This is a genomic window from Rhodoferax koreense (genome assembly GCF_001955695.1).
In the GTDB taxonomy this organism is placed as follows: Bacteria; Pseudomonadota; Gammaproteobacteria; order Burkholderiales; family Burkholderiaceae_C; genus Rhodoferax_B; species Rhodoferax_B koreensis.
This window is the reverse complement of record NZ_CP019236.1, coordinates 2589381-2704723: the sequence shown is the minus strand read 5'-3', so window position 1 is coordinate 2704723 and position 115343 is coordinate 2589381. Positions and strand designations below refer to the sequence as shown.

General features: G+C 67.1%; 88 protein-coding genes, 1 tRNA gene and 2 riboswitches (1 of these 91 only partly in view). Of the genes, 54 read left to right on the top strand and 35 right to left on the bottom strand.

The genetic code is table 11. The features are described from left to right. Positions 1-198, top strand: the 3' portion of a protein-coding gene (locus RD110_RS28845; protein ID WP_076199823.1) for a methyl-accepting chemotaxis protein. The gene continues 1353 nt to the left of window position 1, outside the view; only the last 198 of its 1551 coding nucleotides appear in the window; its start codon lies beyond the left edge, outside the window; the stop codon is at positions 196-198. A 9-nt stretch (positions 199-207) separates the two neighbouring features. Here the strand turns inward: RD110_RS28845 and RD110_RS12705 are convergent, their stop codons facing one another. Continuing rightward, positions 208-1140 (bottom strand): class I SAM-dependent methyltransferase, encoded by a 933-nt coding sequence (locus RD110_RS12705; protein ID WP_076199822.1) that lies wholly within the window; start codon positions 1138-1140, stop codon positions 208-210. A gap of 82 nt (positions 1141-1222) precedes the next feature. On the opposite strand from RD110_RS12705, the gene RD110_RS12700 reads away from it, so the two are divergent. Both RD110_RS12700 and RD110_RS12695 read left to right on the top strand, forming a co-directional pair. After that, the gene (locus tag RD110_RS12700) at positions 1223-1978 is read left to right on the top strand and encodes a sulfurtransferase (RefSeq protein WP_076199821.1); all 756 of its coding nucleotides are present in this window, start codon (positions 1223-1225) and stop codon (positions 1976-1978) included. A 2-nt stretch (positions 1979-1980) separates the two neighbouring features. After that, entirely contained in the window at positions 1981-3258 is a 1278-nt protein-coding gene (locus tag RD110_RS12695) for an MFS transporter (protein ID WP_076199820.1), read from the top strand. 7 nt (positions 3259-3265) lie between these two features. Here the strand turns inward: RD110_RS12695 and RD110_RS12690 are convergent, their stop codons facing one another. The 5 genes from RD110_RS12690 to RD110_RS12670 all read right to left on the bottom strand — a co-directional run bounded on the left by RD110_RS12690 (position 3266) and on the right by RD110_RS12670 (position 6470). Continuing rightward, positions 3266-4162, bottom strand: a complete 897-nt coding sequence (locus tag RD110_RS12690) for a pirin family protein (protein WP_076199819.1) — start codon at positions 4160-4162, stop codon at positions 3266-3268. Between the two features lie 14 nt (positions 4163-4176). Beyond that, complete coding sequence (locus tag RD110_RS12685) at positions 4177-4584, bottom strand: OsmC family protein (RefSeq protein WP_076199818.1); 408 nt, start codon at positions 4582-4584, stop codon at positions 4177-4179. A gap of 66 nt (positions 4585-4650) precedes the next feature. Next, a complete protein-coding gene (locus RD110_RS12680) occupies positions 4651-5205 on the bottom strand; it encodes a flavodoxin family protein (protein WP_076199817.1) in 555 nt (184 codons plus the stop codon). Between the two features lie 48 nt (positions 5206-5253). Further along, positions 5254-5673: a DoxX family protein gene (locus RD110_RS12675; protein ID WP_076199816.1), complete on the bottom strand. Its 420-nt coding sequence runs from the start codon at positions 5671-5673 to the stop codon at positions 5254-5256. Positions 5674-5768: 95 nt separating this feature from the next. After that, a complete protein-coding gene (locus tag RD110_RS12670; RefSeq protein WP_076199815.1) occupies positions 5769-6470 on the bottom strand; it encodes a pirin family protein in 702 nt (233 codons plus the stop codon). 155 nt (positions 6471-6625) lie between these two features. On the opposite strand from RD110_RS12670, the gene RD110_RS12665 reads away from it, so the two are divergent. From RD110_RS12665 to RD110_RS12645, 5 genes are all read left to right on the top strand, one after another. After that, complete coding sequence (locus RD110_RS12665) at positions 6626-7573, top strand: LysR family transcriptional regulator (RefSeq protein ID WP_076199814.1); 948 nt, start codon at positions 6626-6628, stop codon at positions 7571-7573. Between the two features lie 140 nt (positions 7574-7713). Further along, entirely contained in the window at positions 7714-8799 is a 1086-nt protein-coding gene (locus tag RD110_RS12660; RefSeq protein ID WP_076199813.1) for an NAD(P)/FAD-dependent oxidoreductase, read from the top strand. A 12-nt stretch (positions 8800-8811) separates the two neighbouring features. Then, positions 8812-9732 carry a tRNA glutamyl-Q(34) synthetase GluQRS gene (gene gluQRS, locus RD110_RS12655; RefSeq protein ID WP_076204910.1) on the top strand — a complete coding sequence of 307 codons (921 nt, stop codon included), beginning with the start codon at positions 8812-8814 and terminating at the stop codon, positions 9730-9732. Beyond that, positions 9716-10501: a tRNA (guanosine(46)-N7)-methyltransferase TrmB gene (gene trmB, locus RD110_RS12650; protein ID WP_394329454.1), complete on the top strand. Its 786-nt coding sequence runs from the start codon at positions 9716-9718 to the stop codon at positions 10499-10501. The genes gluQRS and trmB overlap by 17 nt, the downstream gene beginning before the upstream one ends. Beyond that, positions 10498-11397 (top strand): pseudouridine synthase, encoded by a 900-nt coding sequence (locus RD110_RS12645; RefSeq protein WP_157900173.1) that lies wholly within the window; start codon positions 10498-10500, stop codon positions 11395-11397. The genes trmB and RD110_RS12645 overlap by 4 nt, the downstream gene beginning before the upstream one ends. 14 nt (positions 11398-11411) lie before the next feature. Here the strand turns inward: RD110_RS12645 and RD110_RS12640 are convergent, their stop codons facing one another. Beyond that, positions 11412-12236, bottom strand: coding sequence for a response regulator transcription factor (locus RD110_RS12640; protein ID WP_083686242.1), 825 nt, complete (start codon positions 12234-12236; stop codon positions 11412-11414). Further along, entirely contained in the window at positions 12236-12571 is a 336-nt protein-coding gene (locus RD110_RS12635; protein ID WP_076199810.1) for a hypothetical protein, read from the bottom strand. The genes RD110_RS12640 and RD110_RS12635 overlap by 1 nt, the downstream gene beginning before the upstream one ends. A gap of 259 nt (positions 12572-12830) precedes the next feature. Between RD110_RS12635 and RD110_RS12630 the strand changes: the two genes are divergently transcribed. Next, positions 12831-15344: an ATP-binding protein gene (locus RD110_RS12630; RefSeq protein WP_157900172.1), complete on the top strand. Its 2514-nt coding sequence runs from the start codon at positions 12831-12833 to the stop codon at positions 15342-15344. Positions 15345-15392: 48 nt separating this feature from the next. Here the strand turns inward: RD110_RS12630 and alaS are convergent, their stop codons facing one another. Next, positions 15393-18017 carry an alanine--tRNA ligase gene (alaS, locus tag RD110_RS12625; RefSeq protein ID WP_076204906.1) on the bottom strand — a complete coding sequence of 875 codons (2625 nt, stop codon included), beginning with the start codon at positions 18015-18017 and terminating at the stop codon, positions 15393-15395. Between the two features lie 96 nt (positions 18018-18113). Continuing rightward, entirely contained in the window at positions 18114-19532 is a 1419-nt protein-coding gene (locus RD110_RS12620; protein ID WP_076199808.1) for an MFS transporter, read from the bottom strand. Between the two features lie 458 nt (positions 19533-19990). Between RD110_RS12620 and RD110_RS12615 the strand changes: the two genes are divergently transcribed. From RD110_RS12615 to RD110_RS12560, 12 genes are all read left to right on the top strand, one after another. Next, positions 19991-20905, top strand: coding sequence for a dihydrodipicolinate synthase family protein (locus tag RD110_RS12615; protein ID WP_076199807.1), 915 nt, complete (start codon positions 19991-19993; stop codon positions 20903-20905). A 31-nt stretch (positions 20906-20936) separates the two neighbouring features. Then, positions 20937-22070: a branched-chain amino acid ABC transporter substrate-binding protein gene (locus RD110_RS12610; RefSeq protein WP_076199806.1), complete on the top strand. Its 1134-nt coding sequence runs from the start codon at positions 20937-20939 to the stop codon at positions 22068-22070. A gap of 39 nt (positions 22071-22109) precedes the next feature. Then, on the top strand, positions 22110-23216 hold the full coding sequence (locus RD110_RS12605) for an NAD(P)/FAD-dependent oxidoreductase (RefSeq protein ID WP_076204905.1): 1107 nt from the start codon (positions 22110-22112) through the stop codon (positions 23214-23216). Continuing rightward, positions 23213-23473: a (2Fe-2S)-binding protein gene (locus RD110_RS12600; RefSeq protein ID WP_076199805.1), complete on the top strand. Its 261-nt coding sequence runs from the start codon at positions 23213-23215 to the stop codon at positions 23471-23473. The genes RD110_RS12605 and RD110_RS12600 overlap by 4 nt, the downstream gene beginning before the upstream one ends. Beyond that, the gene (locus RD110_RS12595; protein ID WP_076199804.1) at positions 23470-24777 is read left to right on the top strand and encodes an NAD(P)/FAD-dependent oxidoreductase; all 1308 of its coding nucleotides are present in this window, start codon (positions 23470-23472) and stop codon (positions 24775-24777) included. Before RD110_RS12600 ends, RD110_RS12595 begins: the two co-directional genes overlap by 4 nt. Beyond that, positions 24767-25531, top strand: coding sequence for an ABC transporter ATP-binding protein (locus RD110_RS12590; protein WP_076199803.1), 765 nt, complete (start codon positions 24767-24769; stop codon positions 25529-25531). The genes RD110_RS12595 and RD110_RS12590 overlap by 11 nt, the downstream gene beginning before the upstream one ends. Then, entirely contained in the window at positions 25524-26240 is a 717-nt protein-coding gene (locus RD110_RS12585) for an ABC transporter ATP-binding protein (protein ID WP_076199802.1), read from the top strand. Before RD110_RS12590 ends, RD110_RS12585 begins: the two co-directional genes overlap by 8 nt. A 42-nt stretch (positions 26241-26282) precedes the next feature. Next, complete coding sequence (locus tag RD110_RS12580; RefSeq protein ID WP_076199801.1) at positions 26283-27476, top strand: ABC transporter substrate-binding protein; 1194 nt, start codon at positions 26283-26285, stop codon at positions 27474-27476. A gap of 135 nt (positions 27477-27611) precedes the next feature. Continuing rightward, positions 27612-28514: a branched-chain amino acid ABC transporter permease gene (locus tag RD110_RS12575; RefSeq protein ID WP_076199800.1), complete on the top strand. Its 903-nt coding sequence runs from the start codon at positions 27612-27614 to the stop codon at positions 28512-28514. 3 nt (positions 28515-28517) lie between these two features. Then, positions 28518-29528 carry a branched-chain amino acid ABC transporter permease gene (locus RD110_RS12570; protein ID WP_204250060.1) on the top strand — a complete coding sequence of 337 codons (1011 nt, stop codon included), beginning with the start codon at positions 28518-28520 and terminating at the stop codon, positions 29526-29528. 11 nt (positions 29529-29539) lie between these two features. Next, a complete protein-coding gene (locus RD110_RS12565) occupies positions 29540-30475 on the top strand; it encodes a 4-hydroxyproline epimerase (RefSeq protein ID WP_076204900.1) in 936 nt (311 codons plus the stop codon). 88 nt (positions 30476-30563) lie between these two features. After that, positions 30564-31217, top strand: a complete 654-nt coding sequence (locus RD110_RS12560; RefSeq protein WP_157900171.1) for an FCD domain-containing protein — start codon at positions 30564-30566, stop codon at positions 31215-31217. Positions 31218-31256: 39 nt separating this feature from the next. On the opposite strand, the gene RD110_RS12555 is transcribed toward RD110_RS12560, so the two are convergent. Further along, entirely contained in the window at positions 31257-31961 is a 705-nt protein-coding gene (locus tag RD110_RS12555; RefSeq protein ID WP_083686241.1) for a glycine zipper 2TM domain-containing protein, read from the bottom strand. A gap of 292 nt (positions 31962-32253) precedes the next feature. Between RD110_RS12555 and RD110_RS12550 the strand changes: the two genes are divergently transcribed. Continuing rightward, complete coding sequence (locus RD110_RS12550) at positions 32254-32952, top strand: response regulator (RefSeq protein ID WP_076199798.1); 699 nt, start codon at positions 32254-32256, stop codon at positions 32950-32952. Beyond that, the gene (locus RD110_RS12545) at positions 32933-34606 is read left to right on the top strand and encodes a sensor histidine kinase (protein ID WP_076199797.1); all 1674 of its coding nucleotides are present in this window, start codon (positions 32933-32935) and stop codon (positions 34604-34606) included. Before RD110_RS12550 ends, RD110_RS12545 begins: the two co-directional genes overlap by 20 nt. On the opposite strand, the gene RD110_RS12540 is transcribed toward RD110_RS12545, so the two are convergent. Together RD110_RS12540 and RD110_RS12535 are read right to left on the bottom strand one after the other, a co-directional pair. Beyond that, a complete protein-coding gene (locus tag RD110_RS12540) occupies positions 34598-35086 on the bottom strand; it encodes a DMT family transporter (protein WP_076204894.1) in 489 nt (162 codons plus the stop codon). The genes RD110_RS12545 and RD110_RS12540 overlap by 9 nt on opposite strands. Positions 35087-35099: 13 nt before the next feature. Then, positions 35100-35528 carry a DMT family transporter gene (locus tag RD110_RS12535; RefSeq protein ID WP_076199796.1) on the bottom strand — a complete coding sequence of 143 codons (429 nt, stop codon included), beginning with the start codon at positions 35526-35528 and terminating at the stop codon, positions 35100-35102. Between the two features lie 135 nt (positions 35529-35663). On the opposite strand from RD110_RS12535, the gene RD110_RS12530 reads away from it, so the two are divergent. The 4 genes from RD110_RS12530 to RD110_RS12515 all read left to right on the top strand — a co-directional run bounded on the left by RD110_RS12530 (position 35664) and on the right by RD110_RS12515 (position 38992). Further along, complete coding sequence (locus tag RD110_RS12530; RefSeq protein ID WP_076199795.1) at positions 35664-36590, top strand: LysR family transcriptional regulator; 927 nt, start codon at positions 35664-35666, stop codon at positions 36588-36590. A gap of 231 nt (positions 36591-36821) precedes the next feature. Further along, on the top strand, positions 36822-37250 hold the full coding sequence (locus tag RD110_RS12525) for a tripartite tricarboxylate transporter TctB family protein (RefSeq protein WP_239467228.1): 429 nt from the start codon (positions 36822-36824) through the stop codon (positions 37248-37250). Positions 37251-37252: 2 nt separating this feature from the next. Then, entirely contained in the window at positions 37253-38818 is a 1566-nt protein-coding gene (locus RD110_RS12520; RefSeq protein ID WP_076199794.1) for a tripartite tricarboxylate transporter permease, read from the top strand. Positions 38819-38918: 100 nt separating this feature from the next. Next, a tRNA-Gly gene (locus RD110_RS12515) sits at positions 38919-38992 on the top strand. 25 nt (positions 38993-39017) lie between these two features. Here the strand turns inward: RD110_RS12515 and RD110_RS12510 are convergent. The 5 genes from RD110_RS12510 to RD110_RS12490 all read right to left on the bottom strand — a co-directional run bounded on the left by RD110_RS12510 (position 39018) and on the right by RD110_RS12490 (position 47397). After that, positions 39018-40148: a hybrid sensor histidine kinase/response regulator gene (locus RD110_RS12510; protein ID WP_076204889.1), complete on the bottom strand. Its 1131-nt coding sequence runs from the start codon at positions 40146-40148 to the stop codon at positions 39018-39020. A 20-nt stretch (positions 40149-40168) separates the two neighbouring features. Beyond that, positions 40169-40789, bottom strand: coding sequence for a chemotaxis protein CheB (locus tag RD110_RS12505; RefSeq protein WP_076199793.1), 621 nt, complete (start codon positions 40787-40789; stop codon positions 40169-40171). Continuing rightward, a complete protein-coding gene (locus RD110_RS12500) occupies positions 40786-41586 on the bottom strand; it encodes a CheR family methyltransferase (protein ID WP_076204887.1) in 801 nt (266 codons plus the stop codon). The genes RD110_RS12505 and RD110_RS12500 overlap by 4 nt, the downstream gene beginning before the upstream one ends. 45 nt (positions 41587-41631) lie before the next feature. Next, complete coding sequence (locus RD110_RS12495; protein WP_076199792.1) at positions 41632-45138, bottom strand: response regulator; 3507 nt, start codon at positions 45136-45138, stop codon at positions 41632-41634. Positions 45139-45345: 207 nt separating this feature from the next. After that, positions 45346-47397, bottom strand: coding sequence for an EAL domain-containing protein (locus RD110_RS12490; protein WP_157900170.1), 2052 nt, complete (start codon positions 47395-47397; stop codon positions 45346-45348). Positions 47398-47682: 285 nt separating this feature from the next. Here RD110_RS12490 and RD110_RS12485 point away from each other — a divergent pair, with 285 nt between their 5' ends. After that, positions 47683-49236, top strand: a complete 1554-nt coding sequence (locus tag RD110_RS12485) for a methyl-accepting chemotaxis protein (protein ID WP_076199790.1) — start codon at positions 47683-47685, stop codon at positions 49234-49236. A gap of 6 nt (positions 49237-49242) precedes the next feature. On the opposite strand, the gene RD110_RS12480 is transcribed toward RD110_RS12485, so the two are convergent. Together RD110_RS12480 and RD110_RS12475 are read right to left on the bottom strand one after the other, a co-directional pair. Continuing rightward, on the bottom strand, positions 49243-49881 hold the full coding sequence (locus RD110_RS12480; RefSeq protein ID WP_076199789.1) for a CoA transferase subunit B: 639 nt from the start codon (positions 49879-49881) through the stop codon (positions 49243-49245). A 2-nt stretch (positions 49882-49883) separates the two neighbouring features. Then, positions 49884-50696 carry a CoA transferase subunit A gene (locus RD110_RS12475; RefSeq protein WP_076199788.1) on the bottom strand — a complete coding sequence of 271 codons (813 nt, stop codon included), beginning with the start codon at positions 50694-50696 and terminating at the stop codon, positions 49884-49886. Positions 50697-50773: 77 nt separating this feature from the next. Between RD110_RS12475 and RD110_RS12470 the strand changes: the two genes are divergently transcribed. After that, positions 50774-51373 carry a PAS and helix-turn-helix domain-containing protein gene (locus RD110_RS12470; protein ID WP_239467227.1) on the top strand — a complete coding sequence of 200 codons (600 nt, stop codon included), beginning with the start codon at positions 50774-50776 and terminating at the stop codon, positions 51371-51373. A 169-nt stretch (positions 51374-51542) separates the two neighbouring features. Here the strand turns inward: RD110_RS12470 and RD110_RS12465 are convergent, their stop codons facing one another. From RD110_RS12465 to RD110_RS12455, 3 genes are all read right to left on the bottom strand, one after another. After that, positions 51543-51965, bottom strand: coding sequence for an acyl-CoA thioesterase (locus tag RD110_RS12465; RefSeq protein WP_076199787.1), 423 nt, complete (start codon positions 51963-51965; stop codon positions 51543-51545). Positions 51966-51985: 20 nt separating this feature from the next. Then, positions 51986-52900 (bottom strand): DMT family transporter, encoded by a 915-nt coding sequence (locus RD110_RS12460; RefSeq protein WP_076199786.1) that lies wholly within the window; start codon positions 52898-52900, stop codon positions 51986-51988. A 157-nt stretch (positions 52901-53057) separates the two neighbouring features. Further along, entirely contained in the window at positions 53058-53843 is a 786-nt protein-coding gene (locus tag RD110_RS12455) for an SDR family oxidoreductase (protein ID WP_076199785.1), read from the bottom strand. A 164-nt stretch (positions 53844-54007) separates the two neighbouring features. Here RD110_RS12455 and RD110_RS12450 point away from each other — a divergent pair, with 164 nt between their 5' ends. The 11 genes from RD110_RS12450 to gcvP all read left to right on the top strand — a co-directional run bounded on the left by RD110_RS12450 (position 54008) and on the right by gcvP (position 68013). Next, complete coding sequence (locus RD110_RS12450) at positions 54008-55705, top strand: electron transfer flavoprotein-ubiquinone oxidoreductase (protein ID WP_076199784.1); 1698 nt, start codon at positions 54008-54010, stop codon at positions 55703-55705. 138 nt (positions 55706-55843) lie between these two features. Next, the gene (locus RD110_RS12445) at positions 55844-57397 is read left to right on the top strand and encodes a lysyl oxidase family protein (protein ID WP_076199783.1); all 1554 of its coding nucleotides are present in this window, start codon (positions 55844-55846) and stop codon (positions 57395-57397) included. A 30-nt stretch (positions 57398-57427) separates the two neighbouring features. Then, positions 57428-58240 (top strand): hypothetical protein, encoded by an 813-nt coding sequence (locus tag RD110_RS12440; RefSeq protein WP_076199782.1) that lies wholly within the window; start codon positions 57428-57430, stop codon positions 58238-58240. A gap of 58 nt (positions 58241-58298) precedes the next feature. Continuing rightward, positions 58299-59318, top strand: a complete 1020-nt coding sequence (denD, locus tag RD110_RS12435) for a D-erythronate dehydrogenase (protein WP_076199781.1) — start codon at positions 58299-58301, stop codon at positions 59316-59318. A gap of 70 nt (positions 59319-59388) precedes the next feature. Further along, complete coding sequence (locus RD110_RS12430) at positions 59389-60360, top strand: TRAP transporter substrate-binding protein (RefSeq protein ID WP_076199780.1); 972 nt, start codon at positions 59389-59391, stop codon at positions 60358-60360. Between the two features lie 83 nt (positions 60361-60443). Then, positions 60444-60938 (top strand): TRAP transporter small permease, encoded by a 495-nt coding sequence (locus RD110_RS12425; protein WP_076199779.1) that lies wholly within the window; start codon positions 60444-60446, stop codon positions 60936-60938. Next, positions 60935-62212, top strand: a complete 1278-nt coding sequence (locus RD110_RS12420) for a TRAP transporter large permease (protein WP_076199778.1) — start codon at positions 60935-60937, stop codon at positions 62210-62212. Before RD110_RS12425 ends, RD110_RS12420 begins: the two co-directional genes overlap by 4 nt. A 49-nt stretch (positions 62213-62261) precedes the next feature. Then, entirely contained in the window at positions 62262-63053 is a 792-nt protein-coding gene (locus RD110_RS12415) for a Cof-type HAD-IIB family hydrolase (protein ID WP_076199777.1), read from the top strand. A gap of 9 nt (positions 63054-63062) precedes the next feature. After that, positions 63063-63164, top strand: a riboswitch (glycine riboswitch). A 15-nt stretch (positions 63165-63179) separates the two neighbouring features. Next, positions 63180-63286, top strand: a riboswitch (glycine riboswitch). Between the two features lie 50 nt (positions 63287-63336). Continuing rightward, positions 63337-64458, top strand: a complete 1122-nt coding sequence (gene gcvT / locus RD110_RS12410) for a glycine cleavage system aminomethyltransferase GcvT (protein WP_076199776.1) — start codon at positions 63337-63339, stop codon at positions 64456-64458. Positions 64459-64528: 70 nt separating this feature from the next. Then, a complete protein-coding gene (gene gcvH, locus RD110_RS12405; protein ID WP_076199775.1) occupies positions 64529-64903 on the top strand; it encodes a glycine cleavage system protein GcvH in 375 nt (124 codons plus the stop codon). A gap of 218 nt (positions 64904-65121) precedes the next feature. Beyond that, positions 65122-68013 carry an aminomethyl-transferring glycine dehydrogenase gene (gcvP, locus tag RD110_RS12400; RefSeq protein WP_076199774.1) on the top strand — a complete coding sequence of 964 codons (2892 nt, stop codon included), beginning with the start codon at positions 65122-65124 and terminating at the stop codon, positions 68011-68013. Positions 68014-68025: 12 nt separating this feature from the next. Here gcvP and RD110_RS12395 read toward each other — a convergent pair whose 3' ends face one another. Next, on the bottom strand, positions 68026-70332 hold the full coding sequence (locus RD110_RS12395) for a putative bifunctional diguanylate cyclase/phosphodiesterase (protein ID WP_239467226.1): 2307 nt from the start codon (positions 70330-70332) through the stop codon (positions 68026-68028). Positions 70333-70588: 256 nt separating this feature from the next. Here RD110_RS12395 and RD110_RS12390 point away from each other — a divergent pair, with 256 nt between their 5' ends. From RD110_RS12390 to RD110_RS12375, 4 genes are read left to right on the top strand one after another with little or no spacing between them, the layout of a single operon-like run. Next, positions 70589-72802, top strand: coding sequence for a PAS domain-containing hybrid sensor histidine kinase/response regulator (locus RD110_RS12390; protein ID WP_083686666.1), 2214 nt, complete (start codon positions 70589-70591; stop codon positions 72800-72802). Then, positions 72789-73070, top strand: a complete 282-nt coding sequence (locus RD110_RS12385; RefSeq protein WP_076204873.1) for a VF530 family protein — start codon at positions 72789-72791, stop codon at positions 73068-73070. Before RD110_RS12390 ends, RD110_RS12385 begins: the two co-directional genes overlap by 14 nt. Then, positions 73067-73741 carry an RluA family pseudouridine synthase gene (locus RD110_RS12380; protein WP_083686240.1) on the top strand — a complete coding sequence of 225 codons (675 nt, stop codon included), beginning with the start codon at positions 73067-73069 and terminating at the stop codon, positions 73739-73741. The genes RD110_RS12385 and RD110_RS12380 overlap by 4 nt, the downstream gene beginning before the upstream one ends. A 59-nt stretch (positions 73742-73800) precedes the next feature. Beyond that, a complete protein-coding gene (locus tag RD110_RS12375) occupies positions 73801-74559 on the top strand; it encodes an SDR family NAD(P)-dependent oxidoreductase (RefSeq protein ID WP_076199773.1) in 759 nt (252 codons plus the stop codon). Positions 74560-74562: 3 nt separating this feature from the next. Here RD110_RS12375 and ppk2 read toward each other — a convergent pair whose 3' ends face one another. Together ppk2 and RD110_RS12365 are read right to left on the bottom strand one after the other, a co-directional pair. Continuing rightward, positions 74563-75477 carry a polyphosphate kinase 2 gene (gene ppk2 / locus RD110_RS12370; protein WP_076199772.1) on the bottom strand — a complete coding sequence of 305 codons (915 nt, stop codon included), beginning with the start codon at positions 75475-75477 and terminating at the stop codon, positions 74563-74565. Positions 75478-75601: 124 nt separating this feature from the next. Next, complete coding sequence (locus RD110_RS12365; RefSeq protein ID WP_076199771.1) at positions 75602-75841, bottom strand: HP1242/YdcH family protein; 240 nt, start codon at positions 75839-75841, stop codon at positions 75602-75604. Between the two features lie 97 nt (positions 75842-75938). Here RD110_RS12365 and bktB point away from each other — a divergent pair, with 97 nt between their 5' ends. Then, complete coding sequence (bktB, locus tag RD110_RS12360) at positions 75939-77120, top strand: beta-ketothiolase BktB (protein WP_076204870.1); 1182 nt, start codon at positions 75939-75941, stop codon at positions 77118-77120. Between the two features lie 58 nt (positions 77121-77178). On the opposite strand, the gene RD110_RS12355 is transcribed toward bktB, so the two are convergent. From RD110_RS12355 to egtB, 5 genes are all read right to left on the bottom strand, one after another. Next, positions 77179-77616: a universal stress protein gene (locus RD110_RS12355; RefSeq protein ID WP_076199770.1), complete on the bottom strand. Its 438-nt coding sequence runs from the start codon at positions 77614-77616 to the stop codon at positions 77179-77181. A 146-nt stretch (positions 77617-77762) separates the two neighbouring features. Continuing rightward, positions 77763-78518: a 2OG-Fe dioxygenase family protein gene (locus RD110_RS12350; RefSeq protein WP_076199769.1), complete on the bottom strand. Its 756-nt coding sequence runs from the start codon at positions 78516-78518 to the stop codon at positions 77763-77765. Between the two features lie 46 nt (positions 78519-78564). Further along, the gene (locus RD110_RS12345; RefSeq protein WP_076199768.1) at positions 78565-78846 is read right to left on the bottom strand and encodes a DUF427 domain-containing protein; all 282 of its coding nucleotides are present in this window, start codon (positions 78844-78846) and stop codon (positions 78565-78567) included. A gap of 9 nt (positions 78847-78855) precedes the next feature. Continuing rightward, entirely contained in the window at positions 78856-79854 is a 999-nt protein-coding gene (egtD, locus tag RD110_RS12340) for an L-histidine N(alpha)-methyltransferase (RefSeq protein ID WP_076199767.1), read from the bottom strand. Continuing rightward, entirely contained in the window at positions 79851-81152 is a 1302-nt protein-coding gene (egtB, locus tag RD110_RS12335) for an ergothioneine biosynthesis protein EgtB (protein ID WP_157900168.1), read from the bottom strand. The genes egtD and egtB overlap by 4 nt, the downstream gene beginning before the upstream one ends. 510 nt (positions 81153-81662) lie before the next feature. Here egtB and RD110_RS12330 point away from each other — a divergent pair. Further along, positions 81663-82019: a hypothetical protein gene (locus RD110_RS12330; RefSeq protein ID WP_157900167.1), complete on the top strand. Its 357-nt coding sequence runs from the start codon at positions 81663-81665 to the stop codon at positions 82017-82019. A 58-nt stretch (positions 82020-82077) separates the two neighbouring features. Here RD110_RS12330 and RD110_RS12325 read toward each other — a convergent pair whose 3' ends face one another. Then, on the bottom strand, positions 82078-85797 hold the full coding sequence (locus RD110_RS12325; RefSeq protein WP_239467225.1) for a hypothetical protein: 3720 nt from the start codon (positions 85795-85797) through the stop codon (positions 82078-82080). 12 nt (positions 85798-85809) lie between these two features. After that, positions 85810-99912: an isopeptide-forming domain-containing fimbrial protein gene (locus RD110_RS27980; RefSeq protein ID WP_162277356.1), complete on the bottom strand. Its 14103-nt coding sequence runs from the start codon at positions 99910-99912 to the stop codon at positions 85810-85812. 585 nt (positions 99913-100497) lie between these two features. On the opposite strand from RD110_RS27980, the gene RD110_RS12315 reads away from it, so the two are divergent. The 7 genes from RD110_RS12315 to RD110_RS12285 all read left to right on the top strand — a co-directional run bounded on the left by RD110_RS12315 (position 100498) and on the right by RD110_RS12285 (position 110968). Continuing rightward, entirely contained in the window at positions 100498-100776 is a 279-nt protein-coding gene (locus RD110_RS12315; protein ID WP_076204864.1) for a DnaJ domain-containing protein, read from the top strand. Beyond that, positions 100773-101330, top strand: coding sequence for a hypothetical protein (locus RD110_RS12310; protein WP_076199763.1), 558 nt, complete (start codon positions 100773-100775; stop codon positions 101328-101330). The genes RD110_RS12315 and RD110_RS12310 overlap by 4 nt, the downstream gene beginning before the upstream one ends. A 22-nt stretch (positions 101331-101352) precedes the next feature. Continuing rightward, positions 101353-102120 carry a hypothetical protein gene (locus RD110_RS12305; RefSeq protein ID WP_076199762.1) on the top strand — a complete coding sequence of 256 codons (768 nt, stop codon included), beginning with the start codon at positions 101353-101355 and terminating at the stop codon, positions 102118-102120. A 5-nt stretch (positions 102121-102125) separates the two neighbouring features. Next, complete coding sequence (locus tag RD110_RS12300; protein WP_076199761.1) at positions 102126-103403, top strand: hypothetical protein; 1278 nt, start codon at positions 102126-102128, stop codon at positions 103401-103403. Further along, positions 103400-104011 carry a restriction endonuclease gene (locus RD110_RS12295; RefSeq protein WP_204250059.1) on the top strand — a complete coding sequence of 204 codons (612 nt, stop codon included), beginning with the start codon at positions 103400-103402 and terminating at the stop codon, positions 104009-104011. The genes RD110_RS12300 and RD110_RS12295 overlap by 4 nt, the downstream gene beginning before the upstream one ends. A gap of 14 nt (positions 104012-104025) precedes the next feature. Beyond that, positions 104026-105315, top strand: a complete 1290-nt coding sequence (locus RD110_RS12290) for a YfiM family lipoprotein (RefSeq protein WP_076199760.1) — start codon at positions 104026-104028, stop codon at positions 105313-105315. A gap of 121 nt (positions 105316-105436) precedes the next feature. Next, a complete protein-coding gene (locus tag RD110_RS12285) occupies positions 105437-110968 on the top strand; it encodes a diguanylate cyclase (protein ID WP_076199759.1) in 5532 nt (1843 codons plus the stop codon). 21 nt (positions 110969-110989) lie between these two features. Here the strand turns inward: RD110_RS12285 and RD110_RS12280 are convergent, their stop codons facing one another. Continuing rightward, on the bottom strand, positions 110990-112027 hold the full coding sequence (locus RD110_RS12280; RefSeq protein ID WP_076199758.1) for an LLM class flavin-dependent oxidoreductase: 1038 nt from the start codon (positions 112025-112027) through the stop codon (positions 110990-110992). A gap of 58 nt (positions 112028-112085) precedes the next feature. Between RD110_RS12280 and RD110_RS12275 the strand changes: the two genes are divergently transcribed. Next, positions 112086-113438 (top strand): NAD(P)/FAD-dependent oxidoreductase, encoded by a 1353-nt coding sequence (locus RD110_RS12275; RefSeq protein ID WP_076199757.1) that lies wholly within the window; start codon positions 112086-112088, stop codon positions 113436-113438. Here the strand turns inward: RD110_RS12275 and RD110_RS12270 are convergent. Continuing rightward, complete coding sequence (locus RD110_RS12270) at positions 113435-115186, bottom strand: long-chain fatty acid--CoA ligase (RefSeq protein ID WP_076199756.1); 1752 nt, start codon at positions 115184-115186, stop codon at positions 113435-113437. The genes RD110_RS12275 and RD110_RS12270 overlap by 4 nt on opposite strands. Positions 115187-115343: the final 157 nt, after the last annotated feature.

The following is a 115343-nucleotide window of genomic DNA, read 5'->3' as shown; positions in this document are numbered from 1 at the left end:
GCCGCGGCGGAACAGAGTGCGGGCATCGCGCAGATCAATGGTGCGGTGAACCAGCTCGACGGCATGACACAGGAAAACGCCGCCCTTGTGGAAGAAAGCGCCGCCGCGGCGGAAAACCTGCAGCAGCAAGCCGTGCGGCTCGCCGACATCGTCAGCGCATTCAGGCTGGACACCGGCAGCCGGCTGGCGCTCACCTGAGCGCGGTTTTCAGTCAGGCGCGCGGTAGACCAGCACCTTGAGCGAGCGTTCTTCGGATACATCGGCGAACACGGCTGGATTGGCCACCCGCTCGACGAACACCAACTCCGGCGCCAGTGTTTGCACCTGCTGCTGCAGGAAGGCCGGGCCGAGTTCGGGCGCATTCAGGCACAACAGGGCATGGCCGCCCGGGCCCAACAACTCGGGCAGCCGCCGTATGAGCCGCGCATAGTCCTTAGTGGCGACGAAGCTGCCCTTCTGGTAACTCGGCGGATCGACGATCACCAGCCCATAGGGTCCGCCCCGCGTGATCTTGCCCCAGGTCTTGAAGATGTCGTGGGCCAGAAAACTCGCCCCCGAGGCGATGCCGTTGAGCTGGTGGTTCTGCTGTCCGATGGCGATCGCGCCCTGGCCCATGTCCACGTTGACCACCTGCTTCGCCCCGCCCAGCCGTGCCACCACCGAAAACGCGCAGGTGTAGGCGAACAGGTTCAGCACCTTCAGACCAAAACGGCTACCGGCCTGCGACTCGGCGAACGCGCGCACCCAGCGCCGGCCTTCGGCCATGTCGAGGAACAGGCCGTGGTTCTGCCCTCTGTCCAGATGCACGCGGTAACGCGCGCCCTGCTCCGTCACGGTGTGCGGCTCGGGCACGGCACCGGCCAGCAGGCGGGTCTCGCTGCGGCCCTCGTGCCGGCACTGGAACACCAGGTTCAGCGGCTGGCCGGGTGCGATCGCGGCCCAGCGCACCGCCAGCGCCGCCTGCAGCGCGGCAAGTTCTGCATCGGCCACGGGCTGGAAACTCGTCAACAGGCAGACCGGCGGGAAGACATCCAGCGCCCAGTGTTCGCAGCCCGGGTGCAGCCCGCCGCGGCCGTGGAAGATGCGGCAGGCGTCGGTGGAAAGTTCCATCGTGGCGATGGCGTCGAGCAGGGCTTGCATGGGAGAGGGCTCCGGTCGGCTGAAACGGGCAAGTGTAGACAGCGCCTTCCGACGCGCGCGAGGCTGCTTCTAGAATCCAGGGGTGAACTCGATCCTCAACATCTCCGCCTACAAATTCGTGCCCCTGGCCGACACCGAAGTGCTGCGCGAGCGCCTGGCCTCGCATGCGGCCGCATTGCAGCTCAAGGGCACCATCCTGCTGGCCACCGAAGGCATCAACCTGTTCCTGGCCGGGCCGGCCGAACAGGTGCACGCCTTCGTGGCAGCCCTGCGCGAAGACAGCCGCTTCAGCGACCTCTCCCCCAAGGAAAGCTGGTCGGCCACGCAACCCTTCAAGAAGATGCTGGTGAAGGTCAAGCGCGAGATCATCCGCATGGACCACCCGGCGATCCAGCCCGACTTCACCAGCGCCGAAGGCCGCGCTCCGGCGGTGCCTGCGGCCACCGTGCGGCGCTGGCTCGACCAGGGCGTGGACGACGAAGGCCGGCCGGTGGTCACGCTCGACACGCGCAATGCATTCGAGGTGGACCACGGCACGTTCGAAGGTGCGATCGACTGGCGCATCGAGAAATTCAGCGAATTCCCCGCAGCGCTGCGGGCGCACAAGAACGAGCTCGCCGGCAAGACGGTGGTGAGCTTCTGCACCGGCGGCATCCGCTGCGAGAAGGCGGCGATGCTGATGCGCGAAGAGGGGCTCGATCACGTCTACCAGCTCGAAGGCGGCATCCTCAAGTACTTCGAGGAAACCGACGGCGCGTTCTACAGCGGCGACTGCTTCGTGTTCGACGAGCGGCGCACGCTGGCGCCCGACCTGTCGGCGAGCACCCCACCAGGTTGACCATGCCGTCCTCGATTGAAAAACCAGGCGCGCCCGACGCAGCGGCCACTGCCTTCACCGGCTACCAGAAATTCGTTGCCGGCCTGCTCGCCTTCCTGCAGTTCGCGGTGATCCTGGACTTCATGATCATGTCGCCACTGGGCGCGATGATCATGCCCGCACTGCAGATCTCACCGCGCCAGTTCGGCTTGGTCGTCTCGGCCTATGCGTTCAGCGCCGGTGCCTCCGGCCTGCTGATGGCCGGATTTGCCGACCGCTTCGACCGCAAGCGACTGCTGCTGTTCTTCTATGCCGGCTTCGTGTTGTCCACCTTGTGGTGTGGCCTGGCACCGAGCTTCGAGCTGCTGCTGGCCGCGCGCGTGGTCACCGGCATCTTCGGTGGCGTCATCGGCTCGGTCGTGCTGGCCATCGCCACCGACCTGTTCGCACCGCAGCTGCGCGGCCGCGTGATGGGCGTGATCCAGACCGCCTTCGCCGCCAGCCAGGTGCTGGGGCTGCCGGTGGGCCTGTACCTGTCGAACCATTTCGGCTGGCACGCGCCCTTCGTGGCGATGGCCGCATTCGGCGCCGTCGGTGGGCTGGTGATCGCCTGGCGCATGAAGCCGGTGGCCGACCACCTGCGCGCACCGCAGGAAAGAAGTGCGTTCAAGCACCTGCTGCACACGGTGACCGAGCGACGTTACCTCATGGCCTTTGCCACGACCGCCCTGCTGACCACCGGTGGTTTCATGCTGATGCCGTTCAGCAGCGCCTTCACGGTGAACAATCTCGGCATCCCGCTCGTACACCTGCCAACGATCTACCTCGTCACCGGCGCCTGCACCATCTTCGTCGGGCCGCTGGTCGGCAAGGCCGCGGACGCCTGGGGCAAACTGCGGGTGTTCCTGGCGGGCAGTGCGCTGACCATCGTCATGGTGACGCTCTACACCCACCTGCACGACGTGACCCTGCCGGTGGTGATCCTGGTGAACGTGGTGATGTTCGTCGGCATCTTCTCGCGCATCATCCCGTTCCAGGCGATGGTCACCTCCGTACCCAAACCGACGCAGCGCGGCGCCTTCACCGCCCTCAGCGCGGCCACGCAGCAGTTGTCGGGCGGCGTGGCCTCGCTCGTGGCCGGGCACATCGTGGCCATCGGGCCCGATGGCCGGCTGCAGAACTTCAGCGTGGTCGGCTATGTGGTGGTCGGCTCCACGCTGGTTGCCGCCTTCCTGGCGACGCGCGTGCACCGCGGCATCCGTGAGCGCGCCGCCCTGGCGCCACGCGCGGCGACGGCATGACGATGTCCTAGAGAGGCTGCGGTTCCGCTGGCTTGCGCGTCGGCAGTGGGATGAAGTCGGTCTCGCCCGGCACCTGGCCCATGGCCTGGGCCTGCCAGTCGGCGCCGGCCTGGGCGATGCGCTCCTTGCGGCTCGAGACGAAATTCCACGAAATGAAGCGGTACCCGTCGAGCGGCTCGCCGCCGAGCACCATCAGCCGCACCGGCGCGGCGCCGGCCCGGATCACCGCGTCTTCGCCGGGCGACAAAAGGGCCAGCCCCTGCGCGGCCAGCGTTGCGCCGTCGATGTCGAGCGCTCCGTCCACCGCATAGACGCCGAGCTCGGCGGCCAGCGGCGGCAGCACAACGCTTCCCATCGCGGGCAACTGCACGTCGAGGTAGATCGTCTGCGAAAAGGTCTTGACGGGCGAGCGCAGGCCAAAAGCCGCGCCAATCAACACGCGCACCTGGGCATCACCGAGCGTCACCACCGGGATGTCGGCCGCGGCGGTGTGTTCGAAGCTCGGCTCCACTTCTTCGGCCGCCACCGGCAGCGCGGCCCAAAGCTGGATGCCGTGGTTCACGTAATCCACCCCACCCAGTTGCGGCGGCCGGCGCTCCGAATGCACGATGCCGCGCCCGGCCGTCATCCAATTGATCGCGCCGGGCTCGATCTGCTGCACCGAACCCAGACTGTCCCGGTGCAGGATCGCGCCTTCGAACAGGTAGCTGACGGTGGCCAGCCCGATGTGCGGATGCGGCCGCACGTCGTATTCGTCGGACGGATGCACCGTCACCGGGCCGAAGTGATCGAAGAAGATGAATGGCCCGATGGCCTGCTTTTTGGCCGACGGCAGCAGCCGTCGCACGATGAAACCGCCGCCGAGGTCCTTGTCGTGGCCGGTCAATGACAGAGCAATGCCCATGGTGCAGGTCTCCTTCAGGCGCGTTCGACGTGGGTGGTGACCTCGGTCGTGACCGCGGTCATGAGTTTGTGCACCGGGCATTTCTGCGCCACGGCCGACAACTCCTGGATCTGCGCATCGCTGAGTTCGCCGCCGATCTGCAGCCGGGTGGCGAGGCGGTAGACGCCCTTGCGTTCCTCGCTGTCGTCGCGGTCGACCACGGTGCGGATGTCGGTCACCGGCATGCCCTTCTTGCGCGCGTACCACATCACGGTGAGCGCCTTGCAGGCGCCGAGCGCCGCGTCGTACAGGTCGTGCGGGCTTGGCCCCGCGTCGGTGCCGCCCTCGGCCACGCCGACGTCGGCGGTCAGCGCGTGGCCGCGGATCTGCAGGGATTGCGCCAACGGACCGTGTCCGTCGGCGACCTGAAGCGATACGGTCATGATGAAACCCTGTGTGTTGTTCCGCCAGGACCGTCCCGGCGAACCGGTCGCAAGCTTAACCGTGGATCAAGCCTTGAGTCGCGCGGTCACGGCGGCCACGCGTTCGCCATACAGGCGCGCAGTTTCCAGGTCGCCGGCGGACATTTCGGCCGCGCTCGCGTCGGACGGCGACTGCACCAGCACCCCCACCGAGCCGCCGAGGTTGTTGACGTCGTTGCGCGTGGCGGCCTTGGTGTTGGCTGGCGCCAGGCCCAGGCTGACCCAGATGCCGCCCTGCTGCGAGGCCAGCGTCTGCAGGTAGATCAGCGTGACTTGCTTGTCGCCGTTGAAGCTGGCGCTGTTCGTGAAGCCGCCGAAGACCTTGTCCTGCCAGGCGCGCGTGAACCAGGCCTTGCTGGTGGCGTCGGCGAACTTCTTGAACTGCCAGCTCGGGCCGCCCATGTAGGTCGGCGTGCCGAAGATGATGGCGTCGGCGTCGTTCAGCATGGCCCAGCCGGATTCGGGCAAGTTGCCCTCGGCATCGATGGTCACGAGTTCGGCGTTCGCGCCCTGCGCCACGGCTTGCGCCACGCGCAGGGTGTGGCCGTAGCCGGAATGAAAGACAACAGCGATTTTGGACATTCGATTTCTTTGCAGGGAGAAGATTGAAGGAGAGAGAAGCGCGTTTTCTTATTGCTTGTCGACGCTGAAACGGCCGGCACCAAAGCTCGCGAATGCCAGCATGCCACCGGCGATTGCCAGGTTCTTGAAGAAGTTCATCTGGTTGGCCATGACCTTGTCGGCCGGCATCGCCCAGTAGTTATGGAAGAACACGGCCGTGGCGACGGTGAAGATGGCCATGATCAGGGCCACGATGCGCGTCTTGTAGCCGACCAGCAGCAGGATGCCCAGGCCCAGCTCGACGATCACGGCAATCGCGGCGGCAACCTGCGGCAGCGGCAGGCCGACCGAGGTGATGTAGCCGACGGTGCCGGCAAAACCCATGAGCTTGCTCCAGCCCGCGGGGATGAACAGGGCCGCGATGAGAATCCGGCCGATGAGGGCCATGCTGTCTTGCGCGGGATTGGTGATGGGGGTGGTGGAAGCCATTGGAAATACTCCTGATTAAAAAAAGAAAACAAAAAACGCGAGCCAGACAAGGCAAGACCGGCCGATCACCGATGGATGACCGGCCGGGTCGGACCTTATGCTGCGAGGTCGAACACGAGGACTTCGGCGTCCTTGCCATGGGCCAGCGCGACTTGCGACTCGCCGTCGAGCAGGGCCGCGTCGCCGGCGCTCAGCTTCTGACCGTTGACCTCGAGTTCGCCGCGCACCAGGTGCACGTAGCCCTTACGAGCCGGATTCAGCGCCAAAGTTGCAGCCTCGTCGCCATCGAACAGACCGGCGTACATGGCGGCGTCGGCATTGACCTTCACCGAACCATCACCGCCGTCGTTCGAGACCACCAGACGCAGCTTGCCGCGCTTCTCATTGGCTGCGAACGTCTTCTGCGTGTAGCTCGGTGTGATGCCGGTAATCTTCGGCAGGATCCAGATTTGCAGAAAGTGCGTGGTCGCGTCCGGTGCATGGTTGAACTCGCTGTGCTGCACGCCGCGCCCTGCGCTCATGGCCTGCACGTCGCCGGGCGGAATGCCCTTGACGTTGCCCATCGTGTCCTTGTGCGCCAGATTGCCCTCGAGCACGTAGCTGATGATCTCCATATCGCGGTGGCCGTGGGTGCCAAAACCCATGCCGGGGGCGATGCGGTCTTCATTGATGACGCGCAGGTTGCCCCAGCCCATGTGTTTCGGATCCATGTAGCCGGCGAACGAGAAGCTGTGCTGCGACTTGAGCCAGCCATGGTCTGCGTGGCCGCGGTCCTGAGATTTGCGAAGTGTCAACATGGAAAAACTCCTGTCTGCATGGACTCTGCATCGAGTCCTTGGTTGTGAACCCATCGGGTGGGTCCATGGCATGAACTTTAGGCGTTGAAGGCGGCTCGGCGGTACACGCGCTTTGATGGCATCATTCAAATTATTTGAACGAATCTGGGCCATCCATGCAAACACCGCGCGACGTGCTGACACCGGACAGCCTCTCCATGCTGCTCACCATCGCCAGCGAGGGCAGCTTCGCGGGCGCGGCGCGCAGCTTGGGGATGGTGCCCAGCGCCCTCACCTACCGCGTGCGCCAGGTGGAGGACGCGCTCGACGTGCTGCTGTTCGACCGCAGCTCGCGCCAGGCCAGGCTCACCGAGGCTGGCGCCGAATTGCTGCGTGAGGGCCGTCGGCTGCTCGACGACGTGGACGCCGTGGCCAACCGCGTCAAACGCGTGGCGACGGGCTGGGAGCCTCAATTGACCCTGGCGGTGGACAGCGTGATCTCGCACGCGACGGTGATGGAACTGTGTGAAGCTTTCTATGCGCAGACCCCGCCCACGCATCTCAAGATCCGCGAGGAAATCCTGTCCGGGACGCTGGAAGCACTGACCTCGGGCCAGGCCGACCTGTCGATCGGCGTGGCGCTGGAGATCACCAACAACGGCAGCATCCAGGGCAAGCCGCTCGGCGACATGTTGTTCATCTTCGCGGTGGCGCCGCACCACCCGCTGGCCCAGGCGCCCGAGCCCCTGAGCGACACCCTGATCCAGCAACACCGCGCCGTGGCCGTGGCCGACTCGGTGCAGCGCGGCAGCGGCCTGACCTACGGCCTGCTCGGCGGCCAGGATGTGTTCACCGTGCCCAGCATGCGCGCCAAACTAGAGGCCCAGCTGCGCGGCTTGGGTGCGGGTTTCCTGCCCGAGAGCCTGGCGCGGCCCTACATCGAGGCCGGCCACCTCGTCACGCGCCAGGTGGAGCGCCCTGCCCGCGTGATTCGCGTGAGCTACGCCTGGCGCAGCCCGACACGCGGCACGCACGGGCGGGCGCTGCAGTGGTGGCTGCAGCAATTGGAAAGCCCGGCAACGCGTACGGCGCTGCTGGAGCGGCAGTACAACCATTGGGATTGAGGCGTGGCCATGGCGATCTGCGATGGCATGGGGAAAGCCCTCCTTGCGCTGCGGCCAAGCGGGCTGCGGGTGCGTGTAGAGTCCATGCATGACGGCCGGGCCGTTTTCCTTTCCCGAATCTCTCAACCAAGAACAGCAACATGACACCTTCAAACACGCGTGCCACCTCTTCCCCAGACGCGCCTCGCCGCATCGCCGTGATCGGCGCGGGCATGGCCGGCATCGCCTGTGCGCGTACCCTGGCGCAGGCCGGGCACGAGGTCACGGTGTTCGAGAAGAGCCGCGGCGCGGGCGGGCGCATGGCCACCAAAAGCACGAATTTCGGCGGCTTCGACCACGGCGCGCAGTACTTCACCGTGCGTGATCCGCGCTTCGCGCTCGCGCTCGAAACCGCCAAGGGCATCGCCAAGCCCTGGAGCGCCAACCTGGTGCGCGTGCTCGACCCGTTCGGCCGCGTGGCCGCCGCCGGGTTGCCGGCGCGCGAGCCGCATTACGTGCCGACGCCGGGCATGAACGCACTGGTGCAGCATTGGGCCAGGCCGCTGGTCGATGCCGGACAGCTTCATCTGGAAACCCTGGTGACCCGCATCGAGCGCGACACCTTCACGCCGAAGAAGTGGCAGTTGCGCACCAACGGCATGCCGGGCACGCCGGATGCGGAACAGGTGTTCTCCGGTTTCGACGTGGTGCTGCTGGCGCTGCCCAATCCGCAGGCCCAGGCCTTGCTTGAGAACTCGGCCCAGGCGCCGAAACTGGTCCGCGAAATCGGCAAGGTGCGTGTCGCGCCGTGCTGGACGCTGATGCTGGCCTTCCCGCAGGCGATCCAGCCGACCATGTCGCACATCGGCCCGCAGTGGAACGCCGCGCGCAGCACGCACCACCGCATCGCCTGGCTGGCGCGCGAATCGTCCAAGCCCGGCCGTGCGGGTGTGGAGCGCTGGACGGTGCAGGCCAGCGCCGCGTGGTCGCACGAGCATCTGGAAGACAGCGACGACCGCATCCAGGGTAAGCTGCTGCGCGCGTTTTCCGAAGTCACCGGCATCCGCGCCGAACCCAGCTTTGCCGCGGTGCACCGCTGGCGTTACGCCCAGACCATCCAGCCGCTGGGCCAGAGCCACCTTTGGGACAAGGCCGCGCGCATCGGGGCCTGCGGCGACTGGTGCATCGGCCACCGGATCGAGGACGCGTTCGTTTCCGGGCTCGAACTGGCGCTGGCCGTGGCTTGAACGGAGTGGGTGGTGGGTGAGCGTTACATCGGTCGGTTCGCGCCATCCCCTACCGGGCCGTTGCACCAGGGCTCTCTGGTCGCCGCCCTCGCCAGCTGGCTCGACGCCCGCGCCCATGGCGGCCGGTGGCTGGTGCGTATCGAAGACGTGGACCTGCCGCGTTGTGTGCCGGGCATGGATGTCGTCATCCTCGGCCAGCTGGAGGCCTGCGGCCTCGTGCCGGACACACCGCCCGTTGTGCAGTCGCAGCGCTCGGCCATCTACCAGGCCGCCCTGGACCAACTGGTGGCCGCCGGCCTGGCCTATCCTTGTGCCTGCTCCCGCAAGGACATCGAGATTGCCGCGGCCCGGACCGGCCGGCCACGTGAACGCAACGGCGAACTGGTCTACCCCGGCACCTGCCGCCATGGGCTGAACGGCCTCCCAGCGCGAGCCTGGCGGCTCGACGTCGCCAGCGCCTGTGCCGATGGTGCCGTCGTGCACTGGGTCGATCGCCGCCTTGGCGCGCAAACGCAGGACGTGGCCACGGAGGTCGGCGACTTCGTGCTGCGCCGCGCCGACGGCCTCTGGGCGTACCAGCTCGCCGTGGTGGTGGACGATGCGGCCCAAGGCATCACCCACGTGGTGCGCGGCGCCGACCTGGCCGACAACACGCCGCGCCAGGTCGTGCTGCAGCGCGCGCTCGGCTTGGTCACGCCCATCTACCTGCATACGCCGCTGGTGCTGGGCGACAACGGCGAAAAGCTCTCCAAGCAGAACGGCGCACGGGCCTTCGACAGCGCCGCGCCGCTGGATGCGCTGACGGCGGCGGCGGCGCAACTCGGCCTGCCGGGTCCGCCGCCGGCCTTGCATGCCAGCGATGACCCCATCCGGGCTGCGCTTTCTCATTGGGTCACGGCCTGGCGGGCTCTCTACAATCCCACCCGTGAATGACACAACCACCTTTACCCCTGGCGCAGCTTCGACCGCCGATCCGCAAGCCGGACTGAACCCGACCGTGGCGGGCCAGCCCCCGGCCAATGTCGCCCATCCCAAGTCGATCAAGAGCTACGTGCTGCGCGCCGGCCGCACCACCTCCGGCCAGGCCAAGGCCACCGAGGAACTCGGCCCGCGCTTCGCCCTGCCCTATGCGGCGCGCCCGCTCGACCTGTCCGCCGCCTTCGGCCGCAGCGCGCCGACCGTGCTGGAGATCGGCTTCGGCATGGGCGAAGCCACGGCCCACATCGCCACCGTATTGCCCGAGGTCAACTTCCTGTGCTGCGAGGTGCACCAGCCGGGCGTGGGCGCATTGCTCAAGCGCATCGGCGAACAGGGCATTACCAACATCCGCATCGTGGCGCACGACGCGGTGGAGGTCATCGACCACATGCTCACGCCCGGGGCGCTCGACGGCGTGCACATCTTCTTTCCCGACCCCTGGCACAAGAAGCGGCACAACAAGCGCCGCCTGGTGCAGCCGCCGCTCGTGGCCAAGCTGGCTTCGCGCCTCAAGCCCGGCGGCTACCTGCACTGCGCCACCGACTGGGAGCCGTATGCCGTGCAGATGCTGGAGGTGCTGGGGGCCGAGCCACTGCTGCAGAACACCGCCACGGCCGAGAACGGTTACGCCGAGAAGCCGGCCTACCGCCCGCTCACCAAGTTCGAGAACCGCGGCATCAAATTGGGCCACGGCGTATGGGACGTGGTGTTCCGGCGGGTTTGAGCGAAGCGAATCAAAGGCTGCCCACGCGAAACGGCGTGGGCCCGAGCTGCGTCGGCCTGCCCGCGGGCCCGTGGGCGACCGTGCTGGATTTTTTTGCCGATCGGTTCCCCGACGTCAGCCGCGCCACCTGGCTGCAGCGCATGGCCGAGGGGCTGCTGATCGACGAGGCCGGCGCGCCGGTGCACAGCCACGCGGCCTACCGCCCGCACACCCGGCTCTACTATTACCGCGAGGTGCCTTCAGAGGCGCCCATCCCGTTCGAAGCCGAGATCCTGTTCCAGGACGATCACCTGCTGGCCGTCGACAAGCCGCATTTCCTGCCGATGGTGCCCGGCGGACGTTACCTGCAGCACACGCTGCTGGTGCGGCTCAAGCAGCAGTTGGGCATCGACACGCTGGTGCCGCTGCACCGCATCGACCGCGAGACGGCGGGCATGGCGCTGTTCGGCATCCGCCCCGAGGAACGCGACGCTTACCACGCGCTGTTTCGCGAGCGTGCCGTGCACAAGCACTACGAAGCCATCGCCGCCTGGCGCGAGGGGCTCGAATTACCGCTGGTGCGCCGCAGCCGCATGGTCGAAGGCACGCCGTTTTTCAGGCTGCAGGAGGTGGAGGGCACGCCGAATTCGCAGACGCTGGTCGAACTCGTCGAGCAACGTGGCGACTGGGCGCGCTACCGCCTGTCTCCGCTCACCGGCCGGCGGCATCAGCTGCGCGTGCACATGGCCGGACTCGGCCTTCCGATCCGGTACGACCGCTTCTATCCCGAGCTCGACAACAGCCCGGAGGACCACGCCCGTCCGCTGCAACTGCTCGCGCGGGCCATCGGCTTCACCGACCCGGTGACAGGCCAGGCGCGCCATTTCGAGAGCCGGCGCCGCCTCGCCCTGCCCTGACGGCGGTACATGGGCTAGCACGGCCGGCCCCGGCTCGCGGCGAGTTGCCGGTAGATGCCTTTCACGTGCGACAGCACCTTGCGCGGCGAAAGCGCCAGCACCTCGCTGATCTCGGGCAAGCCCGTGCCACAGGCCGCCAGGCGCAGGATGGCGATCTCTTCCTCGGACAGGACCGCGGCGTCCTGCTCCGCCGCACCGCCCGCCGGGCCCCCCGACGCGCCGAATCCCGACGTGACGACCGACCGCAGGCGGAACCGCGCCAGCACCCGTCGCGCCACGCCGGGGCTGATCAGCGCCCCGCCGTCGCGCAGGGCATGGATCGAGGCGACCACCCATTCGGGCGCGGCGTCCCGGTAGACATAGCCGGCAGCGCCAGCCTCGATCGCGGCCAGCACCCGCTCGTCGTCGCCGACCTGCGTGCGCACCAGGATGTCGGTCTGCGGCAGCCGCGCGGCGCAGTGGCGGATCAGCGCCAGGCCGAAGTTCTGCGCCATGCCGGGCTCGACGATCAGCACCTCGGGCCGGTAACGCGAGAGGTTGGCCATGGCGGTCTCGGTGTCGCCGGCCGTTGCCAGCAGTTGCAGCTGCGTGTCGGCGCCCACGGCGGAGGCGAAGCGGCGCAGGCAGTCGGCATCGCTGTCGACCACCAGCACACGGACCCGGTCACGGCCGAGCGCGGTCGACGTGGTGGGCGCGGAGGCCGCGATCGGCACGGCCGTGCCGAAGCTGGCGCCTGCGCCACCGAGATCGAACACCGAGCGCGGCGATGCCGCCGGCCGGCTGAAGGAGGGCGAGGACATGGCCGGGACGGCCGCGGCGGAAGTGAACAGGCTTTGCATCAGAACATCCCCAGTTGCAGTTTCCCCACCGGCTTGGCGGGGCGGGTTTCCTCGCCGGCCAGCTTCAGCGTCTGCGGCAGCGGCAGCGCCTTCATGGCCGCGGTCGCCGCCGAAGCCGCGCCGGCCGGGTTGGCGGCCTGCGCCACGCCGGCCCAGGCGCCGGGCTCGGACAACAGGGGGATCCAATGCCCGGCGGCCACGGCGATGGCCACGCAGGCCGCGATCCAGGCCAGGCCCGCGCGGTCGAAGAACGGGTCTGGTTCGGTGGCGGCGGAGGACAACGGCTCGGCCGGCTGGCCGAAGCGCTCGAACGGGTCTAGCGGCTGGAAGTTCATGCGACAGTTCCTGAGAATGATGGCAAGGGATGGCCCGGAGGCGATGGGGTCAACTTTCCTCCTGTGCCGTGCAAAAGTCCCCGGAAGTCCATGAAGCGTTCTGAAAACTTCTGAATCGCCTGGCTTGGGCTACATTTACCGAGGCAAATCGGGTGATCCGCCGCGGCCTGCGGCGCCAGCCCTGTCTTTGATCGGGAATATTTCAGTGCTGACCAGTTACCGTTTTGGCCGTGTCGAAATCAGGCCATCACAACGCTTGGTGTTGGTGGAAGGCGTCGCCACCGCGCCGGGCGCCCGCGCCTTCGATGTGTTGATGGCCTTGCTCAACCACCGCGAACGCGTCGTCTCGAAGGACGAACTGCTCGACACCGTCTGGCCCGGCCTGGTGGTGGAGGAAAACAACCTGCAGGCCCAGGTGTCGGCCCTGCGCAAGCTGCTCGGCCCGCAGGCCATCGTGACCATTCCGGGCCGCGGCTACCGTTTCGTGCTCGAACAGGACGATGAATCCGCCACCGCGGAGACGTCGCCCGCCACCAGCCAGGCCGCGGCCGCGCCGTCGACGGCCGCCCTGCCGGTGCCCACCAACCTGCCCCATGTGCTCACGCCACTGATCGGCCGCGAGCTCGACATGGCCCGGCTCGGCGCGCTCATGGCCGAGCAGAGACTGCTCACCATCGTCGGCGCCGGCGGCATCGGCAAGTCGTTGCTGGCGCAGTGGCTGCTGCACGAGCGGCGCGGCGCGTTCCCGCACGGCGTGGCCTGGGTCGATCTCGCACCGCTGTCCTCGCCCGAATTCGTGGCCAGCAGCATCGTCGAGGCGCTGGGCCTGCAGTCGGGCCACGGCGATCCGCTGCGTTCGCTGATCGAGGCACTGCGACCGCTGTCGATGCTGGTGGCCATCGACAACGCCGAGCACCTCATTGACGAGGTCGCGCGGGTGATCAATGCGCTGCACGTGGCCGCGCCGGATCTGCAGGTGCTGGTGACCAGCCAGGCGCCGCTCAAGCTGCCCGGCGAATGGGTGTACCGGCTCGACGGCCTGTCGCTGCCCGACGGCGACGTCGCGCCCCAGGACGCCATGGCCTTCGGCGCCGTGGCCCTGTTCGCGCAACGGGCGCAGGCGGCCGACCGGCGCTTCGTCCTCGGCGAAAGCAACCTGCCCGCGGTGATCGACATCTGCCGCCAGCTCGACGGCCTGGCACTGGCCATCGAGCTCGCAGCCGCACGTGTGCCGCTGCTCGGCCTGGCTCAGCTCGGCGCGTCGCTCAACACCCGGCTGCGCCTGCTCAGCGGCGGCAGCCGCGGCGCGCCGGCCCGGCAGAAGACGCTGCGCGCCGCGCTCGAATGGAGCTACGGCCTGCTCGAGCCCGCTGAGCAGAAGGTATTCCGCATGCTCGGCGTCTTCGTCGGCGGCTTCTCGCTCAAGCTCGCGCAGCAGGTGCTGCTGGACGACACGCTCGACGCCTGGACCGTGATCGACGTGCTCGGCTCGCTGGTGGACCGTTCGCTGGTCATCGCCGACGGCGAGACACCCGAGGCCGACGAGATCCCGCGCTACCGGCTGCTCGAGACGCCGCGCAGCTACGCGCTCGAACTGCTGCAGGCCGCCGGCGAGGAAGCCGGCGTGCGCCGCCGCCACGCGCTGGCCATGCGCCGGCTGCTGGAACAGGCCGACATCGACTTCTTCAGCGGCCGGCAGCGCATCGACGACTGGTATGCCGCGCTCGCCCCGGACCTCGGCAACGGCCGCGAAGCGCTGGCCTGGGCGCTGGAGAACGACCCCGCTTCCGCCGTCGCCATGGCGCCAGGCCTGGCCGAGGCGCTGACCAGCGACCGCCGGCGCGAACGCCGCTACGTGTGGGAGATCACCGCGCCGCTGGTCACCGAAGCCCTGCCGCCCGGTCTGCAGGCGCGCTGGTGCAGCCGTGCCGCCTACTTCTGGGCCTACCGCCAGCCCGCGCTCGGGCGGCGCCTGGCGCGCCGCGCCGCCGAGCTGTACCGCGACCAGCCTGGCGAGCAGCGCAACCTCTACCACGCCCTGGCCGCACTGGTCTACGCACTGACCTACGGCGCCCAGCAGGCCGAGGAACAGGGCGCGGCGATGGCCGAGATGTGGGCCATCGAAGACCCGGCCTGGCCGCCGATCGTGCGCAGCTATGGCCTCTTCGCCAGCCTGACCTGCCGCTTCGTGGCCGGTGCGTACGACGACACCATCGAACTGCTGCTGCAGAAAGCCCGGCTCGACTCCCAGGCCGGCTATTCCGAAGCGCTGCTGCGCGGCGAGGACATCATCGGCTACATGGAGCTCGCCGCCGGCCGCGTCGATGCCGCCATCGCGCGCTACCTCGCGCTGCAGGCACGGCTGGCCGGCACGCGCCACCTGGCCACGCTGCTGCTGGTGCAGATGCACCTGGCTGCCGCCTGGCTGGCCAAGGACGACACGGCCCAGGCCCGCAGCCTGGCCGAGGCCAGCTGGCCGCAGGTGCTGCATTTCGACGCCCAGGTGTATGCGGCCGACAACCTGGCGCTGCTGGCCGCGCTCGAAGGCCGTCCGCGCGCGGCCGCACGCCTGCTCGGCTATGCGGGCAAGGTGCACGGCGCACACGGCAAGTCGCGCGAGGTCAACGAGGCGCGCGCGGCCAGGCGCGCCGAAACCCTGGCCCGCTCAGCGCTGGGCGACACCGACTTCGAAAGCCTGTCGGCCCTGGGCGCCGCGCTGCGGCACGAGGACGTGGCCGCCGTGGCTTTCGCGCCGACGACGACGGATCCATGAAAAATGCCGGACAGGGTCCGGCATCCGTTCAGGGTGTGCTTTTCGAAATCAGAGCCGCTCTGCCACCCAGCCTTGCACCGACGCCAGCGCCGCCGGCAGCTTGCTCGCATCGGTGCCGCCGGCCATGGCCATGTCCGGCTTGCCGCCGCCCTTGCCGCCGACCTGCTGCGCGATGAAGTTGACGAGTTCGCCGGCCTTGACCTTGTCGGTCGTGTCCTTGGTCACACCCACGGCGAGCTGGACCTTGTCACCCTCGGCCACGGCGAGCACGATCACCGCGGTCTTGAGCTTGTCCTTGAGCTTGTCCATGGTTTCGCGCAGCGCCTTCACGTCGGCGCCTTCGAGCTTGGCCGCGAGGAACTTCACGCCCTTCAGGTCGATGGCCTGCTGCACCAGTTCGTCGCCCTGGCTCGACGCCAGCCTGGCCTTGAGCACGGACAGTTCCTTCTCGAGGCCGCGTGCATAGTCGATGGACTGCGCCACGCGCGCCTGCAACTCGGCCGGCGGCACCTTCAGGCTGCTGGCGGTCTGCGCCACGGTGTCTTCCAGGCCCTGCAGGTAGTGCAGCGCGTTCAGGCCGGTGACGGCCTCGATGCGGCGCACGCCAGCGGCCACCCCGCCTTCGCCCACGACCTTGAACAGGCCGATGTCGCCGGTGCGCTGCACATGGGTGCCGCCGCACAGCTCCTTGCTGTTGCCGATGGTCAGCACCCGCACGGTCTCGCCGTACTTTTCGCCGAACAGCATCATGGCGCCGGTCTTTTGCGCGGATTCCATGTCCATCACGCTCGCGTCCGTGGCCTCGTTGGCCAGCACTTCGGCATTGACCAGGGCTTCGATCTCGCGGATCTGCGCGTCGGTGACCGGGCCGTTGTGCACGAAGTCGAAACGCGTGCGCTCGGCGTTGACCAGCGAACCCTTCTGCTGCACGTGTTCGCCCAGCACCTTGCGCAGGGCCAGGTGCATCAGGTGGGTGGCGCTGTGGTTGCGCACGGTGGCCGCGCGCAGGGCGGTGTTGACGCGGGCGGTGACGCTATCGCCAACCTTGATTTCGCCCTGGGCCAGCGTGCCCTGGTGGCCGAAGACGTCGGCCCTGATCTTCTGCGTGTCCCCGACTTCGAAGGTGCCAGCCGCGCCAACGAGGACGCCCTCGTCGCCGACCTGGCCGCCGGATTCCGCATAGAACGGCGTGGTGTCCAGCACCACCGTGCCGGTTTGACCTTCCTTTAGCGTGCTGACGTTGACGCCATCTGCGTAAAGTGCTATGACTTTCGCAGCAGCTTCCAATTGGTCGTAGCCGGTGAACAGATTGCTCTCACCGGTGTATTCGAGCGCCCGGTCCATCTTGAACTTGCCGGCGGCGCGGCCCTTGGCCTTCTGCGCCTCCATGGCGGCGTTGAAGCCCGCCGCGTCGACTTCCACGCCGCGCTCGCGGCAGACATCGGCCGACAGGTCCAGCGGGAAGCCGTAGGTGTCGTGCAGCTTGAAGGCGACCTCGCCGGGCAGCACCTTCACGCCATCGGCCAGCGCCGCGTCCAGGATTTCCATGCCGTTGGCCAGCGTCTCGAAGAAACGCTCTTCTTCCGCCTTGAGCACTTCGACGATGCGTTGCTGCTGCTTTGCCAGGTTCGGGTAGGCGTCGCCCATCAGCGCCACGAGGTCAGGCACGAGCTTGTGGAAGAACGGCTTGCCCTGGCCCAGCTTGTAGCCGTGGCGGATGGCGCGGCGGATGATGCGGCGCTGCACGTAGCCGCGGCCTTCGTTGCCGGGGATCACGCCGTCGCTCACCAGGAACGAGGTGGCGCGGATGTGGTCGGCGATGACGAACAGGCTCTTGTTGGTCAGGTCGGTACAGCCTGTTTCGCGAGCGGCAGCCTTGATCAGCGCGTCGAACAGGTCGATCTCGTAGTTGCTGTGCACGTGCTGCAGGATGGCGGCCAGCCGCTCCAGGCCCATGCCGGTGTCCACGCAGGGCGCGGGCAGCGGGGTGACGGAGCCGTCCTCGGCCATGTCGAACTGCATGAACACGTTGTTCCAGATCTCGATGAAGCGGTCGCCGTCTTCACCAGGGCTGCCGGGCGGGCCGCCGGGGATGTGCTCACCATGGTCGTAGAAGATTTCCGAGCACGGGCCGCAAGGGCCGGTGTCGGCCATCATCCAGAAGTTGTCGGACTTGTAGCGGCCGCCCTTGTTGTCGCCGATGCGGATCACGCGCTCGGGCGGCAGGCCGATTTCCTTGGTCCAGATGTCGTAGGCCTCGTCGTCCTCGGCGTAGACCGTGGCCAGCAGCCGTTCGGCCGGCAGCTTGTAGACCTGGGTCAGCAGTTCCCAGGCCCATTTCAGCGACTCGCGCTTGAAGTAGTCGCCGAAGCTCCAGTTGCCCAGCATCTCGAAGAAGGTGTGGTGGCGCGCGGTGTAACCCACGTTTTCCAGGTCGTTGTGCTTGCCACCGGCGCGCAGGCAGGCCTGCACCGACGCCGCGCGCACATAGGGGCGCTTGTCGGTGCCGAGGAACACGTCCTTGAACTGCACCATGCCGGAGTTGGTGAACATCAGCGTCGGGTCGTTGCCCGGCACCAGCGAACTGCTGGGCACCACCGTGTGGCCCTTCGAGGCGAAGAAATCGAGGAAGCTCTTGCGGATGTCGGCGACGGTGAAGGTTGGAGTGGTCATGTTGCGCAATGTGTGGGTGCCGTGGCGTTCATTCAAGCGGCAGGCCTGCCGAAGGCCCTGGACGTCGGTAACCGCTTGATTTATTTGAACCTTTGATTATAGGTTTGCGTGCACCGGCGCATGCCGCAGGCGCAGGCTGCTGAACAGGCCCGCGGTGGCGGCGAAGCCGGCGGCCAGCGCCAGCGCCAGCACCGGTCCGCGCCCGCCGTGGGCATCGACCACGGTGAAGATGATCGCCAGCAGCACCGCGCCCAGCGTCTGCCCGGTGAGCCGTGCGGTGCCGAGCATGCCGCTGGCGCCGCCGGAACGGTGTGCCGGCGCGCTGGTCAGGATGGTGTGGTTGTTCGGCGACTGGAACACGGCGAAGCCCGCGCCGCACAGCGCCATGCGCGAGGCGATGGCCAGGTCGCTCGGCTGGGCGGGCAGCGCCGCCAGCAGCGCCAGGCCGCAGGCCAGCAGACCCAGCCCGATTCCGCCGAGCAGCCCGTCCGGAATGCGGCCGATCAGCCGGCCGACGATCGGCGCCACGACCACGATGGCCACCGGCCAGGCGGTGATGAGGGCGCCGGTCTTCAGGTGAGACAGGCCGTAGGTGTCGAGCAGCAGGAACGGCAGCGCGATGTAGGCCAGCATCTGCGCCGCAAACGCCCCGACCGAGGTGCACATCGACAGGGCGAACACCGGGATGCGCAACAGGTCGAGCGGGAACACCGGCGTGGCCTGGCACTTCTCCAGCTGCAACTGCCGCCGCACGTAGAACACCCCGATCGCCAGACCGACCAGCAGCATGATCACCGGCCCGGCCGCCTCGGCGGCGCCACCGCCGGCCGCCACCCGGGTGCCCAGCGCGTCGGCGCCGAGGAACACCAGGCCGAACATCAGGGCGTTGAGCAGCACGTCCAGCGGCGCGATCCGGATCGGTTCGCCGTGCCGGGGCGCGTTCACTGGCAGCGAGCTGCGGCCGAGGATCAGCACCACCACACCCAGCGGCACGTTCAGGGCGAACAGCCACGGCCAGGGCGCGATCGACAGGATGGCCGCGGCCACCGTCGGCCCGGCCACCGAGGCGAAAGCCACCACCATGGAATTGATCGCCACGCCGCGGCCGAACAGCTTTCGGGGATAGATCAGCCGCACCAGCGCGCCGTTCACCGCCATGATGCCCGCCGCGCCCAGGCCCTGCAGCGCACGCGCGGCCACCAGTCCGGCCAGCGAGTTGGCCATCACGCAGCCCAGCGAGGCCAGGGTGAACAGCGACAGGCCCCAGAGGTAAACGCGCCGGTAGCCGATCTGGTCGCCCAGCGCCGCGCACGGCAGCAGCAGGCCGAGCGTGGCCACCTGGTAGGCGTTGACCACCCACACCGTCTGCGGTGCGGTGACATGCAGGTCCCGGGCGATGCCGGGCAGCGCGAGGTTGACGATCGTGCCATCGAGCACGGACAGGGCGATACCGAGAATGATGACGCCCATCGCGTGATAACGCGCGGGCGTCGGCAGACCATCTTGAACCAGCATGAAGACCTTGGCGGAAACGAAGAACGGAGACGGGGAACGGCAAGCGGCGAGATGCGCGACCGAAGCGAGCCGGAGCGCGCCGGGGGGCCTTCGATTGTGCCGCCGCCTGCGGTGGCCCGCTGGCCGCTCGGCCCAAGGCCCCAGGCCAGCGTCAGGCAGGCATCAGGCCATCGCCAGACGCCCCGTATCGCAGCCGCAGCCCCAAAACGCGGCACGCGCCTCAATGTAGTGCCCGTGATGCGCCAAACCGGCCCGCAGCCGCCGGCCGAAGCGCAGAAACCATCGATTTCCCGCTGCCACAAGCGCACAACGAGCTGGCACGCAACCTGCTAAATACCCTGACAAGATATTTTAAATATTCCACTAATATATTAACAATTGCTTCCAACGAAGCGTTTACTTCCTTCGCCCAACCGCGCCTCACCTCGCACAACCTCTTATTTCCAGGAGCAAACCCCATGCAGAATCCACGCTGGCAAGGCATCTTCCCCGCCATCACCACCAAGTTCCACGCCGACGAGAGCATCGATGCCGCCGGGACCGCCAAACACATCGACTTCCAGATCCGCAACGGCATCCACGGCCTGGTGACCTGCGGCTCGCTCGGCGAAGCCAGCACCTTGTCGCTCGAAGAAAAGCTGCAGGTCGCGAAGATCGCGCTCGAGGCCGCCGATGGCCGCATCCCGGTGCTGGCCAACGTGTCCGAAACCAGCACGCGTGAAGCCCTGCGCTACATCGACGGCGCGAACAAGCTCGGCGTGGCCGGCTTCATGGTCATGCCGTCCGTGATCTACGTGGCCGATGCGCGCGAAGCCATGCTGAACGTGCGCACCATGGCCAAGGCCGCGGCCAAGCCGATCATGGTCTACAACAACCCCGTGGCCTACCGCGTCGACCTGAAGCCGGAGCACATGGTCGAACTCGCCGACTGCGAAGAGATCGTCGCCATCAAGGAAAGCACGGACAACATCCGCCGCATCACCGACCTGCGCAACGTGCTGGGCGACCGCTACCAGCTGTTCCTCGGCGTGGACGACCTGGCCTACGAAGGCCTGGCCCTGGGCTGCGACGGCCTGCTGGCCGGCGTGGGCTGCGCCTTCCCGCGCGAAACCGTGGCGCTGTACGACCTGATGAAGGCCGGCCAGTGGGCCGAAGCGCTGAAGCTGTACCAATGGATGACGCCGATGCTGCACCTGGACGTGTCCACCAAGCTCGTGCAGAACCTCAAGCTCATCGACCTGCTGGTCGGCGTGGGCACGGAACACATGCGCCGCCCGCGCCTGCCGCTGGTCGGCGAGGAACGCGCCTTCATCGAGAACATCGTCAAGAAGGCGCTGGCCACGCGCCCCGCCAAGTACCAGTCGGTTGCCTGATTTCCTTCCCTCACACCACTAGGAGACACCCATGAACGTCCGCCCCCACCTTCTCTCCGCCCTCGGCCTCGCCGTGCTGGCCTGCGCCACCCAGGCCAGCGCGCAGGAACAGGTCGTCACCATCGGCCAGACCGGCCCGCTCTCGGGCCCCAACGCCTTCGCCGGCAAGGACAATGAAAATGGCGTGCGCCTCGCCGTCGAGGAACTCAATGCGAAGAAAATCGTGGTCGGCGGCAAAACGCTGAAGTTCGAACTGCAGTCCGAAGACGACCAGTGCGACGCCAAGTCCGGCGTCAACGTGGCGCAGAAGCTGGTCGACAGCGGCGTGAAATACGTGATGGGCCCGTACTGCTCCGGTGTGGCGATCCCCGCCTCGCGCGTCTACAGCAACGGCGGCGCGATGGTGTCCACCGTGGGCACCAACCCCAAGGTCACCGAAGGCGGCTACAAGAACCTGTTCCGCATCATCGCCAGCGATACGCAGATCGGCTCGAACATGGCCATCTACGCGGCCAAGGTGCTGAAGGTGACGAAGGTCGCCGTGATCGACGACCGCACGGCCTTCGGCCAGGGCGTGGCCGACGAGTTCACCAAGGAAGCCAAGAAGCAGGGCCTGACCGTCGTCGGCCAGGAATTCACCACCGACAAGGCGACGGATTTCCTGTCGATCCTGACCACGCTCAAAGCCAAGCAACCCGAAGCCATCTTCTTCGGTGGCTATGCCCCCCAGGCCGCACCGATGACGCGCCAGATGAAGCAGCTCGGCCTGAATGCCAAGCTGCTCGGCGGCGACACGCTGTGCAGCCCCGAGATGGGCAAGCTCGGCGGCGACGCGGTGAACGACACGGTGTTCTGCGCCCAGGGCGGCTCGATGCTGGAGAAAGCCGCCGGCGGTCCGGCGTTCAAGGCCAAGTACAAGGCGCGCTTCAAGCTCGACGCCGATGCCTACGGCCCCTCGTTCTATGACCAGATGATGCTGATCGGCGAATCCATGCAGAAGGCCAACTCCATCGACCCGAACAAGGTCGGCGCGGAAATCTACAAGGCCAACTACAAGGGCGTGGCCGGCACCTACACCTACGACGAGAAGGGCAACATGACGCAGGCCCCGATCACGGTGTTCACGTTCAAGAACGCCGTTCCGACCGCGCTCGCAAGCTACTGAGCCAACCGAGCCCCGAGCCGACTTCAGCCCATGCAGCCCATGCAAGCCGACGTGATCGTCATCGGTGCCGGCATCGTCGGTGCGGCCTGTGCCCATGCGCTGGCGCAGGCCGGCCAGCAGGTGCTGGTGCTCGATGCAGGCGTCGGCGGCGCCACCGGCGCGGGCATGGGCCACCTGGTGGTGATGGACGACAACCCGGCCGAACTCGCGTTGAGCCGCCATTCGCTCGCGCTGTGGCGCAGTCTCGTGCCGCGCATGGCGGACGACTGCGCGTTCAGCCCGTGCGGCACGCTGTGGGTGGCGGCCGATGATGCCGAGATGGTTGCGGCCGAAGAAAAACAGCAACGCCTGGGCCAGCATGGCATCGATTGCCGGCTGCTCAGCGCCAATCAACTGGCCACCGCCGAACCCGCGCTGCGCCCGGGCCTTGCCGGTGCGCTGGAAGTCACCGGCGACGGCATCGTCTACGCACCCAATGCCGCGCGCTGGTTGCTGGGCGATGGTGGCAGCAACATCCACATCGAAGCCGCCGAAGTCGTGGCCATCGAGGCCGGCCATGTGCGGCTCGCCGATGGCACGCAGCGCCGCGCGCCGCAGATTCTGCTGGCCAATGGCATCCACGCCACGGCACTGTGCCCCGAACTCCCGATCCGGCCCAAGAAAGGCCACCTGCTGATCACCGATCGCTACCCCGGCACCGTGCACCACCAACTGGTGGAGCTCGGCTACATCACCAGCGCGCACCATGCCGAAGGCCCTTCGGTGGCCTTCAACCTGCAGCCGCGGCCCACGGGGCAGCTGCTGATCGGCTCGTCGCGCCAGTTCGACACCACCGACATGGCGGTCGAAGCCCCCATGGTGGCGCAGATGCTGCAGCGCGCGCTGCGCTACATCCCGGCGCTGGGCGACCTCAACGCGATTCGCAGCTGGACCGGCCTGCGCGCCGCCACGCCCGACAGCCTGCCGCTGCTCGGCCGCCACCCCTGGCGCGAAGGCCTGTGGCTGGCCGTCGGCCACGAGGGCCTGGGCGTGACGACGGCCACCGGCACGGCGCAGTTGCTGGCCGAGCTGATGACGGGCGCGGCGCCCGCATTCGACCCCACGCCCTATGCCGCCGAGCGTTTCACGGCCACCGCAACCGCATGAAAAAGACAGAAACCGTGGCACTCCGCATCAACGGCCAGACGCTATCGGTCCGTGCCGGTACCTCGGTTGCGGCCGCCCTACGTATCGCAGGCAGCGCCGACATGGGCACGGCCCGCCGCTCGGTGCTGGGCCAGGCCCGCGCACCTTTTTGCGGCATGGGCATCTGCCACGAATGCCGCGTGGACATCGACGGCCGGCGCCGCCTGGCCTGCCAGACCCGGTGCGAAGACGGCATGGTCGTGGAGACCTCCGCATGAGCGGCTCTGCCATCGAACATTGCGACGTGCTGATCATCGGTGCCGGCCCCGCGGGCCTGGCCGCCGCCCTGGCTGCCGCGCCCAGCGGCGCCCACATCGTGATCGTCGACGACAACCCCGCACCCGGCGGCCAGATCTGGCGCGACGGGCCGGGTGTCGAATTGCCGATCGCAGCCATGCAAAGGCGCAACGCGATCGCACGCTGCGCCAACATCCGTCTCGTCAGCGGCACGCGCGTCATCGCCGCGACCGCGCCTTCTGAGCTCTTGCTCGAAGATGCCGAACGTGGCTGGCGCATCGGCTGGAAAAAACTGATCCTGTGCACCGGCGCCCGTGAACTGCTGCTGCCCTTCCCGGGCTGGACGCTGCCCGGCGTGACCGGTGCCGGCGCGCTGCAGGCGCTGGTCAAGTCCGGCCTGCCGGTGGCCGGGGAACGCATCGTGATCGCCGGCAGCGGCCCCTTGCTGCTGGCCGCCGCCGCCACCGCCCGCAAGGCCGGCGCGCACGTGGTGCGCATCGCCGAGCAGGCCGGATTCCAGGCCGTCGCCGGCTTCGCTGCGGCGCTGGCACGGTGGCCAGGCAAGGCGGTGCAATCGCTGGGCCTGTTCGACGCGTCGTACCGCACGGGCCGCCATGTTTTGTCGGCACAGGGCGACGGCCATGTGGAAGCGGTGCGGCTGCGGCGCGGCACGCAGGGCGAGGAAGTCATCGCCTGCGACCGGCTGGCCTGCGGCTTCGGCCTGGTGCCGAACACCGAACTCGGCCAACACCTGGGCTGCGCGGTGGAAATGCGCCATGGCGCGCCCGCCCTCACGGTCGACGCGATGCAGGCGACCAGCCGGGCCGACATCTACGCCGCCGGCGAGAACACCGGCGTGGGCGGCAGCGACCGCGCCCTGGTCCAGGGGGCGATGGCCGGGCATGCAGCCGTGGGCGCCATCGCGCTGGCCGAAGCCCGGCGTGGCGAACTGGCGCGCTGGGACGCCTTCGCCGCCACGCTGCACCAGCGCTTCGCACTCGCCGAGCCCCTGCGCCGGCTGGCCGCGCCCGACACCCTGGTCTGCCGCTGCGAAGACGTGCGCCACGCCGAACTGGCGCCGCGCAACGACTGGACCGACGCCAAGCTGCACACCCGCTGCGGCATGGGCGCCTGCCAGGGCCGGGTCTGCGGCGCGGCCACACGGTTCATGTTCGGCTGGGCGCCCACCGCGCCGAGGCCGCCGCTTTCGCCGGTACGCGTGGCCACGCTGGCCGCACTCCATTCCCAAGACCACTCCGCAGAGGAAACCACGCATGCAGCCTGACATCATCCTGGAGACCAAGGGACTTACCAAGGAGTTCCGCGGCTTCGTCGCCGTGCGCAGTGTCGACCTGAAAGTGCGCCGCGGCTCGATCCACGCGCTCATCGGGCCGAACGGCGCGGGCAAGACGACGGTGTTCAACCTGCTCACCAAGTTCCACATTCCGAGCGCGGGCAGCATTGCCTTCAACGGCATCGACATCACGCACGAGAAACCCGCGCAGACCGCGCGCCGCGGCATCGTGCGCTCGTTCCAGATCTCGGCGGTGTTCCCCCAGCTCAGCGTGCTGGAGAACGTGAAGATCGCGCTGCAGCGCAAGGCCGGGCTGGATTACCGCTTCTGGCAGCCCGTGGCGGCCTTGCACACGCTCGATCCGCAGGCCATGGCCCTGCTCGACCAGGTCGGCCTGTCCAACGCATCGCACCTGCTCGCGGGCGACCTGCCCTACGGCCGCAAACGCACGCTGGAGATCGCCACCACGCTCGCGCTCGACCCCGAACTGCTGCTGCTCGACGAGCCCACGCAGGGCATGGGCCACGAGGACGTGGACCGCATCAAGGACCTGATCAAGCAGGTCTCGGCCCAGCGCACCATCCTGATGGTGGAACACAACATGAAGGTGGTGGCCGACATCAGCGACACCATCACCGTGCTGCAGCGCGGCGAAATCCTGGCCGAAGGGCCGTACGCACAGGTCAGCATCGATCCCGCGGTGCGCGAAGCCTACATGGGCACGGAAGAGGAAGAACATGTCTGACACGAAGTCCTCCACGGTCCTGTCCATCAAGGACCTGAACGCCTGGTACGGCGAATCGCACGTGCTGCAGGGCATCAATCTGGAGGTGAAGGCCGGCGAATGCGTGACGCTGCTGGGCCGCAACGGCGCGGGCCGCACCTCCACGCTGCGGTCCATCCTGGGCCTGGTGGGCAAACGCACCGGCTCGATCATGGTGGACGGCAAGGAAACCATCGCCATGCCGCCGCACCGCATCGCGCGGCTCGGCCTGGGGTATTGCCCGGAGGAGCGCGGCATCTACGCCTCGCTCACGGCCGAGGAAAACCTGCTGCTGTTGCCCAAGGTCGGCGACGGCGGCATGTCGCTGGAGCAGATCTACGGCATGTTCCCCAATCTGAAGGAACGCGCGCACAGCCCCGGCACGCGGCTCTCGGGCGGCGAGCAGCAGATGCTGGCCATGGCCCGCATCCTGCGCACCGGCGCCAACCTGCTGCTGCTCGACGAGATCACCGAAGGCCTGGCCCCGGTGATCGTGCAGAAGCTCGGCCAGGTGATCCGCGAGCTCAAGGCGCGCGGTTTCACCCTGGTGCTGGTGGAGCAGAACTTCCGCTTCGCCAAGCACCTCGCAGACCGGCACTACGTGATCGAGCACGGACGTGTGGTGGAGACGATCGCCGCCTCAGAAGTGGCCGCCAAGCAAAGCCGCCTGGACGAACTGCTCGGCATCTGAAATTTTCCTTTGTCTTTCTCTCTTCAACCTCTGGAGTCCTTCATGCAATTCAAGAAACTCTCCGTCGCGCTCGCTGCCTGTGCCGCCATCGCCGCCCAAGCGCAGGTCAGCGACGACGTCGTCAAGATCGGCGTGCTGAACGACCTGTCCGGCATCTACTCCGACCTGTCGGGCCAGGGCTCGGTGACGGCGGCGCGCCTGGCCATCGAGGAGATGGGCGGCAAGGTGCTCGGCAAGCCTGTGGAGCTGGTCTTCGCCGACCACCAGAACAAGCCCGACGTGGCGGCCAACCTGGCGCGCGGCTGGTTCGACCAGGGCAAGGTCGACATGGTGACCGACTTCCCCACCGCATCCACCGCGCTCGCGGTGATGGAAATCGCCAAGCAAAAGAACCGCATCGTCATGCCGTCCTCGGGCCTGGCCACCGCCATCCTCGGCGAGAAGTGCAATGCGCTCACAGCGCAGTGGACCACCAACACCTATGCCCTGGCCGCCGGCACCGCGCGCGCCCTGGTGAAGGAAGGCAAGAAGAGCTGGTACTTCATCACCGCCGACTACACCTTCGGCCACTCGCTGGAGAAGGACGCCACCGAAGTCATCAATGCCGACGGCGGCAAGGTGGTCGGCAGCTCGCGCCATCCTTTCCCCGGCGGCGATTTCTCGTCCTTCCTGCTCAAGGCCCAGGCTTCGGGCGCCGACGTGATCGCGCTGGCCAACGCCGGCAACGACACGGTCAACGCCATCAAGCAGGCCAACGAATACGGCATCACGCGCAAGCAGGTGGTGGCGCCGCTGCTCACCTACATCTCCGACGTGCACAGCATCGGCCTGGAAAAAGCCCAGGGCATGTACCTGAGCGAAGCCTTCTACTGGGACTTCGACGAGCGTTCGCGCGCCTGGTCGAAGAAATTCTTCGAGAAGCAAAAGCGCATGCCCACCGCCGCCCAGGCCGGGGTGTATTCGGCCACGCTCAGCTACCTGAAGGCCGTGCAGGCGGCCGGCACGGACGAAGCCAAGGCGGTGATGGCGCAACTGCGCAAGATGACCATCGACGACGCGGTGATCCGCCACGGCAAGCTGCGCGAAGACGGCGCACTGGTGCACGACATGCTGCTGCTGCAGGTCAAGTCGCCTTCCGAATCCAAGGTGCCATGGGACTACTACAAGGTCAAGACCGTGCTCAAGGGTGCGGACGTGTACCCCGCCATCAGCCCGGCCTGCCAGGTCGCCAAGTAATCCCTGTCACCCGTTCGTCATATCCCCGTTCGGGCTGAGCCTGTCGTCCTTCGACAAGCTCAGGATGAGCGGACTTCAAAGCACAACGACCCGCTCAGTGCGAACGGGTTTGATCCACGCAGGACACGAAAACCTATGTTCGACATTCCGATGCAGTCGCTGATGGCGCAGTTGCTGGTGGGCCTGATCAACGGCTGCTTCTACGCCGTGCTCAGCATGGGCCTGGCCATCATCTTCGGCCTGCTCAACATCATCAACTTCGCGCACGGCGCGCAGTTCATGGTGGCCGCGTTCCTGGCGTGGATCGGCTTCACGCAACTGCCGATGCTGCTCGGCCCCGAGTTCAAGCTGAATTTCTGGGCGATGCTCGTCGTGGCGCCACTCATCGTCGGCGCGCTCGGCGTGCTGCTCGAGAAGACGCTGCTCAAGCGGCTCTACCACCTGGACCACCTCTACGGCCTGCTGCTGACCTTCGGCGTGGCGCTGATCCTGGAAGGCGTCTTCCGCCACTTCTACGGCATCTCGGGTTCGAGTTACGACCCGCCCGCGCTGCTGCAGGGCGGCGTCGATCTCGGCTTCATGTTCATGCCGATCTACCGCGGCTTCGTGGTCGTGGCCTCGCTCTTGATCTGCGCCGTGACCTGGTACCTGTTCGAGAAGACCAAGCTCGGCGCCCTGCTGCGCGCCGGCACCGAGAACCCGAAGCTGCTGCAAGCCTTCGGCGTGAACATTCCGCTGATGATCACCCTCACCTACGGCTTCGGCGTGGCGCTGGCCGGCATCGCCGGTGTGCTGGCCGCGCCCATCATGCAGATCACGCCGCTCATGGGTGCGAACCTGCTGAACATCGTGTTCGCCGTGGTGGTGATCGGGGGCCTGGGCTCGATCATGGGCGCGATCCTCACCGGCCTGGCGCTCGGCCTGCTCGAAGGCCTGACCAAGGTGTTCTACGCCGAAGGCTCCACGGTCGTGGTGTTCGTGATCATGGCCGTGGTGCTGCTGATGCGCCCCGCCGGCATGTTCGGTAAAGAGAAATAAGCCATGCTGAAAAACATCCCGACCCCGATCCGCGTCCTGCTGGCGCTGCTGATTCCCGCCGTGCTGGTGCCGGTGTTCCCGGAACTCGTCTATCCGGTGTTCATCATGAAGGTGCTGTGTTATGCGCTGTTCGCGCTGGCCTTCAACCTGTTGATCGGCTTCACCGGCCTGGTGTCGTTCGGCCATGCGGCCTTCTTCGGCTGGTCCGGCTACACCACCGGCATCCTGATGATCAAGCTGGCCGACCACGGCTTTCCGGTGGAGCTGGCCATACTGGCCGGCATGCTGGTGGCCACGGCCATCGGCTGGCTCATCGGCACGCTGGCCATCCGCCGCACCGGCATCTATTTCTCGATGATCACGCTGGCGCTGTCGCAGATCGCCTATTTCCTCGCGGTGCAAATGCCCTGGACCGGCGGCGAGGACGGCATGCAGGGCATTCCGCGCGGCAAGCTGCTCGGCCTGGTCGACCTGTCGGTGGACAACCACATGTACTACTTCACGCTGGCGGTGTTCGTGGCGGGGTTCCTGGCGATCCACCGCATCGTGCACTCGCCGTTCGGCCAGTCGCTCAAGGCCTTGCGCGACAATGCGCCGCGCGCCGTCTCGCTGGGCTACGACACCGACCGCTGCAAACTCTACGCCTTCATGCTGTCGGCCGCGTTCACCGGCCTGGCCGGCTCGATGAAAGCCCTGGTGTTGCAACTCTCCGCGCTCAACGACGTGATGCTGAGCACCTCCACCGAAACGCTGCTGATGACGCTGCTCGGCGGCCTGGGCACGAGCTGGGGCCCGGTGCTGGGCGCGGCGCTGGTGGTGAGCCTACAGAACTACCTTGCGGAACTCGGCGGCGTGGTGACCATCATCACCGGCCTGACCTTCGTGGTGTGCGTGTCCTTCTTCCGCCGCGGCATGGTCGGCGAATGGGAGGCCTGGCTGCAGCGCCGCCGGGGCCAGCGCGCGCAGGCCGCGAAGACGCACAATGCAACGCTGAAAAAACCTGTCACGCCTTGAATGCCAAAGACATGAAACGCATCCAGATCATCGACTCCCACACCGGCGGCGAACCCACGCGGCTGGTCATTGGCGGCTTTCCCGACCTCGGCCGCGGCAGCATGGCCGAGCGCCGCGCGCTGCTCGCATCCGAACATGACGCCTGGCGCGCCACCACGGCGCTCGAGCCGCGCGGCAGCGACGTGATCGTCGGCGCCCTGCTCTGCGAACCGGTGTCGCCCGACGCGGCGGCCGGCGTCATCTTCTTCAACAATGCCGGTTACCTGGGCATGTGCGGCCACGGCACCATCGGCCTGGTGGCCACGCTGGCCCACATGGGGCGCATCACCGCGGGCGAGCACCGCATCGAGACACCGGTGGGCACCGTCACAGCCACGCTGCACGCCGACGGTGCGGTGAGCGTGCGCAACCTACCGGCGTACCGGCACCTGCACCAGGTGGCGATCGACGTGCCGGGCTTCGGGACGGTGCGCGGCGACGTGGCCTATGGCGGCAATTGGTTCTTCCTGGTGAGCGAACACGGCCAGCGCGTGGCCAGCGACAACCTGCCGGCGCTGACCGCCTACACCTCGCTGCTGCGCGAAGCCCTGGCGGTGCAAGGCGTCACCGGCCAGGACGGCGCCGAGATCGACCACATCGAACTCTTCGCCGACGATACGGACGGCGCGGACAGCCGCAACTTCGTGTTGTGCCCCGGCCTGGCCTACGACCGCTCGCCCTGCGGCACCGGCACCAGCGCCAAGATCGCCTGCCTGGCCGCCGACGGGAAGCTCGCGCCCGGCGAGGTCTGGCGCCAGGCCAGCGTGATCGGCAGCGTGTTCGAAGCCAGCTACACGCTGGAAGGCGGCCAGGTCGTCCCCACGATCCGAGGCCGCGCGCACATCAGCGCCGAGGCCACCCTGCTGATCGAGGACGACGACCCCTTCGGCTGGGGCATCCGGCTCTGAGCCTGGGGATGGGAGAATACCCCGCCCCCACCGCTCTCTTTTCGCACCCCACATGACGCCAGCCCCCACCCCGGTCCAGAAGCCTCCGATGGCACCAGCCGCCGCGCCCAAGCGGCGTGCCGCCGACCTCGCCTTCGACGCGCTGGAGACCATGATCGCCACGCTGCAACTGGAGCCCGGCAGCCCGGTGGTCGAGGCCGACCTGGCCGAACGCACGGGCCTGGGCCGCACGCCGGTGCGCGAGGCCCTGCTGCGCATGGTGTCGAGCGGCCTGATCGTGCAGCAGCCGCGCCGCGGTCTGCTGGTGTCCAACATCGACCTGGCCGACCACCTCGACGTGGTGCAGACCCGGCGCGTGCTCGAATGCCTGATCGCGGCCTGTTCGGCGCGGCGCGCCACGGCCAAGCAGCGCAAGGACATCGTGCTCTGCGCCGCCAAGATGGTGAAGGCCGCCAGCCGCGCCAACCTCAACGAATACATGGCGGCCGACCACGAGCTCGACCAGGTCAACCACCAGGCCAGCCGCAACCTCTCGGCCGTGAAGTGCGTGGTGCCGCTGATCGTGCAGTCGCGCCGCTTCTGGTATGCCTACCAGCACGAAGGCGAGATCACCGAAGGCGCACGCGCCCACATGCTGCTGGCCGAAGGCATCGCCTCGGGCGACGAACCCGCCGCCGTGGCCGGCGCCAACCAGTTGATGGACTACCTCGAACAGTTCGCGCGCAGGGTGATCGACAAATGAAAACGGCGGCCGAAGCCGCCGTTTCCTCATCGTGGGTGCTTAGCCGTTGCCGTTGGCCAGGCGCAGGTTCTTGCCTTCCACGATGACGCGCGAGCCGACCGGCACCGAGGTCGAGATGTCCATGTGGCGGTAGGTGCCGTTGTCCATGCGCACGCGCACGTCGTAGACGGTGACCTTCTTCATGTTCTTCTCGACGGCATTGCCGGCATAGGCACCGCCGGCCACGCCGAGCACCGTGGCAGCCGTGCGACCCGTGCCGCCACCGACCTGGTTGCCGAGCAAGCCGCCCAGCAGGCCGCCGGCCACGGTGCCGATGCCCACCGTGGTGTTGCCAACGTTCACGCCGTTGACCTGACCCTGGCGCTGCACGGCCGTAACGCTTTCCACAGTGCCGCACGAGACGCAGACGTCATTGCGCGCGACCTGGACCGGCGCCTTGGGCTGCACCGTCTGGGTGGCGTAGTTGGGTGCCGGCTGCGGCGCCGTGACGGCCTTGACGGCGGGCGCGGCCTGGGGCGCAAGCGGAGCGACTGGCGCGCTGAGGGCCGCTGGCGCGGTGACAGCGGCAACCGGCGCCATGGCGGGGCCGGGTTGCGCGTCCGAGCTTTTCACGACCAGCGCCGCGCCGAGAGCGGCGACGGTGACGCCGAGCACGGCGATGATCGCAACCAGCATCTTGCTGTGCTGCATGCGGTCGGCCATGCTGGGCTGGCCGAGATTGTTCGAGGTGGTTGTGGTTTCCATGATGGACTCCTTTGAAGGTACCGCCAGTTTGTACCAAATCCAACGGCTCACCCGTGTAGGACGGCAGTCCGCAATGTAAGCAGCCGTCGCCGCAAATTCCGCTCGGCCAGAGGCGCTCCGGGCGCATCGACCGATTCGGCTTTACCGGGGTTCACCGCGGTTACATGGCTGGCTGAACGCGTTCGGACGAACCAAACTTCCGATCCTCGGCGAAAATCCGCTGCAGCCATGAATCAATCCCATCCCGTCGACATTGCCCATACAGCGCCCTGGCGCTGCGGGCTTGACTGAAATGCGCCTGCTTCTCGTCGAAGACGAAGCCGAAATGGCCTCCTGGCTGGTGCGTGCCTTCAAGCAGAGCAGCTTCGTGCCCGACCATGCGCCGGACGCGGCCACGGCCGAGGCGCTGCTCGCCGGCAACGACTACGACGCCATCGTGCTCGACCTGCGCCTGCCCGACAAACACGGCCTGGCCGTGCTCGCCGATCTGCGCCGGGCCGGGAACCGCACGCCGGTGCTGGTGCTGACGGCGCAGGGCTCGCTGCAGGACCGCGTCAAGGGCCTGAACCTCGGCGCCGACGATTTCCTGACCAAGCCCTTCGCCATCGAGGAGCTCGAGGCCCGACTCACCGCGCTGGTGCGGCGCAGCCGCGGCCGCTCGCACGCACCGATGCAATGCGGTTCGTTGTCCTGCCCGCACGACAGCCGCGCCTTCACGCTGGGCGGCGTGCTGTTGCAGCTCACGCCACGGGAGAGCGCGGCGCTGTCGGTGCTGCTGGCGCGCAGCGGCTCGCCGGTGGAGAAGTCGCTGCTGTCGGGCAAGGTGTTCCCGACCGACAGCAACGCCGGGCCTGACGCCATCGAACTCGTGCTGCACCGCCTGCGCCGCAAGCTCGCCGGCGGCGACGTGCGCATCACCACGGTACGCGGCCTGGGCTACATGCTGGAGAGCATTTCGGAGAGCGCCCCGCATGAAGATCTTCCGGACTGACCCGGACCGCTTCGGCATCCGCGCGCGGCTGCTGACGCTGCTGATCCCCGGCATCCTGGGCCTGCTGGCCATGGACAGCTGGAACGACTACCGCGCCATGCGCAACCTAGTGCAGGACGCCTACGACCGCTCCATGCTCGAGTCGGTGAATGGCCTGCGCGGCGGCATCGGTCTGGCGCCCGACGGCTCGCTGCGCCTGGACGCCCCGCCCTCCGTGCTGCAGACCCTGCACGATGCGCCGGCCTTGCTGCACCGGCACCTGCACGTAGGCCTCACGCCGCGCGATGGGGTCGACGGGAACGCCGCGACGGAAGGACTCACCCTGCTCGGCGAAGCGGACCTGCCCGCACCGCCGCCGCCGCCGCCGCCCTCGCCGCCACCCCGTCCACCCCTGCGCCCGCCGCTGCCGCCGCCGATCGCGCTGCCGGAATCGTCCGCTGTGTCGGCCCCGGCGGCGTCGGCCTCGGCACAGGCCGCATCCGCGGCCGCGCCGGTACCGGTGTGGTACGAAAGCATCTACGAGGGCCGGCCCGTGCGCCTGGTGGCCCTGCGCAGCCAGGTCACCGACGGCCACGGCCAGGCCTTCGACCTGCTGATCCAGGCCGCCGAAAGCACCGACCCACGCGACCATGCCCAGGCCATCACTTCGCAGCAGGCGGTGATCCGCGACACGCGCATGGTGCTGGTGGTGATCCTGCTGGTGTGGCTGGGCGTGACCTGGTCGCTCCAGCCGCTGGAGCGGCTGCGCAAGTCGGTGCTGGACAGCCAGGCCCATGAGCTCAAGCCGCTGGACACCAGCGGCGTGCCGCACGAGGTGGCGCCGCTGGTCGCGGCTGTGAACCAGCACGTGGCCAGCTACCGCGAACTGCTCGACCAGCAGTCGCAGTTCCTGGCCGACGCCTCGCACCAGCTGCGCACGCCGCTGGCCATCATGATGACGCAGGCCGGCGTGGCGCTGCGCGAGAAAGACCCTGAGCAGCACCGCGCCACCCTGCGCGCCATCATCACCCAGATCTCGCGCAGCCGGCGCCTGTGCGAACAGCTGCTGTCGCTGGCCCATGCGAGCGATACCTCGCCGCCGGACGAGCGGCCCGAGCGGCTGGACCTCAATGCCGTGGCCAAGGACGTGGTGCTGCAATACCTCACGCTGGCCCACGAGAAGAACCAGGATCTGGGCTGGGAACCCGCGCAGGACCAGGCTTCGTCGGCCGACGCGCTCGCCCCGACCGAAGTCCCGGTGCTGGCCCGAGGCGCCGAGCTGCACGAGGCGCTCTCCAACCTGGTGCACAACGCCATCGTCTACACCCCGCCGGGCGGGCAGATCACGGTGACCGTCGGCGCCATCGACGGCATGGCCCAGGCCGAGGTGCGCGACAGCGGTCCCGGCATCCCCAAGGCGCGCCACGCGGAGGTCTTCGAGCGCTTCCACCACGGCGGCACGGCGGCCGACCACAGCGCGACCGGCGCGGCGCACGGCGCCGGCCTGGGCATGGCCATCGCCCGCGCCTACGCCCGGCGCAACGGCGGCGACATCACCCTGGCCGACGCCCATGCAGCCCGAGCCGACCAGGGCGCGCCAACCCGCGACGTCGGCCAGGCGACCGGACTGCGCGCCATCCTGCGCCTGCCGCTTGCGCAGGCAGCCCTAGGCTGAACAGGCCGTGACGTCGGCATCGGCGTCACGGCGCTCACGCAGGGCGTTGCTCCTGTAGATCAGCACCAAGGCAGCGGCCAGGAGCACCAGGGCCGCGCCTCGCGAAGTCCCCAATGGAATGACCGCATTGCCGAGCCAGCCGAAGTGGTCGATCAACAGGCTCATCAGCAGTTGCCCGCTGATCACCGCAACGGTGGCGGCTGCCGTGCCGATGCGCGGCATGGCAAAGACGATCACCAGCATGTAGACCACCCCGAAGAAGGCGCCGGTGACTTGCCAGCGCGGCGCCGTGAACAGATTCAGGGCATGCGCAGGCTCGAGGAAAAAGGCCAGCAGAAAACTGAGCATCGTCCCGAGCGCGAAGGTGAGCCACGAGCTCTCCAGCACGCCGACTTCGGCGCCCAGCCGGCCGTTGATCGCCGACTGCGCGCACAGCACCACACCACCGAGGAAAACCAACAGCAACATCAACAAGTTCATGGTGTCGTCCACTTCAATAGATCAGCCACAGCGCGGCGAGGATGGCGACCAGCGCGCCCAGACGGTAGCCATCGACTTCGCGCCGTGCGCTACCGAGCAGGCCCCATTGGTCGATCGCCAGACTCGCCGCCACCTGTCCGAAGAGGATGCCCACCATCGTGAGGCCGACGCCGATGTGCGGCGTGGCGATCGTCAGGGCCACGACGTAGACCGGGCCGAGGATCCCGCCGGTCAACAGCCACCTCGGCTTGGCAAACATCAGGCCGAGCCGGGGCCGGCCGAATACCAGCCCGAACGTCAAAAGCAGCGTGCCGACCCCGAAGATGCCGAATGTCGCCCACAGCTGCCCCGCGCCTTCGCCAAGCGGCCCCAGCAGCCCCGCCTCTACCGAAAGCCCCATGCCGGCCAGCAGCACGAGGGGAAGTATCCAGATCTGCTTCATCGCCACGCCCCGTTTGAAAGAAGGCGCGATGGTAGGTGGTTGCAAAAAAGGCCACAATCCAGCACTTTCGCAAAATACTATTGCGGTCATCGCAATAGCGCTCAGTAAAGGCCGGCCCCCGGCCCCAGTGATCCCATGCATCTCAAAGCCCACAGGTTCTTTGCCATGGTCGCGCTGACCGGCAGTTTCTCGGCGACCGCGCGTCACTTTCAGGTTCCGGCGTCCTCGGTGTCGCGCTTCATCGCGGCGCTGGAACGCGAGCTGGGCCTGCAGCTGCTGTACCGCAACACCCGGGCGGTGAAGCTCACCGATGCGGGCGAGCGCTACTGCCTCCAGATCCGGGAGGTGCTGGACCTGCTGGATGCCGCCAACGAGGAAGTCTCCGGCAAAGGCCGGGAAATTCGCGGCCTGGTGCGGATCAATGCGCCTGTCGCACTCGGCCGCCTGCACATCGCGAAGCTCCTCGACGGTCTGTACCGGCAATGCCCGGCGTTGACGGTCGAGCTGACGCTCACCGATACCTTCATCGACCCGGTGCAGGAAGGCGCCGACATCACCTTGCGCGTGGGGCACCTCGAAGACTCCGGCCTGATCGGGCGAAAAATTTGCGACCAGCACTACGTGCTTTGCGCCAGCGCCGGCTACGTGAAACAGCACGGGCGGCCCCGCTCCCCCCAGGACCTGCGCGAACATGCCTGCCTGGTCTACCAGGGCACCGGCGGGGCGCAGCGCTGGTTCTTCCGGCGGCCTGGCAGCGACGCGCTGGAAGTCGTCGAGGTTGAGGGCCCGCTGCGCAGCAACAACGCAGAGGTGCTGGTGCAGGCGGCGCTGGACGGCAGGGGTCTCGTGCTGTTTCCCTCCTGGCTGTTCAGCCGGGAAAGTTTCAGCCGCACGGCGCTGGTACGTCTGTTGCCAGAGTGGGAAGCTTCGGTGGAGGCCACGCCCAGCCAGATCCATCTGCTGTCGCCCGGCAATCGGCTTCGCGCCCGGAAAGTCCGCGTAGTCTGGGATTTTCTGCTGGAGGCGATCGGCACACCGCCCTACTGGGACGATCTGGGCTGAGCAACCGCGGGGCCGCGCGGGCAAGCGCTCGCCATACTACGGGTTTCCCTGATGAGGGATAACACGTATTCGCAGCCGCAGCTTGCAAAACGAAAGCCGATTGGAAGCGTCGGTTTCTACCATCCGCTCCAGCCCGGGCCTCGCCGGCACGGGACAAACCAAGGAGACACGGATGACCCATCCCCTGTTGATGACATCGCCGCTCTCGGCGCAACCACGGAGTCGCTTCGCATGAATTTCAAAAACCGAAACTTCGTCAGAGGCCTGTTCCTCATGGCGATCGCCCTGCTGTTCGGCGGGGTGGCTACCAACTATTCGATAGGCGAGCTCAGCCGCTCCGGCCCCGGGCTGTTCCCGGTGATGATCAGTGGCTTCCTGTTCCTGATCGGCGTGCTCACCGTGGTGCGTTCGCATTTCGTCGAACAGGTGCCGCTGGACTACAACGTCAAGAACATCGCGCTGATCCTGCTGAGCCTGGTGGGCTTCGCGGTGCTCTCCGAATTCGTGAACATGATCGTCGGCATCATCTTCCTGGTGTTCTGCTCGACCTTCGCTGGCACGTCCTATTCGGTAGCGCGCAACGTCAAGATTTCGATCGGCCTGATCCTGATTGCGTTCGCCTTCAAGAACTTCCTCGGCCTGAGCCTGCCGCTGTACTGATCATGGAAATCATCAACAACCTCTCCCTCGGGTTCGAGCACGCCTTGACGTGGCAGAACCTCTTGTACTGCGCACTCGGCTGCACCGTCGGCACCCTGATCGGCCTGTTGCCGGGCCTCGGCCCGCTGTCGACCATCAGCCTGCTGCTGCCCCTGACCTATTCCATCCCCACGGGCGGCGCGCTGATCATGCTGGCCGGTATCTACTACGGGGCTCAGTACGGGGATAGCGTGAGCGCGATCACGATGAAGATACCGCACGCCAGCAGCATCGTCGCCTGTATCGATGGCTACCAGATGACGCTCAAGGGCAAGACTGGACTGGCGCTGTTCACCGCAGGCATCTCCAGCTTCATCGGCGGTACGGTGGCCATCGTGGTGCTGTCGACGATGGCGCCGGCGCTCGGCGAAGTCGGCTTCCTGTTCGGCCCGGCCGACTACTGCGCGCTGATGCTGCTCGGCTTCTTCTGCGTGAGCTTCGTCTCCGCCGGCAGCCTGCTCAACGGCCTGGCCATGGCCATGGTCGGGGTGCTGCTCGGCATGGTCGGCACCGACGTCAATTCCGGCGTGGCCCGCTACACCATGAACCTGCCGTTCCTGATGGATGGCATCGGCCTCATCAGCATCGCGCTGGGCTGCTTCGGCATCGCCGAAGTGGTGAAGAACCTGGACAGCAAGAGCGTGCTCACACCGTTCAACGGCACCATCAAGCTCATGCCGACCTGGCCCGAGTTCAAGCGCATCATCCCCAGCGCCCTGCGCGGCAGCGTGATCGGCTCGATCCTGGGCATTTTGCCCGGCGGCGGCCCGACCATCGCCCAGTTCGCCGCCTACGCAGCGGACAAGAAGTTCAGCAAGTACAAGCACGAGATCGGCACCGGCTGCATCGAAGGCGTGGCCGGCCAGGCCGCTGCCGACGAAGCTGCCGCGCGCACCAGCTTCATTCCGCTGATGGCCATCGGCATTCCCGAAAACGCCGTCATGGCGCTGATGATGGCCGCCTTCGTGGTCAAGGGCATCCAGCCCGGCCCGAACATGATCGCCACCCATCCCGACCTGTTCTGGGGCCTGGTGGCCAGCATGTGGGTCGGCAACGTGTTCCTGGTGGTGCTGAACGTGCCGCTGGTGCGCTACTGGCTGTCGGTGTTCAAGATCCCGTACACCGTGCTGTTCCCGGCCATCATGTTCTTCTGCTGCATCGGCACCTTCAGCATCAACAACAGCCTGGACGACATCTACACCACCGCGGTGTTCGGCCTGATCGGCTACCTGTTCCTGCGCCTGGACATGGAAGCCGCGCCGCTGATGCTGGGCTTCATTCTCGGCCCGATGCTGGAGGAGAACTTCCGACGCACCATGCTGCTGAGCCGCGGCAGCTTCAGCGCCTTCGTGACGCGGCCCATCAGCGCCACCTTGCTGAGCGTGATCGCGATCCTGGTCGTGTGGCAGATCGTGGCCTTCCTGATCAAGCTGAAGAAGGCCCATGGCAAGCCGATCCACATCGAGACGGCCGAGGAGCGCATCGATCACCAGACCAAAGCCAGCCCGGTGCTCGACACGCCCACCTGAGCCCTCGGGAATTCCCCGGTCCCGCCGCCAAGGCCGGGGCCAGGAATCCCCTACAATCCAGAGCCTTCACAACCCGCCCAACACAGGCGGGTTGCTGCATGCGGGTGTAGCTCAATGGCAGAGCTGTTGCTTCCCAAGCAACTGACGAGGGTTCGATTCCCTTCACCCGCTCCAGATCCGCCTCCCCCCCCCCCGAAATTCAGCCACGCGGCACCGTCACGGTGAACACCGTTTTGCCGTCCGGCGTCGCGACATCCACCGTGCCACCGTGCGAGCGCACGATCTGCTGCACGATGTACAACCCCAGGCCCAGCCCCTCGGCGCGCGACGAGGTCCTCCCGCCGCGGCGGAAGGGGTCGAAGATCGAGGGCAACACCTCGGGCGGGATCGCACCGCCATTGGCCACGCTCAGGAAGATGGCGTCGGCCGAACGGCCATCGGCGCGGACTTCGACCGGATCTTCCGGCTGGCCATGGTGCAGCGCATTGCCCACCAGGTTCGACACCACCTGTACCCAACGGTCTTCATCAAGATGCCCGCTCAGATCACCCAGCAGCGAGACCGTGATCGCGTGATCCGGGAAAAGCGTACGGTAGTCACCGGCGATGCGTTCCACCAGCTGGCCCAGGTCGAAGTGCTGCCGCTTCACCGGAATGCCGCCGGCCAACCGCGCGCGGCTGACATCGAGCACGTCCTCGATCATGCGCGCCATCCAGTGGCCGCTCTTGATCAGGCGCGCACCCACCTTCTGCACCGGTTCTTCCGGCCGGCGGGTCAGCACCTGGGCGGCCATCATCATCGCGGACAGCGGCCCACGCAGATCGTGCCCGAGCACGGCGGTGAACATCTCGTGCAGGCGCAGCGTTTCGGTGCGCTCGGCCAGGTTCTGCGCGAGCTGCCGCTTCTGACGGTACAACTGGAAGAACACCTCGGCCTTGCTCTTGAGAATGTGCGCCTCGATCGGCTTGAAAAGGAAATCCACCGCGCCGCTGTCATAACCCTTGAACAGCCGCTGCTGGTCGCGCGCACCGGCGGTGACGAAGATGATGGGCACATGGCGCGTGCGCTCGCTGCCGCGCATCAGTTCGGCCAGCTCGAAGCCGTCCATCTCGGGCATCTGCACGTCGAGCAAGGCCAGCGCCACATCGTGCTTGAGCAGCAGTTCCAGTGCCTCCATGCCCGAGCGCGCGAGCAGCAGCTCCACGTCGTCACGGCGCAGCAGTGCCGACAAGGCGAGCAGGTTTTCCTGCAGGTCATCGACCAGCAGGCATTTCACGCGCGGGCCCGGCACGGGCTGATCGCCGCCGCCATGGACGTTGCGATCACCCATCGGGCCTTCCGGTTCGTGGCTCACGTCATCTCCCCTTCGCTCATCGTTTTCAAAAGATCCGCCATGTCCGGCAGCGGCAGCACGAAGTCGACCGGGCCGTCTTTCACCGCCGCCAAGGCCGATGCCGGCATCAGGCTCACCTGCGCGGTCTCGGGGTCTTGCACCACGCTCACGCCGCCGGCGCGCTGCACCGCCATCAGGCCCGAGGCGCCGTCCTGGTTGCCGCCGGTGAGCACGATGCCCATCAGCCGCTCGCGGTAGACGTCGGCGGCCGACTCGAACAACACGTCGATCGAAGGCCGCGAATAGTTCACCGCCTCATCCACCGACAGCGCCAACTGGGGCCTCGCGTCGGGGCCGCGATCGACCAGCAGGTGATAGTCCGGCGGCGCGAAATAGATCGTGCCGCCGGCCACCGACTCCTTGTCCTGCGCCTCGCGCACCGCCAGTGCGCACCGGGGCTGGAAGATGTCCACCAGCAGGCTGCGCCGGTCGCGCGGCAGGTGCAGCACGACGATCACCGCGCCTTGGAACCCCGCGGCGAACGCCGGCAGCAACTGGATCAGCGCCTCCACGCCGCCGGCCGAGGCGCCGACGACCACGGCGTCCACCTGCCCCCGCAACGCCAGCGCGTCCTTCATGCGCTCGCCTTTTTCTGGAAGATGCGGTCTTCGCGCACCAGCTCGTCGAAGTCGTCGGCGCAGGCCGAGAAGCGCAGCGACTCCTTCGCGCCCAGGCCGAGGAAGCCCTTGCGGCACAGCGCGTCTCGGAACAGGGTGAGCGCGCGATCCTGCAGCGCCCGGTCGAAGTAGATCAGCACATTGCGGCAAGACACCAGGTGCACCTCGGCAAACACGCTGTCGGTGGCCAGGCTGTGGTCGGAGAACACGATGTGCTCGCGCAGCGACTTGTCGAACACGGCCCGGCCGTAAGCCGCGGTGTAGTAGTCCGACAAAGAGTTGCGCGCACCCGATTTCTGGTGGTTGGTGGTGAACAGCGCGATGCGGTCCAGGTCGTAGATGCCGGTCTCCGCACGCTGCAGCGCCTGCGGATTGATGTCGGTGGCGTAGATCAGCGTGCGCGCAAGCAGTCCCTCCTCGCGCAGCAGGATGGCCAGCGAGTACACCTCCTCCCCGGTGCTGCAGCCGGCCACCCAGATCTTCAGCGAGGGATAAGTGCGCAGCAGCGGCACCACCTCGCGGCGTAGGGAGCGGAAGTAGTCCGGATCGCGGAACATCTCGCTGACCTGCACGGTGAGGTAGTCGAGCAGCGCAGGAAACACCGCCGCGTCGTGCAGCACCTTGTCCTGCAGCTGCGAAAGCGTGTCGCAGCCGAAACGCCCCATGGCCGCGGTGAGGCGCCGCTTCAGCGAGGCGCTGGCGTAGCTCCTGAAGTCGAAGTGGTACTTGAGGTAGATGGCGTCGATCAGCAGACGCATCTCGATGTCGAAGAGGCGGTGGGGCACGGTGGTGGACCTCGTCGCTTATTTCGGCATCCACACCCGCACCAGCGAGAGCAGTTTCTCCACGTCCAGCGGTTTGGCGATGTAGTCGTTGGCGCCCGCGGCCAGGCATTTCTCCTGGTCGTCCTTCATGGCTTTGGCGGTCAGCGCGATGATCGGCAGCTTCTTCCACACGGGCTGCTTGCGGATCTCGCGCATGGCCGTGAAGCCGTCCATCTCGGGCATCATGATGTCCATCAGCACCAGGTCGATCGGCCCTGACGTGCCATCGGCATGGGCGGCCTGATCGCGGCTGCGCTCCAGCACCTCCAGCGCCTCGCGGCCGTTGCGCGCGAGCTGCACCTTGGCGCCCTTGGGTTCGAGCACGCTGGTGAGCGCAAAGATGTTGCGCACGTCGTCCTCCACCACCAGGATGCGCCGGCCCTCCAGCGTCTCGTCGCGGTCGCGCGCCAGGCGCAGCATGCGCTGCACCTCCGCCGGCAGCGTGGATTCCACCTGGTGCAGGAACAGCGTGACCTCGTCGAGAAGCCGCTCCGGCGAGCGCGCGTCCTTGATGATGATGGACTTGGAAAACCGTCGCAGCTTCTCCTCCTCGTCGCGGGTCAGCGAGCGGCCGGTGTAGACGATGACGGGCGGAAACGACGCGCTGTCCTGCGCCACCATCTGCTGCAGCAACTCGTAGCCCGACAGGTCGGGCAGGTTCAGGTCCATGATCATGCAGTCGAAGGTTTTCCGCCCCAGCGCGGCCAATGCCTGGCCGGCCGTCTCCACGCCGGTGATCTCCACCTCGCCGTTGCCCAGCAGATGGCTGATGCTCTCGCGCTGGCGCGCGTCGTCCTCCACCACCAGCACGCGCCGTACGCTCTGCGAGAACTTGGCCTCCAGGCGCTGCAGCGCCTCCACGAGCTGGCTGCGCTTCACCGGCTTCAGGTCGTAGCCGATGGCGCCGAGCTCGAGCGCCTCGTGGATGTAGTCGGCCACCGACAGCACATGCACCGGAATGTGCCGCGTGCGTGCATTGCGCTTGAGCTGGTCGAGCACACCCAGGCCGGAGTGATCAGGCAGGTTCATGTCGAGCAGGATGGCGCTGGGCCGGTAGGTCTCGGCCGCCATCAGCCCGTCGCCGGCCGAATGCGTCACCACGCACTGGAAATTCATCTCGCGCGCCAGATCGCGCAGGATGGCGGCGAAGCGGAGGTCGTCTTCGATCACCAGGATCAGCCGCGCGTTGGGCTGCAGCGCGTCGCGGTCGTCCGCAATGGTCGGCGGCCAGTGCACCGGGGGTGGCGCCGTGTGTCCCTCGTTGCCCGCAGGCCCGCCCACGCCGCCCTGCAGCGGCCTCGGCGGCATGGTCGAGCGCGCCGGTGCGGGCGCTGGCGCGGCAGCCGCCGGCACCGGACTGGGCGCAGACTGCACCTCGTAGACGCTGGGCAGGCACAGGCTGAACACGCTGCCCTCGCCCGGCACGCTTTGCACCGTGATGCTGCCGCCGAGCAGATGCGCCAAGTCGCGGGAAATCGACAAGCCCAGGCCGGTGCCGCCATACTTGCGGTGCGTGCTGCCATCGGCCTGGCGGAAAGCGTCGAAGATCAGCGACTGGTTCGCTGGATCGATGCCGATGCCGGTGTCGCGCACGGCGAAGCACACCTGGCCGTCTGGCTGCTGCGAAACGGTCAGCGCGACTTCGCCGCGATGCGTGAACTTGAGCGCGTTCGACAGCAGATTCTTCAGGATCTGGCCAAGCCGCTGGCCGTCGGTCTCGATCTGCACCGGCGTGCCCGGCACCACCTCGCCCGTCAGGCGCAGGCCCTTCTGCTGTGCGAGCGGCTGCATCCCTTTGATGGTGGCCTCCACCAGATTGGGCAGGGAGACCGTCTCCGGGCTCAGCTCGACCTGGCCGGCCTCGATCTTGGACAGGTCGAGGATGTCGTTGATCAGTGTCAGCAGGTCGTTCCCCGCCGAGGAGATGGTCTCGGCGAACTTCACCTGCTCCTCGCTCAGGTTGCCGGCCTTGTTGTCCGCCAGCAGCTTGGCCAGGATCAGTGTCGAATTCAGCGGCGTGCGCAGTTCGTGGCTCATGTTGGCCAGGAATTCGCTCTTGTACTGGCTGGCGCGCGCGAGTTCGTCCGCCTTGGCCACCAGGACGGCCTGGGCATCGGTGAGCTCGTCCTTCTGCGTCTCGAGCAACTGCGCCTGCTCCTCGAGCTGGGAATTCGTCTGTTCCAACTCGCTCTGCTGGGTTTCCAGCTGTGCCTGGGACTCCTTGAGCGCGCGGCCCTGCTCTTCCAGTTCTTCGTTGCTGACGCGCAATTCCTCCTGCTGGGCCTGCAGTTCCTCGGCCTGGCGCTGGGTTTCCTCCAGCAACTCCTCGAGCCGGGTGCGGTCCTTGGAAGCGCGCACCGCCACGGCAAGCACCTCGGAGACCCGCGCCAGCAGCTCTTCGTCCACCGCCTCGATCCGGCGGAAGAAGCCGAGTTCGATCACCGCGTGCACCGCACCGTCCACGCTGGCTGGCGCTATCAAGAGGCTGGTCGGCCGTTCCGCGCCCAGACCCGACGTCACCGGCAGGTAGCCGGCCGGCACGTCGCTCACGCGCATCGCGCGATTCAATTTGGCGGCCTGGCCGAGCAGGCCGTCGCCAGGGCGCACCACGTCGAGTTGCGAAGGCGTGGCGAAGGAGGCGACGCGGTGGAAGCTGCCGTCGGCCTGGGCCAGGTAGAGGGCCCCCACCTGCGCGCCCAGGTAGTCGGAGAGGAAGGCGAGAACGCTGTCGCCCAGCTTGTCCAGGCGTTGCTCGCCCTGCACCTTCAGGCTCAGGCCGGCCTGGCCGGCGCGCAGCCACATCTGCGCCTCGCGCGCGCGATAGTCGCGCGAGGACAGCACAATGGCCACCGCGATCAGCAGCAGCAGCAGGGCCGAACCACCGCCCTGCACCTGGGCCGACAGGCTGACGGCGTTCTGCCATTCGTCCTGCCGCTTGGCCAACTGCGTCTGCTCCTCTCCCACCATCTCTTCGACCAGCTCGCGGATGCGGTCCATCGTCAACCGGCCGCGGTCGCTGCGCACCAGGGCCAGCGCCGCCTCGGTCGCGCCCGAGCGACGCAGCGCGATGGTTTCCTCGAGTTCGGCGAACTTCATGCCGGCGAGTTGCTCCAGCGTCTTCAGCCGCTCCTGCTGCCGCACGCCAGGGTCGGCCACATCGTGCACGCTCTGCAGCAGGCCTGGAAACGCGGCCCTGGCTGCGACGTACGGATCGAGGTAGCGCTCGGCGCCGGTGAGCAGATAGCCCCGCTGACCGGTCTCGGCGTCCTTCACGCCGGACAGCAAATTGCGCAGGCGCTCGATGGCCGTGATGGTGGCGCTCACGCGGTCGGCCGTGCGGGCGCGAACTTCCAGGGAAGTGAAAGAAAAATACGCGATCAGCAGCACGGCGAGAATCGCCGCGGCAAAGCCGACCATCGCGCCGGGCGGCAGCGGAAGCCGGGACCGCGAGCCCTGGCTGGCGCTGTCGGTTGGAATCGAGGTCATGTAGCGATGTACGGAGCGCCGGAAGGGGCAAGTGAGAGCAAGTGAGGGCAGACAACAACCGTCTGCCAGTCCCGCGGCCACCACCAGCCCGACCGCAAAACCAGCACGCACCTTACGCGCCTGCCACCCGACTTTCAGCAAGCCATCGTCGCAGGTCCTCGTAGGACCAGACCGACAACCGCCGGCTCGAAGGGTCGCCGATCCGGCTCAAGCAGCCAGAGCGACGCGGCCTCCCGAACCGACCATGCCACGCTGAACCGCGTATTCCATCGCCTGCTGCAACGGCAGGGCCCGGGAATACAACCACCCCTGGATGACCTTCACGCCGCACGACTTGACGAAGGCCGCGTCGGCCTCCGTCTCCACCCCCTCGGCCACGAGCTCGTAGTCGAGCTGGCGAATGAGGGCACACAGCTCGCGATACAACACACGGCCCCGCTCCGAAGACACGTCGAGCAACAGGCTGCGGTCGATCTTGATGGCTTCGATGTCGAGCTTGTTGAGCAGCGCGAGGTTGGAGTAGCCACTGCCAAAATCGTCGATCGACAGCCGGATGCCGGCACGGCTCAGTTCATCCACATGCCGCTGTGTCTTCTGGAAGTCGTGGCTGAAAGAGCTCTCCAGCATCTCCAGCTTGACCTGCCCCGCAAAGCCGCCCACCCGCTCAATGATGTTGGCCACGCTGTCCTTGTTGGCCAGGAAATCGGCCGTCACGTTCAGGCTCACCTCCGGCGCGAAGCCAAGTTCCTTCCACGCCTGCAGGTTGCGCACGGCCTCCTGCACCACCCAGGCGTTGAGCGCGTCAGAGTAGCCGGCGGCCTCCAGTTTCTCGACGAAGGCCGGCCCCACCACCTTGCCACCACGCAATTCCACGCGCAACAGGGCCTCGAAGCCGCTGACCTGGGCGGTGCGCACGTCGATCTTCGGCTGGTACCAGAGGCACATCCGGCCCGCGCTGAGCAGATCGATGGCCTGCATGGCCTCCGAATAGATCGTCAGCCGCTTCTTGTAGATGATGGCGTAGCGCATTTCCGCCGCGTTGGCGATGTCCAGCTGTGGCCGCGCCTCCTCGGAAAACAGCTTCTCGAGCTTGTGCACCATGGAATCCTGCTGCTCCAGCTTCAGGAATGGCAGATAGATCAGCGCGCCGAGCAGCAGCATGGCGATCTGGAAGACGATGGCCGAAGCGCGCCCGCCACCCGCGACATAGCCGCTCAATCCCACCGGCATCATCCATTGCACGTTGTGCACGGCCGCCACCCATCCGCTGGACACCACCGCGTAGGACAACAGGAAACCGATGACCGGGAACAGCAGGAACGGCAGGATCAAATAAGGATTGAAGACCACCGGATGGCCGTACACCATGATCTCGTTGATGTTGAAGAGCTGGAACGGCGCGGAGATCTTGCCGATGGCGCTGACCCGGCCGCGCAGCACCATTGCCAGCAGCAGCGACAGCGTGCCGCCCGCTCCTCCGAAAAGAACGAAGCTGTTCAACAGGCTGGCCATGGTGAAGTCGCCCACCACCGTCTGCTGCAACATTTCCTTGCCGACCACCAGGTTGAAAAGGTTCTCACCGTGCAGCCCGAAACTCCACAGCAGGTTGGCCACGCACACCCGGATGACGCCCTGCAACACCAGCGGCAAGTGCAGGATCGGGTTGTGCTGCCCCTGCAGCGATGCGAAGACTTGCGCCACCTGCAGCAACAGCAGGTGCACCAGGGCCACCGTGACCACCGCCGGGCAGATGAGGTTGATGCTCCTGGTCAACAACGGGCTCAGGCCCACGTCGTGCAAGGTGCGGGGCGCGTATGCCTGGACGAGGAGCAAGGTATAAACCACCAGGAAGGGCATGAAGATGCCGAACAGCGCCCCCATCTTGAGCGCGAAGTCCTCGCCGTAACGCTGACGCAGCATGAACACGATGAGATGCAGGCAGAAAGCCGAGAGCGCCCCGCCCTGCAAGCCGTCCATGTTCTTGTACTTGGCCAGGGTCGCGCCCAGGACCAGCGACACCACCAGCGGAAAGAACTGCGTCAGGCAATCGTGCAGGTTGACGACGGCCAGGTTGACGACGCGCCACAGCGGCACCACCGTCGAGAGATCGGCGGCCGAAACCCAGAATTCCAGCAGCGAAGAAGCGATGTAGAAGGGCAGCAGCGCAATGAACGTCTCGCGGATCGCCATCAGCGGGCCCGCGCTGGACAGCGCACGCAGCGTCCTGAAATACCAAAGCCCGTAATTTCGCTTGTTCAAGATATTCCCCTTGGTCGCCTTCGCCCGTCTCGGGCTGGCTTGCGGCGACCTGCGCTTCAAGACGATCGGCACCTCCTCGTATTGCGCACACTTGTTTTTTTCTTGCGTACTGTTTCTATGAATTCGTGAATTAATTCTGGTATCCGATGAATTTTCGGGGTCATGGTTGAGCGGGATCAATCCACCCAAACGAGGGGGCTGGGGCCGTGCCGGACTTCGCCCCCGCTGGGCCTGGTTTAACGCCACAATGCAACTCGTTACAACCAGTTTCACCCAGGGTACCCCATGAAGCTCAGCCTCAAATTGCCCCTCGCCTTCGCCACAGCGCTGCTGGTTTTGTTCGCAGCGGCCCTGTTCGGCATCGACCGCCTGAACCAGGCCGTCACCACCTACCGCACCACGGTGGCCGATAACTTCCAGAACGAACGTGCCGTGGCCGGCATGCTCAACGACTTCCGCACCCAGACCCAGGAATGGAAAAACGTGCTGCTGCGCGGCAAGGACGCCAAACAGCTCGAGCGCTACTGGGCCGCGTTCGAGGCCAAGGACCGGGAGGTCGCCGCCCAGGCGCGGCAACTGCAGGCCAGCCTGCCCGCCGGGCCGAGCAAGGACGCGGTGGACAAATTCGCGCAGGCGCACCAGCGCATGGGCGTGGCCTACCGCAAAGGCCTCGACGCCTTCAACGCCGCCGATCACGATCCGCAGGCCGGCGACAAGGCCGTGCAAGGCATCGACCGCGAGCCGGCCCAGTTGCTGGACCAGGCCGGCGAGATGATCCAGAAGGCCAGCGCCGCCGTCTCTGCGGACGCCACCCAGGCCGCGCAACAGGCGACCCTGATCAGCCTGGCGGTGATGTCGGTGGTGTGTGCACTCGGCATCGCCGCCGCGGTGATGTTCAGCCGATCGGTGGTACGGCCCCTGCATCAGGCGGTCCAGGTCTCGCGCGCGGTGGCCGACGGCGACCTCACCGTGGCCAGCCAGAGCCCCGGCCGGGATGAAGTCGCGCAATTGCTCAACGCGCTCTACGACATGCAGTCCAGCCTGTCCAAGGTGGTGGCCGGGGTGCGCCTGAATGCCGACAGCGTGGCCCTGGCCAGCGCCGAGATCGCACAGGGCAACAACGACCTGTCGGCACGCACCGAGCAGCAGGCCAGCGCACTGGAGGAAACGGCCGCTTCGATGGAGGAGCTCAGCTCCACCGTGACGCAGAACGCGGCCAATGCGCGCCAGGCCAACCAGCTGGCGTTGAACGCGTCCACCGTGGCCGTGCAGGGCGGCGACGTGGTGGCGCAGGTGGTGAGCACGATGAAGGGCATCAACGACAGTTCCAGCCGCATCGCCGACATCATCGGCGTGATCGACGGCATCGCGTTCCAGACCAACATCCTGGCGCTGAACGCTGCCGTCGAAGCCGCGCGCGCCGGCGAACAGGGTCGCGGTTTCGCTGTCGTGGCCAGCGAGGTGCGCAGTTTGGCGCAGCGCAGCGCCGAAGCCGCGAAGGAGATCAAGACCTTGATCCACGCCAGCGTGGAGCGGGTGGGCCATGGCTCGGCCCTGGTCGACCGCGCGGGCCACACCATGCAGGAAGTGGTAACGGCCATCCGCCGCGTGACCGACATCATGGGCGAGATCAGCGCGGCCAGCGGCGAACAAAGCAGCGGCGTGCAGCAGATCGGCGAGGCCGTGATGCAGATGGACCAGGCCACGCAACAGAATGCGGCGCTGGTCGAGCAAAGCGCCGCCGCGGCCGACAGCCTCAAGTCACAGGCGCTGCAACTGGTGCAGGCCGTGGCGGTGTTCCGCCTGGAGAACCAGCCGTTGCGATTGACGGCTGGCTGATTCGCCTCAGATCAGCGTCACACCCGTCTTCGACTGGAGCTGTTCCTTCGTCACGCCGGGCGCGAGTTCCACCACCTTCAGGCCGTCGGAGGTGACGTCCATCACGGCCAAGTCGGTGATGATGCGGTCCACCACGCCCACCCCCGTCAGCGGCAGGGTGCACTTGGGCAGGATCTTCAGGTCTTCCGTGCCGTCCTTCTTCTTCGCGACGTGTTCCATCAGCACGATGACGCGCTTGACGCCGGCCACCAGGTCCATGGCGCCGCCCATGCCCTTGACCATCTTGCCGGGGATCATCCAGTTGGCCAGGTCGCCATGTTCGCTGACCTGCATCGCGCCCAGGATGCTGAGGTTGATCTTGCCGCCGCGGATCATGGCAAAGCTGTCGTGGCTGCCGAAGATGGCCGAGCCGGGGATGGTGGTCACCGTCTGCTTGCCGGCGTTGATCAGGTCGGCATCCACGGCGTCTTCGGTGGGGAACGGGCCGATGCCGAGCATGCCGTTTTCCGACTGGAGCCAGACTTCCTTGTCCGCCGGCACGAAATTCGCGACCAGCGTCGGAATGCCGATGCCGAGGTTCACGTAGAAACCGTCTTCGAGTTCCTGGGCCGCACGCGCGGCCATCTGATCTTGGGTCCAGGGCATGGTCAGACACCTTCCTTGTTGTTCACGGGCACTTGCGGCAGCGGCACGGCATCGACGGATGCGGCCTGGGCGATCACGGCTTGCGCCTCGATCTTGGCGGCAGCCGCATCCACGGGCGCGGCAGCGCTCACGGTGCGCTTCTCGATGCGTTTTTCCGGGCTCGCATTGAGCACGATGCGGTGCACGTAGATGCCGGGCAGGTGGATCTCGTCGGGCGCGAGTTCACCGGTCTCGACGATCTTCTCGACCTCGACGATACAGATCTTGCCCGCCATCGCCGCGGCCGGGTTGAAGTTGCGCGCGGTCAGGCGGAACTGCAGGTTGCCCGACTTGTCGGCCACATGCGCCTTGACCAGAGAAACGTCGGGCACGATCGAGCGTTCCATGACATAGGTCTCACCGTCGAAGTCGCGCTGCTCCTTGCCTTCGGCCACGAGCGTGCCCACGCCGGTCTTTGTGAAGAAGGCCGGAATGCCCGCGCCGCCGGCGCGCAGCTTCTCGGCCAGCGTGCCCTGCGGCGTGAACTCGAGTTCGAGTTCGCCGGCCAGGAACTGGCGTTCGAACTCCTTGTTCTCGCCGACGTAGCTGGAGATCATCTTCTTGATCTGCCGCGTCTCCAACAGCTTGCCCAGGCCGAAGCCGTCCACGCCCGCATTGTTCGAGACCACCGTCAGGTTCTTGACGGCGCTGTCGCGCAGCGCGTCGATCAGCGCTTCGGGGATGCCGCACAGGCCGAAGCCGCCTACCGCCATCAACTGGCCGTCCTGCACGACGCCTTTCAGGGCCGCGTCCGCAGAGGGGAAAATTTTATTCACACAGTGCTCCTATGAAAAACACGACCGACGATACTACCTATTCGCATACGTAGAAGCTCGTAAGTAGCAACCCAAAGATGGACGAAAAATCCGAGGCGCCCCAGCCCCTGGCCGCCATGGCCGCGGCGATCGACTACCGGCTCGCTTTCGAGCTGGCGCCGGTGGGCCTCGTGCTGTCGCGCCACCGCACGATTGTGGACTGCAATCAGCATCTGTGCGAGATGTTCGGCGCCTCCCGCGAACAGCTGGTGAACCAGTCCTTCCTGGTGCTGTACCCGAGCGCGCTCGAGTTTGAACGCACCGGCGCGCGCATCGCGCCCATCCTCAACACCCGCGGCCACTACGCCGACAACCGCATCATGAAACGCGTGGACGGCCGCTTCAAGGGCGAGACCTTCTGGTGCCACGTGACCGGCCGGGCCTTCGACCGCCGCGCGCCGCACGATGCCGGCATCTGGACTTTCGAAGACTTGTCGTCGAGCCGGCCGGTGAAGGCCGAGCTCACGGTACGCGAACGCGAGGTGGCCGCCGCCCTGCTCGACGGCCTCACCTCCAAGGCCATCGGCCGCCTGCTCGGCATCAGCCACCGCACGGTGGAGATCTACCGCGCACGGCTGATGCGCAAGTACGCGGCGAACAGCACGGCCGACCTGGTGCAGCGGCTGACGGCGGGATGAGCCCCCGCTTCGTAGAAGGACTCGGTGCGAATGCTTCGACGGGCTCAGCACGAAAGGGGTTGATCGATCCGTTCGTCCTGAGCTCGTCGAAGGACATCCGAGCTTCCTGAGCGCGTCGAAGGGCCTGGCTCCACAGGCTCGGCACGAACGGAGGATGGGTGGTGCAGCCTTACTCCGACACCAGCTTGCGCATCCAGTCGGGCAAAGCCACCGCCTTCTGGCTCGGGAAATTGACCCAGATCGTCGTCGCGCCGCCCGCGGCGTGGATGGTGCCCGGGTTGTCGGCTCGCTCCATCGTCGCCCAGCTCTCGAAGGTGGTGCGGGCTGCGTCGCTGACGTACATCTTCACCAGCACGTCGCCCGGGTATTCGAGCTGCCTGTAGAAATTGCAGAAGGCGTTGACGATCACCGGCCCGTCGCCCTGCGGGTCGGGCATGCAGCCGATGGAACGCATCCAGTCGATGCGCACGATCTCCAGGTAGCGGAAATAGCTGCCGTTGTTGACATGGTTCATCGCATCCATGTCGCCCCAGCGGATCGGGATGCGCATCTCGAAGACGAGCTTCTTCTTCTCGGGAATTTCGATTTTCATGGCGCAACTCTACCGCGCGCTCAGCGATGGGCGCGGATCGAGGCGATGATGCCCAGCGTGAATAGCACGCAGGCCGCCCACTGCAGCGGGCTGGGCCAGGCGCCGTCCCACACGAAGGAATAGAACAGCGCGAACAGGGTCTCGCTCACGATCAGCTGGCCGCACAGGCTGGTGCTCAGCCGCCGGCTGGCCACATTCCACAAAATGGAGCCGAGCCAGGCGGAGCCGACGCCGGTTGCTACAAATACAAGAGCAGCCAGCGCAGTCTGGTTCTGCGCGAGCAGCGATTTTGCCTCAGACCCGGCAACCATCCACATGGCCACGGCACTGGCGCCGGTGACGAGGCCCAGCCAGTTCGACCAGACCGTGCCCGTGACCTCGGGATGGCGCCTGAGCCAGGCCGCGTTGTACAGCGCGAACACCGTCCACGACACCATGCTCACCACGGCCAGCGCGATGCCGCGCCAGATGTGCGGATGGGCGGCTGCGTTGCTGACCATATCCGTGGCCACGTCCGACGATTGCTCGGCCGCGAACATCAGGCTCAGCCCTGCGGCCGTGAGCGCCAACCCCGGCAGCAGCGTGGCCCAGCGCAGGTGCCCGGGCTTGCCCAGCAGCATCAGCCAGATCGGGATCGTGCCGACGATCAGGCTCGGCAAAGCGGTGCCGGCGTCACGCACGGCCAGCACCACCAGCAGGTAATAGCCCGTGGCGCCGAGCACGCTCATGGTGAACGCGGCCCCGAGTTGCGGCCAGGTCGGCCAACGCCTTTCACGCGGCGTGCCGAACACCAGCAGGGCCGAGAGCAGGCCCCAGGCCACGTAACGCCCCGCGGCGATGTCGACTGGCGAAAACCCGTTCAGCAAGCGCGGCACGACAAACACCAGGCCCCAGAAGGCCCCGGCCGCCAGGCCCGCTAAAACACCAGTCAACATTGATCAGGCACACCCGTCATTACGTCTCTTTCTATTCCAGGAACACCGTGGAACCGGCCCTTCGACAAGCTCAGGTGAGCCTTTGCCGGGCCACTGGTGTTGCCCCCTGCAAGGGGGTGGGCGCGACACGCAGTGCGCAACCTGGGGGTTTGCCAAGTCAGGCTGCGCCGAAGCCGTCGTCCGCCGCAATGATCGCGCCGTTGACGAAATGGCTCTGCCCGCTGGCCAGCAGCACCAGCAGGCCGTCCAGGTCCTCGGGCTTGCCCATGCGCTTGCGCGGCAGCGTCTGTATCAGCTTCTCGCCGTGGTCGGTCTGCCAGTGGTGGTGGTTGATGTCGGTATCGATGTAGCCAGGGCAGATGGCGTTCACATTGATGCCGTGCCGGCCCCACTCCACCGCCATGGCGCGGGTCATCTGGATCACCGCAGCCTTGCTCATGCAGTACACGCCGATCTGCGGCAGCACCTTGAGCCCGGCCATGCTGGCGATGTTGATGATGCGCCCGCCGGTGTAGGTGCCGGGGGCCGAGCCGTTGGCGCGTGCGAGCATGCGCCTGGCCACTTCCTGCGCCACGAAGAACGCGCCCTTCACGTTCGTGTCGAACATGAAGTCGAATTCGTTCTCGTCCACCTCTTCGAGCCGCGCCGGTGCGCTCACGCCGGAATTGTTGACCAGGATGTCGATGGAGCCGACCTCGGTCTCGGCATGGGCCACGGCCGACTTGATCGAGGCGTGGTCGGTCACGTCGAGCTCGACCACATGGCAGTCGCCGCCCTCGCCTTCGATGCGGGCGCGCAGGTCCTTCAACCGGTCGACGTTGCGGCTGGCCAGCACCACGGCGGCACCGGCGCGCGAAAGGCTGCGGGCGAACTGCGCGCCCAGCCCGCCGGAAGCACCGGTGACCAGGGCGATGCGGCCTGAAAGGTCGATGCTGTAAGCCATTGCGATAAGTCTCCACTGCAAAAGTATCGAGCGATTGTGACAGGCTGCCTTGACGCTACGAATAAAATCGGCCGCGATCCAAATCCGTCGCTGCAACCACGCCGTGGCCGCGCAGTGCCCTCCTCCAAGACCTGAGCCCATACGGCCAACGCCAGAGAGACACGATGACAAACGAAGAAATCCTTGCCCAGTACGGACCCCGCGAAGCCATGGAATACGACGTGGTGATCGTCGGCGGCGGCCCTGGCGGCCTGGCGACCGCGATCCGCCTGAAGCAACTGGCCGCGGAGAAAGGCACGGACGTCTCCGTCGTGGTGCTGGAAAAAGGCTCGGAGCCCGGCGCACACATCCTCTCGGGCGCCATCATGGACCCGCGCGCCCTGAGCGAGCTCATCCCGGACTGGAAAGCCAAGGGCGCGCCGCTGAACCAGCCCGTGACCGACGACGCCATGGTTTTCCTCGGCCCCAAGGGCAGCGTGCGCACACCGAACTTCCTGCTGCCGCAATGCTTCCAGAACCACGGCAACTACATCGTGAGCCTGGGCAACGTCACGCGCTGGCTGGCCGAACAGGCCGAGGCGCTGGGCGTGGAAATCTTCCCCGGCTTCCCTGCCGCCGAGGTGCTGTACAACGCGGACGGTTCGGTCAAGGGTGTGGCCACCGGCAACATGGGCATCAGCAAGGAAGGTGAACCCACGGCCGACTTCCAGCTCGGCATGGAGTTGCATGGCAAATACACCATCTTCGCCGAAGGCGCGCGCGGCCACCTGGGCCGCCAACTCATCGCCCGCTTCCAGCTCGATGCCGGCAAGGACCCGCAGACCTACGGCCTGGGCGTGAAGGAAGTCTGGGAGATCGATCCCAAGCGCCACCAGCCCGGCTTCGTGCTGCACACCGCCGGCTGGCCGATGGACAGCAACACCTATGGCGGCGCCTTCCTGTACCACATGGAAGACAACAAGGTGACGATGGGCTTCATCACCGGCCTGGACTATGCCAACCCCTACCTCAGCCCCTTCGAGGAAATGCAGCGCTGGAAGACCCACCCGAACATCCGCTGGTACCTCGAAGGCGACGAGGCGGCGGGCGTGAAACCGGCCAAGCGCATCGGCTACGGCGCGCGCGCCATCACGGCCGGCGGCCTGCTGTCGCTGCCCAAGACCGTGTTCCCGGGCGGCGCCCTGATCGGCTGCGAGGCCGGCTACCTGAACGTGAGCCGCATCAAGGGCAGCCATGCCGCGATCAAGACCGGCATGCTGGCCGCCGAAGCCGCCTACGACGCCGTCACCAACGGACGCCAACACGACGAATTGAGCGCCTACCCCGCGGCCTTCGAGAAGAGCTGGCTCCATGCCGAGCTCAACAAGTCGCGCAACTTCAAGGCCTGGTTCAAGAAGGGACTGACCACGGCCACGCTGATGAACGGCATCGAGCAGTTCGTGCTGAAGGGCAACATCCCCTGGACCCTGCACCGCGACAAGCCCGACTACGCCTACCTCAAGCCCGCGGCCGACTGCCAACCCATCGTCTACCCCAAGCCCGATGGCAAGCTGACCTTCGACCGCCTCTCCAGCGTGTTCATCAGCAACACCAACCACGCCGAGAACCAGCCCGCGCACCTGACGCTGAAGGATGCCTCGGTGCCGGTGAACATCAACCTCGCCAAGTACGCCGGCCCCGAGGCGCGCTACTGCCCGGCCGGTGTCTACGAGTTCGTGAAGACGCCGGAGAACACCGACCGGCTGCAGATCAATGCGCAGAACTGCGTGCACTGCAAGACGTGTGACATCAAGGATCCGACGCAGAACATCGTGTGGGTGACGCCCGAAGGTGGCGGCGGACCGAACTATTCGGGGATGTGACGCCGTAACACCGGCACGTCTTGCTTACCTCTTGAAACTGCGTTTGGAGGCCAATCCGGACGCAGCGGGTGATAGCATTTATTTAGCCTCGTCCATCGAGGGGTTATTGATGCTTTTCACTCGAGGATTCTCCAAATCATGGCGTCGAAGCAGTTGTCATCGTCGGTTCGCGCCCTCGTCCTCGCCTGGGTGTTGGCGGCAACAAGTCTGTTCTGCGGTGCCACCTTCGGGCAGACCGCCAGCGCCCCGCTGCCATTGAGCAATGGCGTGGCGGTCGGCCCGAACTCCGCCGCCGCAGGCGACAAGATCTACTATGTCTTCACGGTGCCGGCCGGGGCCAGCCAAGCCATCTTCGCGATCACGGGAACCGCCGGCGACGCCGATCTCTACGTCAAGTTCGGCGCGGTGCCCACCGAGTCGAGCTGGGACTATCGTCCTTATTCGGCCACCCCGAACGAGACCGTCACCGTCAGCAACCCCGCCGCCGGCGCCTGGTACGTGATGGTTCGCGGCTACACCGCCTACAGCGGCGTCAGCTTGAGGGCCACCCACAACGCTGGCAGCGCCACAGCGGCAGCCATGCCGACCTTCTCGCCCGCCCCGGGAACCTACTCCGGCCAGGTCAGCGCGACACTCGCGACGACAACACCTGCGGCCGTCATCCGCTTCACGCTCAACGGCACAACGCCCACCACCGGCTCGGAGGTGTACACCGCCCCCATCCTCATCACCGCCACCACCACGGTGAAGGCAGCCACCTTCGCGAACGGCTACGCCACCAGCGCCATCGCCAGCGGCACCTTCACGGTCCGCGATGCGATCCAGACGCTGGCGAACAACACCCCCATCACGGACCTGTCGGGCGCCAAGGACAGCGTGGCGAACTTCAAATTCGCGGTGCCGGCCGGCGCCACCAGCGCAACCTTCAGCATCACCGGCAACACGGGCGACGCGGACATCTACGTGAAATTCGGCCAGCTTGCCACCACCAGCGCGTATGACCAGCGCCCCTATCTCCCGGGCAGCAACGAGACCGTCACCATCAATCCGGCACGCAGCGGCGACTACTTCGTGATGGTGCACGGCTACACCGCCTATTCGGGGCTAACGATCAAGGCCACCTACAGCGGTACTGTCGCCACCGGCAAACCCGATCTCGTCGTGAATGCCGCGGCGCTGAACCCCTACTTCACCACGGAGACTTTCACCAGCAATTCCTGCGAGATCGAGGAGGGCACCATCACCGCCGGCACCAAGAAGCTGATGCGCTTCACGACGCAGACCCGCAACATCGGCACGGCCGACCTGGTGCTCGGGAATCCGGCCGCCAGTCCGCTGTTCGAATGGGGGCAGTGCCATGGCCATTACCACTTCCGCAGCTTTGCCCAGTACCGCCTGCTCACCACGTCGGGCTCGCTGGTGCGCACGGGCAAGAAAGTGGGCTTCTGCCTGATGGACATCAGCCGAATCGACGGCTCCGCCAATCCGTCGGCGCGCTACAACTGCAGCAACCAGGGCATCCAGGCCGGTTGGGCCGACGTCTACAGCTCGAACCTTTCCGGGCAATGGATCGATGTCACGGGGGTGCCTGCGGGACCGTATATCCTTGAAATCACGCTGGATCCGTTGAACATCATCGACGAACTCGACGAAACCAACAACGTGACACGGATCAACGTGACGGTACCCTGATCGAAACTCCTGACACAGAGAGGCATCGATATGAAATGGAAGATCGCACTGGCGGCGGTGTTCGTGGGCATCGCCGGCACCTACTTCTACATGACCGACGCTCAGGCCCCCACCACCGCTTCGGCGGCGAGGACGGCCGCGCAGAAGACCGAAGGGTCGTCGGAAGCGCACGAGCACGGCAACGATCACCCGCATGACCATGATGCACCGGCGAAGCCGATGCCGCGCGTGGACATGCCGCTGAATGCCCAGGCCGGTGCTGTGCTGCAGCAGTTCGACCGGTTGCGCAGCATGGTGCCTGGAGACGCCGCGATCGCACTGGGCCGCCAGCTCGAGGCGGGCATGACACCGGAGAACGCCGCGGGTTATGTGCAGGCGCTTCTGAAAGCCGACAACCCGGCGGTCGAGCGTTCCGCGATGGCGGCACTCGCGCGTTCTGCAGGCAGCGAGCAGATCCTGGCACTGGCCGGTGAATACAGCGTGCTGCCACCTGACAGCCGCGGGCGCATCCTCCAGACCTTGGAAAACGTCTCGAATCCGGCCGCTGTCGACGGCCTGACGAGCATCGTCGCCGCGGACACTACCGAGAAACGTTCGGCGCTGGTCATGTCTGCGCTGTACGGCATTGCCAACATCGGCACCATGGACAGCGTCCAGTACCTGCTCGGCCAACTCTCGCCCGGCAAGGCCGACCTGGCCTTGATGGCACTGGAGAGAGTGCACACCCCGCAAGGGATCGAGATCATCCGCGCCGCGGGCGATGGCAGCAAGGACGCGGACGGCATCCCGCCCGCCTACCGCGCGGCATTAACGCGCATCGCGGCGTCGGCCGGCAAGTCTTGACGGGCGCGCGTGCGCTTGGCGACTGTGTAGACTCCGTCTCCATAAAAGGAGACAAGACATGCACATCGTCATCACCGGCGGCGCGGGATTCCTGGGCGTTCGCCTGGCACGCGCCCTCATCGAAAAGAAAAGCCTCGCCATCGCCGGCGCACCGGCCGAGGCCATCACCAGGCTTTCGTTGGTGGACCGCGCCGAGCCACCTGCCGACCTGCTGGCCGACAGCCGTGTGACCGCCGTCGTCGGCGACCTGAACGCCCTGCTCGCGCAAAGCCCGGAACGCGTAGTCCCCTCCGACGCGAAGATCGTCTTCCACCTGGCCGCGGCCGTGAGCGGGGAATGCGAGGCCGACTTCGATCTCGGCATGCACAGCAACCTCGACGCCACGCGTGCACTGCTGGAGGCCTGCCGCGCGCGCAAGACCGTGCCGACCGTGGTCTTCGCGAGTTCGCTGGCCGTGTTCGGCCATTCGGAAGAGCAGCCGCTGCCCGCGGTGATCGAAGACAACACGCTGCCCACACCGCTCACGAGCTACGGCATCCAGAAATTCATCGGTGAACAGCTCACGGCCGACTTCGGCCGCAAGGGCTTCATCCGCGGCCGCAACGTGCGGCTGATGACGGTGAGCGTGCGGCCGGGCAAACCCAATGGCGCGGCGTCGAGCTTCTTCAGCGGCATGATCCGCGAGCCGCTGGCCGGCGTGCCCGGCGCCTGCCCGGTGCCGCGCGACACACCGGTGGCCTTGTCCTCGCCGGGCCTGACCGTGCGCGGCATCATCCGCGCCGCCGAGGCGACCGACGCCGAATGGGGCCCGCGCACGGCCGTGAACCTGCCTGCACTTGCCACCACCACCGGCGAGATGGCCGCGGCACTGGAACGCGTGGCCGGCAAGGCCGTGGCCGCGCTGATCGACTGGACGCCGGACGCGCGCATCCAGAAGATCGTGGCCACCTGGCCCGGCAGGATCGATGCGCAGCGCGCGCGCGGCCTGGGCCTGCTGCCCGACGCGGACTTCGATACCGTGATCCGCGACTACATCCGCGAAAACCCCCATGCCATTGCCGAGGTCGCCCGCACATAATGCAAAGTTGTCGTACAACTTTGATCAACGGGCCCAGAGACCCGTCGGATTTCCACTCACAGGAGACCTCATGAAATTATCCAGACTGCTCGCCGGGATGACGCTCGCGCTGGGCTTTCTCGCCTCGGCCGCGGCCCAGACCACGATGAAGATCAGCATCTCCGTGGCACAGAACTCGCACCAGGGCGTGGCCATCGACACCTTCGCCAAGGAGGTTGCGGCCCGCACCGGCGGGCGCTACAAGATCGAGACCTTCTACAACGGCTCACTCGGCGGCGAGCGTGAATCCATCGAGGCGGTACAGCTCGGCACGCAGGAGCTGGCGTTCTCCTCCACAGGCCCGGTGCCGAATTTCGTACCCGAGACCAAGATCCTCGACGTGCCCTTCCTGTTCCGCGACAAGGCGCATGCGCGCGCCGTGCTCGACGGCCCGATCGGCCAGGATCTGCTCACCAAGTTCGACGCCAAGGGCTTCAAGGCCCTGGCCTGGGCCGAGAACGGCTTCCGCCACATGACCAACAGCAAGCGCGACGTCAACGGCCCCGAAGACCTCAAGGGCCTGAAGATGCGCACCATGGAAAACCCGGTGCACATCGCCGCCTACAAGGGCCTGGGCATCATCACGACGCCGATGGCTTTCCCCGAAGTGTTCACTGCCCTGCAGCAGGGCACGGTCGACGGCCAGGAAAACCCGCTGCCGGTGATCATGGCCGCCAAGTTCTCGCAGGTGCAGAAGCACCTGACACTGACCGGGCACGTGTATTCGCCCTGCGTGCTGGTGATGAACAAGGCCGCGTTCGACAAGCTCAGCGCCGCCGACAAGACCAACTTCCTCGAAGCCGCCAAGGTGGCCGTCAAGGCCAACCGCGACCGTGTGGACCAGGACGACGCCAACGGCGTGAAGGAACTCCGCGCCCAGGGCATGACGGTGATCGAGAACGTCGACAAGGCCAGGTTCGTGACGATGCTGGCACCGGTGAATGCCGAATTCGAGAAACAGTTCGGCAAGGCCAATCTCGACAGGATCCGCGACTACAAGTGATTCGCCATGCCACGCACCCGCGTGGTACTTCACGCCCGTTCAGCCCGCCTGACGGGCGTTTTTATTGATACTTTTGGCCTCTCATGAAACAAGCACTGCTTCAACTGGATCGCTGGTCGACCACCGCCGCCATGGCCGTGGCCTGCCTGATGCTGACGATCGCATCGGCGCTCGGCGTGTTCCAGATCGTCACCCGCTTCGTGCTCGAGCAACCCGCCGAGTGGTCCGAAATCCTGATCCGCATCAGCCTCATCTGGATGGTGTTCATGGGCATCCCCACCGCGTTTCGCCAGGGCGCCATGGTCAGCGTCGACGTGCTGTACCGCTGGAGCCCGCCCAAGGTGCGCCGCGTGCTCGACTGGTTCGTCTGCCTGGCCGCCCTGTCGCTGATCGGCGTGATCATCTGGTGGGGCTGGGACTATGCGCAACGCGGCAGCGTGCAGTCGATGGCCGGGCTTGAATCCGTGTCGATGTTCTGGGCCTACCTGGCGCTACCGGTCGGCGGACTTTTCAGCGTCGTAGGCATTCTGGCCAATCTGGTCGATCCGCAACGCAACGAACTGGACACTGCGCAATGACCCCCATCATGATCACCACGATGGTGCTGTGTTTCGCACTCACCGTCTCGGTTGCCGTCTCCATCGGACTGGCGTCCATCCTCGGCATCCAGGCCAGCAACGCCAACATGCTGATCTCCGTGAAGGAGATGTTCAACGCCATCAACAAATTCCCGCTGGCGGCGATCCCGTTCTTCATCCTCGCCGGCAACCTGATGGAAACCGGCGGCATTTCGCGCCGGCTGGTCGAGTTCGCCAAGAGCCTGGTCGGCGGCGTGCAGGGCGGCCTGCCGATGACCTGCGTGCTGACCTGCATGATCTTCGCCGCGGTGTCGGGATCTTCGGTGGCCACCACCTTCGCCATCGGTGCGATCCTGATCCCGGCGCTGATCAAGCACGGCTATCCCACGAGTTATGCCGCCGCGCTGCAGGCCACGAGTGCCGAGCTCGGCGTGATCATCCCGCCGTCGATCCCGATGATCCTGTACGGCGTGAGCGCCGAGGTCTCCATCGGCGAGCTGTTCATCGCCGGCTTCGGCCCGGGCATCCTGATCAGCCTGGCGCTGATGGCCTTCGTCTACGTCTACTGCAAGTGGAAGGGCTGGGGCAAGAACGACGGCGAGGGCCGGCTCAGCGTGGGCCGCGCCACCTGGCAGGCCGGCTGGGCACTGCTGATGCCGGTGATCATCCTGGGCGGCATCTACGGCGGCGTGTTCACGCCCACCGAGGCCTCGGCCGTGGCGGTGCTGTACGCGCTGCTGGTGGGCACGCTGATCTACCGCGAGATCAAGCCGCGCGAACTCTACGCGGTGCTGAAGAAGTCGGTGATCTCCTCGTCGGTGATCATGTTCATCATCGCCAACGCCGGCCTGTTCGCCTTCCTGATCACCCGCGCCGGCGTGCCGGAGGCCATCGGCCTGTGGTTGCAGGAGGTGCTGAAGACACCGGCCTACTTCCTGCTGGGCGTGAATGCGGCGCTGTTCGTGATCGGCATGTTCATCGAGACCAGCGCGGCCATCATCGTGCTGGCGCCGATCCTGGCACCCGTGGCGCAACACTTCGGCATCGACCCGGTGCACTTCGGGCTGGTGATGGTGGTGAACCTGGCGCTGGGCATGATCACCCCGCCGTTCGGCGTGAACCTGTTCGCGGCCTGCACGGTGGCGCGGATTTCGCTCGACCGCATCGTCAAGCACCTGGTGCCTTTTGTGCTGGTGATCCTGGCCTGCCTGATGGTGATCACCTATGTGCCGTGGATTTCGCTCGCGTTGCGCGACCTGGTCTACGCCAAATGATCCGTGGATGGCGCGCGGGTAAGCTTCAGCTTTCCGCGCCACACCCGCCATGCCCAAAATCTTCTTCTTCGACATCGACAACACCCTGCTCGACCACCGCAGCAGCCGCATACCGCCCTCCGCGCTGGAGGCCATCGCCTCGCTGAAGGCCGACGGCCACACCATTGCCATCGCCACCGGGCGCGGCTACGGCCATGCGCTGGAATACATCGAGCAGGTGCAGCCGGCCTACGCCATCACACAGAACGGCGCACGCATCCAGCGTGGCGACCAGGAAGTGCAGTGCCATCCGCTGGAACGCGACGGCCTGCAGGCGCTGTTCGGCCTGATGGCGTCGCGCGGCTTCGCCTACGGCGCCACCGATGGCCACAACATCCACGTCAGCGCGCGAACGCCCGATGTGCTCACGCCGATGGGCACGGTCGACCTGAAGGCTTTTCCCGCCGACATAGACGATGTGCCGCCGTTCGTCGTCTCGCAGGGCTGGCTGTTCTTCCATGAATCGCTGGACGACAGCCTGCTGCCCGAACTGCTGCGCACCTTCCCGCAGTTCGACTACGTGCGTTGGCATGCCACGGCGGTGGACGTGCTGCCCAAGGGCATCCACAAGATGTCGGGCTGCGCCTGGGTGCTGGCCGACGCCGGCATCGACGCCGCGCACGCCTACGCCTTCGGCGACGGCCTCAACGACCTGGAGATGCTGCAGGGCGTGGGCACCGGCATCGCCATGGGCAATTCGCATCCCGAGCTGCTTGCCGTGGCCGACCGCGTGACCGACGCCGTGCACCAGGACGGCGTGGCCAAAATGGTGGCGCAACTGCGGCGGGAATTGGCCATCTGAGCGCTAGAATCGACACGGTCAGGAGAGCGTCTGGCGCGTGAATCCACGCAGCAGACCACCGAAGGCGCACCGCAAGGGTAACGCTCAGGTACCAGGGACTGACAAGCGCCGGCGCATCGAAGGCCGGCGTTCCCCACTGGAGAGAAGCCTGCCCTGCCAAGGGCCGGCTCACCGAAGGAGCAAACCCACATCGCTGGGCGAATCTCTCAGGTAAAGCGGACAGCGGGGGCAGCACATGGCGCGGAATCCGTGCCATGGTGACCATGTGCCCCAGGAGAAAACCATGTCCGTCCCCGCCGATCTGCTCAAGACCCCGCTGCACGCGCTGCACCTCGAACTCGGTGCGCGCATGGTGCCTTTCGCCGGCTACAGCATGCCGGTGCAATACCCTTCCGGCCTGATGGCCGAACACCTGCACACGCGTACGGCCGCCGGTCTTTTCGACGTCTCGCACATGGGCCAGTTGCGGCTCGAGGGCGGCGATGCGGCGGCGGCGTTCGAGAGCCTGATGCCGGTGGATGTGATCGACCTGCCCGTGGGCAAGCAGCGCTACGGCCTGCTGCTCAACGATGATGGCGGCATCCTTGACGACCTGATGTTCTTCAACCGCGGCGCCGACCTCTTCGTCATCGTCAACGGCGCCTGCAAGGTCGCCGACATCGACCACATCGAAAAACGCATCGGCCACCGCTGCGAAGTCATTCCCATGCCCGAGATGGCGCTGCTCGCGCTGCAGGGACCGCAGGCGGTAACCGCCCTTGCGCGTTTCGCACCCGAGGTCGCGAAGCTGGTGTTCATGACCGGCGGCAGATTCCAGGTGGCCGATACCGACTGTTTCATCACGCGCAGCGGCTATACCGGCGAAGACGGCTTCGAGATTTCCGTACCGGCCGAACAGGCCGACTGGCTGGCGCGCCAGCTGCTGACGCAGCCCGAGGTCAAGCCCATCGGCCTGGGCGCGCGCAACTCGCTGCGGCTCGAGGCCGGTCTGTGCCTGTACGGCAACGACATCGACGAGAGCACCACGCCGGTCGAGGCCGGCCTGAACTGGGCGATGCAGAAGGTGCGCCGCACGGGCGGCGCACGCGCGGGCGGATTTCCCGGTGCCGACAAGGTGCTGGCCCAGCTTGCGGACGGTGTGCCGCGCAAGCGCGTCGGCCTGGTGGCGCTGGAGCGCATTCCCGTGCGCGACCACACCGAACTGCAGGACCCGTCCGGCCGGAAGATCGGTGAAGTCACGAGCGGCCTGCTCGGCCCGAGCATCGACAGACCCGTCGCCATGGGCTATGTGACGCCGGACCACGCGGCGCTGGGCACGCGGGTCAACGCCATCGTGCGCGGCAAGCCGGTGCCCATGGAAGTCGCTTCCATGCCTTTTGTACCCAATCGTTATTTCCGAGGTTGAGGCCTCGCAGGCCCATCGCCTTCCTGCAGAATTGCACGGCCCCCACCACTTTTGTTCCCTGGAGAAACCCATGCCCATCCAATACACCGAAGACCACGAATGGATCAACGTCGAGGGCGGCATCGCCACCGTCGGCATCACCCACCATGCGCAGGATGCGCTGGGCGACGTGGTCTTCGTCGACCTGCCCGAAGTCGGCGCGACGCTGGACCAGAAGGCCGTGGCCGGCGTGGTCGAGTCGGTCAAGGCTGCCGCCGACGTCTACATGCCGGTGTCGGGCGAGATCACCGAAGTCAACGAGGCCCTGCGTGCCGACCCGGCCCTGGCCAACAGCGACCCGCTGGGTGCGGGCTGGTTCTTCAAGGTGAAGCTGTCGGATGCCTCGCAGCTGGACGCCCTGCTCGACGAGACCGCCTACGCCAAGTTCGCCGAAGCCGCGGAATAAACATCTCTCCCGTTCGTCCTGAGCCGGTCGGAGGACCCGCACCATGCTTCGACAAGCTCAGCACGAACGGAGAATCAGCAACCCCGTTCGCACTGAACCGCCCCTGTTCGCACTCAGCCGCCCCCCGTTCGCACTGAGCTTGTCGAAGTCTCTCGCCAACCGTTCATCCTGAGCCTGTCGAAGGACAAGCCCTCGCCACGATCCCCGGAGCCCCCGCCATGTTGATGCCCGCCGCCAAGCCATTGGACGCCCTCGAAAACGCCGCCGAATTCATCCCGCGCCACATCGGCATCGGTGAAGCCGACGAGGCCCTGATGCTGGCGGCCGTGGGTTCCACGTCGCGTCGCGAACTCGTCGACGGCATCGTGCCGCGCTCCATCGCCCGGCAGACGGCCATGCAGCTGCCGGCGCCGGTGACCGAGGCCGCCGCGCTGGCCGAACTGCGGGCCATCGCGGCGAAGAACCAGGTCTTCAAGAGCTTCATCGGCCAGGGCTACTACGGCACCCACACGCCGGGCGTGATCCAGCGCAACATCCTGGAAAACCCCGCCTGGTACACCGCCTACACACCCTACCAGGCCGAGATTTCGCAAGGCCGGCTGGAGGCGCTGGTGAACTTCCAGACCATGGTCTGCGACCTGACCGGCATGCCGATCGCCAATGCCTCGATGCTCGACGAGGCCACGGCCGCCGCCGAAGCCATGACGCTGGCCAAGCGCAGCGTGAAGAGCAAGAGCAACGTCTTCATCGTCGCCGGCGACTGCCATCCTCAGACCATCGAAGTGATCCGCACCCGCGCCAAGCCGCTCGGCATCGAGGTCAAGGTCAGCAGCGTCTCGGCCACCCTGCCCTTGCTCATGGCCAGTGGCGACTTCTTCGGCGTGCTGGCGCAGTACCCGGCCACCACCGGCATGGTGCACGACCTGCGCCCGCTGGTCGGCCATGCGCACATCAACAACGCCGCGTTTTGCGTGGCGGCCGATCTGCTGGCGCTCACGCTGCTCGCGCCGCCCGGCGAATGGGACGCCGACATCGTGCTCGGCAGCACCCAGCGCTTCGGCGTGGCCATGGGCAACGGCGGCCCGCACGCCGCCTACCTGGCCTGCCGCGACGAGTTCAAGCGCTCGCTGCCGGGCCGGCTGGTCGGCGTGAGCGTGGACAGCCACGGCCACCCGACCTACCGCCTCGCGCTGCAGACGCGCGAACAACACATCCGCCGCGAGAAGGCCACCTCCAACATCTGCACCGCGCAGGTGTTGCCCGCCGTGCTGGCCAGCATGTACGCGGTCTACCACGGGCCGCAGGGCCTGGCGCGCATCGCCGAACGCGTGGCGAGCTTCACCGCCATCCTGGCGCGCGGCCTGCAGCAGATGGGCTACGCGATCACCAACACCCACGCCTTCGACTCGATCACCGTCAAAACCGGCGACGCTACGGATTTGATAGCTGGCCGCGCCCGCCAGTCCTGCGCCAACCTGCGCTGCCGCTTGAAGAACCACGTCGGCATCTCGCTGGACGAAACCACCACGCGCGAAGACATCGAGATGCTGTGGTCCTTCTTCGTCAAGCCCGGCGAGCCGATGCCGCGGCTGCGCGATTTCGAGAAGGGCATCGAACTGCTGATCCCCGAAGACTTGCGCCGCAGCACGCCCTTCCTCACGCATCCGGTGTTCAACACGCACCATTCCGAAACCGGCATGCTGCGCTACATCCGCAAGCTCAGCGACAAGGACCTGGCGCTCGACCGCAGCATGATCCCGCTGGGCAGCTGCACCATGAAGCTCAACGCCACCAGCGAGATGGCGCCGGTGACCTGGCCCGAATTCGCCAACATCCACCCGTTCGCCCCGGCCGACCAGCTCAAGGGTTATGCCGAGCTCGACACGCAACTGCGCGCCTGGCTGTGCCAGGCCACGGGCTACGCCGGCATCAGCCTGCAGCCGAACGCCGGCTCGCAAGGCGAGTACGCGGGCCTGCTGGCGATCAAGGGCTACCTCGAAGCCAACGGCCAGGGCCACCGCAACATCTGCCTGATCCCCTCGTCGGCGCACGGCACGAATCCGGCCAGCGCGCAGATGGTCGGTCTGCAGGTGGTGGTCACGGCCTGCGACGCGCAGGGCAACGTCGACATGGCCGACCTCCAGGCCAAGTGCGAGAAGCACAGCGCCAACCTGGCCGCCGTGATGATCACCTACCCCAGCACCCACGGCGTGTTCGAGCTGCAGGTAAAGGAACTCTGCGCCATGGTGCACAGCCATGGCGGCCGGGTCTATGTGGACGGCGCCAACATGAACGCGCTGGTGGGCGTGGCCGCGCCCGGCGAGTTCGGCGGCGACGTGAGCCACCTCAACCTGCACAAGACCTTCTGCATCCCGCACGGCGGCGGCGGCCCGGGCGTGGGCCCGGTGTGCGTGGTGGCCGACCTCGTGCCCTACCTGCCCGGCCATGCGACCTCGGGCCACAACAGCCCGGTGGGTGCCGTGTCCGCAGCGCCGCTGGGCAACGCCTCGGTGCTGCCGATCAGCTGGATGTACTGCCGCATGATGGGTGCCGAGGGCCTGCAGGCCGCGACCGAGGTCGCCATCCTCAGCGCCAACTACATCAGCGCGCGGCTGAAAGACCACTACCCCACGCTGTACGCCAGTGAAAACGGCCATGTGGCCCACGAGTGCATCCTGGACCTGCGCCCGCTGAAGGACACCAGCGGCGTGACCGCCGAAGACGTGGCCAAGCGCCTCATGGACTACGGCTTCCATGCCCCCACGCTGAGTTTCCCCGTGCCCGGCACCTTGATGGTGGAGCCGACCGAGAGCGAAACCCTGGACGAGCTCGACCGCTTCATCGACGCGATGATCGCCATCCGCCAGGAAATCCGCCAGGTCGAATCCGGCGTCTGGCCGCACGACGACAACCCGCTCAAGCACGCGCCGCACACGGCCGCCAGCCTGCTCGGCGCCGAATGGAGCCACCCGTATGCGCGCGAACTCGGGGCCTTCCCGCTGCCGAGCCTGAAGCAGACCAAGTACTGGCCGCCGGTGGGCCGCGTGGACAACGTCTACGGCGACCGCAACCTGTTCTGCAGTTGCGTGCCCGTCGCCGACTACGAATAGGGCCGATGCGGCTCAGGTGAGCCGCATCAGATCGCTGACGCTTTCCGACAACCAGTCGCCGGCCTCGCCCAGGGTCAGCGGCTGGGCGAACAGTTCACCCTGCAGCACCTGGCAGCCGGCCTGGCGGGCGGCATCGGCCTGGGCCTCGTTTTCCACGCCTTCGGCGATCACCTGCAGATCGAGCGCCGTGGCGAGCTGGCAGATGGCGCGCACCACCGCCAGGGCGTCGGGCGCCGGCAGCGGCTCGATCAGGCCACGGTCGATCTTCACCGTGTGCACCGGCAGGCTGCGCAGCATGTTGAGCGAAGAAAAGCCGGTGCCGAAATCGTCGAGGGCCACTTCCACACCGAGGCGGCGCAGCTGCAGGATCTGGTCGCGCGCGAGATCGAGGTTGGCCACCGCGGCGCTTTCCGTCAGCTCCAGCGTGATCGCCTGCGGCGGCAGGCCGTGTTCGTCGAGCATCCGCGTCACCAGCCGCGGGAATTCGCCGTCGAGCATCTGCAGCGGCGAGACGTTGACCGCCACCGGCACCACCCTGTCGAAGGCATCGCGCCACACCTTCACCTGTTCGAAGGCCAGGCGCAGCAGCATCTCACCAAGTTCGCCGATCAGGCCGGTGCGCTCGGCCGTGGCGATGAACTCGCCCGGCCCCACGGGGCCGAAGCCGGGCCGCTGCCAACGCGCCAGCGCCTCGAAGCCGATCAGCCGGCCGCTCCAGGCCTCCACCTTCGGCTGGTAGTGCAGGCTGAACTGCCGCTGTACGATGGCCGTGCGCAGGGCCTGCTCCTGCGCCAGCAGGTCGCTCGAGCCCAGCGCAAAGCGCGCTTCCGCCAGCGCCATCGAGGTGCCCGGCGTGCGCTTGGCCACATGCATGGCGGCATTCGCGGCGCGCAGCAGCGCCTCGGCGTCGCCGGCGTCGTCGGGACACAAAGCCATGCCCATCGACGCGTCCAGGAAAAAGCGGTGGTGCCGCAGCACCATGGGCTGGCGCAGCAGGTGGCGCAACCGCGCCACGAGCGCCGCGGCGTCGGGCAAGGCGCCGTCCGACGTCACCAGCCAGGCGAACTCGTCGGCGCCGATGCGCATGACCTGGGCGTCGCCACCGAGTTCGCGCTGCAGCGCCTGGCCCAGCGCCTTCAGCACCTCGTCGCCGAGCGAATGCCCGTGCGCTTCGTTGAACAGCTTGAACCGGTCCACACCCAGCAGGACCAGGCCGAACGCGCCGCCCTCGCCCTCTGCCACCTTGGCACAGCGTTCGCGCAGCTGCTGCAGCAGGGCCGCACGGTTGGGCAGACCCGTCAGATCGTCGTGCATGGCCTGGTGCAGCAGGGCATGCGTGGCGTCGTGCTGGGCTGTCTGGTTCGTCACCAGGATCTGGGTGGCCGGGCGTTCGTCCCACAGGGTGCGCCAGGCGGTGAAGCGCAGCCACATCGGCGTGCCATCGCGGCGCACGCGAACCCCTTCCCAGTCGATCTCGTCGACTTCCCCGTTTTGCAATTGCCGCATGTGGTGGCGCAGCCGCTCCCGCTCGACCGCCGGCAATGCGCGTTCGATCCCTGGCAGCGACATCTGCGCCTGGTTTTCGTAGCCGTAGGTTTCCAGCACGGCCGCATTGGCGTAGAGCAACTCGTCACCGGCACGCACCAGCACGCCCTGGTGCGAGTGCTCGATCAGCCGGCGATAACGGTCGCGCAGACGGCGGATTTCCTCGGTGGAACGCTCGAGCGCCGCATACACCAAGGACAGGCCAAGGGCCACGCGCAGCACGCTGCCCAGGCTGAGCTGCCAGGCCTGCGCGATGTCGGGTTCGGCCAGGGCGCCGAACTGGCTCAGGCCGAGGGCGAGCAGCAACGGCCCCACCAGGCGCTCGGCGTTATGGCCGCGCCAAAGCCGGCGCGTGGCCACCACGCCCACCAGCGTGTTGAAGATCGGCGCCAGGCTTGCCGTCAACAGCGCCAGCCCGGACACGAGGGCTGCCAATCCGGCCAGCGCCAACAGGGCCACCAGGACAAGCCATTCGCGCTGCGCGACCGACCATTGCGACAGCCCGCCGATGCCCACCACCATCAGGCCGGTGTAGGCCACCGTGCAGACCATGCCGCCGGCTTGGCCCAGCGCGGACCAGGCGCCGCTCGAGCGTACTGCCAGCAGGCACAGCGGTACCAGCACCTGCACCAGGTGGGCCAGGCCGAGGTCGAAGGTGAAACGCTGCCGCCGATGATGGCGCCAGACCAGCAGCAGTGCCACGCCGATGATCAGACTCACGGCCGAGTTGACCAGCAGCGAATACAGCAGCGCGGGGCCGACGGCGGGCATCATGGAAGTCGCATGGCGGTGTGGGTGCTTCCCGAAATCGGAAGAAAAAGGACGGTGGCCTGACGTTGGCAGCGGCGGGACGGCTCGGAGTATCGCACCGCGTGGCCCGGCGGGCAGCCCCCGGACGCACAAATCGGCGCGGCATCGAGCGCCGGGCGCGGCATGGCGGCCCGCCCGGCCTGGGCTTACACTCGGGCACTGTCGACCGCGCCGCGCCGGCGCGATGTCACCTCGCCCGCTGCACGCCGAAGCCCACACCATGCGCCCTGCCCCGCCCGCCTCGCTGGACCCTTCCAGCGTGGCCCACGCCGCCGCCACGGCCAACGCCGCGAACGCGACGAACGCCGCCACGCTGCCTTCGCTGCCGTCGGGCGATGGTCCGGTCGAGGGCTACCAGCTGGCCCAGCTCGTGCGCGACCTGCGCAGCTACCAGGCCGAGCTGGAGAGCCAGAACAAGGTGCTGCGCTACAGCCAGGCCGTGGCCGAAGGGGCTTCCGAACGTTTCGAGACCCTGTTCTCCAGCGTGCCGCTGGCGCTGATGGTGGTGGATGAACACGACATGGTGGTGCAGAGCAACTCCATGGCGCAGCGCCTGTTCCAACCCACGGAACGCGACCGCCCGCTGAACTTCCTGATGCCCTTCGTCAGCGCCGGCTGTACCGAGCAGGTGCGCCAGGCTTTTCGCGAGGCGCACAGCGACGGCCACTGCGAAGCCACCGAGGTGGTGTTCGCCATCGGCGAGGACGGCACCATCACCGGTGACCTGCACATCGCGCGGCTAGAGAATGCCCACGAATCGACCGTGCACTACATCTGCGCGGTGATCGACCAGGGCCCGCTGCTGGCCGAGCGCCGCGCGCTGCAGCAAAGCGGTGCCGCGCTGCGCCAGCGCAACGAGCAGCTGCGCGTGAGCGAGGCCCGGCTCGAGGCGGTGATCAACTCGTCGCTGGACGCCATCATCTGCGTCGACAAGGACCAGCGCATCACGGTGTTCAACCCCACGGCCGCCGCGCTGTTCCAGTGCCCGTCCTCGCAGGCGCTGGGCAGTTCGCTGGAGCGCTTCTTTCCGAACGCCACCCATGCGCTGGCGCACAACCAGATCTCGACCCAGGCCCTGCTGGGCGAGGTGAATGCGCTCACGGCCGGCGGCAAACGCCTGGCGGTGGAGGTGAGCCTGTCCTTCGAGCGCCACCCGGACGGCGACACCACCACCATCTTCGCGCGCGACCTCACCAGCCGCAAGCGCGCCGAGGCACACCGCAACATGCTCGAAGGCCAGCTGCGCGAGTCGCAGAAGATGCAGGCCGTGGGCACCATGGCCGGCGGCATCGCCCACGATTTCAACAACATCCTGAGCGCCATCCTCGGCAACCTCGAACTCGCCAAGGAAGACGCCGGCCCCGACTCCCCCGCGCTGGTGAGCCTGTACGAGATCGAAAAGGCCGGCCGCCGCGCGCGCGACCTGGTGCGTCAGATCCTGACCTTCAGCCGCAACGAGACCCCGCGCCGGCAACCGGTGTCGCTGGCCGAAGTGGTGGTGGAGACCGAACGCCTGCTGCGCGTGACCATGCCGCCCGCGGTCGAACTGCACCTGCACATCAACGACAACACGCCGGTGGTGCTGGCCGATGCCACCCAGGTCGAGCAGGCCGTGCTCAACCTGTGCACCAACGCCATCCACGCCATCGGCGACGAACGCGGCACGGTGGGCATCGAACTCGCCGGCGTGCTGCCGGACGCGCGGCTGTGCGAACGCCTGGGCCTGGTGCCCGGCCGCTACGCCATGCTGGCCGTGCGCGACAGCGGCAAGGGCATCGACGACGAAACCCTGCTGCGCATCTTCGAGCCGTTCTTCACCACCAAGGAGGTCGGCCAGGGCACGGGCCTCGGTCTGGCCGTGGTGCATGGCGTGATGCGCAGCCACGCCGGCGCGGTCGACGTGCAGAGCGCTCCCGGCCTGGGCAGCGTGTTCACGTTGTATTTCCCCGCCACCGCAGCGCTGAGTACGCCGGTGCAGGCCGAGCCGCCGCGGTCGGGCACGGTGCAGGGCCGCGGCAAACACGTGATGTACGTGGACGACGACCATGCGCTGGTGTTCCTGGTGGAGCGGCTGCTGCGCCGGCGCGGCTTCCAGGTCAGCGGCTTCAGCGACCCGCACCGCGCGGCGGCCGAACTGCGCGCCAATGCCCAGGCCTACGACCTGCTCGTCACCGACTACAACATGCCGGGCTATTGCGGGGTCGACCTGGTGCGCGAGGCGCGGATGATCCGACCCGACCTGCCGGTGGCGCTGGCCTCGGGCTACGTGACGGCCGAAATCGAACAGAGCGCGATCGCCGAAGGCGCACGTGCGCTGATCCACAAACCCAACGATGCGGAAGAGCTGTGCGCGACCGTGCAGCAGCTCATCATGGACAACGACCCCGCCTACCGAGCCAGACCCACCGATGACGTCCAGCATGCCGCCGAATGAAACCGCGCCAGCCGACGGCACCACCCCGGCCCGCCCCGCGCAGCCGCGCAACCCGTTGCACGGCCTGACACTCGAGGCCGTCGTCACCGCGCTGGTCGAAGGCTACGGCTGGGAGGGCCTGGCCGAACGTGTGCCGGTGCGTTGTTTCCAGAGCAACCCGAGCATCAAATCGAGTCTCACCTTCCTGCGCAAGACGCCTTGGGCGCGCGAGAAGGTGGAGAGCCTCTACCTGTTCATGCTGCGCGAGCAAAAACGCCAGGGGCGGTGAACCAGGAACAGGCCGTGCCGGCCGTCGCGCCAGGTACCGAGGTGTTGTTCGCCGACGACGCGTTGATCGTGCTGCGCAAACCCTCGGGCCTCCTGGCCGTGCCCGGCCGAGGCGCCGACAAGCAGGACTGCCTGAGCCTGCGCGTGCAGCAGATGTACCCAGACGCACTCGTGGTGCACCGGCTCGACATGGCCACCTCGGGCCTGATGCTGATGGCGCGCGGCGCAGCCGTGCAGCGCCTGCTCAACGCAGCCTTCGCCGGGCGCGAGGTCCACAAACGCTACACGGCCGTGGTGGCCGGCGACCTGCCCAAATGGGATGACTGGCGGGAGATCGACCTGCCCATCCGCGTCGACTGGCCAAGGCGGCCGCTGCGCATCATCGACGCCTTGCAGGGCAAGCCCAGCATCACGCGCTGGCGCGGCCTGCCCGAGGGCGCCGGCGATCGGCCGGGCACCACACGCGTCGAGCTCCAGCCCGTCACCGGCCGGTCTCACCAGCTGCGTGTTCACCTGCAGGCGCTGGGCCATCCGATCCTGGGCGACCGGCTGTATGCGTCTCCCGAAATCCAGGCCTTGTCGGACCGACTGCTGCTGCACGCCTGCGCGCTCAGGTTGCCGCATCCCGTCACCGGCGAGCCCCTGGCCTTCGAAGACCTGGCGCCGTTCTGAACGCTGGTTGCGCGGCCCGCTTTTGGCTATGCTTGTGCCAAAACAAACCGGGAGTACCCATGACCCAACACCTCTACATCATCACCGGTGCCTCCCGCGGCATGGGCCTGGCCATGGCCGAACAACTGCTCAAGCCGGAACACAGCCTGATCTGCATCTCGCGCAAGAGCAATGAAAAACTGCAGCAGCACGCGCAGAGCGCCGGCGCTGCGCTGGAGCAGTGGACGCATGACCTGACGCAGAGCATCCCGGTGGCCGCCAAACTCGCGCATTGGCTGCAGCACCAGGGCCGCACCGACTGGGCCACCGCCACGCTGATCAACAACGCCGCCACGGTGGCCAACCTGGTGCCGCTGAGCCAGGCCGACCCGGCCGACCTGGCACACGCGCTGCGCGTCGGCCTGGAGGCGCCGATGCAGCTCACCGCCGCCTTCCTGCATGCCACCGATGCCTGGACCGGGCTGCGCCGCGTGCTCAACATCTCCTCCGGACTGGGCCGCCGCGCCATGGCCTCGCAGGCTGGTTACTGCGCGGCCAAGGCGGGTGTCGATCATTTCACGCGCTGCCTGGCACTCGACGAGGCCCTGAAGAAGAACGGCGCGAAGGTCTGCTCCCTCGCCCCCGGCGTGATCGACACCGACATGCAGGCGTTGCTGCGCAACGCCGACGCGCGCGCCTTTCCCGACCAGGGCAACTTCGCCAGCCTGAAGAAGAACGACCAGCTCACGTCACCTTCGGACGCGGCGGCGCGCCTGCTGGCCTACCTGGCGCGCGAGGACTTCGGCGCCAACCCCGTGGCCGACGTACGGGATCAATAAACGTCAGTAAATCTCGGGGACGATCATGTCCTGCGGCACGGGATGCCGGATGTAGTCCTCATGGCGCACCCGTGGCGGCAACACGATGCTCGGATGCGGCACTTCCTTGTAGGGCATCTGCTGCAGCAGGTGGTGGATGCAGTTGAGCCGGGCCTTCTTCTTGTCCACGGCCTGCACCACGCGCCAGGGTGCCTCTTCGATGTGCGTGCGCTCCAGCATGATTTCCTTGGCCTTGGTGTAAGCCTCCCAGCGGCTGCGTGACTCCAGGTCCATGGGACTCAGCTTCCACTGCTTCAGCGGATCGTGGATGCGGCCGAGGAAGCGCGAATGCTGCTCGTCATCCGAGATCGAGAACCAGTACTTCATGAGCTGGATGCCCGAGCGCACCAGCATGCGCTCGAACTCCGGCACCGAGCGGAAGAACTCCTCGTACTGCTCGTCGGTGCAAAAACCCATCACGCGTTCCACGCCCGCGCGGTTGTACCAGCTGCGGTCGAACAGCACGATCTCGCCGGCCGCCGGCAGGTGCGACACATAGCGCTGGAAATACCACTGCGTGCGTTCCCGGTCGTTCGGCGCGGGCAGCGCGGCCACACGGCAGACGCGCGGGTTCAGCCGCTGCGTGATGCGCTTGATCACGCCGCCCTTGCCCGCGGCGTCCCGGCCTTCGAACAGGATCACCACCTTGTGACCGGTGGCGACCACCCAGTCCTGCAGCTTCACCAGTTCGGCCTGCAGCCTGAACAGTTCGCGGAAATAGACCCGGCGGGCTTCCTTGTCCTTCGGCGTGTCGATCACCTCCGCCTCGCCGCCATCCGGCGTGGCCCACACGCGGTCCTCGATCTCCATTTCCAGCTCTTCGTCGTAGCTGTCCATCAGATCGCGCGTGACGCGCTGCATCAATTCCTCGTTGTTCATGTTTTCTCCCGCGGGCAGACTGGTCAAGATGCCTTGAAAGGTAGCGAAAACCTGTGTCGGTTCGATGACAAAAAGGCCCGACCCGTGACAACGGCGTGAAAAACCGGCACGCCGCCTGAGCCGGCTACTTCGCGATGAGCATCTGGTAGATGTCGTCCTTGACCTTGAGGCGCTTCTTCTTCATGTCTTCCAGCGCCTCGTCGGCGATCGCGCTGCCGTCCTGCTCGATCTTGGTGATGCCGTTGTTCAGTTCATCGTATTCGTTGAACAGGTGCAGGAAACGCGAACTCGACAGCTTCAGGCTGCGCATCTTGCCGACGAGGTGCGGAAACTCGTGGGCCAGATCGTGGTTGAGCAATTCCATGGGTATGTCTCCTTCGTTGAAATGGTTGGCGACAGCCAACGCGTGCCATTGACATTACAGTATGCGCCAGATCATCAAACCCAGACAGGAGACCGGAATGCGCAGAGAAGTCGTGGTTGTCAGCGGTGTGCGCACCGCCATCGGAACTTTCGGCGGCAGCCTGAAGGACGTGCCCCCCACCCAACTGGCCGCGCAGGTGGTGCGCGAGGCGCTGGCGCGCGCCGACGTGGCCGGTGCCGACGTCGGCCACGTGGTGTTCGGCCATGTGGTCAACACCGAGCCCAAGGACATGTACCTGTCGCGCGTCGCCGCGATCGACGGTGGCTGCAGCCAGGAAACCCCGGCCTACAACGTGAACCGGCTCTGCGGCTCCGGCCTGCAGGCCATTGTCTCGGCGGCGCAGTCGATCCTGCTGGGCGACGCCGACATCGCCGTCGGCGGCGGTGCCGAGAATATGAGCCGCGCGCCCTATGCCTCGCTGAATGCGCGCTGGGGTGCCCGCATGGGCGACACCAAGATGATCGACATGATGATGGGTGCCCTGCACGATCCGTTCCACAACATCCACATGGGGGTGACGGCCGAGAACATCGCCGCCAAATGGGGCATCACGCGCGAAGACCAGGACCGCCTGGCGGTGGAAAGCCACAACCGCGCCGAACGCGCCACACAGGCCGGCTACTTCACCAGCCAGATCACGCCGGTCATACTCAAGAGCAAGAAAGGCGACGTCGCCTACGCCACCGACGAGCACTTCCGCCCTGGCGCGACGCTGGCCGACATGGCCAAGCTCAAGCCGGTGTTCGCCAAGGAAAACGGCACGGTGACGGCCGGCAACGCTTCCGGCATCAACGATGCGGCGGCCGCCGTGCTGCTGATGGAGAAAGGCGTGGCCGAGGCCCGCGGCCTGAAGCCCATGGCGCGGCTCGTGGCCTATGCGCATGCCGGCGTCGACCCGAAGTACATGGGCATCGGCCCGGTGCCGGCAAGCCGGAAGGCGCTGCAATTGGCGGGGCTGACCGTCAACGACCTCGACGTGATCGAGGCCAACGAGGCCTTCGCGGCCCAGGCCTGCGCCGTGACGCGCGACCTGGAACTCGACCCGGCGAAGGTCAACCCGAACGGCTCGGGCATCTCGCTCGGCCACCCGATCGGCGCGACCGGAGCGCTCATCACCGTGAAGGCGCTGTACGAACTGGAGCGCATCGGCGGACGTTATGCGCTGGTGACCATGTGCATCGGCGGTGGGCAAGGGATTGCCGCCATTTTTGAAAGATAGGACGCGAATCGTCCTGCTGCGCGGACCGATCTCCTCTCCGGTCCACGCTCTATCCAACTTAACCTCGGACCACGAGCACGGGCAGCGTGGTGTGGGACAGCACGCGCTGCGTGACGCTGCCCAGCAGGAGCTTTTCGATACCGTGGCGGCCATGGGAGCCCATCACGATCAGGTCGGCACCGGCGGTCTTGGCCGCCTGCAGGATGCCGTCTTCCATCACGTGGCCTTCGATCACCTGGCGTGTGCAGCGCAGGCCGGCGGCGTTGATGCGGTCCTCCCCGGCCTGCAAGGCATTGTTGGCGTTGGAGGTGGCGGCCGTGATGTATTCGGTCTGGCCGAACGCATAGTCGGTGCCGATGCCGACGAAGGGGTATTGGTCGATCACATGCACCAGCGTGATCCAGCTGTCGAAAACCTTGGCCAGTTCGATCGCCTTGCCGACGGCGGCCAGGCCGGTGTCGGAGCCGTCCACGGGAACCAGAATGTGCTTGAACATGGTTTTCTCCTTCTTTGGGAGCGGCTCGGCCCGCGCTCTGCCGCCTGAAACAACTCTACAGCGCGGCTGCCCGCGCGGCTGTAGGACCGCAAGCCATCATCGACGCACACCCCGGCATCGGCCTTGCTTCAGGTCAAGCCTTGGGCTCAACTGCTCTGGAAACCCGATGCACGGAAGGTCAGCACCAGCGTGTCGCGGTGGCCGCCGTCGGCCGTGGGCTGGATCGGCGTGGACTCATGGATCACACGCGTGTCGTCGAGCAGTAGCATCGACCAGGGTTCGGTCAGCGTGAAACGTTGGCCATTCGGCCCTTCGGCCTCGAAAACCCGCGTCTCGCCGCCCTTGATGCCCACCCGGTCGACCAACAGCACGGCCACGAAATCCACCCCGTCACGGTGGGCGCCCTCCGGTGTGGGCCGTCCGATGCCGTCGGTGGTGTCGATTCGGAACTGATGGGCCTCCACGAACCATGGCGGAGCCGCCGGGGCGCCCGCGTCGGCCTTGAGCGCGGTGCAGATGCGCCCAAGGGCCACCAGCAACTGCCGCCAGCCCGGCGCGTGAACGTCGCTGTCGCGCATCGGCTCGAACCATCGCTCCATGCCGCCGTGCAAGGCGTTGTAAGCCAGCGGTTGCCAGTGCGCGCGATGCGGCACCTGCGTAAGCGCGTCGCCCTGCACGACGAAACAGGAATGGCGGCGGCGTCGGTAGTGACCGCCATCCTTGAGGTAAGCGTCGGGCGGCAGGTCGTTCCATGAGGGATTGAGCGCCATGAGCGCCGCCAGCTCGCAGCCCGCCAGTTGCGTGACGCTGGCCGCGCTCAGCACGGCATAGCCCTGTTGGCGCAGGATGGGCACGACCTGGGCCGGTGGTGCGAACGAAGGGGAAAGTGTGACGGTACTCATGTCACGCTATCGTACTGAACTTTGGGCCGCACCGGCCCCGGCCGCGTCAGGGCTCGATCTTCACGCCTTTCCAGAACGCCACCCGGTCGGCCACTTCCTCGGCTCCGGACTTGGGCTCGGCGTAGTACCAGGCCGCATCGGTGTTCATCTCGCCGTTCACCAGCAGCGAGAGGTAGCTTGCCTGGCCTTTCCAGGCGCAGGTGGTCTTGTGGTTGCTGAAGCTCACCACGTCGCGGTTGAGCGAACTCATGGGGAAATAGTGGTTGCCTTCGACCACGGCGATGTCGTCGCTTTCGGCGATCGTAGCGCCGTTCCAGGTTGCTTTCATGCGGGTTCCTCAGGAAGGTGCCTGCAACCAATGCAGGCTGAAAAGTTGGTTCGGATCGGTCCACACGCGGCCGGGCGTGAAGCCGGCTTCGGTGGCCAGGGCGCGCAGGCTGTCCACGGTGAACTTGTGCGAATTCTCGGTGTGCAGGCTCTCGCCTTCGGAGAAGCTGAAGCGCCTTCCGCAGACGGTGACTTGTTGCTCGCGCAGGCTCACCAGGTGCATTTCGATGCGGCGCAGCGGTGCATTGTAGAAGGCGCTGTGGGCGAACTGCGACAGCACGAAATCGGCCCCGAGTTCACGGTTGGCGCGGGCCAGCAGGTTCAGGTTGAAGGCCGCCGTCACACCTTGCGCATCGTTGTAGGCGGCGTGCAGGAGCGCTGGGTCCTTGAACAGGTCGGCACCCAGCAGCAAGGCGCCGCCACGCAGAACGCGCGCGGCCATGCGCAGGAAATGCAGGGCCTGCGGCGGCGTGAAATTGCCAATGGTCGAACCCGGAAAAAAGCCCACGCGCCGTCCCGCATGGGGCGCCGCACGCGGCAGGATCAGGTCCTGGGTGTAGTCGGCCACCACGGGCAGGACCTCGAGCCCGGCGTAGTCCTGCTGCAATCTGGCCGCAGCCTGCGCCAGGTGTTCGCCCGAGATGTCGATCGGCAGGTAGCGCGACGGCCGGTCCATGGCGTCGAGCAGCAGGCGAATCTTCAAAAGCGAACCGGCACCGAACTCGACGATCTCGGCGTTCGGTCCGATGGCTTCGGCGATGTGGACGGCCTGTGCTTGAAGGATCCCGACCTCGGTGCGCGTCGGGTAGTACTCGGGCAGTTCGCAGATGCGATCGAACAGCGCCGAGCCGGGGGCATCGTAGAAGTACTTGGGCGCGATACTGCGCGGCGAGGCCGCCAGCGCGGCCAGCATGTCCTGCCCGAAGGCCGACAATCCGGCTGTCTCCAAAGGCTCGGCCGGTACGGCTTCGAAACGCCGCCGCGGCGCGGCAAAAGTTGCTGGTTTCATAGGTCCCTCGCCAGACGGATGCCGGAAAACTGCCAGCGCGCGGCTGGCGGAAAGAAGTTGCGGTAGCTGCGCCGCGCGTGGCCCGGCGGTGTTGCCAGGCTGCTGCCGCGCAAAATGAGTTGTCCGACCATGAACTTGCCGTTGTATTCACCGGCCATGCCGGCCAGCGGCCGGAAGCCGGGATAGGGGTCGTAGGCAGAGCGGGTCCACTGCCAGGCTGTGCCGTCCATCTGGCGCATGCCCGGTGTGTCAAAGGCGGCCTCCCACTCGAATTCCGTTGGCAGGCGCGCGCCGGACCACTCGGCGTAGGCCGAAGCTTCGAAAAAACTCAGTTGGGTCACCGCCGCGGAAGGATCGAGCGGCTGCAGGCCATTCAGCCCGAAGACGTACCAGTCGGCAGTGCCCGATTTCGCGAGCTGATGCGCCTGGACCCGGGCGTCGGCCGCAGGAAACCAATAGATCGGCGATTGCCAGCCTTGGCCCTGCACCGCGGCCCAGCCGTCGGACAACCACAGCTCGGGGCGGCGGTAGCCGCCATCGGCGATGAACTGTGCATACTCGCCGCAGGTGACCAGCCGGTCGGCGATCTCGAACGCCGGCAGCAGGCGGCGGTGCCGCGGGGTTTCGTTGTCGAACGCAAAGCTGTCGTCACCGTGGCCGATCTCGACGATGCGTTCCGCATGCGGCAGCCACGAGGCCGATGCGGGTGAGGTGGCCAACCGCAACAACGGCACGTCACTGCTCTGATAGGCAGGCAGCATCGGATTGCACGACAGTGCATGCAGGACGTCCGTCAACAGCAGTTCCTGGTGCTGCTGCTCGTGGTGCAGCCCGAGGGTGATCAGGGGCAGTACCGCCGCCTGGCGATCTTCTCCGCATCCGCGCATGAAGCCGAGCATGGCCGCATCGACATGCGCACGGTAAGCCAGCACCTCGTCCACCGACGGCCGGGTCAGCAGACCGCGCATGGCTCGCGGATGCCGGGGCCCGAGCGCCTCGTAGTAGGAGTTGAAGAGATAGAAAAAACGGGCATCGAAGGGTCGGTAGTCCCGCGCGTGCGGAACCAGCACCATGGCCTCGAAAAACCATGTCGTGTGCGCCAGATGCCACTTGGTGGGGCTTGCGTCGGGCATGGACTGCACGCATTGGTCTTCGGCGGACAGTGGCGCGGCCAGCGCCAGGCTGCGCGCCCGGACCTCGGCGTAGCGCCGCAGACTCGATGAAAGGGCTGCCGACGAATCGACGGCCGGTGCACTCACAGGCACTGCCGGATGCGTCGGTTGTAAAACAAGGGACATGCAAAAGTCTCCTGACGACCTTGTTGCGTTGAATGTTCGAATCGGCGCGAATGCGGCTCACGACGGGCCGCAGTGGCGGCATGGCTCGGAGCCACGCGAAAAGCCGCCATCATGAACCACATCGGCCGATCTCGCCCGAGGTCGGGACAAACCCTGGGACGTGAAGTCGCTGCCGCCCCCTGACATGGACAGACGTCTTCGCCAAAAATGATCCGCGTCCCAAGTTGCCATTCGCTCGTTTTTCGGGCAGAGGACCGAGGTTAGTGCTGGACCAGTCCGGCGAGCATCGCCAAGGCGCAGTTCGGCGTGCGGGCCAAACGACCGAGCCTCTGTAGGACAAAACCTACAAAAACAGTTCCATGCCCGCTATGATTTTGCTCGACCGATTGCCCGGGCTCGATACCCTGTTCGGGCATGGGCCGACGAGGACACCTATCGTTGCAATTTTAGGATTATCGATACATACTGGCCGCTGGAGCAATGCCGCCCTCAGCCGGATCAGGAGCACGCATGAACTCAGAAGAAATTGCAGACATCTCCCAGCGAATACGCCACGCGATGTCAGACCCGACCCTGTGTGCGACTTTCCAGCTCGCGCAGGAGACAGGCAAATGGATTCAATATGGAGACGACCGCATCAACGCCGCCTACCCTTCACACCTGGACCCGAGCGCGCTTGTTGCCACGCTCGGTGGCCAGCTCGAGTGCTGGGAGGCCCATAAATACGTCACGGTGGTCATCGCCGGAACCGAGGCGACGGCGGTCGCCCGGTGGATCGACGCGTATTTCCGCTGGGTGCTGTCCCGCCGCGATGCGGCCATGACATTCCGGGTGTCGCGTTTTCAGCGCTGCATCGATCCGGTCTGAATCGATCTCCCCGGGGCGGCGCTCAGCGCGCGAACCGCCCTTCCCCGCGTCGCTCGGCTCAGTAGTAGCCGACGATGTTCAGGAAGAACCCCTTGTAGGTGTAGCCGAGCTTGGTGAGATCGTCACTGAAGCTGGTGAAGTTGTAGCCGATGCCCACGCGCAGATTCTTCGTGATGTCTCGGTCGATGCCGGCCAGCCAACCATGGCGCGCGCCTCCCTGCTTCACGGCCAAGGTGCGGAACTCGACCAGGCCGTGCCACTTGTCCGGTAATTCGTAGCGGGTCTGGAAGCCGGCATAGGTGGTGGCCGAATCGAACCACTGCCCGGTGCCACGGCCGAAACGGGCCGAACCCTCGCGCCGGGCCAGCTTGGCGGCAAACTCCCACTGGCGGTCGTACTTGTAGATGCCCTCGATCGAGACGATGTCGGACTTCTGGTCGTATTCGGAACCCACCTGATTCACCTGACCCAGGCTGGCCAGGTCATAGAGATGGGTGTAGCGCCCCAACAGGGCATAACGCGTCGCGTCCAACGGCCGCCAGGCGAAGCCGGCCACGGCTTCGGTGTACCTGGCCCCCGCTGCGGCGTTCAGCTTGTCGTCGGTGTCGGAATGGTTGAGCTTGCCCGACACCCGCCAACTTTCGTTGACCTTGTGGTCGATCCGGTTGGCCAGCACCCATTGGGTGCGTTGCTCAGCCCCAGTGTCGCGCCGCCACTCGGCTTTGCTCGACCAGGTCGTCTGCGGCGTGGTGTGCCCACCGGTCACGCTGACGGCGCGGCGGTGCACGTCGCCCTGACTGCTGGTGAGTTCGCCCTGCTGCAACGTGAAGCCGAAGTTCCAGCCCACGGCGGGATAGAAATCCATGCCGAAGGTGTTGGCGAGCCCCTTGCCGGTGTTCGGATCCTTCAGGTATTGGCTTTCGTTGAAGAGGTTGGTCTTGTCGGTGAGCCGCCAGCGTTGACCCAAGGTCCAGCCCCCCTGCTGCCGCGGGTTGAACACCGAGTCGTATTCGGTGCCGTCGCTGCTGGCGGTGAAGGTGCCGTAAACGGTGTGGTCCGCCGAGAGCCTGTATTCGGCGTTGACCTGCGTCGAATTGCCGCGGTCGCCATGCGTGGTTTCGGCACCGACGCTGGACAGGTTGGCGAAGCGGTACTTCGCGCCGACGGTATAGGCATCGTTGTCGGGATAGCGCCCATCGTCGTTGTCCAGCGTTTTCTGCGCGATGCCGTAGACGTCGAGGTTGGGTGACACGCGGCGCGTGTATTTGGCAGCACCCAGCGTGCCGTTCACATCGCCCGTGGCGAGGTTTTGCGTGATCCGGCGGATTTCGGCGCTCACCGTGTCGTCATCGGTCGGACGCCATTGCGCGGTGAACTGGGCCTGATCGAGCGACTCCGCGCCGCGTTCGACCCGGCTGGCCAGGGCATAGATCGACAGCGTGTCGGACACCTCGCCGCGCACGGTCAGGCCGGTTTCGCGCAGGTCCTGGCCGGTGTCGTTGCGGGCCACGGAATAGCCGGCATCGACCCGCCGGCGCCAGCCGCTGAGCGTCCAGTTGCGATCGGTCCAGCCCATTTCCTTCAGATTGGCCTGCGCGTCGAGCGCGTCGGCGCTACCGGCGCGGTGCCCGGTAGTGGCATTGGTCTGCGTGAAGCTCAGGCCGCCGTTGCTCGAGAAGAAGACTGGCGCGCCCGTGGACTCGGTTTCGGTGTGTTCGAGCTTCAGGAAAGTGCCGCGTCCGGCCTGCAGCGTGAGGTCGACGCCTCTGAGGGTGTAGTTGTCGCCGGACTGTTTCTCGTTGACGACGGTGCCCCCGATCGCCACGTGGTCGGTGACCCATTGCTTGCCGCGCGCGCCTGCCGTGAGGTTGCCCGCATCGAAGCCGCTCGGTATCCATTCGTAATCGACCAGCAGGCGTTGTTCGTTGCCGGCCAGCGGCGTGTCGCGCGTGATGGCGTTGCTGTCGCCCGCCACCTGCGCCAACGCCTTGGTCAGCAGGATACGGCCCTGCGTCTCGTTGATGGTGTAGTCGGTGCCGCGCACCAGCGTGCTCCGGCTTTCGACGTTGCCCGTCGTCGGGTTGCGGACCTCGAGCGTGACGATGTCCGAGCCCGGCAGGACATCGGTGTGGCGCAGGTAGTAGAGGCTGCCGCCGGTGCCGATGAACTCGCTATGGCCGGGCGCGGTTCGCGCCTCCGATGCGAAGGCCCGCACGAAAGCCTTGGTCTCGCCCCAGGGATTGGTCTCGCGGGCACGCCAATTGACCGCGGCACCATACAGCGAGCGCACGTATTGCGCGTACTGCGTGCCGGTGAAGCCGGTGGCGAAGTTGCCCCATAGTGCCTGGTTCTTGTCCCAATCCACACGCAGGTAGAAACGGCCCTGGGTATCGACATCGCGGTAGGTCGTCGAATCGTCGCCATAGACCGGGTAGTACTGGTTGGGATCGAGGCGGCGGAACACGTCGGTGGGATCGGCATGGGTGAAGCCGCTGAACAGGTCGCGGATGTCGCGTTCCTGGGTATCGGCCTGGGCCGTCACCAGGTATTTGCCGTCGATCTTGGTCTTGCCGTAGAAGGCGAGCCGGCCGTCGACGAGCAGGCTGTCGGTACGGCCATTGAGCGCCAGTCCCATGCCCGGCCCGGTGGCCTTGTTCTGGAACACCGTCAGGTCGGCCATGGCCACGCCGAAGAAGTAGTTGCCGCTGACCTCGACACGCATGGTGTGCGTGAGCACGGTCTGGCTGTTGCCGTCCTTCAGTACCAGGTCGTAGCTGTGCGACCCGACCGGCTCGAGGAATTCGGCGACGAACTTGCGGTCCAGATCCACCGGGTAGTCCTGCCCGTTGATCTGCAGGTTGTGGTCCAGCGGCAGATTGCGTCCCTGGATGCGGATGCGCGAACCGTAGATCGGGATGTTCTGCCGGCGCAGTCCGTTGCCGCTGAAGACGTTGCTCAGCAGGCTCTGGGTCTCGGCCTGTTGGGTCGTCATTGCGGTGCCGAGTGTCTTCTCGACCTGGTCGCGCGTCAGGCTGGCGCCGCGTTCGGCCTCCTCGCGGCGCACCAGCGACAGCGTGCGCGGCATGGTCTCGTCGAAGGCCCCATCGGCGCCGTAGGCACGCACGATATAGATCAGGTCATCCCCCGCGCGTAGCGGAAAACGCGGGGCCATCACACCGTTCCAGTCGGCACGGCTCACGCCCGCCACCGGCATCGGCATGCTGGCCAGCGGCTCGGTGAGATCCGTGTCAGTGGCGCGGTAGATGCCGAGTTCGATGCGCTGGATAAACCCAGGATAGTTGCTGCGCAGGAAGAACTGCACTGGCGCGATGATGCGCCCGTTCTCGAAAGCCACCTGCGAGGGGCCGGACACGCTGAGTTCTGCCACGCCCAGGGTCGGATCCTCGGTGGCCCAGACGATGCCGCCATTGGGCAACTGGAGCGAGAACTTGCCCGTGGCCGTCGCGACGCCCGGTTGCTGGGCGGGAGGGGCCGCGCCGGCCTCGATGCTCACCCGTCGGTCGGGCTCGAGGGCCTTCGAACCCGAACGTTCGCTCGTGCCATGCGTCGCCGGGTCCCGCTCGCCGTGGGTCTGCAGCTGGAACAACAGGTCTTCGCCGCTGCGGCAGTCGGTGGCGCTGCATTCGGGTGCCCCGGCTGCGGCATCGGCCACGGGCACGGCGGGCACTGCGGGGGTAGTGGTCTGCTGAGCCCAGGCCAGTGGTGAGGCGCTCGAGAACAGGGTGAGCAGCGCGTAGTCGAGGATTTTCATTTTCATGCTGGACTCCCGCTACCGGCACACCAGACGGCCTGAAGCCGGCGGCGGCGCATCACGTGGCGGTTCGACACGCACCTTGGCGCGCAGGGAGGGTGGTAGGTGCGGGAGAATCGCGTCGAGCACCGCCTTGGCACGGCACATGCCGAGATCGAGGTTGTAGGCATCGGTCCCTCGAACGTCCGCATGGCCGACCAGGGTCACGACCCCTCCTTCGCGTTTCGCGAGGGTCTGCGCAACCTCCTGCAGCATGGGCTCGAATTCCGGCCGGATCGCCCATTTGGCGGTGTCGAACAACACCGAGCCGAGCATTAAGCGCTGCTGTTGCACGCCCACTACCAATGACTGCGGATCCGTGAGTTCGGTGCGGGCAGTGATCCGCAGCGCCTTCGCCGCCTTCGGCGACACCAGGCTCTGCAGCGCGTCCTGCACCGCTTGGGCGCGACCCAATGCCAGCACCTGGCTCTCGCCGTTGGCACGGATCAGCACTTCGCCGCCCTCGTACTCATTGATCCTGGCGGCCATCTTTTCGATGGCCGGCAGATAAGCCTTGCGCACTTCGCTACTGCCAGGCGCGAAGATGACCTCGCCGAGTTCGATCGCGACCTGTTTGACGCCTTTGAGCTGTTCCTGCGGCAACCTCACGCCGTAGTCGAACCGCACCGGCAGCCCGGGCGTGATACGACGCACCAAGGGATTCGCCGTGGTGAACTCGGCCCCGGCGGGTAGCGTGTTCGGATCGACCTTCAGGATGAAGTTGCGGCCACGGTTCCAATCGCCGCCGGACACGCCCGTGAGGTTGTAACGCCCATACTGGTCCGTCTCGATCAGCACGCCCTCGACGGATGCGATTCGCACGCCGGGAATGCCGCGTTCCTCGATGCCGGTGTTGGTGATCACGTACTCGACGACATAACCGCTTTCGGTCAGCGACACCCGACGTTCGACCGTGGGCGCGGCGCCGTTCAGTCCCTCGGCCGCATCGCCGGTCTTCTCCACCGTGGTACGGCCGGCGGCGTCCATGCGCACCGTCACGCCCTCCTTGCTGGTGAGCACGAAGTCGCCGGTGAACGCGAGCGCCGTGAGTTGCTGGCGGATGACCACGCGGTGGTTCTCGGCCGGATCGGCTTCGGACTGCCGCGCGGAGATCGAACCCAGGTCGATGCCGTGCAGCATCGGAGCGCTGGCATCGGGCTCTGGCTGGGCACCATGGCCGCGGTCGATGCGGGTCGAGCCTGGCACGTAGACACCCGGCTCGAAGCCGCCCTGCACCCGCACGCCGCTCAGGCTGGCCGTATCTTGCCAGCCGTCGCCGTCCAGGTCATTGAAGACGGTGCCCAAGATCAGGGACTCATCGACCATCGGATCCGCCACGACCTGCACTTCGGCACTTGCCACGTTGGAGATCGCCCGACCGATCGTGTTGACGGCGTTGGCGTGGTTGGCGTAGCTTCCCTGGCGCACACCCGCGCCCACCCTCAACAGGTAGGTGATGACAGCCTGTTTGCCGGCGGCGATGTCGATGCCGCCGAACTGCAGTGGCGACGCGCCCGCGCCCAGCGTGAACGCACCGTCGCCGTCCGCCACGGCCGCGGAGCCGGCCACGTAGCTGAAGCCCGCGGGCGGCGTGTCGATCACGCGGCCGTTGACCATGTCCACCGTGCCGGTGTTGGTGATCGTCAGCGTGTAGCGCACCAGATCCCCGATCCTGGCTTCGCGCACCGCAGCGGTCTTGACGATGCTGACCTGGGGCTGCTCTTCCACGCGCACCGAGACGGTACAGGCGCTCACGCAGGTCGGATCGATGTCGCCGCCATTGATCAGGTTGGGTAACACGGTCATGCCGCTGGGCAGGCTGTCCGCGACGACGAACATGACGGTCACCGTCGCGGCGCCACCGCCGGGCACCTGCGGCACTGTCAGGTTGACCGCGCCCGGACCGGTGATCGGGCCACTTAAGCCGGAGGCGCCGGTCACACCCGTCATGGTGGCGCCGGCCGGCACGTTCTCAGTGAACCGGTAGTTGTTCCAGGGTGCGCCGCCAGCATTGGCCAGGGTGATGGTGTACGTCAGGCGCTCCCCGGGTTCGGCCACGCCGGGCCGGCTTCCACTCTCGGCCGTGAGTTGCTTGCTCGGCTTGACATCGGCCGCCGTCGGATTGACCACGCAGGCGGCGCTCGGGCAAGCCGGATCTTCCGCGCCGGTGGGCTTGGCGACGTTGTGGATGCTGGCCACGGCAAGCGTCGTATCGACCTTGGCCACCACCGATACCTGCAGCGTGCCGTTCGCGGGAATCGTGAGCGCAGGCCAATTCGTCGTCTGGCCGGCATTGGCGCCGCCGGGTGTGGAACTCACATAGGTCAAGCCCGGGCTCAACACGTCGGTCAGGGCGTAGCCTGTGACCGCGACGGTGCTCGGATTGGCCAGCGTGATCGTGTAGCTCAGTTGCTCACCGGGCTGCGCGATGCCGTCGGCGACCAGGCTTTCCGCGGTCAGCGCCTTGGTCAGCGTGACCGCGCCCACCGGATGGTCGGTCGCGCAGGCCCCCGGCGCGGCGCAGGCCGCACCCGTCACGACGTTGTTCACCGTGCCGGTGGTCGCCGCGGCATTGACGGTCGCGGTGTAGGTCAAGGAATAGGTGCCGGCGACCGTGCCGGCCGGCAGCGTGAAGCTGCGCGCGTTGCCCGTGCCCGCGGCGCTGTAGACGCCAGCGGACGTCACCGCTCCGAAGGTCTGCCCGCTGCCCATGGTGTCGGTCAGCACCGTCGCCGCCGGGGTCGGCGAGCCGACGACGGTGGCTGTCAGCGTGTAGGTGATGGTCTGGCCGGCCATCACCGTCGCGCCACTGGCCGGGTTGGACAGCTTGGTCAATGTCACCGTGCTGCTGGTGGGCACCGTGACACAGCCTGCACTCGGACAGGCTGGGTCGGCGCTGCCCGTCGACTTGGCGATGTTGCGCACGCTTTCCGTGGTGATCGGGGCGTTCACCCTGGCCAACAGGTTCACCTGCAGGCTGCCGCTGGCTGGGATCGTCAGGCCGGCCCAGTTGGTGGTCTGGCCGGCATTGACGCCGCCCAGCGTGGAACTCACATAGCTCAGGCCGGCACCCAACGCATCGGTCAGCGCGTAGGCGGTGACCGGGGCCGGCGTCGGGTTGGTCAACGTGATGGTGTAGGTCAGGGTTTCGCCGGGCTCGGCGATGCCGGCCTGGCTGCCGCTTTCCGCCGTCAGCGCCTTGGCCAGGCTGATCGCGCCCACGGGATGGTCGGTGGCACACACGCCGCCGGAAGTGCAGGTCGCACCGGTCACCACGTTGCTCACCGTTCCCGCGACGGCGCCGGCGTTGACCGTCGCCGTGTAGCTCACGGTGTAGCTGCCAGCCACCGTATTCGTCGGCAAGGTGAAGGTGCGCACGTTGCCCGCCCCGGCCGCTGCGAATGGGCTGCCAGGAATCACCGACCCGAAGGACTGGCCGCTGCCGAGCGTGTCGGTCAGCACGACGGGCGAGCCGGTGGCCGACCCACTCACCGTGGCGGTCAGCGTGTAGGTGATGGTCTGGCCCGCAATCACCGGCGTGCCGTTGGGCGGATTGGCCACCTTGGCCACGCTCACGGTGCTGGCCGTCGGGATCACCACGCAGCCGCTGCTCGGGCAGGCGGGGTCGACGCCGCCGGTCGGTTTGGCCAGGTTGCTCACGGCGGCGGTGGCGATCGGGACGTTCACCCTGGCCACGACGATGACCTGGAGCGTGCCGTTTGCGGGAACTGTCAGCGATGCCCAGGTGGTCGTCTGGCCGGCATTCACCCCGCCGAGCGTGGAGCTCACATAGGTCAGCCCGGTGCCGAGCCGGTCGGTCAAAGCGTACCCGGTGACCGTCGCCGTGGATGGATTGACCAGCGTGATGGTGTAGGTCAGCAGCTCGCCCGCCTCGGCGACCCCGTTCGAGTTGATGCTTTCGCCCGTCAGCACCTTGTTCACGCTCACTGCGCCAACCGGGTGGTCGGTCTGGCAGGCGCCGACTGCGGAGCAAGGCACGCCGCTGACCGCGTTGTTCACCAGACCCGTGGTCGCGCCCGCGTTCACGGTGGCCGTGTAGGTCACGGAATACGTTCCCGCCGCCCTGCCCGCCAGCAGCGTGAAGGTCCGCACATTGCCCGAGCCGCCCGAGCTGAAATTGGCCGTGGGCGTCATGCTGCCGAAGGTCTGGCCGCTGCCAAGCGTGTCGGTCAGCACGGTGGGCGTCGCCGTGTCTGCCCCGATCACCGTGGCCGTCAGTGTGTAGGTGATCGTCTGGCCGGGAATCACCACCGTGCCCGGTGCCGGGTTCGAACTCTTGGCGACGGTCACCGTCGTCATGGTCGGCGTCACCACGCAGGCAGCACTCGGGCAGCTCGGATCGGGAGCGCCGCTTGGCTTGGCCAGGTTGCTGACCGAGGCGGTGGCGATCGGGTTTACCAAGGCCACCACCGTCACCTGCAGCAGGCCATTGGCGGGAATGCTCAGGTTGGTCCAGTTGACGCTCTGTCCGCTGTTCACGCCGCCCAGGCTGGAACTCACATAGGTCAACCCGGCGCTCAGGGTGTCCGTCAGCGCATAGCCCGTGACCGCGATACCCGTCGGATTCGTCAAGGTGATGGTGTAGGTCAGCTGTTCACCCGGCTGGGCAATGTTGTTGAGCGCGATGCTTTCACCGGTCAGCGCCTTGTTGAGGCCGATGGCGCCGATGGGGTGATTGGTGGCGCAAGCACCGGCCGTTTCACATGTGGCATTGCTGGAAGTCACGGCGTTGTTCACCGTGCCGGTGACCGCACCCGCGTTCACCAAGGCTGTGTAGCTCACCGAATAGGTGCCAGCCGCTACACCCGCAGGCAGGGTGAAAGTCCGAGTGTTGCCGGCGCCGGACATGGCGAACTGACTGCCCGGCGTGAGGCTGCCGAAAGTCTGGCCGCTGCCCAGCGTGTCGGTCAGCACGGTGGCGGTCGTGGTGTCACCGCCGCTTACCCTGACCGAAAGGGTATAGGTGAGGGTCTGGCCGGCGATGACGGTCACGCCGTTCACCGGGTTGGATGTCTTGCTCATCGTGACCGTGCTGGCGGTGGGTGTCTGCGCACAGGCCACGCTTGGGCAGCCGGGGTCGGGGTCGCCGGTCTGCTTGGCCAGGTTGCTCACGCTGGCCAGCGTGATCGGGGTGTTCACCGTGGCCACCACCGTGATCGCCAGCGTGCCATTGGACGGGATCGTCAGGCCGCTCCAGCTGGTGGTCTGCCCGGCATTGACACCACCCGATGTCGAGCTGACGTAGCTCAGCCCCGCGCTCAGGATGTCGGTCAGCGCATAACCCGTCACCGGCGCGGCCGCCGGGTTGCTCAGCGTGATGGTGTAGGTCAGGGTTTCGCCCGGCTCGGCGATGCCCGCGCGGCTGCCGCTTTCCGCCGCCAGCGCCTTGGCCACGCCGATGGCGCCCACGGGATGGGTCGTCGTGCACACGCCCCCGGCGCTGCAGGGCACGCCGCTCACGCTGTTGCCCAGCGCGCCGGTCGCCCCGGCGTTGACCGTCACGGTGTAGCTCACCGCATAGGTGCCGGCCGGGGTGTTGGCCGGCAAGGTGAAGGTGTGCACCAGCGGGCTGACCGTGCCCACGGTGAAGCCGCCGGCGCTGCTCACGCCGACGTAGGTCTGGCCGGCGCTCATGGTGTCGGTCAGCACGGTCGGCCCAGTGGTGTTGGCGCCGGTGACGGTGGCCGTCAGCGTGTAGGTCAGGGTCTGGCCGGGAATCACGGTCGTGCCGCTGGCGGTGTTGGCGGTCTTGGCCACGGTCACCGTGCTGGTGGTCGGGGTGACCACGCAGGCCGCGCTCGGGCACGCCGGGTCCGGGCCGCCGGTGGGCTTGGCCAGGTTGCTCACGTTGATGCTGCCAATCGGGCCGACCAGCGCCACCACCGTCACCTGCAGCGTGCCGTTGGCGGGAATCGTCAGGTTGCTCCAGTTGACGTTCTGCCCGCTGTTCACGCCGCCCAGGCTGGCGCTCACGAAGCTCAGCCCGGCGCTCAGGGTGTCGGTCAAAGCGTAGCCGCTTACCGCCGTGGCCGTCGGGTTGCTCAACGTGAGGGTGTAGCTCAGCTGTTCGCCGGCCTCCGCCGTGCCAGCCTGGCTGCCGCTCTCGCCCGTCAGCGCCTTGGTGATGCCGATCGCGCCCACCGGGTGCGTGGTGGTGCAGTTGGCCGCAGGCGTACACGGTACACCGGTGACGGCGTTATTCACCGAGCCGCTGGCACCCGCGTTCACCGTGGCCGTGTAGGTCACGGAATAGGTACCGGCTGGCTGGCCCGCGGGCAAGGTGAAAGTGTGGACCAGTGGGCTCACCGTGCCCACCGTGAACGCACCGACACTGGTCACGCTCCCGAACGTCTGGCCGCCGCCCAGCGTATCGGTCAGCACGGTCGCCGCACCGGTATTGGCTCCGCTGACTGTCACCGTCAGCGTGTAGCTCACGGTTTGCCCTGCAACCAAGATCGCACCTGTGGCCGGATTCGAGGTCTTGGCCACGGTCACGACGCTGCTGGTCGGCGTCACCACGCAGCCCGCACCCGGACAGGCCGGGTCGATGCCGCCCGCCGGCTTGGCCAGGTTGCTGACATTGACGGTGGTGAGCGGTGTGTTCACCGTGGCCACCAAGGTGAGCTGGATGCTGCCGTTGGCCGGAATCGTCAGCCCCGTCCAGTCGGTTGTCTGGCCACTGTTCGCGCCGACCGGGGTGGAGCTCGAATAGGTCAACCCTGTGCTTAACCTGTCGGTCAGCGCATAACCGGTGACTGCGGCACCCGTGGGGTTTGTCAGTGTGATGGTGTAGGTCAGCAGTTCGCCGGGTTCGGCGATGCCATTCGTGGTGATGCTTTCCGCCGTGAGCGCCTTGGCCACGCCGATCGAGCCCACCGGATGGTCTGTGGTGCACTCACCCACCGTGGTGCAAGGCGCGCCGGTGACGCTGTTGTTGACGGTGCCGTTGACCGCCCCGGCGTTCACCGTGGCGGTGTAGCTCACCCAGTAGGTGCCGGCCATGCTGTTGCTGGGCAGGGTGAAGGTGCGCGTGTTGCCCGAGCCCCCCACCGTGAACACGCCGGCGGCCGTGACGCTGCCGAAGGTCTGCCCGCTGCCCAGGGTGTCGGTGAACACCGTCGGTGTGGTCGTCTTGCCGCCTGTCACCGTGGCGATGATGGTGTAGGTGATGGTCTGCCCCGCGATCGCGGGAGTGCCGGTGGCCGGGAAGGAACTCTTGGCCACCGTCACGGTGCTGGCGGTGGGTGTCTGCACACAGGCCACGCTTGGGCAGCCCGGGTCGGGGTCGCCGGTCTGCTTGGCCAGGTTGCTCACGCTGGCCAGCGTGATCGGGGTGTTCACCGTGGCCACCACCATGATCGCCAGCGTGCCATTGGACGGGATCGTCAGGCCGCTCCAGTTGGTGGTCTGCCCGGCATTGACACCACCCGATGTCGAGCTGACGTAGCTCAGCCCCGCGCTCAGGATGTCGGTCAGCGCATAACCCGTCACCGGCGCGGCCGCCGGGTTGCTCAGCGTGATGGTGTAGGTCAGGGTTTCGCCCGGCTCGGCGATGCCCGCGCGGCTGCCGCTTTCCGCCGCCAGCGCCTTGGCCACGCCGATGGCGCCCACGGGATGGGTCGTCGTGCACACGCCCCCGGCGCTGCAGGGCACGCCGCTCACGCTGTTGCCCAGCGCGCCGGTCGCCCCGGCGTTGACCGTCACGGTGTAGCTCACCGCATAGGTGCCGGCCGGGGTGTTGGCCGGCAAGGTGAAGGTGTGCACCAGCGGGCTGACCGTGCCCACGGTGAAGCCGCCGGCGCTGCTCACGCCGACGTAGGTCTGGCCGGCGCTCATGGTGTCGGTCAGCACGGTCGGCCCAGTGGTGTTGGCGCCGGTGACGGTGGCCGTCAGCGTGTAGGTCAGGGTCTGGCCGGGAATCACGGTCGTGCCGCTGGCGGTGTTGGCGGTCTTGGCCACGGTCACCGTGCTGGTGGTCGGGGTGACCACGCAGGCCGCGCTCGGGCACGCCGGGTCCGGGCCGCCCGTGGGCTTGGCCAGGTTGCTCACGTTGATGCTGCCAATCGGGCCGACCAGCGCCACCACTGTCACCTGCAGCGTGCCGTTGGCGGGAATCGTCAGGTTGCTCCAGTTGACGTTCTGCCCGCTGTTCACGCCGCCCAGGCTGGCGCTCACGAAGCTCAGCCCGGCGCTCAGGGTGTCGGTCAAAGCGTAGCCGCTCACCGCCGTGGCCGTCGGGTTGCTCAGCGTGAGGGTGTAGCTCAGCTGTTCGCCGGCCTCCGCCGTGCCAGCCTGGCTGCCGCTCTCGCCCGTCAGCGCCTTGGTCACCGTGATGGCGCCCACAGGATGGTCGGTGGCGCAACTTCCAATGGTGGCGCAGTTCGCGCCGGTCACTGCGTTGTCCACGGAGCCCGTCGTGGCCCCGGCATTCACCGTTGTCGTGTAGGTCACCGAATAGGTGCCCGCCGGTGTGCCCTGCGGCAGGGTGAAGGTATGGACCAGGGCGCTGATGGTGGCGAAGCCGAAGCCGGCATTCGCACCCACGCTGCCGAAGGTCTGTCCGCTGCCCATGGTGTCGGTCAATACGGTCGGCGAAGTTGTATCGCCACCGATGACGGTCACGGTCAAGGTATAGCTGAGGGACTGGCCGGGGATCACGGTCGAACCGTTGGGCGGACTGGAAGTCTTGGCCACCGTGACCGTACTCACGGTCGGGACGACGGGGCAGGCCGCGCCGGGGCATGCAGGGTCGGGGCCACCCGTGGGCTTGGCCAGGTTGCTTACGTTGGCGGTGGTGATCGGCGAGTTGACGGTGAAGACGATCGTCAGTTGCAGCGTACCGTTCGCCGGAATGGTCAGCCCGGTCCAACTCGTGGTCTGGCCGGCGTTGGCCCCTGTCGGGCTCGAGCTCACATAGGTGAGGCCCGGGCTTCGCACATCGGTCAACGCGTAGTTCGTCACCGGTGCGCCGGTGGTATTGGTCAGGGTGATGGTGTAGGTCAGTGTTTCGCCGGGCTCGGCAATGCCGGCCTGGCTGCCGCTCTCGCCGGTCAGTGCCTTGGCCACGCCGATCGAGCCCACCGGATGGTCCGTGGTGCATCCACCCACCGTGGTGCAAGGCGCGCCGGTGACGCTGTTGTTGACCGTGCCGTTGACCGCCCCGGCGTTCACCGTGGCGGTGTAGCTCACCGCATACGTGCCGGCCACGGTGTCGCTGGGCAATGTGAAGGTGCGCGTATTGCCCGAGCCCCCCACCGTGAACGCGCCGGCGGCCGTGACGCTGCCGAAGGTCTGCCCGCTGCCCAGGGTGTCGGTGAACACCGTCGGTGCGGTCGTCTTGCCGCCCGTCACCGTGGCCGTCAAGGTGTAGGTGATGGTCTGCCCCGCGATCACGGTCGCCCCCGTCGCCGGGTTGGAGGCCTTGGCCACCGTCACGGTGCTGGCGGTGGGTGTCTGCACGCAGGCCACGCTCGGGCAGCCGGGGTCGGGGTCGCCGGTCTGCTTGGCCAGGTTGCTCACGCTGGCCAGCGTGATCGGGGTGTTCACCGTGGCCACCACCGTGATCGCCAGCGTGCCATTGGACGGGATCGTCAGGCCGCTCCAGCTGGTGGTCTGCCCGGCATTGACACCACCCGATGTCGAGCTGACGTAGCTCAGCCCCGCGCTCAGGATGTCGGTCAGCGCATAACCCGTCACCGGCGCGGCCGCCGGGTTGCTCAGCGTGATGGTGTAGGTCAGGGTTTCGCCCGGCTCGGCGATGCCCGCGCGGCTGCCGCTTTCCGCCGCCAGCGCCTTGGCCACGCCGATGGCGCCCACGGGATGGGTCGTCGTGCACACGCCCCCGGCGCTGCAGGGCACGCCGCTCACGCTGTTGCCCAGCGCGCCGGTCGCCCCGGCGTTGACCGTCACGGTGTAGCTCACCGCATAGGTGCCGGCCGGGGTGTTGGCCGGCAAGGTGAAGGTGTGCACCAGCGGGCTGACCGTGCCCACGGTGAAGCCGCCGGCGCTGCTCACGCCGACGTAGGTCTGGCCGGCGCTCATGGTGTCGGTCAGCACGGTCGGCCCAGTGGTGTTGGCGCCGGTGACGGTGGCCGTCAGCGTGTAGGTCAGGGTCTGGCCGGGAATCACGGTCGTGCCGCTGGCGGTGTTGGCGGTCTTGGCCACGGTCACCGTGCTGGTGGTCGGGGTGACCACGCAGGCCGCGCTCGGGCACGCCGGGTCCGGGCCGCCCGTGGGCTTGGCCAGGTTGCTCACGTTGATGCTGCCAATCGGGCCGACCAGCGCCACCACCGTCACCTGCAGCGTGCCGTTGGCGGGAATCGTCAGGTTGCTCCAGTTGACGTTCTGCCCGCTGTTCACGCCGCCCAGGCTGGCGCTCACGAAGCTCAGCCCGGCGCTCAGGGTGTCGGTCAAAGCGTAGCCGCTTACCGCCGTGGCCGTCGGGTTGCTCAGCGTGAGGGTGTAGCTCAGCTGTTCGCCGGCCTCCGCCGTGCCAGCCTGGCTGCCGCTCTCGCCCGTCAGCGCCTTGGTGATGCCGATCGCGCCCACCGGGTGTGTGGTGGTGCAGTTGGCCGCAGGCGTACACGGTACACCGGTGACGGCGTTGTTCACCGAGCTGCTGGCACCCGCGTTCACCGTGGCCGTGTAGGTCACGGAATAGGTACCGGCCGGCTGGCCCGCGGGCAAGGTGAAAGTACGGGTGTTACCCGCTCCCCCAAAGGTGAAATCGGTGGTGGGGCTGATGGTCCCGAACGTCTGTCCCCCGCCCAGCGTGTCGGTGAATACCGTGGGCGCGGTGGTATTGCCGCCAGACACCGTGGCCGTGAGCGTATAGGTGATCGCCTGGCCGGCCAGCACCGGGGTCCCGCTGGTCGGGCTGGAAGTCTTGGCCACCGTGACCGAGCTGGCCGTCGGTGTGACGACACACGCCGCACCTGGGCAAGTCGGATCGGGGTCGCCCGTTGGTTTGGCCAGGTTACGGATGCTGGCGACCGTGATCGGCGTATTGACCGTGGCCAGCACCTTGACCTGCAGGCTACTGTTCGCGGGGATCGTCAGATTGGTCCAACTTGTAGTCTGCCCGCTGTTCACGCCGCCCGGCGTCGAACTCGCGTAGCTCAGCCCGGCACTGAGCACATCGGTCAATGCGTAGTTCGTCACCGGTGCGCCGGTGGGATTGGTCAGGGTGATGGTGTAGGTCAGTGTTTCGCTGGGCTCGGCGATGCCGGCCTGGCTGCCGCTCTCGCCGGTCAGTGCCTTGGCCACGCCGATCGAGCCCACCGGATGGTCTGTGGTGCACTCACCCACCGTGGTGCAAGGCGCGCCGGTGACGCTGTTGTTGACGGTGCCGTTGACCGCCCCGGCGTTCACCGTGGCGGTGTAGCTCACCCAGTAGGTGCCGGCCATGCTGTTGCTGGGCAGGGTGAAGGTGCGCGTGTTGCCCGAGCCCCCCACCGTGAACACGCCGGCGGCCGTGACGCTGCCGAAGGTCTGCCCGCTGCCCAGGGTGTCGGTGAACACCGTCGGTGTGGTCGTCTTGCCGCCTGTCACCGTGGCGATGATGGTGTAGGTGATGGTCTGCCCCGCGATCGCGGGAGTGCCGGTGGCCGGGAAGGAACTCTTGGCCACCGTCACGGTGCTGGCGGTGGGTGTCTGCACACAGGCCACGCTTGGGCAGCCCGGGTCGGGGTCGCCGGTCTGCTTGGCCAGGTTGCTCACGCTGGCCAGCGTGATCGGGGTGTTCACCGTGGCCACCACCATGATCGCCAGCGTGCCATTGGACGGGATCGTCAGGCCGCTCCAGTTGGTGGTCTGCCCGGCATTGACACCACCCGATGTCGAGCTGACGTAGCTCAGCCCCGCGCTCAGGATGTCGGTCAGCGCATAACCCGTCACCGGCGCGGCCGCCGGGTTGCTCAGCGTGATGGTGTAGGTCAGGGTTTCGCCCGGCTCGGCGATGCCCGCGCGGCTGCCGCTTTCCGCCGCCAGCGCCTTGGCCACGCCGATGGCGCCCACGGGATGGGTCGTCGTGCACACGCCCCCGGCGCTGCAGGGCACGCCGCTCACGCTGTTGCCCAGCGCGCCGGTCGCCCCGGCGTTGACCGTCACGGTGTAGCTCACCGCATAGGTGCCGGCCGGGGTGTTGGCCGGCAAGGTGAAGGTGTGCACCAGCGGGCTGACCGTGCCCACGGTGAAGCCGCCGGCGCTGCTCACGCCGACGTAGGTCTGGCCGGCGCTCATGGTGTCGGTCAGCACGGTCGGCCCAGTGGTGTTGGCGCCGGTGACGGTGGCCGTCAGCGTGTAGGTCAGGGTCTGGCCGGGAATCACGGTCGTGCCGCTGGCGGTGTTGGCGGTCTTGGCCACGGTCACCGTGCTGGTGGTCGGGGTGACCACGCAGGCCGCGCTCGGGCACGCCGGGTCCGGGCCGCCCGTGGGCTTGGCCAGGTTGCTCACGTTGATGCTGCCAATCGGGCCGACCAGCGCCACCACTGTCACCTGCAGCGTGCCGTTGGCGGGAATCGTCAGGTTGCTCCAGTTGACGTTCTGCCCGCTGTTCACGCCGCCCAGGCTGGCGCTCACGAAGCTCAGCCCGGCGCTCAGGGTGTCGGTCAAAGCGTAGCCGCTCACCGCCGTGGCCGTCGGGTTGCTCAGCGTGAGGGTGTAGCTCAGCTGTTCGCCGGCCTCCGCCGTGCCAGCCTGGCTGCCGCTCTCGCCCGTCAGCGCCTTGGTGATGCCGATCGCGCCCACCGGGTGATCGGTGGTGCAGCCTCCTGCCGTCGTGCATGGCACCCCGCTCACGGAATTGGTGACCGAACCCGCGGCGGCGCCCGCATTGACCGCTGCGGTGTAGCTCACTGAATACGTGCCTGCGGCCGTGCCGGCAGGCATGGTGAAAGTGCGCACATTGCCCGTCCCGCCGAGCGCGAAGATGCTCCCGGGAACGACGCTGCCAAAGGTCTGGCCGGCACCCAGTGTGTCGGTGATCACATTGGCGGAAGTCGTCGAGGCTCCCGTGACCGTGGCGGTCAAGGTGTAGGTGATGGTCTGGCCCGGTATCACCGTGGTGCCACTGGCCGGATTGGAGGTCTTCGCGACCGTCACCGAGGTCGCTGTGGGCGTCACCACGCAGGCCGCGCTGCCGCAGGCAGGGTCCGGATCGCCGGTGCGCTTGGCCAGGTTGCGGACGCTGGCCGTGGCGATTGGCGAATCGACCGTTGCCACCACGGTGACCTGCAAGGAGCCGTTCGCCGGGATGCTGAGATTCGTCCAGTTGACATTCTGCCCCGTGCGCACGCCGCCGAGCGTGGCGCTGGAAAACGTCAGCCCGGCGCCCAAGGTGTCTGTCAGCGCGTAGTTGCTGACGGCCGTGCCGCTGGAATTGGTGATGGTGATGGTGTAGGTCAGGGTTTCGCCCGGCTCGGCGATGCCGGTCTGGCTACCGCTTTCCGCCGTCAACTGCTTGCCGACCGTCAACGCGCCCAGGGGATGGCTCGTGGTGCAGGGCGCGGCGGCGGTGCAGTTGCCGGCGCCAACCACCGAATTGCCGACGCTGCCAGTCGCATTCGCCGCGACCTGCGCCGTGTACTGGATGGTGTGAATGCCGATCGCTGCGCCGGCAGGCAGGGTAAAGCTCAAAGGGTTGCTGGCGGTGTTGGCGGTGAAGCCGCCGGCGTTGGCGGTGATGGCGCCGAACGACAGGCCGGTACCCAGCGTGTCCGTGAGTACCACCGGGCTCGAGGTGACGGCACCGGTCACGTTGACCGACAGCGTGTAGGTGACGAGTGAACCGGGCAGGATCACGGTGCCGGAAGCGGGCGAAGCGGACTTCGTGAGCGTGGCGGACCAGACGGCGGCGGTAACGGTCGAGGTGTTGTTGCCAGTGCAGTTCGGCGGGACGGCCGTGTCGCACCCCCCAATGACATCCGTGACGCCCACCGGCGGCGCGATGGTGGCCGTGTTCGTCACCGAGGTTGCCGCCAGAGCCGCCTGAACAGTCAGGGCCAGCCATAGCCATAGCAGCCGAATCCCGGCGCTGTTCATCCCATGCAGGAGATTCTTCATCTTCATGACCATCCGGTGCTTTGCCAACTCGCCCATGACACGTGATCGATCCGGAAGCAGGTATCCGGACCAGATAGAAAACAATTTACGTTATATGTAAGTATTCGTAAACCTGTCGAACCGTAGTTTTGACGTTTGAAAGAAATCTTTTATGTAATCTATTGTTTCTAGATTTAATCAGATCAAACAGTTCATTTAAGTTCATGATGAGACTAACAATTCCGACAAACACCTATTTGTATCTTTATGTTTCTTTTGTCTTTTGTTTTATTTTTGCATACATTTATACCAAATAAAACTCCAAAAATAGATTGTCCAAAACCTGATACTTCTTAAATTTTTGATGGTATCGGTGATCGATCCGGGCGGTCGATGAATTCAGGAAGCCCGATCCAGGGTTGGATGGATCACGCGCGGTCCGCCGGTTGGCGGGCTGCCGGGGCGCGAAAACCCGCCTACAGCCGGGGGCGAGGCTGCAACGGGTAAAATGGAAGGGAACCAAGCCCGTGTTTGCGATGCCAAAAGACAGCCCTAGCGGCTGTCTTTTTTTGCGATGGGGCGCCGATGGAGCAACAAGAAGCAAGCATGCAAGACCACTACGCGGCCCTTGGCCTGAGCAGTTCGGCCTCCCTGGCTGACATCAAGAAGGCTTTCCGGCAAAAAGCCGCGCAGACCCATCCCGACCGCAATCCATCGCCCGACGCGGCGCAGCGGTTTCGCGCGGTGCAGGAGGCCTATGAGGTGTTGGCGGACGAGGACAAGCGCAAGACCTATGACGAGAACCGGCGCCGCGGCCTGCTCGACAGCCCCATCGATACCGCCCGCGAAATCTGGCAGAACTACATTAAGGAAGTACTGAAATGAAACTGTCCCGCTACTTCGCCGACCACAGTCCCGCCTACGACGCCGAGATCAACGACCTGCTGTCCGACTCGGAAGGCAAGAACGTGCTGGAAAAGCGCCTGCGCGAAAAGCGCGGGCAGATCGATTTCCTGGTGATGATGATGGACGACAGCCCCGAGATGCTGGCCGTGGTCTTCCACCAGGGCTTCCGTTTCACCTCGCCGCGCGCCATGGACGAACTCGCGGGGATGGAACCCGACCGCTTCCCTTCGTGGAAGAAACTGAGCGCGGCCGCGACCCTCGTGCCCTGGGCACAGACCTTGGCCGAGCGCGTGCTGCAGGAAGAAGGCGGCGAACGCTTCATGGCCATCGCCGCCGTGCTCGAATACCTGCACAGCCGCGTCGATGCCAGCGGCGCCGCCGAGGCGCAGGACGACGAAGACGAAGACCAGCGCGATGAGGACGCCGACGGCGAAGATGGCGACGAGGGCGACGAGGGCGAAAGCCTCCCGCGCAACCTCGAAGAAGCCGGCGCCGACTGGCTGGCCGAACAAGGCTTCGAACGCAAAGAGTGACCCCCCCAACAAGGACCGCCCCATGCACTACCCCGCTCTTGCCAAAGCCCAGAGCCTGATCCTCGCCGGCGACATCGTCGGTGCCGAAGCGGCCCTGGTTTCGCTTGCCGACGAAGAAGGCGACCACGCCCTGGTGGTGGCGCTCGACAGCTTTCCGCCGAAAGACCTGCTGTCGGTGATCCGCGAGTACGACGGCTCCAAGGCCTCGGTGCTGAACCTGCTGGTCACACCCCAGCAGTTCGCGCGCGCCGTGGTCATCGAGAAGCAGTACAAGGATCTCACGCATACCCATCTGCGCGGCATGATGAATTCGGTGATCTTCCGCGACGACCAGGAAACCTACACCCCGGTCGATTTCCTGCGCGCCGTGGGTGAAACGGATGGCGGCTGCGATGCCCTGGCCGACTACCTGCTGGAACACTGGGCGCGCGTGGAAAGCTTCATGCGTACCGGCAGTTTCGAAGCCTCCGAGGACGATGGCTCGGTGCTGTCCGAGGCCAACATGATCGCTGCGGCCTATACCAGGCCGCGTGTCGACCTCGACGAGATCACCGACCACGACTGGATGGAATTCACCTGGCTGCTGCGCACCGAATGCCCGGACATCCTGATCGAGGTCCTGACCATCCTGCGCGCCCGTTTCAGGGCCTACACCGCCGAACAGGAATCCGAGGACGAAGAGGACGACAGCCACCACGACGGCGGTCACGTGCCGTTCCGCGAAGGTCATGGCGCGGGTGAAGGCTCGCAGAAGAAGCCGGCCGACCCCGACGAAGAATCCGCAATCTGAACCGCATGTCCACACCTGCGTCTACTGTTTCCCTCTTCGACGGCCGGCCCTTCTTCGAGAAGGCCCTTCTGCACGGCCTGCAGACCGGCATCATCCCAGCCGCACGGCTCGACAGCCTGCACGAGGAAGCGGCAAAGGGCATGGTGCAGATCGCGCGTTACTTCGGTACCGAATTCCTGCGGCCCGATCTGGAGCAGGCGCGCGCGCGCATCGTCAACATGGTGAGCCTGTTCCTCGAAGACAGCTGCGAGGGCGACCTGACCGAGGCCGCCCAGTCGCTGCGCGACAACACGCTCCTGTCGCGCTCCAAGGGCGGCTCGGAAATGCTGAAGTCGCTGCTGACCATGCCCGACCACACCCATTTCGGCATGCTGGAGAGCGGCACCTTCACCGACGACCACATCCCGCTGCTGGCCAGATGGTCGCTGCGCAGCCTGGCCGACTACCGGGCCGAACTGGCCCAGCGCAGCGAGATCGAACGCCGCATGGAAGCCGCCTACTGGTTCGCACAAAAGCTGGGCACGGCCAGGCGCGAGTTGAAGGATGCGCAGACCGACGCCGAGGCGCTGATCCGCACCGGGCTGCTGACGCTTGCCGCCGGCCGCACGCAGCTGCCGAACTGGGGCCAGTTCGAAAGTGCGATCGAGCTGCTGCGCAAACGCAGTGCGGCCGGCAAGCCCGTCGCATTGGCCCTGCCGGAAACCCTGCCTGCGGCGTTCAAGCCGCTCGTCGCCGAGATGCGCGAGAGCATGCTGCGGGACGACCTGCCGAAAATCCTCGACCCGGCCGTCAAGCCGCGCAAGCTGTTCCTGCAGTCCATGGGATTCATGGGCCGTTACTACTGGATCGACGACGAGATCGAAGACATCAGCGACTTCGACCGCGCGGTCTCCGACCAGTGGATCAAGCTGACGCAGCGCCACACCGACGACAGTTCGCTGATCACGCTGTTCCTGTGCATCACGGCCGGCGTCGCGCGCAAGACCATCATCACGGAAACCACGGCCGCCAGCATCGTGCGCAAGCTGCGCAAAAGCGGCCTGCACCCCGAACTCGCCAGCGACTTCATCCGCGACTATGCGCCGCATGAAAACCACGCCGACTACCAGCGGCTGTGGACGCATTTCATCGAGGAAACGCGGCGCGACCTGCTCGACGAGCGCGACACCAAACTGCATGAGGCGATGACCGCGCTCAAGCTCCATTGCAACATCGTCGATGGCCCGGCAAAGACCGCCAGGCCCAAGGCCGTTGCCAAGAAACCAACCGGACCCCAAGCATGAAACTCAAGATGGCCCATGGCTCGCTGTTCGCCATCCTGCTGCGCTCGCCTTGGTGGATCAGCCTGGGCATCGCCGCGGCCATCGTCGCCGCGGCACGCACCAGCCTGCCCTCCCCCTATTTCGTTTTTGGCGCGATGGGCGCGCTGCCATTCGTGGTGATCTGTGGCATCGCCGCCTGGCGCCAGTTGACCGCGCCGAGCCCGACGCGCGTCGCCGCCACGATCGAGAAGGTGGCCGCGATGTCCTGGCGTGACTTTTCCAGCGCCGTCGAGTCGGCTTTCGCTGCGGACGGCTACGCGGTCACGCGCCTGGCCGGGCCTGCGGCCGACTTCGCGGTGCGCAAGGACGGCCGCACGACACTGGTGAGCTGCAAGCGCTGGAAGGCGGCCAGCGTGGGCACCGAGGCCCTGCGCGACCTGTCCGCGGCGCAGCAGCAGGAGGACGCCAGTGCCGGCCTGGTGATCAGCCTCGGTGCGCTTTCCGAGGCCGCCCAGCGTTTCGCCAAGGAGCGCGGCATCGTCGTCATGCAGGGCGCGGCGCTGGCGCAACTGCTGCGCAACCTGCCCGCGGCGGCGAAACCGGCGGCCGGCGGCCCCACGCGCCGCTGAGGCCGGCAGACAAGGTGAGACGCCTGCTGTGCTGGACCGCCGCGGCGCTGGGTACGGCGCTGGCGCTGGCCTGCCTCGGCCTGGTGGTCATCGGCATCTTCCTTGGCATGGCGATCGAACCCGAGGCGCGCATCCGGCGCCCGGCCACGGTCTCACCGAGCCAGGTCGACCACGCGGTGCGGCTGTTCGTGCGCCACGATCCGCGACGGCTGGTCCCAGGGGTGCGGGACAGCCTCAGCGTGCAACCGGACGACCTCGACGCCGCCCTCAACTACTTCGCCCGGCGTTTCGCTGCCACCAGCGCGCAATTGACCATCGGCGATGGCACGGCCTTGCTGGCCACCAGCACCCGTCTGCCGGCCAACCCGCTCGGCCAGGCCATCAACATGGAACTGCGGCTGGTCGACTCCCCTACCTTGCCGCGCATCACGCAGTGGCGCATCGGCCGCCTGGAAGTGCCGCCGCGCATCGCTGGATGGCTGGTCGATGCCGGGCTGACGCCATTGCGCCGTGTCTCGCCCGGCGCGGCGAAGGCCGTCGACAGCCTGGACCGGATCGGGTTGCGTCCAGGGGCGATCGATGTTGCCTACACCTGGCGCGGCAACGGCCTGGGCACGGGTGGCCTGCGCTGGTGGTCCGCCGCCGAACAGGCCCGCATCGACGTCTACCTCCATCGGCTGGGCGCGCTGGCCGCTGCACACGAGTTGTCGGGAAACGACCGGACGATGCCCCTGCTCGCGCTGGTGCAACCCCTGTTTCAGGCGGCGGCCGAGCGCAGTCCGGATGAAGCTGCCGCGGTGGAACAGAACCGCGCTGCGCTGGTGGCGCTGGCCCAGTTCGTCAACGCCCGGGAGGCCGGCGCGCTGCTGGCGGTCGCCACCACACCACACACGCCCGGCCCCACGATCACGCTCAACGGCCGCGATGACAGCGCCCAGCACTTCACCGTCTCGGCCGCGCTCACGGCCTTGGCCGGCAGTCCGCTGTCGGACGCCGTGGGCCTGTACAAGGAGCTCAGCGACGCCGAGGGCGGTAGCGGCTTCTCCTTCAACGACCTGGCCGCCGACCGGGCCGGCACCCGCTTCGCCGAATCGGCCACCGGCCCCGGTGGCGCGCGCCGATGGCAGCAGCACTTCGCGGCCGGCCAGCCCGCGCCGACCCTGCTGCCACCCGTCGCCGATCTGCCCGAAAACATGCAGCTGGCCGAATTCAACCGGCGCTTCGGCGGCGTGGACGGCGCGGCAGCGCGGCGCGTACGTGCCGAGATCGAAGGCCGTTTGGCCGGGCTGGCCCTCTACCGCTGAACCGCCTGCCGCCCTGGTTGTGGCGAGAAGCACGAAGGCCCGTACGCCAAATGGCCCATCACCGGCTTGACAGGTCTGTGCACTACATTAAGTTGCATCTGAACCACTATCATCCGAAGAGATGACCGCCTCCACCATGCCATCTCGCACGCCGGGCGAAACCACGACCGCCGGCCACCACGACAAGAACGGCGCGCTGCCGCTTTTTGCCGTGCCGGGCGCGGTGTTTGCCGGCTACGAGGTCTTGGAAACGGTCTACACCGGCAGGCGGTCCGTGGTGCTACGCTGCCGCAAGGCCGGCCAGGCGGTGGTGGTCAAGCTGCTGCGGCTGGCCAGGCTCGGGCCGGCCGACGTCGCGCGGTTCCGGCGCGAATTCGAGTTGTCGCGGCGCATGGTGCACCCGAACGTGGTGCGTGCCGAATCGCTGGAGAGCCACGCCGGCGTGCTGTTCCTGGTGATGCTGGACGACGGTGCGGTGTCGGTACGCGACATGCTGCGCCACGGCCCGCTGCCCCTGCCCGACGCGCTGCGCATCGCCATCGCGGCGGTGAATGCGCTCGAAGCCATCCATCTGCGCAGCATCATCCACAAGGACATCGCGCCAGGCAACATCATCGCCAATCCGGCGCAGGGCACGGTCAGGCTGATCGACTTCGGCATCTCGGCCGACGTGTCGGTCGAACGGCCGCAGGCCACCAGCCTGCCCGAGCTCGAGGGCACGCTGGCCTACATGGCGCCCGAGCAGACCGGCCGCATGAACCGGGACCTGGACTACCGCGGCGATTTCTACGCCCTCGGCGCAACCCTGTACGAACTGCTCACCGGCGCACCCCCCTTCGGCTTCACGCGCGACCCGGTGGAGGCCGTGCACGCCCACCTGGCGCTGGCGCCGCCGGCCCTGCAGGACCTGCGTCCCGAGGTGCCCGCGGCGCTGGACATGCTGCTCGCCCGGCTGCTGGCCAAGGAGCCGGAGGCGCGTTACCAGAACCACCATGTGCTGCGGCGCGACCTGCAGCACATCCTGCAGCACCTCGACAACCCGGCCGCGCTGCAGGCCCTGACCTTGGGCCAGGGTGACCTGTCCGAACATTTTCAGGTCTCTGGCCGGCTGTACGGCCGCGACGACGAGATCCGCCGCTTGGTGGCGGCCTTCGAATCTGCCGCCGCCGGCATCGCCCAGGTGGTGACCATCGCCGGCGTCTCCGGCATCGGCAAGACCGCCCTGGTCCAGGAAGTGCACCGCAGCCTGCTGGGCCACCGGGGGCACCTGGTGCATGGCAAGTTCGACCAGTTCGGCCAGCATACGCCCGGCGCAGCCTTCCTGCAGGCACTCGAGCAACGCGTGCGCCGGGTACTGGCGCTGCCGCCCGCCGAACAGGCCGGCTGGCGCGAAGCGCTGCGCCGCCAGCTCGGCCCGAACGCCGCGGTGGCCCAGGCTGCGCTGCCTGTGCTCGACATGTTGCTCGGCGAGGTGCAGGCGCCGGCCGCGGCGCTCGGGCCGCTCGAAGCCGAAAACCGCTTCCTGCGCAGCGTGCAACTGTGTTTCGCCGCCCTGGCCAGCGCGGCCGCGCCGATGGTGGTGTTCATCGACGACCTGCAATGGGCCGACCGCATCTCGCGCCGGCTGCTGCGCGAACTCGCGCTCGACGAGGGCCTGCGCCACATCCTGTTGATCGGCGCCTACCGCGCCGGTGAAGTGCCGCCCGAACATCCGCTGGCGCAGGATCTCGCCGCCCTGGCCGGCATCGAGGGCCGCAGCACCGCGTTGACCGTGGGGCCGCTGCGGGTGCGCGACGTGGCCGAACTGCTGGCCGACAGCCTGCAGCAGCCGCGCGAGGAAGTCGAGGAACTGGCGCTGCTGTGCCACCGCAAGACCAGCGGCAACCCGTTCTTCCTCGGCCGCTTCCTCCAGGACCTGCACCGGCGCCGCCTGATCTGGCTGGACCGCAGCCAGCCGCGCTGGCGCTGGTCGCAGGAGCACCTGCACGCCGAAAGGGTGGCCGACAACGTGGTCGAGCTGATGCTCGAACAACTGCGCCGCCTGCCGCCGGCCACCGGCGCGCTGCTGACCTCGGCGGCCTTCCTCGGTGGCCGCTTCATGCTCGCGCAACTGGCCATTGCCGGCCAGACCTCGGAGAGTGCCGTCGTGCAGGCCCTGGGCCCGGCGCTGGAGGTCGGCCTGCTGGTCCCGCAGGACGCCAGCTACAAATGGATCAGCGTGCTCGATGCCTCGGAAAGCCGCGGCCTGCAGGTCGAATTCGCGTTCGTGCACGACCGCGTGCAGGAGGCCGCCTACCTCCTGGCCCCGCTGCCGGAACGCCCGGCCCTGCACCTGCGCATCGGCCGGCTGCTGCGCGAGCAGTGGCGCAGCGCACCGGACAAGAGCCAGCACTTGGTGCCCGACTTTTCCGTCGTGAACCACCTGAACCAGGGCCAGGCACTGATCCACGACGCGGCGGAACGGCACCAGCTGGCCGGCTTCAACCTCGCCGCGAGCCAGCTGGCACGCGATGCCGCCTCCTTCGACCTTGCCGCCGGCTATGCGGCCCACGCCATCGCCCTGTATGGCCCGGACCTGTGGCGCACGGCGACGGAACAGGCGCTAGATCTGCACGTGCACGCCGCCCGAATGGCCGCGCTCAAGGGCGACGGCGCGGCGATGGACCTGTTCATCGAGGCGGCGCTGCCGCAGGTGGCCGGCCCGGCGGAAGCCGCCGCGCGCGCACGCCTGCTCGATGTGCGCATCGAGTCGTTCTACACCTCGGGCCGGCTCGACGAAACGCTGGAACTGGGCCTGTCCGTGCTGCGCCTGCTCGGCATCGAGCCGACCACGGCCGCCACGCCGGCCGAGACCGCGCAGCAGGTGGCGGCGCTGAAGGAGGAGATCGTGGCCATCGGTTTCGACGTGTTGTCCAAGCAGGCCGCGCTGACCGATCCGCTGTGCCTGCAGCAGCTCAACGTGATCGCCAAGATGACCGCGGCGGCCTACATCGCGCGCCCGGCGCTGCTGCCGCTGCTCACCGTGCTGCAGGTGCGGCTCATGGTGGCGCGCGGCCATGCACCGGCGGCGCTGTCGGCGTATTCCGTGATGGGCCTGATGGTGGCCGAATTCCTTGGCGACTACGTGTTCGGCTACCGCCTGGGCCGCATGTCGATGGCGTTGATCGAGCGCCACGGCTGGCGCCAGGTGCACGCGCATGCCGGCTTCTCGTTCAATGCCTTCCTGCGCCACTGGACCGAAGGCATCGCCAGCGGCCTGCCGGCGCTGATGCAGGTGCACAACGACGGCGTCGAGACCGGCAGCCTGCGCCACGCCGGGCTGTCGCTGTATGTGCACGACTACCATGCGTTTCTCACCGGCGCCCCCCTGGCCGAACTCGAGGCCGAGCTCGACGCGCATGCGGCCACCTTGCGCCGCATCCGCCAGCCCGTGGCCCACGATTACCTGAGCGCGCTGCGCGGCACCGTGCAGGATCTGCGGCTGCCGCGTTTCCCGGCCACCCCGCTCGAATCCCTTTCCTTCTCCGCCGTACGGCTCGAGGCCGTCTATGCCGCACGTGCCGACCAGACCGGCACCATGTTCCTGCACGCCTGGCGCTGCATGCTGCACAAGCTCGCCGGCCAGTACGACCAGGCCGTGGCCGCGGGCGACGCCGCGCAGCAGCTGTTCTCCGCGGGCCGAGGCATGGTCATGGTGCCGTTCTGCATCTTCTTCACCAGTGTGGCGGCGCTGTCCCGGACCGGGGGGCGCACCGAGGCGTCCGAGCGCTGCACGCTTGCACTCAGGCGCCTGACGCTCTGGGCGCAGACGTGTGCCGACGTCAGGCCATTGCTGCACATGCTGCGCGCGCGCATGCTCTTCGCGGGCCTGGCACTGGAAGACGGCCAAGCCATCGCGCTGGACGAACTCGATCAGGCGCAGCGCCACGCCGAGCAAACGCACAACCTGCTGCTGCAAGGCCTGGTGCATTGGTACCGCAGCCAGGCGCTGGCGCGGGACCATGCCGCGCCATCGGCTGCCGTCGCCGCGGAGCGAGACGAGGCGCGTGCCATCCTGCTGCGCTGGGGCGGTCGTGCCGTGGTCGAGGCGATGGATCGCCGCGCCACACCGATTGCGCTGCCGATCGAGATGATCCCGGACGACAGCGACACCATCGTCGCCGTGCCCGGCAGCGCGCTCGATCTCTCCACCCTCATGAAAAGCGTGCAGGCCGTGACAGCCGAGATCGCACTCGACGTGCTGCTGACGCGGCTGGTCTACGTGCTGCGTGAAAACGCCGGTGCGAGCCGCGCGGCCATCGTGCTCGGCGACGGCAGTCCCACCGGCAGCCACGGTAGTGGCAATGGCGGCGACTGGCTGCTGCAGGCCGACAGCGGCCGGGCCGGCGGCCCGCGGGTGCTCGAGGGCTTACCGCTGGAGGACGCCGGCGCCCGGCTGCCCGCCGAGGTGTTGCGCACCGTGCTGGCCACCGCCAGCCCGGTGCTGGTGGACGATGCGGGCAACGATCCCGCCTGGCGCCAGCTTCGGTACTTCGCCGAGGGCGACGCGTGTTCCGTGCTATGCACGCCGCTGGTGCGGCAAGGCCGGGTGGTGGGCGCGCTGTACCTGGAAAACGACGTGGTCGCCGGCGCGTTTTCGCCCGAACGCATCCTGTTCCTGGAGCTGCTGTCAGGCAACGTGGTCAATGCCATCGACAACGCACGCCTCTATGCCGAGATGCAGGCCTTGGCCAGCGGGCTCGAGCGACGCGTGGCCGAACGCACGCGCGAGTTGCGCGAGAGCGAGGCCCGCACCCTGGCCATCCTGCACAACGCCCCGCTGCCGATGACGGTGACGCGCGAAGCCGACAACGTCTTCGTCTACGTCAACGAACTGGCGGCCAAGCTCGCCGGCATGTCCGTGCCCGAGATGCTCGGCCAGCCGCCACGCAGCTTCTACCGCTCGCCGGAAGACCGCGACCGGATGCTGGCCATCTACCGGCGCGACGGCGTGCTGCGCGACCACCAGATGTGCATGCGCGGGCGCGACGGCCGCGACATCTGGCTGTTGATCTCGATGGTGCCCATCCTCTACGACGGCAAGCCCAGCGCGCTGTCCACGCTGATGGACATCACCCAGCGCAAAAGCATGGAGGACGCGCTGCGCCAGGCGGCCACCACCGACAGCCTGACCGGCATGGCCAGCCGCAGCCATTTCATGGAGCGCGCCGAAGTCGAACTCGCGCGCACGCGGCGCCACCGCCGCTCGCTGGCCATGGTGATGCTCGACGTAGACCACTTCAAGCAGATCAACGACCGCCACGGCCATGCCACCGGCGACGAGGTTTTGCGCGTCCTGACCCAGACCTGCCGCGCCATCGTGCGCCAGCAGGACATCGTGGGCCGGCTGGGCGGCGAGGAATTCGGCATCCTGATGCCGGAGACCGACCGCGAAAGCGCCATCGCGCTGGCAGAACGGCTGCGCGTGGCGCTGGTCGCGCTGCGGACCCTGGCGCCCGATGACAGCGTGGTCCGGGTCACCGCCAGTTTCGGGGTCAGCGCCTGGCAACCGGACGACACGCTCGACGGCCTGATGGCGCGTGCCGATGCGGGCCTGTACCTGTCCAAACATGCGGGCCGCAACCGGGTGAGCTGCGCCCCGCCGGCCGCCTGATCCACCGGCGCACGCCGGGCTTCAGCCCAGATCGAATTCCCGGGCCAGGAGTTCGTAGGAGCGCCGGCGCGCGGCGGGATCGTGCGCCCAGGTGATGACCACCAGTTCGTCCACCCCGTGCGCGGCGGCGAGCCGGCGCAGGCCGTCCGCCACCTGCGCGCCACTGCCCACCAGCGCGTTGGCGCGCAGCTGATCGAGTTGCGCCTGCTCGGCCGGGCTGTAGGGCCGCGCGGCTTCGTCAGGCGGCAGCAGGGGCCCGAGCCGGCCGGTGTTGCGGTCCATGCGGAAACGTTCCCGGCTCTTGAACAGATGCCGCGCCTCGGCCTCGGTATCGGCCGCCAGCGCCCAGACGCACAGCGTGGCCAGCGGCTCGGCCAGCGCCGGGCTGGCGCGAAAACCGCTGCGGTACAAGGCCAGCGCTTGCGCCGCGCCCTGCCCCTCGGTGATGAAGTAGGCGAATGCATAGGGCAATCCCAGGTGCGCTGCGAGTTCGGCGCCATAGTCGGAGCTGCCCAGCATCCAGATCGCCGGTGCCGTCGGGCCGTGCGGATAGGCATGGACGCCATGGCCGGGATGGCCCGGCGGCAGGCCGGGGCCACCGCTCTCGCCTTCCAGGGTCCAGGCCTGCAGGGCCATCACCTGCTGCGGGAAATGCGCCGAAGCGTTGGTGTCGGGATTGAGCAGCTGCGCGGTGCGGAAATCACTGCCCGGTGCGCGGCCCACGCCGAGGTCGATGCGGCCCGGCGCCAGCGCGTCCAGCACACGGAACTGCTCGGCCACCTTCAGCGGCGCATAGTGCGGCAGCATCACACCCGCGCTGCCGATGCGGATGCGGCTGGTGCGCGCCGCGATCGCGGCCATCAGGACCTCCGGCGCGCTGCCGACGATGGTCGGATGGCTGTGGTGTTCGCTGACCCAGAAACGGTGGTAGCCCAGCGCTTCGCACCACTGGGCCAGCGCCAGGGTTTCGCGGATCGATTCGTTCTGCGCGCGGCCGGCCAGCGCCACCGACTGATCGAGCACGGAAAGCCTGAGCCGGGAAATCAAGGGGGAATTCATGGACGCGAGCTTGACACACCCAGCCCCCGAACGCCTCGGCACTGCGCATAATCCCTTCATGAATCCAGCCAAACCAAAGGTCGTGATCATCGGCAGCGGCTTCGGCGGCCTGGAGGCGGCCAGGGCCCTGCGCCAGGCACCGGTCGACATCACGCTGGTCGACAAGAGCAACCACCACCTGTTCCAGCCCCTGCTCTACCAGGTGGCCACGGCCGGCATGGCCGCGCCGGCCATCGCCGCGCCGATCCGGCACCTGTTCCGCAAGCAGGCCAATCTCACCACGCTGCTCGGCGAAGTCGTGGACGTGGACGCGCAGCGCCGCCAAGTGCGGCTGGCCACCGGCACAGCGCTGCCCTACGACCACCTGATCGTGGCCGCGGGCGCTACCCACAGCTATTTCGGCCGCGACGAATGGGCCCCGTTCGCGCCGGGCCTGAAGACGCTGGCCGACGCCTTCGACATCCGCCGCCGCGTGCTGCTGAGCTACGAGGCCGCCGAGAATGAAGCCGACCCGCAGCGCCGCCGCGCCCTGCTCACCTTCTGCGTGATCGGCGCCGGGCCGACCGGCGTGGAGATGGCCGGCACGCTCGTCGAGATCGCGCGCCACACCCTGAAGAACGAGTTCCGCCGCATCGACCCGGCCAGCGCCGAGGTGCTGCTGATCGAGGGCGGCGCCCGCGTGCTGCAGGCCATGCCGGAGAGCCTCAGCCAGAAGGCGAGGGAGCAACTCGAGAAACTCGGCGTGCAGGTGCGGCTCAACGCGCGCGTGACCGGCATCGACGCCACCGGCCTCACGATCGAATCACCGCCTGCCCCCGGTGCAACCGCGCCAAGCAGCGCCCGCATCGACAGCGGCTGCATCGTCTGGGCCGCGGGCGTGGCCGCATCGCCCCTGGGCCGCCTGCTGGCCGCCGCCGTGGCCGCCGATGGCAGTCCCGCCCCCGAGGTCGACCGCGCCGGCCGCATCCGGGTGCTGCCCGACCTGAGCCTGCCCGGCCATCCCGAGATCAACGTGATCGGCGACCTGGCCGCCGCCCAGAGCCATGCGCCGGGCCAGCCGCCCAAACCCGTCCCCGGCGTGTCGCCCGCGGCGAAGCAGATGGGCCGCTCGGCCGCCGCCAACCTGCTGCGCCGGCTCCGGGGCGACACGACCGCGCCTTTCCGCTACCGCGACTTCGGCAACCTCGCCACCATCGGCCGCAACTCCGCCGTGGTCGACCTCGCCACGCCTGTCGGCCCACTGCGCTTCTCGGGCTACTTCGCCTGGCTGTTCTGGCTGTTCGCCCACATCTACTTCCTGATCGGTTTTCGCAACCGCATCGTGGTACTGCTCGACTGGGCCTCGGCGTACTGGAGCTTCCAGCGCAGCGCACGGGTGGTGGCCGATGTGAAGGGCAACGAAGACGCTTAGCGCTTTGCCGCTTCCGCCTCCTGCAACGTGCGCCACATCACCTTGCCGCTGCCGCTCTTGGGCAGGGCCTCGACGAACTGCACCTGGCGCGGCACCTTGTAGACGGACATGTTCTCGCGGCACCAGGCGATGAGGTCGGCCTCCGTCACCTGGCCTCGGTACGCCGCCCGCAGCACCACCACGGCCTTCACGCTTTCGCCGCGGTAGCTGTCCTGTGTGGCGATGATGCAGGCCTCCTGGATGCCCGGATGGCGGAACATCAAGGCTTCGACCTCGGCCGGCCAGACCTTGAAGCCGCTGGCGTTGATCATGCGCTTGAGCCGGTCGGTCATGAAGAAATAGCCGTCGGCATCCACGTAGCCGATGTCGCCGCTGCGGAAGAAGCGCTTGCCCTCGAGGGTGATGAAGGCCGCCGCGGTCGCGTCGGGCCGCTTCCAGTAGCCCAGGAAGACGCCCGGCCCGCAGGTGACGATTTCGCCGGGCTGCCCGGCCGGCATCTCGGCCAGCGTCTCGGGGTCGATCACGCGCGCGTCCGTGCCCATGAATGGAATCCCCAGGCATTGCTGCTTGGGTGCGTCGTACGGGTTGCTGTGCGACGGCGCGGCGGTTTCGGTCAGGCCATAACCTTCGCAGTAGCGCAGGCCGAACTGTTCCAGCAGCCGCTGCGCCACGGCCTGCGGCATCGCCGCGCCGCCGCCGCCGATGTAGACCAGGCTGGACAGGTCGTAAGCCGCGTAGTTCGGGCTGGCCATGAGGTCGATGACCATGGTGGGGATGTTGGTCCAGTGCGTGACGCGCCATTTCGAGATCAGCCGGCCGGCCAGGTCGCGGTCCCAGCGCGGCATCACCAGGAGCGTGGCGCCGCAGTAGATGTTGCTGTGCAGCATGCTGACCATGCCGGTGACGTGGAACATCGGCACCACGGCCAGCGTCACGTTTTCCGAGGTGCTGTTGCCCCACAGCGCGCTGGCGACGGCGTTGTGCATCAGGCTGGCATGGGGATGCATGCAGCCCTTGGGCAGGCCGGTGGTGCCGCTGGTATAGGGCAGCAGGGCCATGTCGTTGGCGCCGACGACGTGCGCGGGAGCGGACGGGCCATCGGCCTGCACCAGATCGACCCAGGCATGCACCTGCCCGCCCAACAGCGAAGGCGCGGGGTGGCGGGTCGTCAGCCAGTCGCGCCAGGCCAGCGGCGGCGCCTCGTCGCCGGTCACCCCGGCATCGAAGGCGTCGGTGAAATGCGTGACGACCAAATGCGCCAGCCGATCTTCCGCCCCCAGCGCGTCGCTGGCCGCAGCCAGTTCGGCCGCGAGGTCGGCGCTGGTGATCGCCACCTTGGCATCGGGGTCGGTGATGTAGTGCTTGAGCTCCTCGGCGCGGTTCATCGGGTTGATCGGCACCACCACCGCGTTGGCGCGCAGGATGGCGAAATGCGCGATCACCAGCTGCGGGCAGTTCTGCAGATTGAGCAACACCCGGTCGCCGCGACCCACACCCATCGCGTGCAGGTGCCCGGCCAGGCGTTCGGCCTGCCGCACCAGTTCGCGGTAGGTGACGATGCGGCCGAAGAACACCAGGGCCGGCTTGTCCGGATAACGGCGCGCGCTGTTGGCCAGGTTCTCCCACAGCGACACGGCCGGCACCGTGATCGCATACGGCAGGCGCTTCGGCCAGAAGCGGTGGTGGGCGCGTGCGCCGGGGCGCAGGGGTGGGGAAGGAATGGCGGGCGTGGATTCTGCAGCGTCCATGGCGGTGTCTCTTTGTAGGGGCGAGCTGGAATCAGCATAAGTGAGTGCCCTCGGCGCACCATCGCCGCCTGTCGCGTGCGAGACCTTTGCCAAGCAGTTACTCTTCCGAATAAAAAGTGCCTGCCATGCTGATTCATGCTGCGGGAGTCGCTACCTT

What these genes read in the sequence shown, in the direction of transcription:
- RD110_RS12640 (WP_083686242.1), bottom strand. Translation starts at nt 12,236, where the DNA reads ATGCAAAGCCTGTTCACTTCCGCCGCGGCCGTCCCGGCCATGTCCTCG.
- RD110_RS12555 (WP_083686241.1), bottom strand. Translation starts at nt 31,961, where the DNA reads ATGGAAACCACAACCACCTCGAACAATCTCGGCCAGCCCAGCATGGCC.
- RD110_RS12375 (WP_076199773.1), top strand. Translation starts at nt 73,801, where the DNA reads ATGACCCAACACCTCTACATCATCACCGGTGCCTCCCGCGGCATGGGC.
- RD110_RS12355 (WP_076199770.1), bottom strand. Translation starts at nt 77,616, where the DNA reads ATGTTCAAGCACATTCTGGTTCCCGTGGACGGCTCCGACACCGGCCTG.
- RD110_RS12550 (WP_076199798.1), top strand. Translation starts at nt 32,254, where the DNA reads ATGCGCCTGCTTCTCGTCGAAGACGAAGCCGAAATGGCCTCCTGGCTG.
- alaS (WP_076204906.1), bottom strand. Translation starts at nt 18,017, where the DNA reads ATGACCACTCCAACCTTCACCGTCGCCGACATCCGCAAGAGCTTCCTC.
- RD110_RS12415 (WP_076199777.1), top strand. Translation starts at nt 62,262, where the DNA reads ATGCCCAAAATCTTCTTCTTCGACATCGACAACACCCTGCTCGACCAC.
- RD110_RS12540 (WP_076204894.1), bottom strand. Translation starts at nt 35,086, where the DNA reads ATGAACTTGTTGATGTTGCTGTTGGTTTTCCTCGGTGGTGTGGTGCTG.
- RD110_RS12610 (WP_076199806.1), top strand. Translation starts at nt 20,937, where the DNA reads ATGAACGTCCGCCCCCACCTTCTCTCCGCCCTCGGCCTCGCCGTGCTG.
- RD110_RS12565 (WP_076204900.1), top strand. Translation starts at nt 29,540, where the DNA reads ATGAAACGCATCCAGATCATCGACTCCCACACCGGCGGCGAACCCACG.
- RD110_RS12455 (WP_076199785.1), bottom strand. Translation starts at nt 53,843, where the DNA reads ATGGCTTACAGCATCGACCTTTCAGGCCGCATCGCCCTGGTCACCGGT.
- RD110_RS12585 (WP_076199802.1), top strand. Translation starts at nt 25,524, where the DNA reads ATGTCTGACACGAAGTCCTCCACGGTCCTGTCCATCAAGGACCTGAAC.
- RD110_RS12690 (WP_076199819.1), bottom strand. Translation starts at nt 4,162, where the DNA reads ATGGGCATTGCTCTGTCATTGACCGGCCACGACAAGGACCTCGGCGGC.
- RD110_RS12470 (WP_239467227.1), top strand. Translation starts at nt 50,774, where the DNA reads ATGGACGAAAAATCCGAGGCGCCCCAGCCCCTGGCCGCCATGGCCGCG.
- RD110_RS12665 (WP_076199814.1), top strand. Translation starts at nt 6,626, where the DNA reads ATGCAAACACCGCGCGACGTGCTGACACCGGACAGCCTCTCCATGCTG.
- bktB (WP_076204870.1), top strand. Translation starts at nt 75,939, where the DNA reads ATGCGCAGAGAAGTCGTGGTTGTCAGCGGTGTGCGCACCGCCATCGGA.
- RD110_RS12580 (WP_076199801.1), top strand. Translation starts at nt 26,283, where the DNA reads ATGCAATTCAAGAAACTCTCCGTCGCGCTCGCTGCCTGTGCCGCCATC.
- RD110_RS12295 (WP_204250059.1), top strand. Translation starts at nt 103,400, where the DNA reads ATGAAACTCAAGATGGCCCATGGCTCGCTGTTCGCCATCCTGCTGCGC.
- RD110_RS12560 (WP_157900171.1), top strand. Translation starts at nt 30,564, where the DNA reads ATGGCACCAGCCGCCGCGCCCAAGCGGCGTGCCGCCGACCTCGCCTTC.
- RD110_RS12350 (WP_076199769.1), bottom strand. Translation starts at nt 78,518, where the DNA reads ATGAGTACCGTCACACTTTCCCCTTCGTTCGCACCACCGGCCCAGGTC.
- RD110_RS12425 (WP_076199779.1), top strand. Translation starts at nt 60,444, where the DNA reads ATGAAACAAGCACTGCTTCAACTGGATCGCTGGTCGACCACCGCCGCC.
- denD (WP_076199781.1), top strand. Translation starts at nt 58,299, where the DNA reads ATGCACATCGTCATCACCGGCGGCGCGGGATTCCTGGGCGTTCGCCTG.
- RD110_RS12660 (WP_076199813.1), top strand. Translation starts at nt 7,714, where the DNA reads ATGACACCTTCAAACACGCGTGCCACCTCTTCCCCAGACGCGCCTCGC.
- RD110_RS12575 (WP_076199800.1), top strand. Translation starts at nt 27,612, where the DNA reads ATGTTCGACATTCCGATGCAGTCGCTGATGGCGCAGTTGCTGGTGGGC.
- RD110_RS12480 (WP_076199789.1), bottom strand. Translation starts at nt 49,881, where the DNA reads ATGCCCTGGACCCAAGATCAGATGGCCGCGCGTGCGGCCCAGGAACTC.
- RD110_RS12485 (WP_076199790.1), top strand. Translation starts at nt 47,683, where the DNA reads ATGAAGCTCAGCCTCAAATTGCCCCTCGCCTTCGCCACAGCGCTGCTG.
- RD110_RS12465 (WP_076199787.1), bottom strand. Translation starts at nt 51,965, where the DNA reads ATGAAAATCGAAATTCCCGAGAAGAAGAAGCTCGTCTTCGAGATGCGC.
- gcvT (WP_076199776.1), top strand. Translation starts at nt 63,337, where the DNA reads ATGTCCGTCCCCGCCGATCTGCTCAAGACCCCGCTGCACGCGCTGCAC.
- RD110_RS12530 (WP_076199795.1), top strand. Translation starts at nt 35,664, where the DNA reads ATGCATCTCAAAGCCCACAGGTTCTTTGCCATGGTCGCGCTGACCGGC.
- RD110_RS12635 (WP_076199810.1), bottom strand. Translation starts at nt 12,571, where the DNA reads ATGAACTTCCAGCCGCTAGACCCGTTCGAGCGCTTCGGCCAGCCGGCC.
- RD110_RS12685 (WP_076199818.1), bottom strand. Translation starts at nt 4,584, where the DNA reads ATGACCGTATCGCTTCAGGTCGCCGACGGACACGGTCCGTTGGCGCAA.
- RD110_RS12445 (WP_076199783.1), top strand. Translation starts at nt 55,844, where the DNA reads ATGGCGTCGAAGCAGTTGTCATCGTCGGTTCGCGCCCTCGTCCTCGCC.
- RD110_RS12615 (WP_076199807.1), top strand. Translation starts at nt 19,991, where the DNA reads ATGCAGAATCCACGCTGGCAAGGCATCTTCCCCGCCATCACCACCAAG.
- RD110_RS12285 (WP_076199759.1), top strand. Translation starts at nt 105,437, where the DNA reads ATGACCGCCTCCACCATGCCATCTCGCACGCCGGGCGAAACCACGACC.
- RD110_RS12315 (WP_076204864.1), top strand. Translation starts at nt 100,498, where the DNA reads ATGCAAGACCACTACGCGGCCCTTGGCCTGAGCAGTTCGGCCTCCCTG.
- RD110_RS12590 (WP_076199803.1), top strand. Translation starts at nt 24,767, where the DNA reads ATGCAGCCTGACATCATCCTGGAGACCAAGGGACTTACCAAGGAGTTC.
- RD110_RS12270 (WP_076199756.1), bottom strand. Translation starts at nt 115,186, where the DNA reads ATGGACGCTGCAGAATCCACGCCCGCCATTCCTTCCCCACCCCTGCGC.
- RD110_RS12680 (WP_076199817.1), bottom strand. Translation starts at nt 5,205, where the DNA reads ATGTCCAAAATCGCTGTTGTCTTTCATTCCGGCTACGGCCACACCCTG.
- RD110_RS12510 (WP_076204889.1), bottom strand. Translation starts at nt 40,148, where the DNA reads ATGGGTGATCGCAACGTCCATGGCGGCGGCGATCAGCCCGTGCCGGGC.
- RD110_RS12440 (WP_076199782.1), top strand. Translation starts at nt 57,428, where the DNA reads ATGAAATGGAAGATCGCACTGGCGGCGGTGTTCGTGGGCATCGCCGGC.
- RD110_RS12330 (WP_157900167.1), top strand. Translation starts at nt 81,663, where the DNA reads ATGAACTCAGAAGAAATTGCAGACATCTCCCAGCGAATACGCCACGCG.
- RD110_RS12365 (WP_076199771.1), bottom strand. Translation starts at nt 75,841, where the DNA reads ATGGAATTGCTCAACCACGATCTGGCCCACGAGTTTCCGCACCTCGTC.
- RD110_RS12620 (WP_076199808.1), bottom strand. Translation starts at nt 19,532, where the DNA reads ATGCTGGTTCAAGATGGTCTGCCGACGCCCGCGCGTTATCACGCGATG.
- RD110_RS12605 (WP_076204905.1), top strand. Translation starts at nt 22,110, where the DNA reads ATGCAAGCCGACGTGATCGTCATCGGTGCCGGCATCGTCGGTGCGGCC.
- RD110_RS12420 (WP_076199778.1), top strand. Translation starts at nt 60,935, where the DNA reads ATGACCCCCATCATGATCACCACGATGGTGCTGTGTTTCGCACTCACC.
- RD110_RS12325 (WP_239467225.1), bottom strand. Translation starts at nt 85,797, where the DNA reads ATGAAAATGAAAATCCTCGACTACGCGCTGCTCACCCTGTTCTCGAGC.
- RD110_RS12675 (WP_076199816.1), bottom strand. Translation starts at nt 5,673, where the DNA reads ATGGCTTCCACCACCCCCATCACCAATCCCGCGCAAGACAGCATGGCC.
- RD110_RS12545 (WP_076199797.1), top strand. Translation starts at nt 32,933, where the DNA reads ATGAAGATCTTCCGGACTGACCCGGACCGCTTCGGCATCCGCGCGCGG.
- RD110_RS12600 (WP_076199805.1), top strand. Translation starts at nt 23,213, where the DNA reads ATGAAAAAGACAGAAACCGTGGCACTCCGCATCAACGGCCAGACGCTA.
- RD110_RS12460 (WP_076199786.1), bottom strand. Translation starts at nt 52,900, where the DNA reads ATGTTGACTGGTGTTTTAGCGGGCCTGGCGGCCGGGGCCTTCTGGGGC.
- RD110_RS12390 (WP_083686666.1), top strand. Translation starts at nt 70,589, where the DNA reads ATGCGCCCTGCCCCGCCCGCCTCGCTGGACCCTTCCAGCGTGGCCCAC.
- RD110_RS12430 (WP_076199780.1), top strand. Translation starts at nt 59,389, where the DNA reads ATGAAATTATCCAGACTGCTCGCCGGGATGACGCTCGCGCTGGGCTTT.
- RD110_RS12280 (WP_076199758.1), bottom strand. Translation starts at nt 112,027, where the DNA reads ATGAATTCCCCCTTGATTTCCCGGCTCAGGCTTTCCGTGCTCGATCAG.
- RD110_RS12385 (WP_076204873.1), top strand. Translation starts at nt 72,789, where the DNA reads ATGCCGCCGAATGAAACCGCGCCAGCCGACGGCACCACCCCGGCCCGC.
- egtD (WP_076199767.1), bottom strand. Translation starts at nt 79,854, where the DNA reads ATGAAACCAGCAACTTTTGCCGCGCCGCGGCGGCGTTTCGAAGCCGTA.
- RD110_RS12395 (WP_239467226.1), bottom strand. Translation starts at nt 70,332, where the DNA reads ATGATGCCCGCCGTCGGCCCCGCGCTGCTGTATTCGCTGCTGGTCAAC.
- RD110_RS12450 (WP_076199784.1), top strand. Translation starts at nt 54,008, where the DNA reads ATGACAAACGAAGAAATCCTTGCCCAGTACGGACCCCGCGAAGCCATG.
- RD110_RS12500 (WP_076204887.1), bottom strand. Translation starts at nt 41,586, where the DNA reads ATGCGTCTGCTGATCGACGCCATCTACCTCAAGTACCACTTCGACTTC.
- RD110_RS12520 (WP_076199794.1), top strand. Translation starts at nt 37,253, where the DNA reads ATGGAAATCATCAACAACCTCTCCCTCGGGTTCGAGCACGCCTTGACG.
- RD110_RS12595 (WP_076199804.1), top strand. Translation starts at nt 23,470, where the DNA reads ATGAGCGGCTCTGCCATCGAACATTGCGACGTGCTGATCATCGGTGCC.
- RD110_RS27980 (WP_162277356.1), bottom strand. Translation starts at nt 99,912, where the DNA reads ATGAAGAATCTCCTGCATGGGATGAACAGCGCCGGGATTCGGCTGCTA.
- RD110_RS12535 (WP_076199796.1), bottom strand. Translation starts at nt 35,528, where the DNA reads ATGAAGCAGATCTGGATACTTCCCCTCGTGCTGCTGGCCGGCATGGGG.
- RD110_RS12345 (WP_076199768.1), bottom strand. Translation starts at nt 78,846, where the DNA reads ATGAAAGCAACCTGGAACGGCGCTACGATCGCCGAAAGCGACGACATC.
- RD110_RS12705 (WP_076199822.1), bottom strand. Translation starts at nt 1,140, where the DNA reads ATGCAAGCCCTGCTCGACGCCATCGCCACGATGGAACTTTCCACCGAC.
- RD110_RS12305 (WP_076199762.1), top strand. Translation starts at nt 101,353, where the DNA reads ATGCACTACCCCGCTCTTGCCAAAGCCCAGAGCCTGATCCTCGCCGGC.
- RD110_RS12495 (WP_076199792.1), bottom strand. Translation starts at nt 45,138, where the DNA reads ATGACCTCGATTCCAACCGACAGCGCCAGCCAGGGCTCGCGGTCCCGG.
- egtB (WP_157900168.1), bottom strand. Translation starts at nt 81,152, where the DNA reads ATGTCCCTTGTTTTACAACCGACGCATCCGGCAGTGCCTGTGAGTGCA.
- RD110_RS12300 (WP_076199761.1), top strand. Translation starts at nt 102,126, where the DNA reads ATGTCCACACCTGCGTCTACTGTTTCCCTCTTCGACGGCCGGCCCTTC.
- RD110_RS12505 (WP_076199793.1), bottom strand. Translation starts at nt 40,789, where the DNA reads ATGAAGGACGCGCTGGCGTTGCGGGGGCAGGTGGACGCCGTGGTCGTC.
- RD110_RS12525 (WP_239467228.1), top strand. Translation starts at nt 36,822, where the DNA reads ATGAATTTCAAAAACCGAAACTTCGTCAGAGGCCTGTTCCTCATGGCG.
- ppk2 (WP_076199772.1), bottom strand. Translation starts at nt 75,477, where the DNA reads ATGAACAACGAGGAATTGATGCAGCGCGTCACGCGCGATCTGATGGAC.
- RD110_RS12275 (WP_076199757.1), top strand. Translation starts at nt 112,086, where the DNA reads ATGAATCCAGCCAAACCAAAGGTCGTGATCATCGGCAGCGGCTTCGGC.
- RD110_RS12570 (WP_204250060.1), top strand. Translation starts at nt 28,518, where the DNA reads ATGCTGAAAAACATCCCGACCCCGATCCGCGTCCTGCTGGCGCTGCTG.
- gcvH (WP_076199775.1), top strand. Translation starts at nt 64,529, where the DNA reads ATGCCCATCCAATACACCGAAGACCACGAATGGATCAACGTCGAGGGC.
- gcvP (WP_076199774.1), top strand. Translation starts at nt 65,122, where the DNA reads ATGTTGATGCCCGCCGCCAAGCCATTGGACGCCCTCGAAAACGCCGCC.
- RD110_RS12670 (WP_076199815.1), bottom strand. Translation starts at nt 6,470, where the DNA reads ATGTTGACACTTCGCAAATCTCAGGACCGCGGCCACGCAGACCATGGC.
- RD110_RS12310 (WP_076199763.1), top strand. Translation starts at nt 100,773, where the DNA reads ATGAAACTGTCCCGCTACTTCGCCGACCACAGTCCCGCCTACGACGCC.
- RD110_RS12695 (WP_076199820.1), top strand. Translation starts at nt 1,981, where the DNA reads ATGCCGTCCTCGATTGAAAAACCAGGCGCGCCCGACGCAGCGGCCACT.